The sequence below is a fragment of the Acidovorax sp. sic0104 genome (assembly GCF_019219095.1).
Classification (GTDB): Bacteria; Pseudomonadota; Gammaproteobacteria; order Burkholderiales; family Burkholderiaceae_C; genus Acidovorax.
In genome coordinates this window covers 115344-227421 of sequence record NZ_JAHUWH010000002.1, presented here as the reverse complement: position 1 = coordinate 227421, position 112078 = coordinate 115344, and the positions used below count along the sequence as shown (strand labels likewise).

Below are 112078 nucleotides of genomic sequence, written 5' to 3'. Positions count from 1 at the left end.
TGAGCGCAGTCTTGGATGCGCCGATGCGGCGGATGGCGGCGGACGTCATGAACACCGGCAGAACGGTCGAGAAGATGGCCATGCCCAGTGCGTGCAGATAGACCGGCGCGGGCTGCACCAGCGCGCCGGCAGGCTGCGACACGCAAAAATGCAGCAGCGTGGCGCCGGTGGACACCAGCATGGCCAGCGCGGTGAAGCGCGCCGCCCCCATGCGGCGGATGGCCGGCTCGCTGCCCGCCTGGTAGAACGCGTACGAGACGGCCGAGCCGAACACGAATCCGGCGCCGATCAGCACCGCATGCATGTCGCCCGCCACCTGCAGGTCGTGCGCGAAGGCCAGGCCGATGCCCGCGTAGGACAGCAGCAGCGCCCCCATCTCGCGCCGCGAGGCCTTGTGTCCCATGAACAGCACGCCGATCAGGATGGTGAGCGTGGGATAGGTGAACAGGATCAGCCGCTCCAGGCTGGCGGTGATGTACTGCAAACCGATGAAGTCCAGGATGCTCGCGCCGTAGTAGCCCAGCAGGCCCAGGGCAACAATGGCAAGCCAGTCGCGCCCGCCCAGTGGTGCCAGGTTACGGCTGGCGCGCCAGCCGACCCAGGCGAAGACGGGCACCGAGAACGCCATGCGCAGGCATAGCAGGGTGACGGAATCGACGGGCACCGCCTGCGGCACGGCGTAGGCCAGCTTGACGAAGATGGCCTTGAACGAAAAGCCCAGCGCCGCCAGGATGGCGAGGGCAAGACCAAGGCGTTCTGAGGACCAGTTTTTCCAGGGCATGGGGCAGAGCGCGTGGGGTGAGCAAAGCAGTCAGCGTGTGCGGAAAATCCGAACGCTGTGCAGGCGCCCCATGGGCGTGTGTTGAGGAGCTAGGTGCCATCGTGCCTCTTTGGAAGGTCGGGCACAATTGCTCATCCTGCAACCATGCGTTCGTATTCAACGAACGATAGGGGCCGCATTGAACTACGACCTTACCGACCTGCGTCTTTTTGTGGCCATGGCCGAGGAGCGCAACCTCACGCGGGGCGCTGCGCGTGCTTACCTTGCGCCGTCGTCGGCCAGCCACCGGCTGCGGCGGCTGGAGGAAGCGCTGAACACGTCCCTGTTCGAACGCCAGACCCGGGGCCTTGCGCTCACGCGGGCGGGCGAGGCCTTGCTGCGCAATGCACGCCAGGTGCTGGCCAGCATCGAGCAGATGCATGCCAACCTGTCGCCGTTCGCCACCGGCATCCGTGGCCATGTGAGCCTGTGGGCCAATACCCATGCCACGCACACCTTCCTGCCGGACGATCTGGCCGGTTTCCTCAAGCGGCACCCGCAGGTCAGCGTGACCCTGGAGGAGCGCACCAGCGCCGACATCGTCGTGGCGGTGGCCAATGGCGAGATCGAGCTGGGCGTGCTGGCCGACAGCGGCACGGGCGCAGACGTGGAACTGGCCCCTTACCGGCAGGACCGGCTGGTGCTCATTGTCCCGGCAGGCCACGCGCTGGCCGGGCGCACGAAGGTCGGCTTTGCCGAGGTGCTGGACCATGCGTTCGTGATGCTGCACGCGGGGTCGGCCATCCACACTTTCACGATGAACGCGGCCGCCGCGCTGGGCCGGCATCTGGACGTGCGCATCCAGGTGCGCAGTTTCGAGGCCGTGTGCCGCATGGTGGGTGCGGGCGTGGGCATCGGCCTGGTGCCGCGCGGCGCCGTACCGACGGCGGGGCTGAGCGAGCCGCCCGTCGTGGTCGAGATGGACGAGCCGTGGGCGCAGCGCGACCTGCAGATCTGCGTGCGCCGGGGAGCCGTGCTGTCGGGGTTCGCGCAGGCATTGGTGGACACCCTGCGCGCCGGGGCCCGCTGATGCAGCTCGGCGCAGGCGCTCAGCGCGTCGCGGCCGCACCGGCTGCGCCGACCGGCAGCTTGGCGATCACCTTGATCTCGAACTGGAAGCCGTAGAGCCAGGTCACGCCGATGCCCGTGAGCGTGGGGTGGGGCGCCTGGCCCCAGTACTCGCCCACCACCTCCCACGCAGCCTCGAAGTGGGCTTCAGGGTTCACCATGAAGACGGTCACGTCGATCACATCGTCGAACGTGCAACCTGCGGCCTGCAGGACCGCGCTGAGGTTGTCGAAGGCCAGGCGTACCTGGGCCTGAAGGTCGGGTTCGGGCGAGCCGTCGGGCCGGCTTCCGACCTGGCCGGACACGAACAGGAAGCCGTTGGACCGGATGGCGGGTGAGTAGCGGTTCTTCTCGTACAGCGCCTGGCGTCCGGGTGGAAAGACCACATCGCGCGGGGAGGTCGAAGGCATGGGCATGGTGTGTATTCCTTTCGGTGGGCATCTTGGCCGGCAGGCCGTGGGGGCCGTGTCGGCCCGGGGTGGTCGATGCGAGGAATTTATCGGCGGGCACGCCGGAGATAAACGGGCCCGTCTGTCCATCACTGTTTGTAAACTCCAAACAATCTTTGGCCATAAGGAGTACGGTGCCGATGGACCGGTTCGATGCAATGCAGGCGTTCGTGCGGGTGGTCGAGTCCGGTAGCTTCACCAGGGCGGCCGACACCCTGCATGTGAGCAAGACCACCGTCACGCAACTGGTGCAGCAGCTGGAGGCACGGCTGCGCGTGAAGCTGCTGCACCGCACCACCCGCCGGGTGCAGGTCACCGCCGACGGCGCCGCCTACTACGAGCGCGCAGTACGCCTGCTGGCCGACCTGGACGATGCAGAGACCAGCCTGTCCAGCGCATCGGCAGCTCCCCGGGGCCGGCTGCGCGTGGACGTCCCCAGCCCGCTGGCGCGCCTGATCCTGGTGCCTGCGCTGCCGGACTTCCATGCGCGCCATCCCGACATCCAGCTCGACATGGGCGTGAGCGACCGAATGGTCGACCTCATCGGCGACAACGTGGACTGCGTGCTACGTGGAGGGGAGATCAAGGACCAGTCCCTCATCGCGCGGCGTGTGGGCGACCTGCAACTGGGGGTGTACGCGGCACCGGGCTACCTGGAGGGGGCGGGCCTGCCCCCTCATCCCAAGGATCTGGAAGACTCGCACCACCGGGTCGTGGGCTTCCTGTGGTCCCGCTCGGGCAAGACTTTTCCGTATGCCATGCGGCGCGGCGAAGAGCACGTGCAAGTGCAAGGGCGGTATGTGCTGGCGGTGGACGACGGCAATGCCTATCTGGCGGCAGGGCTCGCGGGCATGGGAATCCTGTGGCTGCCGCACTACATGGCCTTGCCGCACCTGGGCAGCGGTGAACTGGTGCCCCTGTTCGAAGACTGGGAGCTGGACCCGATGCCGCTGTACGTGGCCTATCCGCCCAACCGCCATGTCAGCGCCAAGGCGCGGGCGTTCATCGACTGGGTGGCGGCGTTGATGGCCCGGCATGCCCCGCCAGGGCGCCCGGCGGTTGCCCTGGCCAGCGAATAGGGGCCGGGGCAGTCGTCAGGCTGGGGCCAAGGTCACCGGCGTTCCGGCAGCCTCCAGCGCCTCGCGCATCTGAGGGGGCGTGCCCGCAGGCACCATCAGCCCCGCCAGGGCCGTGAGCGGCGCCACGGTGAAGGCTGACGCAGCGCCCAGCTTGTCGGCGGATGCCAGCACCACCGTCTCGGCCGCTCGCTGGTGCAAGGCGCGCTTGACGGCCGCCTCCTCGAAATCGCCCGTGGTCAGGCCCGCCTGCGGGTGCACGCCGGTCACGCCCATCAGGTACAGATCGGCGCGCAACCGGGCAGCGGCCTCCACTACGGCGGCGCCGACGTTCACCATCGAGTGGCGAAACAGGCGGCCTCCGAGCACCAGCACCTCGACCTCGGCATGGCCGGCCAATGCGACGGCCACGGCCGGGCTGTGCGTGACCACGGTGGCGCGCAGGTGCAGCGGCAAGTGCTGCACGACCTGCAGCGACGTGGTGCCGCCGTCCAGGATCACCACCTGGCCGGGCTGCACCAGCGCCGCCCCTGCGCGGCCCAGTGCGCGCTTGTCCTCGGGGGCAAGGCGCTCGCGCACCTGCAGGCTGCCCACGGCGGCGGAAGCGGGCAGGGCGCCGCCGTGCACGCGTTGCAGCAGGCCCTCGGCCGCCAGTTCGCGCAGGTCTCGCCGCACCGTGTCCTCGGAGATGCCGAGTTCTTCGCTGAGGGCCTTGGCCACGATCTGGCCGGTCTGCCGCAGGCGTTCGAGGATGAGCTGTTTGCGTTGTGTGGTGAGCATCGTGTCAGGGCGCAGCGAAGGGCGGGTGCAGGCTTGCGTGAATTTGCATGTTTGTGCATGATATTGCACGAATTGAAGGATGCCAAGAATGAGCTTTTCCGCCGCCATACCCCAAGATCTTCCGCTGCTGGTGCTGATCGCCGGCCCCTATCTCTCCGGCACCGACGGCGATCCGGCCCGGATCGCTGCCAACCGCGCCCGCCTGGAAGCCGCCGCGTTGCCGATCTACGAGCGCGGCCACCTGCCGATGCTCGGCGAATGGCTGGCCCTGCCCATCATCCACGCGGCGGGCGGCCGGGAGCCGGGCGATGCGGTCTTCCACGCCTACCAGTACCCGGTGGCAGAGCGGCTGCTCGCGCGCTGCGACGCCGTGCTGCGCCTGCCCGGCGCGTCGCGCGGGGCCGACATGGATGTGGCACGGGCCCGTGCGCGCGGGCTGCCCGTGGTGCACGATGTGAGCGAACTGCCGCTGCGCCCGCAGGGTGCGCAGGAGGCCCGCCCGTGAGCCGCCCCGTGCCTGCGCCGGTGCCCGCCAGCACCGAGCATGTCCGGCTGCAGACGGTGGAGGTGCTGTCGGACCACTGGTATACCTTGCGCAAGGTCACGCTGGACCTGCGCCGGCGCGACGGCCAGTGGCAGCGCCAGATCCGCGAAGCCTACGACCGGGGCAACGGTGCGGCGCTGCTGCTGTTCGACCCAGAGCGGCGCACGGTGGTGCTCACACGCCAGTTTCGCCTGCCCGCGTTTCTCAATGGCAGCGCAGACGGCATGCTGATCGAAACCTGCGCCGGCCTGCTCGATGGCGACGACCCCGAAACCTGCATTCGCCGCGAAGCCGAGGAAGAGACAGGCTACCGCGTGCGCCAGCCCCGCAAGGTGTTTGAGGCCTACATGAGCCCCGGTTCGGTCACCGAGAAGTTGCACTTCTTCGTGGCCGAGTACCAGCCTCAGGACCGCATCCGGGAGGGAGGTGGGCTGGCCGACGAGGGCGAGGACATCGAGGTCACCGAGATGCCGCTGGCACAGGCGCTCGAAGGCATCCGCAACGGAACCATTCAGGATGGCAAGACAGTGATGCTGCTGCAGTACGTGGCCTTGATGCTGCACGGGGCTGCGGGCCCTGCGCTGCCGCCCGCCCTGGGATGATGTCGGTTTTCGATGCGGAATCAGAAACGGGACGAGAAATTCATCAATGCCAACGCCCGAGATTGAAATGACGATGCATGAAAGGTTCGTTGCTTTTTCAGCGGTGCCCAAAAATATGACCGAGATAATCTGAGATCATCTCTTTGAATGTTTCTTGTTGACAAATCAGGCGGGAATGAATTGCCGATTGATCTTATGCCGATTGGCTCTGTTGGCGATGTGCAGCACGTCGATCAATTCGGGGTTGATCTTTGTCGTCAATATATCGTGCCAGAAAATGCCTCCAATGCACGGAGATTCTTCAAGCTTGTGCCGCTTCACGAACGCTTCAGCGTCCTCGTGACTCGAATGCGCTGACAGGAAGCTTCTGGTGAGCATGCTGTGTGAGTCGCAGAATTCACTGACGATGTATCCAAAGGCCTGGCTGTCATCCAGACGAATATCTGTGATTTCAGAAATAATGAGATCTGCTTGCAAATCGGCGATCCGATAGCTTTGTTTGCTGTACGGGTCGCCTTGCTCCCAAAGTTCCATGACGGCTTTCCTTGCGGCCTGTGCTTTTTGAAAAGTGGCAAAGGCACCGATGAAAACATCGGCCGCGTCGTATGGTGAGAGTATTCTGGAAAGAATATATAGCATCTGCTGGGTGAAAAATATGGCGAGTGGAATTTGCTGGCATATTTAAGTGTGCCTTTGCCTCGCTCATGCAGCCTAATATTCCGGTTGTGGAAATGCAATCATGCAAGAGCATGATTGCATCTGGATATTCGGCCTGCTATAAAATCAATGAGTCGGCACAAAGAAGGTGTTGAAGAAGATGGAGATATCATTCTTTGAAATCAACCTCGTTGTGCCCGGTTGGCCAATGATTTTTATTCTTCTGTGCAGTAGTCATGACAGTTTTCTCGACCGGCATAACCATTCCAGCCCCGTGCGAAAAGGTTTGGGACATTCTTGTGGATGTCGAAAAATGGCCTCATTGGACAGAATCGATGAGCAGCGTGCGTCCTCTTGGCACAAGCCCGATGGGGGTGGGCGCCCGGTTTGAAGTGAAGCAGCCGAAGCTACCCGTGGCGAAGATGACGGTCGTCGATTGGCAACCCGGACACAGGTTCACCTGGCGCTCCGAAGGGCGCGCCGTGTGGGCCGTGGCGGACCACGTCCTCACGCCCGACGGGCGCGAATGCACATTGACGCTGAACCTGAGGTTTGCCGGGCCGCTTGCGCGGATTGCAGTTCTGTTCACAGACAAACTGGTGCGCCAATACCTGCAAATGGAGGCGCAAGGGCTGCAGGCCGAATGTGTGCGTCGGTCGGGGGCTGGAGCCCCACACGCATCCAGCGTGTGACCCAGCTGGTCTGGCGCGCAGCTTTTCTGGCTGATGGGCGCTGGACCGCCGACCGTTCCACGGCCGAGGCGTTGAATTCTTCCAGGCGGACTGGCCGGGCAGCGCCTCGTGCCCGGATCAGGTTGGGCATCGCTGCCGGCGCGAGCCCTTGCGGTGTCTGGGCAGCGCCCTTGCGCCTGCGTATCAGGCCTTCTTCTTGACCAGCCCGTAGATCACCAGCAGCACGATGGCGCCGACAACCGATGCGATCCAGCCTGCCGGCGCCCCGGGGGCATACCAGCCAAGCGCCACGCCCGCGTACCGCGCCAGGAACGACCCGGCGATGCCCAGCACCGTGGTCATGATCCAGCCCAGCTTGTCGTCGCCCGGCTTCACGGCGCGCGCGATCAGGCCGACGATGAAGCCGACGACGATGGTTCCGATGATGGAAAACATGAAAGTCCTTGTGAAGAGTTGAAGGCAGGGCAGGGCGCCCGGCAGCGACTGTACTGGCTATTTGTGGCGGGGTTTTTCCAGCGGCTCGCTCGCGGGCAAAGAGTGCGCCACCTCCCGGGCGATAATCCAGCATGCTATTGTTTCAGTAGCTGGCAGCGCATGCCCATCAGGCGGTAGCGGCTGTTTTCGTTCGTGTATTCACCTGTTTTCGCTCCCCAGTCCCTCATGCAAGCTCTTCTTGACGCCATCGCCTCCATGCACCTGCCCACCGAAGCGCGGCGCATCTTCCATGGGCGGGGCGGGCTGCATGCGGGGTGCGAGCAGTGGTCGCTCGATGTCTATCCCCCCGTATTCGTGCTGACGAGCTTCGCCCCGGCCACCGACGAAGACCTGGCTGCCGTCGGCGCCGCGCTGCAGGTGCGCTGGAGCCAGATCGCCCCGGCGGGCGAGCCGCTCAACTGGGTGTTCCAGCACCGGGGCGAGGCGTTGCGCGTCGAAGGCCGCAGCGAGACGCGCCTGATGGCCGGCGCTGTGCCGGAGCCGCACACCGTGACCGAGGCCGGCACGCGCTACCGCGTGCATGTGCTGCGCGGGCAGAACCACGGCCTGTTCCTCGACATGGCAGAGGGCCGCCGCTGGGTGCGCGACCACGCAGCCGCCCGCAGTGCCGATCGCTACGGCCTCAAGGTGCTGAACCTGTTTGCCTACACCTGCGCCTTTTCGGTGGTGGCGCTGCAGGCAGGTGCCCGGCAGGTCGTCAACGTGGACATGAGCCACGGCGCCATCGGCATCGGACAGCAGAACCATCAGCTCAACGGCACCACCACTGGCGCGGCGTTCTTGCCGCACGACATTTTCAGCAGCTGGGGCAAGATCACGCGCAGCGGGCCTTACGGCCTCGTCATCGTGGACCCGCCCAGCTACCAGAAGGGCAGCTTCGTGGCCACCAAGGACTACGCGCGGCTGATGCGGCGCCTGCCCGGCCTGCTGGCGCCGGGCGGCCACGCGCTGCTGTGCCTGAATGCGCCGGAGCTGGGCGCAGCCTTCCTGAAGGACCAGATGCGCGAACTGGCGCCCGGGCTGGCCTTCGTGGAGCGTGTGGCCAACCCGGCCGCGTTCGCCGACACGGATGCGGACCGGGCGCTCAAGGTGCTGGTGTACCGCGCGCCCGATCTGCCCGCCGAGGCTGCGCCGCCTACCGGGCCGTAAGCCGCGCCACGCACCTCCGGGCCAGGGGCGCTGCGACCAGCACGGCCGGAAACGCAAACAGCCATGCCGTGAGCCAGGCCCCGGCCCACAGGCCGGCAAAGCCCGCGCTCCACCCGCGCGCATGCAGCGTGGAGATGCCCGACACCAGCAGCGACATCAGGCCCGACAGGATCAAGCCGAACAGCAGCGGCGCAAACCGTTGCGGGATCATGCCGCGGCCTTGCACGCCGTCTCGCTGAACCGGGAGTGCGGCGCAAAGCCGTGCACCTTGCGCGCGAAGTTCTGCCCGAAAAGGTGGGCAGTCTTCACGTCCCCCGGCGCGAAAGCATCGGGCGCAGACGCATGCCCGGCCTGGGCCATCAGGCCCGACCAGGAGCCCAGACGGTTGGCCGCCTCGTCGTACGGCGTGCCACCATGCTGCTCGGGCAGGATGGGGTTGCCTACCCAGACCATGCCGTGCTGCATGGAGAACACGAACATCGACAGCAACGTGGACTGCTTGTCCCCCGCCGGCAGCGACGACACCGTGAAGCCCGCCGCCAGCCGGCCCCGCAGCTCCTGGCGCCGCCACAGGCCGCCGGTGGCGTCCATGAAGCTCTTGAACACACCAGACACTCCGCCCAGGTAGGTGGGAGAGCCCCACACCAGCCCGTCGAACCCGGTCAGCAGGCCGGGCTCGGGCGTCAGGCGGGCGGCTTCTATCAATTGCGCATGCGTGCCGTCCACGCTGTGCGCTCCGTGGGCCACCTGCTGGGCAATGTGCTCCGTGTGGCCATGGGCGCTGTGGAACACCACCGCGATTTTTCTGTTCGTCGTCATCATTTCTTGGATCTCCATTCATACAAAAGCAAGGTGTGTGCTGGTCGGCGGCATCGGGTCGATGCGGGCCGATGCATCAGCCGGGGAAGGCGCGGCTCCCGGCCCAGGCAGCCAGGTACAGGCCCGCGCCGAACACGGCGTGGTTGGCCACACTGCGCAGGCGGTTGCGCCACGGGGTGGCGGTGCGCGAGGCCGCCACGCCGCTGCCCATGGCGGGCTGCATCACCAACAGCGGCGCGGCCACGGTGGCGATGCCTGCTGCCAGCGCCGGCAGGACCGTGGGCTGGGCGGCCCAGTTGCGGCCGGTCACCAGTACCAGCAATGCGGCAAAGCACACGCCGGTGGCGTAGTGCATGAGCCAACCGAGCGCCCCTTCGCCGCGCACGGGGGCCGACTTCGCGATACCGTCGTGACACCACCGCCCACGCGCCATGTGCCCCACCCAGCGGCCGATCAGCGCCAGGGGCTGGGTAGTCACGCCCATGCGCCGCAGCGCGGCCAGCCACACATCCAGCACGGCGGTCGCGCCGATGCCTATCCACGCTACGCGCGCCAGTTCGCGGCTCCATTCAGTCCATTCGTTCATAGCTTCCTCATTTCCTTCAAAGTTGACTGAGCACCGGTGTCTGGGTACTGTACGAATTCAAGTCAACTTGAAGTCAAGGGGTTTTTTTGTGATGGACATCGCCGAAGTGGCCAGGCGCTCGGGCGTGGCGGCATCCACGCTGCGCTACTACGAAGAGAAGGGCTTGATCGCCTCCATCGGCCGGCACGGCCTGCGGCGGGTGTTCGATGCGCGGGTGCTCGACCAGCTGGCGCTGATCGCCCTGGGGCGGGTTGCGGGTTTCTCGCTCGACGAGATCGCCACCATGTTCGCGCCCGACGGCCGGCCCGACATCGACCGCCGCATGCTGGCCTCCAAGGCCGATCAGATCGACGAGATGGTGCGGCGCCTGCAGGCCATGAGCGACGGACTGCGGCATGCTGCCGTGTGCCCCGCGCCGAGCCACATGGAATGCCCGTCTTTCCGCAAGCTCATGCAGTCGGCCTCCGACGGCGACCTGGCGCCGCGCGAGATCATGCCCCGGCGGCGCGGGTGACTGCCGTCAGCCCGCCTGCAGTGCGCCGACGATGGCCTGCCACTCCTGCGCAGTGACGGGGGTGATGGACAGGCGGCTGCCCTTTTGCAACACGCGCATGTCGTGCAGATCGGCGTGTTCGCGCATTTCCGCCAGCGGCATCAGCCGGGTCTTTTGCGTGGCCTGCACGTCCAGCAGCAGCCAGCGCGGCTTGTCGGCGGGCGACTTGGGGTCGTGGTAGGGCGACGCGGGGTCGAACTGCGTGGGGTCGGGGCGGGTGCCCGAGGCCACGCGGGCCAGGCCGGCGATGCCGGGCTCGGGGCAGCTGGAGTGGTAGAACAGCACGCCGTCGCCCACCTGCATCTCGTCGCGCATGAAGTTGCGGGCCTGGTAGTTGCGCACGCCGGTCCAGGCCACGGTGGCGTGCGGCGCGGCCAGTGCATCGTCGATGGAGCATTCGTCGGGCTCGGACTTCATGAGCCAGTAATGCTGCGCGCGGGCGGATGGGGCGTTGGGCGTGGTCATGGCGCCATTCTGGCAAAGACACGAGGGCGGCATTGACCGGATGCCGCCATGGAGATTTAACCGACTGCCCTGCTATTCAAAAGATAGCGATCAGCGCTTTGCCCGTGGACGCTTCAAGCCTGCATCTTCACAAATGCGACACCGCAGGCGCCCGCATTGCATACCTGCAGGCCCGGACGCAGAATCGTGGCCGGACCGCGTTGCACGAGGCGCGAGCTCGGCGGGGCCCATCAGGGCGCTCGGCACATCACAACACATCACGACAATACGGAGGAGAGCGCCGGCACCAAGGCGCTGCCTGGGCGCCGCGGGACGCGCGGGGGGGCAGGGCACGGTGCGTCGGCGTCCAATCAGCATGGGTGAAAGTCGCATCCGCAAGAACTTGGGCCAGCCCAAGTCGCCGCGCAGCAAAGGCAGCAGCACGGGTGCCTACTGGCTGCTGGCGCTGTTCGCCACGCCGTTCGCAGCTTTCGGCGTGGGCATGCTGCTGCTCAGCGTCGTTCCTGCGGTGTATGACTGGGCCCGCATGCAGGCGTGGCAGCCGGTGCCCGCCGCTCTGGTGTCGGCATCGCTCGATCGCTCAAGCAGCCGCAAATCCAGCAGCTACGGCGTCACGGCACGCTACCGCTACGAAATGGCTGGCCAGACCTATGTGGGCGAGCGTGTGGCCGTGGGCTCTGGCATGGACAACATCGGCGATTTCCAGGAAGAGCTGGGGCGGCGCCTGGAAGCCGCCCAGCGCGATGGCCGCACCGTGACCGCCTGGGTGAACACGGCGAACCCGCAGGAGGCAGTGCTGGACCGCAGCCTGCGGCCCGGCCTGCTGATGTTCAAGATGCTGTTCGTCGTGGTCTTTGGCGGTGCCGGCCTGGGCATGCTGTACGCCGCCTGGCGCGGCCCCAGGAGCGAGCGCGAGGCCAGGACGCCGCAGGCATTGGCTCAGCCATGGACCGCCCGGCGCGAGTGGGCGGACAACAGCATCCGCTCCAACAAACGCTACGAGGTGTGGGTGGCGTGGGTGTTCGCAGTGGTGTGCAATGCCGTTGCCTGGCCCGTGCTCGCCACCCATGGGGTCAGGGCATTTTCCCGCCACGACTACGCGCTGCTGGCGTTGTTCGCAGCCATGGTGCTGGCAGGCCTGGGCGTGCTGGTGTGGGCGCTGCGGGCCACCCGCGATGTCTTGCGCTTTGGCGACGTGCGGCTGGTGATGGACCCGTTCCCGGGCGCCATCGGCGGACACGTGGGCGCCACGCTGGCGCTGCCGGTCGCCTACCAGCCCGGAATGCAGTTCGCCGTCACGCTCAGCTGCCTGCGCCACTACCAATCGCGCAGCGGAGGCAAGACCGAGTCGCGCGAGACAGTGGTGTGGCAGCAGCAAGGCATGGCCCAGGTGAATGCGCGCACCGTCGGCACCGGGCTGTCCTTTCGCTTCCACGTACCTTCGGGGCTGCCCGCCACCGAGGCGGCGGATACCGAATACCACACCTGGCGGGTGCTGGTCGAGTCGGGCGACCCCGCGCTGGCTTTCGAGCGCACGTTCGAGGTCCCGGTGTACGCCACGGGTGGCACATCGCAGTCGCTGGCGGAAGATGCCGCGCGCCACCCTGGGCTCGCCGGGATGCGCGACGCCGCGCTGCAGGCTGTAGGCCATCTGGAGCGCACGCCCGGTGGGGTGCGCCTGTACCAGCCCTACGGCAGGGCCTGGAAGCAGACCATTGTCTGGGTGCTGGTGGGCGGCGCATTCGTCGCTGTGGCCCGCCTTGTTGCGGGAGAGGCTCCTGCCTTCTTCGGATTGATCTTCGGCCTGGCCGGCGGCGCGATGCTGCTGGGCGGGTTCTACGCCGTGGCCAACAGCTTGACCGTGGAGCTGGATGATCGCGGCGTGCGGTCGGAGCGGCGCCTGCTGGGCCTGATGCTCATCCACCACCAGGCGCCTGCCAGCGATATCGCGCGGCTCCATGTGGCCGAGAGCTATTCCACGCAGACAGGGTCCCGGCACGAGACGTTCTACCGCATCGAAGTGGTGCTCAAGGGCGGCAAGAAGCTGACCGTGGCCGACAGCCTGCCCGGTCGTCCCGCGGCGGACCATATGCTGGCCCTGATCGCCCAGAAGACGGGCTACCGCAAGTAGCGCTTGCCGCGCGGCCTCTCACCCCGCCTTGCGGAAAGTCAGGTTGATGCGCCGCGCTCCCGTCGCCGCATGCTCCGCCTGGGCCAGTGGCAGCACGCCATGAAACCGCAGCCGCGCCGGGCCGCCCCACACCACCACGTCGCCATGCCACAGGCCCACGCGCCGGGCCTTGTCGGCGCGCTCGGCGCCGCCCCACAGGAAGACGGCCGGAATGCCGAGCGATACGGACACGATGGGGTGCGCGTAGTTGCCCTCGTCGCGGTCCTGGTGCAGCGACAGCTGCGTGCCGGGCTCGTAGCGGTTGACGAGGCACGCGTCCGGTGCAAAGCCCGGATAGCCGGCCGCCTCGGCCGCATCGCGGGCCAGCTGGCGAAACAGGGCGGGCATGGCCGGCCACCGCGCGCCCGTGTCTGGGTCCACCGGACCGTAGCGGTAGCCGCTGCGATCGCTGATCCAGCCCAGCGGCCCGCAGTTGGTCATGGCCACCGACATGCGCTTGCCGCCGGGCGTGACAAGGTGCCTGAAAGGAGCGGCAGCGGCCACCCCGCCGACCGCCGCGAGCAGCTCGGCCGCAAGGTCCGACGCAAAGCCGCGCAGCACCACGGCGCCAGGCTCGAGCCATTCAGGAGCCTGTGCTGCTGCAGGCAAGTCGTCGAACAGACCCAGCGTCATCTTGTGGAGTTTCCCACAGCGTCATCGATGCAAGGCCGTGGCAACTGGCGCGGCCAAGGCCAGTGCACCCGTGGAACTGGCTTTTCCAGGCCACCGGGTGCGTCCCCCTCCCGCGAAGCGAGAGAGCGGGAAGGCGCCGCAGGCGACTCAGGGGGAGAACGTCTACTCAGCATCATGAAAGATGATGCCCACCGTATGCCGCTGCCCCGATCGCACGCGGCTCACGCCGTGGCGCATGTGGACGCGGTACGTGCCGCGCGTGCCCTGCACCGGGCGGTGGTGCACTGCGAACGCCACGGCGTCGCCCCGGCGCAGGGGCACGACCTCGGCGCGCGACTGCATGCGCGGGCGCTGCTCGGTCAGCACGAATTCGCCACCCGTGAAGTCGCGGCCGGGCTCCGACAGCAGGATGGCCACCTGCAGCGGGAACACGTGCTCGCCGTACAGGTCCTGGTGCAGGCAGTTGTAGTCCCCCGGCGCGTACTGCAGCAGCAGCGGCGTGGGGCGCAACTGGCCCGCAGCATGGCAGCGCGCGATGAAGTCCGCGTGCTGCGCCGGAAAGCGCACGTCGATGCCCATGGCGGCGTTCCAGTGGTTGGCGATGGGCTGCAGCTCGGGGTACAGCGCGTCGCGCAGACCAGCCACCACATCCGGCAGCGGGTAGCTGAAGTACTGGTACTCGCCCAGGCCGAAGCCGTGGCGCTGCATCACCACGCGGCTGCGAAACAGCGGCGGGCCGGCCTGGCGGTACAGAGCAGCCAGTGCGGTGCATTCCGCGGCACTCAGCAGTTGGGGCAGCACCGCATGGCCCTGGGTGTGCAGGTCGTCGGCGGCCTGCGCCCAGTCGAGCGCGGCAACGCGGGCGTTGTAGAGGGCGGCGCTGGGGGTGGGCCAGGGGGCGGTGGCTGATGGCGTGGGTTGGGGCAGTGCGCTCATGCCGCTTTCTCCCGCGCCACGGGCTGGTGCACTGCGTTCGATTCGCGGGCCAGCAGCGCCCGCTTGCGCTCCACGCCCCAGCGGTAGCCCGACAGCGCGCCGTCGCTTCGCACCACGCGGTGGCAGGGTATGGCCACGGCCAGCGCATTGGCGCCGCAGGCCTGTGCCACGGCGCGCATGGCAGTGGGGGCGCCGATGCGCGCCGCGATCTCGGCATAGCTGGCGGTCTGCCCGGCAGGGATGGCGCGAAGCGCCTGCCACACGCGCTGCTGGAACGCGGTGCCCTGCACGTCCAGCGGCAGGTCCAGGCCCAGGCCGGGCGCTTCGACAAACGCGACGACGCGGGCCACGAGCGACTCGAACCCTGCATCGCCGCCCACGAGTTCTGCTTGCGCAAAGCGGTCCTGCAGGTCGCGCACCAGGGCATCGGGGTCGTCGCCCAGCAGGATGGCGCACAAACCCTGGCCGCTGTGCGCGATCAGGATCGCGCCCAGAGAGCATTGGGCCACCGCAAAACGGATCTGTTGGGCGGTGCCGCCAGCGCGGTAGCGCGAGGGCGTCATGCCCAGCACCTGGGTGGACCGCTCGTAGAACCGGCTGCTTGACTGGTAGCCCGCGCCGTAGATGGCGTCTGTGACCGAGTCGCCGGATTGCGTGAGCGCGCTGCGCACGCGCTGCTCGCGCTGCGCGGCGGCGTACGCCTTGGGCGTGAGGCCGGTGACCTGCTTGAAGATGCGGTGCAGGTGCGAGCCGCTCAGGCCCATGCGCGCTGCCAGCGCATCGAGCGTGACGGAGTCTTCGGCTTCCAGGATCCGGCAGGCCTGCGTGACCTGGGCCGCGTGGTGCGCTGTGGCCGAGGACTGCTGCGGCTTGCAGCGTTGGCAGGGGCGGAACCCTGCGGCTTCGGCCTGCGCGCAGCTGACGTGAAAGCGCACGTTCTCGGGGCGCGGCGTGCGCGCGGCGCAGCTGGGGCGGCAGTACACGCCGGTGGTCTGCACCGAGTACCAGAAGCTGCCGTCCGCCGCAGCACTGCGCGCCTGCACCGCCGCCCAGCGCGGGTCGGCCTGGGTGATGGCGGCTTGCTGCGCTGCCTGGGCGGCGCGGGAGACCGGGCGGGTGGGCATGGAAACGTTAGACGGTGAAGATGGTGAAAACAGCAAATGGGCGATGGCTTGCATGGTGGTGGCTCCCAAAAGAACCTGCCGTGGCAGGGCAGATGTCGTTGCGATGCCATCACTGTAGAAACGGCGCCTGCCGGGCGCACTCCGAAGCTTGCTTTTGAATTCTGCACGTTGGGCAAAGACAAGGGCGTAGCCCCTGTCAGCGCGTCAAACACTATTGTTTTGATAGCTGCCGGCAATTTTCCACCAAGCGATAGAGGGCATTTTTATTCATATTCTGGCGGCTGCAACGGCCGTGGCCGGCGTTTGCCCGTGCCGCCCCAGCGTTTCGCGTCCTCGCCCGGAATCGCCAGCGGGTTGTCCGCCGGTTCCGCCAGCGGCGCGAGCAGCGCCTTCAGGTCGGCCTCGCTGAACTTCACGGCGCCGGCCTCGTCGTGGCCCAGCACGCCGCTGGCCAGGGCGGCCTTGCGCGCCTGCAGCTCCAGCATGCGCTCCTCGATGCTGCCTTCGACCACCAGCTTGTAGACGAACACCGGCTGATCCTGACCGATGCGGTGCGCGCGCGCGGTGGCCTGCTCTTCCACGGCGGGGTTCCACCAGGGGTCGACGTGGATCACGGTGTCGGCGGCCGTGAGGTTCAGGCCCGTGCCCCCGGCCTTGAGGCTCACCAGCAGAATGGGCGCGCTGCTGGCGTCCTGGGCCTGAAAGCGTTGGACCACCGCGCCGCGCTGGCCTGGCGGCGTCTGGCCGGTGAGCGTGAGGTAGGGCAGGACCAGGGCATCCAGCCGCTCGGCGGCCAGGCCCAGCATTTCGGTGAACTGCGAGAACACCAGCACCCGGCGGCCTTCCTCGACCAGCGCGGGCAGCATGTCGGCCAGCAGGTCGAGTTTGGCGTGCCCGGTGCCGGGTGCATGTTTTGCCGCCGGGCCGCCCCAAGGCAAAACAGCGGCCCCCTCGGGGGGCAGCGACCCGCGCAGCGGCGGAGCGTGGGGGTCATGTCGTTTCGCCGCCGGGCCGCCCCAAGGCAAAACAGCGGCCCCCTCGGGGGGCAGCGACCCGCGAAGCGGTGGAGCGTGGGGGTCATGTTTGATGCCCTTGACCAGCCGGGGGTCGCAGCACACCTGGCGCAGCTTGAGCAGTGCGTCCAGGATGGTGACTTGCGCCCCCTCGAAGCTCTGGCGCTCCAGCGCGCGGCGCACCTGCTTGTCGGCCGCGGTGCGCACGGCTTCGTACAGCTCGCGCTGCTTGCCCTGCAGCTGCACGCGCTGGATGACCTCGGTGCGCGTTGGCAGCTCGGTGGCCACGTCCTGTTTGCGGCGGCGCAGGATGAAGGGGCGCACACGCTGCGCGAGCAACTGCGCGCGCAGGGTCTCGCCGTTCTCCTCGATGGGCTTGCGCCAGCGCGCGTTGAAGCTGCGCAGGTCCCCCAGGAAGCCGGGCATGAGGAAATCGAACTGCGCCCACAACTCGCCCAGGTGGTTCTCCAGCGGGGTGCCCGTCAGGCACAACAGGTGCGGCGCCGAGAGGCGGCGCAGGGCGCGGGCGCTGCGGCTGCCGGCGTTCTTCACCATCTGGGCCTCGTCCAGGATGAGCAGGTGAAAGGGCTCGGCGGCCAGGGCGTCCGCGTCGCGCCACAGCAGGGGGTAGGTGGTCAGCACCAGGTCGTGCCCGGCGATCTGCAGATAGCGCCCGCCCCGGTCGGGGCCGTGCAGGCAGAGCACCCGCAGGTCCGGCGCCATGCGCGCGGCCTCGGCCTGCCAGTTGAAGAGCAGCGAGGTCGGCACGACCACCAAGGCAGGGCGGGTGAGGCGGCCAGCTTCCTTCTCGAGCAGCACGTGGGCCAGTGCCTGCGCGGTCTTGCCCAGGCCCATGTCGTCGGCCAGGATGCCGCCCAGGCCCTGGGCGCGCAGGTATTGCAGCCAGGCCAGCCCTTCGAGCTGGTAGGGGCGCAGTTGCACCGCCAGGCCCTCGGGCGCCGCCACGGGCAGGGGTGCGCCGATGCGGCGCAGCCGGTGAGCGAGCTGGGCCAGGCCCGCGTCGCCCTGCAGTTGCCAGCCGTTGTCCCAGCCGCTCACGGCGCCGACGCGGTGCGCCTGCACCAGACCGGCACGCAGGGCCTCGATGCGGCGCGCTTCCCAGGCGCCCAGGTGCAGTGGATCGCCCTCCTTGCGCTGGTTGCGGGCAGGGTCGGTGAGCAGGTCCACCATCGCGCCCACGATGGCCTTCAGCGGCCCTGCAGGGGCGTCGATGCGCCGCCCGCCCGGCGCGCGCAGCGAGATGATGGCCAGGTCGTCGATGGCTGCCATCTGCCGCGCGTTGAGCCAGCGCACGTCGCGGCGCAACAGGTCGGCCAGCATGGGGGCCAGGTCCACGGTGACGCCGTCGATCTCGATCCCCAGGCTCAGCAGCCAGGCGCCTTCGCGTTCGGGCAGATGCAGCTTCTGCACCGGGCGCTGGCGCGCGCCCAGCGGGCCGTCGACTTCCTTGGCCAGCAGCTCGCCGGTGTCGGGGGCGATGACGAGTTTCCAGCGCTGCACGGGCACGCTTTCGTGTGCGAAGCCGGGGTGGACCACCACGCTCCAGCCCTCGGCGCGCAACTGCGGTATCTGGTCGGCCCAGAAGTCGCCGAACTGTGCTTCCTGCGCCAGCGTCCACACGGGGCCCAGGCTGCTGGCGGCGGCGCGGTGGCGCCACTGCAGCTTGCCCGCATCGACGGGGATCAGCCCCAGGTCCCACACGCGGTCCATGGCGTCGGCCTCGGCTGCCAGGTTGCGCTGCATGCGCAGCACGGGTCCGCCGGTGTCGAACAGCTCCTGCTCGGCGGCGGGGCGGGGCCCGAGCACCGACGTGGGCGCGCTGCCCTGCCAGTCGGCACCGCAATCCGTGCGGTAGGTCCAGTCGATCTGCGCCAGGGTCACGCTATCGCCGCGCGGGCCCAGCTTGCCCTGGGGCGCCATGCCCAGGAGGCCCTCGCCCCGGCCCAGCGTCATGAGGGTGATGCGGGGGCGGAAGTGGCCCGCCACCAGCCCGGGGGGCAGGGGGGCGCCGGGACGGGCAGGCTGGCCGGGAGAGGGACCGTTGGCGGACATAGGTCGCCGATTGTGCCGCTCGGCGGCGACGACTCCGGCCGTCAGGTGCTCCGTGGGTCGGGTGGTGCGGCTCTCGCTGCCGGCGGGCGCGGTCGGGTGGCCTGAAGGTTCATCGCCGCCGCGGCCAGCAAGATGGCAGCGGCGCCCAGCCACTGCGCCGGTTGCAGCCGGTGGCCGAACGCGGCGAAGTCCACGGCGATCGCCACCACCGGGTAGATGAACGACAGGGCGCCCTGCAGGAAGGTGGGCAGCTTCTGCACCGCGCCGTACAGCAGGATGTACATGACGCCGGTGTGGACCACTCCCAGGGTGATCAGGATCAGCCAGGTGGACGCGCCCTGTGGCGGCGTGCCCAGCTGGGCAAACGGTGCGAGCATCAGCACGCCCACGGCCACCTGCACCAGCGCGATCAGGTGCGGCGGCGTTCCCGTGAGGCGCTTGGCGATGACCGACGCCACAGCCCAGAAGAAGGCGGCGCCAAGTGCCATCGCAACGCCCAGCGCGTAGTGGCTGCCGGGAGCGCCGGCACCAGGCCTGGCCTGCACGATGAGCAGCATGCCCGCAAATGCCGTGGCCAGCCAGCCGAGCTTGGCCAGCGTGATGCGCTCGCCGAACAGCAGGGCGCCGAAGACGACCAGCATGAACGGCTGCGTGTTGTAGACCGCCGTGGCCACCGAGATGGAGGCGTGGGAGTAGGCGCCGAACAGCAGCAGCCAGTTGGTGACGATGGCCACGCCCCCCAGGCCCGCCCACAGTGCGGTGCGCCAGGTCAGTACGCCCCGCAGCAGCCCCATGGCCCAGCACACGAGGCCCAGGGTTACCGCCCCGAAAGCGCAGCGCCAGAAAACCACCTGCAGTGCAGGCAGGCCTGATTGCACGACGAACCAGCCAATCGTTCCCGAGATGGCCATCGCGGCGCCCATCTCCAAAGTGCCTTGTGTTTTCCTGTCCATATGCCGGTGCTCTGCCTTGTGTGTCGATGGCAGAACTATAGAAAACCCCAACCGCCAAGGGAATGCCGAACAATAGGCAATTTTTCGAATGATCCTGATAATCTGAGGCAATTATTTAAATTTGCATTCGTGCCATGGACGCCATTGACCAAGCCATCCTGACCCAGCTGCACCAGGACGCGCGCACTTCGCTCAAGGAGCTGGGCGAACGCGTGGGCCTGTCCTCCCCCAGCGTGTCCGAACGTCTGCGCCGGCTGGAGGAGCGTGGCGTGGTCCGCGCGTTCACGGTGGACATCGAGCCGCGCGCCCTGGGCTACCAACTGCAGGCCATCGTGCGCATCCGCCCGCTGCCGGGCCAACTGGCGGCGGTGGAGCAGCTCATCCGCGACACGCCCGAGTTCTGCGAATGCGACAAGGTGACGGGGGACGACTGCTTTGTGGCGCGTGTCCATGTGCGCACCATCGAGCAGCTCGATGGCGTGCTGGATCGCATCGCCGACAAGGCGCAGACCAGCACGGCCATCGTGAAGGCGCAGACCATCCGGCGCCGGCCGCCGCCGTGGATTCCGGGAATCTGAGGGGCGGGGTGCCAGGCCGTCAGACGCCCAGCACTCGCGCGAACAGCTCGTTGCGAAAGTGGATGCCCAGGCGGGCGAACGCGCGGTTGCGGTAGGTTTTGACCGTGGGCACGCCCAGGCCCAGGTCGCTGGCGATGCCCTCGTGTGTCATGCCCTGCAGCAGCCGGGCGCATACATCCAGTTCGCGGTCCGTCAGCTCGGCCTGCAGGCGCAGCAGGCGCATGCGCAGCACGGGCAGGCCGTCTGTCGCGAGGGGCAGCAGGGATGCCTCTGCGGGCAACGTTGCCGCTGCAGCGGCGGCGGGTGCGGGGGGAGTGCCTGCGGCTGCCTCTGTCCAGGCAGGCGCTGCGGGCAGGTGGGCGTGCGACAGGTCGATGTGCTTGCGCGTGAGTGCCAGCAGCACGGGTGCCACGGACTCGAAGGCGCCAATCTGCCGGTCGCTGAACGCGCGCTGGTGCAGGTGGCGGTAGAAGTTGACGGCGAACACCGAACCGTCGCTTTCATATTCCACCACCGACACGCGCTCGGCCACGCCATGGGCCTCATAGACGCGGGCGCGGTGCTCGCCCTGCACTTCGGACGCGGTGACATGGCACAGGCGGGTTTCGGGCTGGGCCACGGGCAACTCGTCGAAGGCGCGGCCCCAGGTGCGGTCGCTGCGGTAGGGCCCCGAGAGGTAGGCCCACCAGCAATCCTGCGTGGTGTCGGGCACGCCCCGGCTGGCCGACATGAACAGCGTGGGCTTGCAGCGCTGGCCCGTGCGGTACACCGACCACGACGCTGCGGGCAGCACCGGCTCCAGGTCTTGCAGCAGCCCGGGCGCGAAGTTATTGCCGCCCAGGCGGTGGACCATGCTGGCAAGCGTCTGGCTGGCGGGGCTGTGCAGCACCTGCCGCCCGGGTGGAGTCTGCAAGGAGGGGGGAAGCCACTGCCGCATGGAAGAAGGGTGGGGTATTGAGGTTTGCCGAAAAGGTGGAGTGTGCGCCGAAATTGCCCACGCAGCCGCAGGGTGGCAGTGGGGTAATCCCGTCATCCTCTGGGATGACAGGCCCTGGCGGCAACGGGATTTACGCTAGGTTCCATGTCTGACCTCACCCCCTTGCCCGAACCGCAATTCCGATTCTTTGCCGACCTGCGCGTGGAGGTCGGTATGCCACAGGAGGTGGGCCACACCGTGCACGGCCTGCGCCGGCTGATCCCCATCGTCGGTGGCACAGCTACCGGCGACGGCTGGAGCGCCCGGGTGCTGCCCGGTGGGGCGGACTTCCAGCTCATCGTCAACGACCGGCTGTCCGAGCTGGATGCACGCTACGTCCTCGAGACCGATGGTGGCGACCTCATCTATGTGCAGAACCGCGCCGTGCGCTCGGGGCCTGCCGAGCTCATCGCGCGCCTGGTGCGCGGCGAGCTGGTGGACCCCGCGCAGGTGTACTTCCGCTGCAGTCCGAGCTTCGAGACCGCGTCCACCGCGCTGTCGTGGATCACCGAGCGCATGTTCGTCGGCACCGGCGCGCGCTATCCCGACGCGGTGGCCATGCGTTTCTTCGAGCTGCGCTAGCAACCACCAGCCGGCTCCTTGCTCACCCCCCACTTGCCCGCCTCATTTTTTGAAACCGCCCACACACAAGAATCCCTGGAGACAACCATGACACACACTGCCCAGCCTCGCCGCACTCCCGCTACAACGCCCCGCCGCGCACTCGTCGCCGCCGCACTGCTGGCCGGGCTCATGCCCTGGGCCGGCGCACAGGCGCAGGGCGCGGCATACCCGAACAAGCCGGTGCGCATCATCGTGGGCTTTCCGGCGGGCACGGGGCCGGACATCGTGGCGCGCCTCTTGGCGCAGAAGCTGTCGGAAGGCTGGGGCAACCTGGGCGTTATCGTGGACAACAAGCCCGGCGCCGGCGGCCTGATCGCGGCCAGCGAGGCCGCACGCGCAGCGCCCGACGGCTACACGCTGATGCTGGGCGAGACCGGCCAGCTCAGCATCGCCCCCAGCAGCTACAACAAGCTGCCCTACGACCCGGCCAAGGACTTCACGGCCGTGAGCCAGGTGGTGACGTCCGACTTCGTACTGCTGGTCAATCCGCAGAAGGTGCCGGCGCGCAATGTGAAGGAATTCGTCGACTGGACCAAGCAGCAAAAGGGCCTGTTCCTGGCCACGTTCGGCGCGGGCACGCCGGGTCACTTCGGTGCCTACATGTTCGGCGATGCGGTCAAGCTCAAGCCCGAGCCGGTGCACTACAAGAACACGTCGGACGCGCTGGGTGGCCTGTTCAGCGGCGATGTGCAGGGTGTGTTCGCCAGCGTGGGCCTGGCCGCGCCGAACGTGAAGGCGGGCAAGCTCGCGGCTTTGGGTTCCACCGGAGCCACGCGCACCAACACCTTGCCCGACGTACCCACCATCAAGGAGCAAGGCTATGCCAACCTGGAGTTCTCCTCATGGTTCGGCATCGTCGCGCCCGCCAAGACGCCGCCCGACATCGTCGCCAAGCTCAGCGCCGACATCATCAAGGCCGTGCAGTCGCCCGAGGGCAAGGCCAAGATGGAAGAGGCGGGCTTTCGCGTCACGGGCACGAGCCAGCAGGAGTTCGCCCGCACCATCGCGGCCGACACCGTGACCTGGGGCAAGGCCGTGGCGGCCACAGGCTTCAAGGCGGACTGACCGCACGGCGTCCCAACTGATTTTCCTGCTTGCGCGCCCGCACGCCTTATTCCAGGCGGCGGGCCGGGCGCAGCCACGCCTGCCGCCGTGCGCTGCACAGCTCTTCCTCCAATGCCCGCCTGAATTTCAACCACAACACGAACGGAGACCCACCATGCCTTTCGCCCATGCCCTGCGGGCCCTGCAGCCCCACCCGTCCACTGCCGCCGGTCTGCGGCGCAAAGTCCTGCCGGCCGCATTGGCCATGCCTGTGCTCATGGCCGCGTGCGGCGGTGGCAATGGCGATGCTGCGGCCCAGCCGGTCACGCCCGCCGCGGCCTGCGCCGACCTGCCAGCCAAGGCGGGGCTGGCGGCCACGACGCTCACCACCAGCTACGTGGCGGCCGACACCAAACGCCCGGGCGGTGCCGCCAGCGGTGCATTCCTGCCCGGCCACTGCGTCGTCACGGGCGCCATCAACCCCCGCGTGGGCGTGGACGGCAAGAACTACGCCATCGGCTTCCAGCTGAGCCTGCCCGACAACTGGAACGGCCGCTTCCTGTTCATCGGCGGGGGCGGCAACGACGGGATCCTGCGCGACACCTCGCTCAGCTCCAGCATCTCGGTCGGCACGCCGTCGCCGCTGGGCCAGGGTTTTGCGGTGGTTTCCACGGACGCGGGGCACAGCGGAACATCGGCCAGTTTCGGGGCCGACCCGCAGGCGCGCATCGACCATGCCTACAACTCCTACGACAAGACGGCCGTGGCCGCCAAGTCGCTGATTGGAACGCGGTATGGCCGCAAGCCCGACCATTCGTACTTTTCGGGCTGCTCGGGCGGCGGGCGCCAGGGGATGATGTTCTCGCAGCGCTTCCCGGACTACTTCGACGCCATCACGGCGGGCGCGCCGGCCATGCGGGTCTCCAGTGGCGCCACCGTGGCCGCGATGTGGAACACCATCCAGTTCGACGCCATCGCCCCGCAGGACGCGTCGGGCAAGCGCATCCTGTCGCAGGCGTTCAGCAATGCCGACCTGAACCTCGTGGCCAACGCGGTCAAGGCATCGTGCGACGCGGCCGACGGCGTGGCCGACGGGCTGGTCAATAACGTGAAGGCCTGCCAGTTCGATCCGGCAGTGCTGCAGTGCAGCGGTGCCAAGGGGGCGGATTGCCTGAGCGGCGCGCAGGTGGGCGCGCTCAAGAGCGTGTTCAGCGGCCCGCGCAACTCTGCCGGCAAGGCGCTGTACGCCGGCCAGCCCTGGGACCCGGGCCTGGCCGCACCAGGCTGGCGCAGCTAGACGCTGGGCAGCTCGGCCACCGCCACGCCCGATGCGCGCTACATCACGCTGATGGTGGACGCGTTGGTGAACGAGTTCTTCACGCCGCCGGACCTGACTTTCAACCCGCTGACCTTCAATTTCGACACCGACCCGGCCCGCATGGAAGCGTATTCGGCCATCTACGACACCTACCGGGACGACAAGCTCGCCGCGTTCAAGCAGCGCGGCGGCAAGATGTTGTTCATCCACGGCATGTCCGACCCGATCTTTTCGGCCTTCGACACCCTGGACTACTACGAGCGCCTGGCCGCCAACAACGGCGGCATGGCGGCCACCCAGGGCTTTGCGCGCACCTTCCTCGTGCCGGGCATGAACCACTGCTCGGGGGGGCCGGCCACGGACAACTACGACTCGATCCAGGCCATGGTGGACTGGGTGGAGAAGGGCGTCGCCCCAGACACCATCGCCGCCAAGGCCCTGCCCACCAACGCCGACATGCCGGGCCGGACACGGCCGCTGTGCGCCTACCCGAAGTTCGCCAAGTACAAGGGCTCGGGCAGCGTGGAGGACGCCAGCAGCTTCGTCTGCGCGGCGGAGTAGGCCAGGTCCAGGCCAGCCTACTTGCGGTTTTTCGTGGCTGCGGGGGCGGGCAGCTGCAGCTGCGCCTCCTGCACCACCCGCACGCAGTCACGCAGGTGCTGCTCGCCCAGGTAGCGCAGCGTGGCGTACCCGATGGTGGCGGCCACGGCCTGTCCGGCCAGGGGCACGTACTTGGCGGCCTGCTTGGTGGTCAGGCGCACGCCCACGGTCTGGGTCGCCCTCAGCACCAGTTCACGCGTCACGAGCTTGCCGATCAGCACCGAGCCGACCAGGCTGACTGCCTTTTGCACCTGTTCGCGCTTGTGCGGGTCGAGCTGGTCTATCTGCTGCGCCGACAGGCCGAATTCGGCGTTGATCTGCGGCAGCAGGCGGGAGAGCAGGGCCGCGTCCACTGCCCAGTCAAGGCCTGGTATGGGCACGGCGCTGGCGGCGGCAGCCACGAGAGCTCGTTTGTGCAGCAGTTCACGGCTGCGCCGTACTGCAGCCTGCAGTGCCGGGTTGCCGGCGGCCATCTGGAGAGAAGTGGGCATGGTGAAGGCGAATCCTCTGTGGGAACTGTGGGTCAATGGCCGTGGACATGGGCAGCTTGCCGGAGGCAGGCAATTGTTCTCGCAGCCACGTTGTCCCCGAAAAGATGGGGCCTTTGGACAAGTGGTCGGGGGCCTGTCACCACGGCCTCGCTCTGACGAGGCCGAACAGCGCCAGCAGCGCCATGGCACCGATGATCGATGCGATCCAGCCCGCCGCTTCCCCTTGCTGGTACCAGCCGAGCGCCATTCCGACGTAGGTGGCCAGGAATGCGCCAGCAACACCCAGCAGCGCGGTCATGATCCATCCGAGATGGTCCTTGCCTGGCTTGAAGGCGCGCGCCAGCAGCCCCACCACCAAGCCCACCAACAGTGTTCCTATCAAGGCCATCGTGATCATTCCCTTTCTACATCGACTGGTTGTCGAAGAATGTAGGGATGGCATCAACGACCGGCTGTCGGACGACATGCACTGTGGGCGTCCCGCGAGGCTTGACCAGGATACGGTAGGAGGCCTGTCAGGGCCGGCCCAGCGCCCGTTCGTACAGGCAGTGGTGGAACCTGCGCGCCGGCAGGGGCAGGCCCGAGATCTCGTGCTCGCAATCGCTGCAGGCATATCGCCCGGCGGGCAGTGCGGCGTAGGCAGCCTCGGTGAGCAGAATTTCGCCCGGACCCGCGATGTCCTCGCCCAGCTTGCAGGCGCAGTTCATCTCCGGGCCGAAAAGATCTTCATGGGCGATCACGAGGGTGGGCCCGTAGCCGATTCCGCCACTGACGGCCAGCGCGCGCTCTGGCGGCAGGACGGCATTCATGGCCTCCAGCGCGCGCAGGGTGTCCAGTGCGGCCTCCAGTGCCTGCTCGGCACTCGAAAACACGGCGAACAGGTTGTCCGCCTCCTGCTTGATGACTTCACCCCCGTTTCCCTCGATGGCAGGGCGCGCCGCCTGCTCCATCTGATGGATCATCGCCAGGAAGTGGATGATTCCGTGCCTGGCCGTGATGCGCGAAAAGCCGCACATGTCCAGCACCAGGATGGCCACATCGCGCACGAACGCAGCCTCGATGGCCGCGTCCACCTCGCTCACGCCGTGCGGCAGCTGGTTGCGCTGCGAGAGCAAGCGGCGCAGGTAGGCCCTATCGTGCGGGGTGTCGTCGGCGGCGGACTGCGGCGTGGGAGCGTTGGAGAGCATGGCAGGCTTGTGGGCGGTGTCCGACATGGTAGCGCGGCAGGTACTGGCTGTGCACCTTTCGCGGGCTGCCTACATTGAGCTGTCGGTACCGCGAATCCGCGCAGCGATTCGCGGTTGCAAGCTCACAGATCAGGAAAGGATGACCATGGCAAGAATCTTCAAATCCCGCTCCTTCCCTCTGGTGTTCGTCGCAGTTTTGTCGCTGGGCGCGGCGCTGGCAACCCCCCGAACAGTGCTGGCACAAGTCGGCGACGAGTCCTCACTGGCCCGTGGCGCAGTGGCAGACGCCACGCCGCAGCAACGGTATCAGACGGCCATCCGCGAGGCGGGTGGAGGTCTGAAGGTCAGCCTGGAAGAATGCCGAAGCATGGGCGCGCCCGACCGCAGGAGTTGCGAGTCGCAGGCCCGTGCACGCTACCAGGCCGACATGACAAAGGCCAAGGCGATCCTGCGCGGAGACCCCTCGGCCGGGCCGGTGAACGTGGTGGGAGGGCCTATCCGCAGCACCGAAACGGTCTACGAAATCAAGCGGTAGGGTGGGAGAGGGCACGCCGCGATGCAATGCCGCAAGCGCTGGTGGAGCAGACGCTGCGCGTGCACCGTGCGGCGCCGTCGCTTACTTGGACGAGGCAGCGTCCTTGTCCGTTGCAACGCGGCGGGCGCCGTTGAAGCGCCGGGCCCAGTACGTCACGCCCATGTCCTCCACGCGCACTTCGCTGCCGCTGCGCGGAGAGTGGATGAACTTGTTGTCGCCGACGTAGATGCCCACGTGGCTGAAGTTGCGTCGCATGGTGTTGAAGAACACCAGGTCGCCGGGCTGCAGGTCTTTCTTGTCGATCACCTGGGTGGCGGCGGCTTGCTGGTCGGCGCGCCGTGGCAGCAGAAGGCCTACGGTCTGCTCGTACATGGCCCGCACGAAGCCGCTGCAGTCGAAACCGATTTCAGCGCTGTTGCCGCCACGCTTGTAGGGTACGCCCAGAAAACCCATCGCGTGAATGGCCAGGTTGGAGGCGTTGTCCGCAACGGTATGGGCTTTGTCGGCGACGCGATGGCTCACGTCTTCAAGCCGCGTCAGCAGGCCCTTGTCCGCAATCAAGCGGTCCATCTCGTCGGTGTTGGCCCCTTGGGGTGCCGCCTGGGCGGTGGTGGCGCAGGCCACGAGGAGGATGCAAAGCCATCTGGACATGGGGGCGAAGGGTAACACGTACGCTTACTTATAAGAAATAATCAACATCGCAAGCTGTTGATTTCGTTCATCTAAATCAAGCTCGGCCCTGTATATACGGGGTGGTGGCGTGCGCGCGGCAGTGTTCGTAGCGCGGGCAAGAGCTTGACTGCCGCAAAGGGGTATTTCTCGTCCCGGGCAGGTTGCAGATTCAAGGAGCGTTGTGTGAAGAGTGGCGACAAAACCAGGCCTGTATCGCGGGTCACGTTGACGGCACAAGCGTGTGCAGCTATTTCTTTGGTAGCAGGCGGGTGGAGCGCGGCCCTGGCGCAGTCCGCCGCCCCTGCGGTGGCGTTGACCCCGGTCGCGACCGGCCTGGCCAACCCGTGGGCGGTCGCGTTTTTGCCGGACGGGCAATTTCTGGTGACCGAGCGCCCGGGTCGCATGCGTGTCATCCAGGCGACAGGGCAGGTCGGCCCCGCGCTCGATGGGGTGCCGCAGGTGGCAGCCGGCGGGCAGGGCGGTTTGCTCGATGTGGTGACGGATGCGGACTTCGCCCGCAACCGGCGCATCTTCTTTTGCTTCTCCGAACCTGCGGCGGGTGGCGGCTCGGGCAACAGCACGGCGCTCGCACGCGCCACGCTGGCTGCGGACGCACGCAGCCTGCAGGACGTGAAGGTCATCTTCAGCCAACGCCCCAAGGTGGACAGCAGCCTGCATTTCGGCTGCCGGATCGTGCAGGCGCCGGACGGCAACCTGCTCCTGACCCTGGGCGAGCGGTTCCATCGCAAGGACGATGCGCAAAAGCTCGACAACCACCACGGCAAGATCGTGCGCATCACGCCCGACGGGGCCGTGCCTGCGGACAATCCATTTCGCCAGCGCCAGGGCGCCTTGCCCGAGATCTGGAGCTACGGCCACCGCAATCCCCAGGGTGCGACCCTGGCCCCGGACGGAACCTTGTGGATGCACGAGCACGGTCCGCAAGGCGGCGACGAGATCAACCTGCCGCAGCCGGGCCGCAACTATGGCTGGCCGGTGATCACCTATGGCGAGAACTACGGCGGCGGCAAACTGGGCGAAGGCACCGCCAAGGCCGGCATGGAACAGCCGCTGCACTACTGGGTGCCGTCGATCGCACCGTCGGGCATGGCGTTCCTGACAAGCACACGCTATGGGGATTCCTGGAAGGGCAGCCTTTTCGTGGGCTCGCTCAAGTTCGGCACGCTGCACCGGCTGGAGGTGGCGCAGGGCAAGGTGCAGCGCGAAGAAAAGCTGCTGCAGGGCAATGGCGAGCGCATCCGTGACGTGCGCCAGGGCCCGGACGGCCTCTTGTACCTGCTGACCGACAGCCCGAACGGTCGGCTGTTGCGACTGCAGCCTTCCTGAGCGCGCGGCCGGTCACGGAGCGGCCGGACGGGGAAGGGCTGCGACAATGCCCCCATTTCCAGAGAACACGCCAGCCCCCGAGGCGGCCTCCATCCATGCTGCTTGACGCCACAGAATCCCAACTCGTCCTGGTCGACTACCAGGAGCGCCTGATGCCCGCCATCTTCGAAGGCCCTGCCGTGCTGGCCAACGCCCGCCGGTTGGCGCAGGTCGCGGCAATGCTGGAGGTGCCCGTGTGGGGCACCGAGCAGAATCCTTCGCGTCTGGGCCCGAACGACGCTGCGCTGCGCGCTTTGTGCCAGAAAACCCTGGCCAAGATGCATTTCAGCGCCACCGAAGAAGGCCTGGGCGAATGGCTGCGACCACCCGCGCGCCCCCAGGGCGGCAATGCGCGCAGCCTGCCCAAACACCTGCAGAAGCCCGCCCAGCAGGCCCCCGAGCGCGGCACCGTCGTCATCGCCGGCTGCGAGGCCCATGTGTGCCTGCTGCAGACGGCGCTGCAGCTCATCGAGGATGAGTTCGACGTCTGGGTGGTGACCGACGCCTGCGGCTCGCGCACCGAGCGCAACCGCGACGCTGCCTTCGACCGCCTCGCCGGCGCGGGCGCCGAACTGGTCACCACCGAAATGGTGGCCTTCGAGTGGCTGGGCAGCTGTGAGCACCCGGCGTTCAAGGATGTGCTGGCGCTGATCAAGTAGCCGAACAGCCAGGACGCCACGAGGCCAGATGGCGGCATTCAAGTTGCAGCCCGGCCTCACCAGCTACCGCTTCTTGATATTTTTTTGCCGCTACCTCTTATGGGTACTGCGTCTATAGCTATTAAAACAATAGTGAATTGAAGCCTCTGGTGGCAACCCTGCCGCAGGGCTTGCCCTGAAGCCATGCGCGTGGCCGCACCTGCCGGCAGCCAGTGGAGGGGCGGGCGTTGTGGAAAAGGATTCGCCAGGTCAGGCGAGGTAGGGCCTGAGCAGCGTGACCGCCAGGCCGGTCAGTCCGCAGGCGGCCAGCAGCGGCAGCACGCCCCACTTCAAGCGGAACAGTGCCACGCCGGCCGCCACGGCGATAGCGGCGGAGACCGCATCGAATGGCCCGCTCAAGCCCTTGGGCCACAGCAGGTGGTAGGCAAAGAACAGCGCCAGGTTCAGGATCACGCCCACCACGGCGGCGGTGATGGCCGACAGCGGTGCGGTGAACCCGAGCTTGCCATGCGTGGCCTCCACAAGGGGGCCACCGGCCAGGATGAAAATGAACGAGGGCAGGAAGGTGACGAAGGTCACCACCACGGCGCCGGCTGCCGCGCCGGCGAACAGCGCGTCCGGTCCCCACACCTGCTGCAGCCAGGCGCCGACGAATCCCACGAACGCCACCACCATGATCAGCGGGCCGGGCGTGGTTTCACCCAGCGCCAGGCCGTCGATCATCTGCGGGCCGCTGAGCCACTGGTACTGCTCCACCGCGCCCTGGACCACGTAGGGCAGCACGGCGTAGGCACCGCCAAAGGTCAGCAGCGCGGCCTTGGTGAAGAACCAGGCCATCTGCGTGAGCGTGCCCTGCCAGCCCTGCGTGGCCACCAGCCCCGCCATGGCTCCCAGCCACAGCGCCAGCCCGGCCCCCAGCACCTTGGCCAGGTGGCTGCGAGAAAAGCGGGCGTGCCCGGGCGTGGGCGTGTCGTCGTCGATGAGTGCGGGGCCGTAGCCCTGGTGCGCGGTGGCATGCCCGCCGCCCAGCGCGAACACGGCAGGCCAGCGCCGTGCGCCAAAGTAGCCGATCAACCCTGCGGCCAGCACGATGGCGGGAAACGGCGCCTTGAACGCAAAGATGGCCACGAAGGAGGCTGCGGCGATCCCCCACATCCAGCCGTTCCTGAGCGCGCGCATGCCGATGCGGTGCGCAGCATGCAGCACCAGCGCCGTCACGGCGGGCTTGATCCCGTAGAAGATGCCCGCCACCACCGGCACGTCGCCAAAGCGCAGGTAGACCCACGACAGCGCAATGAGGATGAACAGCGAGGGCAGCACGAACAGGGCACCTGCTGCAATGCCGCCCCAGGTGCGGTGCAGCAGCCAGCCGATGTAGGTGGCCAACTGCTGGGCCTCGGGGCCGGGCAGCAGCATGCAGTAGTTGAGGGCGTGCAGGAAGCGCTTTTCGCTGATCCAGCGGCGGCGTTCCACCAGCTCGGCGTGCATGATCGCTATCTGCCCCGCAGGCCCGCCGAAGCTGATGAAACCGAGCTTGAGCCAGAACAGCAGGGCTTCGACAAATGACACGGGGGCAGGGGGAATCGGCGCCTTCATGGGCTCCGAGTTTGACAGCACGCGATGGCGCTTGAATACATATCGATATGCAATGCCCCGGGGTGCTGCGCCGGCGAGCGGGCGCTGCCGACAACGGATTGCACAGCAAGCGTCAGTTTGCCGCAAGCCCATCATGAATAATTATGAATTCAAAACCAGCCAGCCTGGTCCGGACCCAGAGATGCGAGGAGACACCCCATGAGCCGCTACGCCGACTTCTATCGCCAATCCATCGACCAGCGCGACGCCTTCTGGGCAGAACAATCCCGGCTGATCGACTGGCACACGCCGCCCCGGCAGGTGTGCGACTACAGCAACCCGCCGTTTGCCAACTGGTTCGTGGGCGGCACCACCAACCTGTGCCACAACGCGGTCGACCGCCACCTGGCGCAGCGGGCCACCCAGCCTGCGCTCGTGGCGATCTCCACCGAGACCGAGACAGAGCGCAGCTACACGTATGCCGAGCTGCACGCCGAGGTGCAGCGCATGGCGGCCGTGCTGCAGTCCCTGGGTGTGAAGAAGGGTGACCGCGTGCTCATCTACATGCCCATGATTGCCGAGGCAGCCTTCGCCATGCTGGCCTGCGTGCGCATCGGGGCGCTGCATTCGGTGGTGTTCGGCGGCTTTGCATCGGGCTCGCTGGCATCGCGCATCGAAGACGCCGGCCCGGTGGCCGTGATCAGTGCCGATGCCGGGTCGCGCGGTGGCAAGGTCGTGCCGTACAAGCCGCTGCTGGACGAGGCGATTGCGCTGTCCAGCCACAAGCCCGCCGCCGTGCTGATGGTCAACCGGGGCATGGCCCCCATGCACCTGCAGCCTGGCCGCGACCACGACTGGACAGCGCTGCGGGCGCAGCACCTGGACACCACCGTGCCCTGTGAATGGGTGGAAGCCACGCACCCGAGCTATACGCTCTATACCAGCGGAACCACGGGCAAGCCCAAGGGCGTGCAGCGCGATACCGGCGGGTACGCCGTGGCGCTGGCCGCGAGCATGAAGCACATCTTCGACGCCAAGGCCGGGGATGTGTACTTCGCCACCAGCGATATCGGCTGGGTGGTGGGGCACAGCTACATCATCTATGGCCCGCTGATCGCCGGCATGACGACCATCATGTACGAGGGCCTGCCCACGCGGCCCGACGCGGGCGTGTGGTGGAGCATCGTCGAGAAGTACCAGGTCACGCACATGTTCTCGGCCCCCACGGCGGTGCGGGTGCTCAAGAAGCAGGACCCGGCCTACCTCGCCAAATACAACGTGAAAAGCCTCAAGGCCCTGTGGCTCGCGGGCGAGCCGCTCGACGAACCCACTGCGCAATGGATCAGCAATGCCTTGCAGGTGCCCATCATCGACAACTACTGGCAAACCGAGACCGGCTGGCCCATTCTCACCCTCGCCAACGGTGTGGAGCCGCAGACCGCGCGCTTCGGTAGCCCCGGCAAGGCCATGTACGGCTACGGCGTGAAGCTTGTCGACGAGGCCACGGGCGAGGAACTGACGGCCCCCCACCAGAAGGGCGTGGTCGCCATCGAGGGCCCGCTGCCGCCCGGCTGCATGCAGACCGTGTGGCGCGACGATGCGCGTTTTGTCAACACGTATTGGAAAAGCATTCCCGGTCGGCTGATCTACAGCACCTTCGACTGGGGCATCCGCGATGCCGACGGCTACCACTTCATCCTGGGCCGCACGGACGACGTGATCAACGTCGCGGGCCATCGCCTGGGCACGCGGGAGATCGAGGAGAGCATTTCTGCCCACCCCAACATCGCCGAGGTGGCTGTGGTCGGCATCGCCGATGCGCTCAAGGGCCAGGTCGCAATTGCGTTCGCCGTGGCGCGGGATGCGTCGGGACTGGTGGACGATGCGTCTCGCTTGCGGCTGGAGGGTGAGGTGATGAAGCAGGTCGATGGCCAGCTGGGCGCGGTGGCGCGCCCGGCGCGGGTCTACTTTGTGACGGTGCTGCCCAAGACGCGCAGCGGCAAGCTGTTGCGCAGGGCGTTGCAGGCGGTGGCCGAGCGGCGGGATCCGGGGGATTTGACGACGATGGAGGATCCGGCGGCGCTGCAGCAGGTGAGGGAGCTGGTGGGGCGCTGAGGGTTGGCCGTTGTTTCGCTGGGCTTGCCTGCTTCTAGATTGTTGAAGGGCCGTAGCCGGGGTGCTTCACCCTGCATCACCCATCCGGGCCAAGCCTGTCGAAACCTGGGCTTGCCCGCCATCGGCCCGCGCTTGTTCGGCGCCATCCGTTCGGGTTGAGCTTGTCGAAACCGGGGCGCTGCTCGCGGGCTCGCTGATGGGGCAGCATGCTTGTGTTGAGTGCGGGAGCCGGGGTGCGCGCCCGGCGGCGCGGTAACTTTCTTTCGCGTCGCCGAAAGAAAGTCACCAAAGAAAGGGCGACCCCCAGTCTGCGACCCCTTCGCTGCGCTACGGGGCGACCTGCGTCGGGGCGGTTGCGGGGTGCGCCGCAGAACTCACTGCGCGCCGTTGGCGCTTCGTTCAAACAACTGCGGCGAGTCAGTGCACGAAGCATGCGCGCACTGGCGCGCATGCTCACCCCGTAACCGCCCCGCCGCAGGCGCTGCCAGCAGGGGGTGGACAGCCGAACAGCCGAACAGCCACACGGGCCATCGCGTTGCTCGGCCCCGCCCGCGCAGCGCGTGGCGCTTGCGCCCGCGAGATGGGGCCGAGCGCAGCAATGGCCCGTGTGGCTGTTTGGCCCCCATCCCTTCTGGATGCGCCTGGGGCGCGCAGGGGGCGGGGTGGGCGTGTGCCGAAGGACACACGCCTTCGTGCTCTGACTTGCCGCAGTTGTCTGAACGAAGCGCTGCAGGCGCGCAGTGAGTTCTGCGGCACACCCCGCGCCCGAGCACCCCGGGTTGCCCCGCAGCGCAGCGAAGGGGACGCAGACAGCAGGGTCGCCTTTTCTTTGGTGCCTTTCTTTTGGCGAAGCAAAAGAAAGACACTCGCCGCCGGGCGACTCCCGGCCTCCGCCCTTGAACCAGGCATGCTGCCCCTCAGCGAGCCCGCGAGCGCGCCCCGGTTTCGACAAGCTCAACCCGAACGGGCGGGGGTAAGGCGCCCCGGTTTCGACAAGCTCAACCCGAACGGGCGGGGGTAAGGCGCCCCGGTTTCGACAAGCTCAATCCGAACGGGCGGGGGGTAAGGCGCCCCGGTTTCGACAAGCTCAACCCGAACGGGCGGGGTGAGGCGCCCCGGTTTCGACAAGCTCAATCCGAACGGGCGGGGGTGAGGCGCCCCGGTTTCGACAAGCTCAACCCGAACGGGCGGGGGGGAGGCGCCCAGGTTTCGACAGGCTCAACCCGAACGGGTAGGGTGGGCGCCCCGGCTTCGTCGGGCTTGCCCTGGCGCTATGCTCACCCATCAAACCCTATACCCACACCGCCAAGGACCCCACCCATGCGCCCAGCCGTAGCCAACCTCGAAGCCTCCAAGATCCGCGAAGTCGCCAATGCCGGCATGGGGCGCGCCGACGTGCTGGCGTTCTGGTTCGGCGAGAGCGACGAAGTCACGCCCGAGCCCGTGCGCCAGGCCGCCATGGAATCCCTGCAGCGGGGCGAAACCTTCTACTCCCACAACCTGGGCCTGCCGGAGCTGCGCCAGGCTATCGCCACCTACGCCAGTGCACTGCACGGCCCCATCGGCGCGGACCGGATTGCGGTGACCTCGGGCGGCGTGAGCGCGCTGATGATCGCGATGCAGGCGCTGGTCGATGCGGGCGACGAGGTGGTGGCCGTGACGCCGGTCTGGCCCAACCTCACGGCCCAGCCCGCCGTGCTGGGTGCCCGGGTGCGCTGTGTGCCGCTGAAGGCCGAAGGCGGTGCCTGGACGCTGGACCTGCAGGCGCTGCTGGACGCTGTCACACCGGCCACGCGCCTTCTCATCGTGAACGCACCCAACAACCCCACCGGCTGGACGCTCACACGGCAGGAGCAGCAGGCCATCCTGGACCATTGCCGCCGCACCGGCACCTGGATCCTGGCGGATGAGGTGTACGAGCGCCTGTACTACGCGCCCACGCCAAGCGGCTGTGCGCCGAGCTTTCTGGACATCGCCGATGCGCAGGACCGCCTCATCGTGGTGCAGAGCTTCTCCAAAAGCTTTCTGATGACAGGCTGGCGCCTGGGCTGGCTGGTGTTGCCGCACGCGCTGGTGGATGCCGTGGGCAAGCTGATCGAGTTCAACACCTCGTGCTCAAGCGTGTTCACGCAGCGGGCAGGTCTGGCGGCGCTGGAGCACGCGGGCGAGATCACGCCGCCGCTGGTGGAGCACATGCGCCGCTGCCGCGACACGCTGCTGCCCCGGCTGGCCGCGCTGCCGCAGGTGGAGGTGGCCAGCCCGCTCGGCGGGATGTACGCGTTTTTCCGGTTGAACGGCTTCGATGATTCGCTCGACGTGGCGCAGCGGCTGGTGAGCGAGGCCGGGCTGGGCCTGGCGCCGGGCAACGCGTTCGCGCCCGAGGCGCAGGGCTGGCTGCGCTGGTGCTTTGCCTCCAAGGACCCGGCGCGGCTGGAGGCGGGCGTGCAGCGGCTGCAGGGCTGGCTGGCGACATCCGCGCGGAGTTGACGAGGGGCAGGGCAGGGCAGGACAGGGCGCAGCGAAAACTCGGCGCCGGGCTCTGTCCTGCGCAGACTGACACTTTTTATGACGCTCTGTTTTTGATAGCTGCTGTCGCTTTGCAGGAGCGCGCTAGCGGGTCTTTTTACCTGAATCCGCCGTGCGCGGGCCGCGTCCAGCCCGGTGGCGGCTGCCATTCCGATGCCCAACTGAGGAAGTCCCAGAGCGGCATGGGCCGTGCGATGCAGTAGCCCTGGGCCTGTGTGCAGCCCAACTGCAGCAGCATCTGCCCTTGCTCGACCGTCTCCACGCCTTCCGCGATCACCCGGTAGCCAAACGAGCGGGCCAGCCCGATCACGCCCTGCACGATGGCAAGGTCGCCTGGGTCGCCCATCATCCCGTGCACGAAGCTCTGGTCGATCTTGAGGGTGTCCATGGGCAAACGGCGCAGGTACGTGAGGGACGAGTAGCCGGTGCCGAAATCGTCCAGCGACACCGCCACCCCCAGCGCACGCACGGCAGTCAGCGTCTGCGCTACGGCGGCCAGGTCATACAGCGCGGCGCTTTCGGTGATCTCGATTTCCAGCAACTGGCCCGGCACGCCGGGGTGCCGCGCGAGGCATTCGGCCATCCAGTGCGCAAAGCGTGGGTGCTGCAGGTGCTGCGCCGCGATGTTCACGCTGATGGGCAGGCCTGGCGCGCTCTGGCGCGCCTGCATCTGCTCGAGCACGTCGAGCGCGGCCTCGACGACCCATTCGCCGAAGCTGATCTCCAGCTCGGTGCCCTCCAGCATCGGCAGGAACTCGCCGGGCGAGATGATGCCGCGCTGCGGGTGTTGCCAGCGGGTCAATGCCTCGGCGCCCACCACGGTGCCGGTCTTCATGTCCACTTTGGGCTGCAGGTACAGCGTGAACTGAGCGTCTGCCAGTGCGCCTTGGAGGTGCCGGCCCTGCTCGCGCAGCAGTTGCAGCGCGCGCTCCTGGGCGGCGTCGAACTGGTGGAAGCGGTTGCGCCCCGCCTGCTTGGCGGCGTACATGGCCTGGTCGGCATGCCTGAGCAGCGCGTCGGCATCCGCGTCGTCCTGCGGGAACACGGTGTAGCCGATGCTGGCGGTGACCACCACGCGTTCGGTGTCCAGGGTGTAGGGGGCCGAGATGCTCTCCATCACACGCTCGAGCATGCGCTCGCAGTGCTGCACGGACTCCAGCTGGGGCATCAGGATCACGAACTCGTCGCCCCCCAGCCGCGCCACCGTGTCGAGCGGCCGCAGGGCGCGGGTGAGACGTCCGGACACCACGACCAGCAGGCGGTCGCCGGCGCCGTGGCCCAGGCGGTCGTTCACGGGCTTGAACCCGTCCAGGTCCAGGTAGGCCACGCCCAGCTGGGTGCCGTCCTTGCGGGCCTGGCCCATGGAGTCCTGCAGCTTGCGGGCCAGCAGCACGCGGTTGGGCAGGCCAGTGAGCGCGTCGTACAGCGCCAGCCGCTGCAGCAGCACCTCCTGCTCCCGCTGGGGAGTCACATCGATCGCCACGCCCAGCATGCGCGCCGCGCGGCCGGCCGGGTCGAAGTCGACGATCTTGCCCAGATTGCGCACCCAGCGCACGGCATCGCCGGCCTGGTTCACGCGCCAGGTGGCGTCAAAAGGGGTTCCCGGGTGAGCGGTGTGGCGGGCAAGCTCGGCAGTGATGCGGTCTATGTCGTCGGGCGCGATGCCGCTGGTCCACTGGATGGCGGACGAAGTCGCGGGCAGGGGCGCCAGCGGCGGGAGTCCGCGCATGGCGCGCCAGCGGTTGTCGCCGCCCACGGTGCCGGCCTGCAGGTTCCAGTCCCACAGTCCCAGTGATGCGGCCGAAATGGTGAGCGAGAGAAGCTCCTCGCGCTCGCGCACCCGCTCCTCGCTCTTCTTGCGGTCCGTGATGTCGTGCACCGAGAACAGCCAGCAGGGCTCGCCGTCGAATTCCGTGGCACGCATGGACTGCAGCACCGTGCGGGGCGGGCCGCCCCGCACGTTCAGCGTGATCTCGTAGCCAGCCAACTGGCCCGTGCCGCCTTCGGCCTCCATGAGGCGGGTGCGGTCTTGCTGGGTGAAGATGCCCAGCTCGATGGCGGTCCGCCCGATGGCCTCTTCGCGCGGGATGCCCAGCATCTCCACCCACGCGGGGTTGATGTCCACGTAGCGCCCATCGCTGCGGTGCGACAGGCCCAGGGGGTAGGGCATGAGGTGGAAGATGCGCGAGAAGCGCTCCTCCGAGTGGCGCAGGCGCTGGTCAGCGCGCTTGGCTTCGTCGATGTCCTGCATGACGCCGCGCACGCGTGTGACGCGGCCGTTCTCCACCACGGGCTCGCCACGAGCGCGCACCCACACCTGGCGGCCGTCCGCGTGCAGCACCTCCATCTCCATGCTCCATTCGGTGCGCTCGCGGATGCTCTGCCGGATGCTCTCGCGCAGCGCGCCGCGGTAGGCGGGCGCCACCAGGCGGTCGATGTAGTCGTGCGGCATCGGCGCGCCGGCGGGCAGGCCGTGGATGTCGAAGCACACGTCCGACCAGTAGACCAGGCCCTTGCCGCGCTCGTCCTCCCAGGCGCCCAGGCGCGCCATACGCCCGGCCTGCTGCAGCAGGCTGTTCAATGCCCGAAGCTCGTCGCCGGTGCGCTGGGCCTCTGTCATGTCGTGGAAGATGAAGACGAAGCAGTTTTCACCATCCACTAGCACGGAGCGTGCCGACATGAGGCCCGGAATGCGTACTCCGCGCCCCTGGGCCACCAGGGGCAGTCGGTCCACCTGGCCGTCGCGCCGGAAGGCATCGATGAGCCGCGCGCGCTCCTGCGGCGAGGCCCAGATGTCGAGCTCGGTGGACGTGCGGCCGATGACCTCTTCGCGCGGGCGCCCCAGGATCTCGCAAAAGGCCGGGTTCACGTCGATGTAGCGCCCATCGGAGATGCGCGAGATGCCCGCCGGGTCGGGCAGCGTCTGGTAGAAGGTGGTGTATTTGGCCTCGGAGGAGCGCAGGGCGTCCTCGACCTCGCGGTGCGCCGTGATGTCCACATCCATGCCGATCAGGGCGATGGGACGGCCTGCGGCATCGCGCCGCGCCACGGTGCCGCGCGACATCAGCCAGCGCCAGCGGCCGGAGGTGTCCTGCACGCGGAATTGCGCCTCGTAGGTTTCGTCCAGCCCGTCCATCGCGCGGGCGAGGCGGGCGGCATTGCGCTCGGCATCCAGCGGATGGCGCTTTTCGTACCAGCGCTCCCACAGGCCGTCGGCGTCGGAGTCGTCACAGCTCAGGCCGAAGGCCTCATAGAACTTGCCATGGCAGCGAAACCGGCGCTCCAGCACGTCCCATTCCCACCGGCCGCCGCCCAGTGAGTCCATCGCCAGCTGCAACTGCTGCTCGCGCTGCATCAATGCCTGCTGGGTGCTGGTGCGGGCCAGTTCCGCGCGGGCCTTGCCGGCCAGCAAAAGCCGGCCCACGCCCAGCATCAGGAAGCCTGCGCCGTGATGCCAGGGAAGCGGGGTCGGCCACGGTCCGAAAGGGCTGGATGCCTGGTTGGCCAGCCACAGGCAGGCTGACGCCGTCAGCGGCAGCGTGATGGTCATGCCCGCCAGCGAAATCCAGGCAGCCCAGCGCAGCGGCAACCGCCGCGCGCCACGGCGCCAGGCCCAGGCCAGCAGCCAGGTGGCGCCCAGCACCATCACGGCGGGGGGCGTGGCTGCCGGCGCCATGAAGACCACCGCCAGCAGCGCAGCCAGGGCCGTGATGGCGGCAGGCAGTCCGCCAAAGTAAAGGCCCATGAAGGCCACCACGGTCGGGTAGGCGACCAGGCCCAGTTCTGGCGCATTCCAGTGGAGTGCGGTGTAGGAGGCCACCGAAACGGCACCGCCCGCCGCGCCCAGCAACCAGAGCGTGCGGCGCGATGGGCGCAAGGCTTCTTGCGGGGGCAACCACTCCAGCACCAGCAGGAGCGTCATCAGCACCGTCCCCGCCATCAGGGTGTTGTTACCCATGGCGGCTCATGTGGCAGAGCCAGCGCGGGCAGTCACGGCGCATGGGGACGCCGGACCACGCCCTGGGGAGGGGGCGGCCTGCATCGGCACCGTGTCCGGCATTGCAAGGAGCGGGGGTCGGATCGCAGCAGCCCGGAGGGAAAACCATTCCCCGAGTTTATGGCTGTTCCGGCACCCCACGCCCGGGGCGCAATGTCCTGATAAGCCCCGTTGACAGCAACGTGCCGCAGACAATCACGAGCGCGCAGCCCACCATCCACGGCGTGATGCGCTCACCCAGGAACACTGCGCCATACAGCACGGCGAAGACCGGCGCGATGAACGTCACGGCCAGCGCGCGGCTGGGCCCGGCGCTGGCGATCAGGCGAAAGTACAGGATGTAGGCGATGCCGGTGCACAGCACCGCCATGGCCACGACGGCGCCCCAGGCGCGCGCGCCCGGCATCTGTGCCGGCCACAGCCACAGCGTGGGCAGCGCCAGGCCCAGCGCCGCGCCCAGTTGGCTGCCGGTGGCCGTTGCCAGCGCAGGGATGCCAGTAAGGTGGCGCCGCGCGAAACTGGCCGACACCCCATAGAAGCACGACGCCAGCAGGCACGCGCCGATGGCCCACTCGGCGCTGTCGGTCTTGAAGCCCGTGCCCGCCGGTGCGCGCCAGGCGAGCAGCGCAACGCCCACGAAGCCCAGTGCCAGGCCTGCCCAGCGCAGCCGGTTGATGCGGTCGCCCAGCCACACCCAGGCGACCAGGGCGCCGAACAGCGGCACCGTGGCGTTCAGAATGGACGACAGTCCGGTGGCGATGTGCAGCACCGCCCACGAAAACAGGGCAAACGGGATCGCCGAGTTGATCACGCCCGCGAACATGATGGGCCGCCAGTGCTGGCGGAACGCGGGCCAGTGGCCCTGGCGCAGCATGATGGGCCACAGGAACAGCGTGGCCAGCGCCACGCGCAGCCCGGCGGTGGGCAGCGGGCCGAACTCCGAGGCCCCCAGCCGCATGAAGAGGAAGGATGACCCCCATAGTGCCGCCAGCAGAGTGAATTCGCCGATCCAGGCGGTGACGGGTTGGCTTCCCGGGCTGTTCATGCGTGCGCTTTCTTCTGAAGTGTGGAGGGGGCGGCAGGGAGCAGCAGGCGCTGCACCGGGTGCCCGGGCGCAACGTGGGCGTGCGCGGCCTGCCCTGGCACATTCTCCAGCACCAGCAGGGCGGTCTTGCGCTCCAGTCCGCCAGCGTAGCCGGTCAGGCTGCCGTCGGCCCCGAGCACGCGGTGGCAGGGCACCACCACACTCAGCGGGTTGCGCCCCACGGCGGCGCCCACGGCGCGCACGGCCAATGGCCGGCCCAGCTGCTGGCTCAGGCGCCCATAGCTCGTGGTGCCGCCCCGGCCGATGGCCAGCAGCGCGCGCCAGACCTCCTGCTGGAACCCGGTGCCGCCGGACAGGTCCAGCGGCAGGTCGAAGCCGTCACGCACTCCCTGCAGGTACTGCTGCAACTGGCCTGCAGCCTCCTGCAGCAAGGTGTGGCCCGCCGCCTCGGCCCAGGCGCGTTCGCCGTGCAGCCAGTGGGTGGGTTCGTGCCGCTGGCCTTCGAACCAGACGCCGCACAGCCCTTCGGGCGACGCCGCCAGGCGCACCGGCCCGAGGGCGGTGGTGGCGCGGGCCTGTACGGTGTGGGGGTGGTAGAACATGGGGAATTCCTGGATTTTTTTGATAAAGATTGGCAGTTGCGTCAAGCTGCATAACCGCGAGCAGCTATTGTTTTGGTAGCGATTCAGCCGTCCCGCTGGAATGCGGGGACGGCGCTGGAACGGTCGTTCCAGCTGCCCAGGCCCGCAATACCGCATAGCTGCGCCAGGGCCTCCATGCCTCGGAGGCCGCCGTGGCCGCGCGGGCGGGGTGTTTCTGGCCCTGCACGCCCAGCGCCTTGTGCAGCGCCACGTCGCCGGCCGGGAAGGCGTCGGGCCAGCGCAGCACGCGCATCGCGATGTACTGCGCCGTCCAGTCACCAATGCCGGGCAGCGCGCACAGCGCTGCCGTAGTGGCGGCCACGTCGGCACCCGCGTGCAGCGCCAGGCCGCCGCTGTCCACCGCCCGCGCCAGCGCCACGATGGCGGCCTGGCGCTGGCGCACGATGCCCATCTGGCCCAGTGTGTCGCCGTCGGCCGCGGCCAGCGTGGCGGCGGTCGGGAACAGGCGGTTCAGCTCGGGCCAGGGCGTGTCGATGGGCTCGCCCAGCCGCGCCACCAGCCGCTGGCCCAGCGTACGGGCCGCGGCCACGGTGATCTGCTGGCCCAGAACAGCGCGTACCGCCAGCTCGAACCCGTCGAAAGCGCCGGGCACGCGCAGCCCGTCGCCGTCCGGAAAGCAGGGGTGCAGCACCGCGTTGACGGCCGCCGGGTCGGCGTCCAGGTCCAACATGGCGCGCACGCGGCGAATGACGAGCGGCAGCACCGGGTACAGGCTGTCGCTGGTCTGCAGCAGCACTTGGTGGCGGGCCGTGTCAAAGCGCGCGCTGAACCAGCCCGTGGTCTCGCCCGGCAGGCCTGTGCAGGCGGACGGCAGGCGCACCGTGCGCCCCAGCGTGGCCTCTGCAGGCCGTACCCATTCGACACCGTGGAACTGCCGGCGCTCGAAGAACGCCAGCAGCGCTGCCACATCGAACGGTGGGCGCCACGCCAGGCGCAGCGTGCTGCCGTTGCTGTCCGCCTCCCCGGTGGCGGGCCTGGCGGGCGTGGCACCGCTGCGCCGCAGCTGGGTGGGGTTCAGGCCATAGTGCCCGGCGAACGCCGCATTGAAGCGGCGCACGCTCGCGAAGCCGCTGGCCAGCGCCACCTGGGTGACGGGCATGCGGGTGTCGGTGAGCAGCTGCTTGGCGGTCAGAAGGCGCCGGGTCTGTAGGTACTGCAGGGGCGAGACGCCCAGCGCCGCTTCGAAAATGCGTCGCAGGTGCCGGTCGCTCACGCCCAGCCGTTCGGCCAGGCGGGCCACGGTGGCGCCGGTCTCGGCAGCGCGCGAGGCCTGCGAGGCACCGGGGGAGGGCTGCGCCGGCCAGAGGTCGGGCGCATCCAGCAGGCGCACGGCCTGCTGCACCAGGATGCTGCTCGCGTCCTGCACCGACCACACCAGCGCCTGGGGTGCGAGCTCGGGACGGCAGCGCAGGCAGGGCCGAAAGCCCGCGCTCTCGGCCTGCGCGGCCAGCGCGAAGAACCGGCAGTTTTCGCGACGGGGCGTGCGCACCGCGCAGACGGGGCGGCAGTAAATGCCGGTGGACGTCACGCCGGTGAAGAAATGCCCGTCGAAACGGGCATCCCGCGCCACCACGGCCAGGTATCGGCCGTCATCCGCAGCAGGATCTGCGGTGGAGGAATGGGGCGTGGAAGTCGGCGAAATCATGGCCCGATCATAGGGAACCCGTGCCCGTGGACTGGCCGTTTTCGGACATATGCCTCGCGCCGCACGGGGTGCGGTATCGGGTGGCGTCAAATGTGCCGCCTACAATGCGGCGGACTTTTCCAATTCCTTCACACAAGGCCCCCGAACGTGCAACTTACGCCCGCCATTTTCAAAGCCTATGACATCCGCGGCATCGTGCCCTCCACCCTGAACGAAGCCGTGGCCCTCGGCCTGGGCCGGGCCTTTGGTACCGCCGCCCGCGCCGAAGGCCAGTCCACGGTGGCCGTGGGCCGTGACGGACGCCTGTCGGGCCCGGCGCTGTCGGCGGCGCTGATCCAGGGGCTGGTGGAGGCGGGCATCGAGGTGATCGACGTGGGCCTTGTCACGACGCCGATGCTGTATTTCGCAGCCAGCACGCTGTGCCAAAGCGGCATCCAGGTCACCGGCAGCCACAACCCCAAGGACTACAACGGCTTCAAGATGGTGCTCAATGGCCGCGCCATCTACGGCGACGAGATCCAGGGCCTGCGCCGCACCATGGAGCAGGAAAGCTGGCAACTGCAGGCCAGCGGCTCCGTACGGCATGTGGACGTGCTGCCGGCCTACACCGAGCGCATCGTGGGGGACATCCGGCTTGCCCGCCCGCTCAAGGTGGTGGTGGACTGCGGCAACGGCATTGCCGGCGCGTCGGCCCCCGGCATCTTCCGTGCGCTGGGCTGCGAGGTGACCGAGCTCTTCTCCGAGGTGGACGGCAACTTCCCCAACCACCACCCGGACCCGAGCAAACCCGAGAACCTGCGCGACCTGATCGAGGCGCTCAAGACCAGCGACGCGGAGCTGGGCCTCGCGTTCGACGGCGACGGCGACCGCCTGGGCATCGTGACCAAGGATGGCACCAACATCTTCCCCGACCGCCAGATGATGCTGTTCGCGCAAGACGTGCTCTCGCGTGTGCCCGGCGGCGAGATCATCTTCGACGTGAAGTGCACCCAGCGCCTGGCGCCGGCCATTGCCGCCGCAGGCGGCGTGCCCGTCATGTTCAAGACCGGCCACTCGCTCATCAAGGCGCGCATGAAGGAAACGAATTCGCCGCTCGGCGGCGAGATGAGCGGCCACATCTTCTTCAAGGAGCGCTGGTACGGCTTCGACGATGGCACCTATGCGGGCTGCCGCCTGCTGGAGATTTTGAGCCGGTCGCAAGACCCGAGCGCCGTGCTCAACGCACTGCCCACCAGCTTTTCCACGCCCGAGCTCAACGTGGCATGCGCCGAGGGCGAGCCGCACCGGCTGACGGCCGATCTGCAGGGCCTGGCGGCAGGCGCCTTCGCCGCGCCAGCGGCGGTGAGCACCATCGACGGCCTGCGCGTGGACTGGCCGGACGGCTTCGGCCTGATCCGCGCCAGCAACACCACGCCGGTGCTGGTGCTGCGCTTTGAAGGCCACACGCCCGAAGCGCTGGCGCGCATCGAGGCGGTCATGCTCGCGCTGCTGCACAAAGTCAAGCCCGACGCCCACGTGGGCGCGGCCAGCCATTGAACTGTCCCCTGACCCGAACCTTCACCGTAGATTGTTAGCGAGCTGCCTGCGTGACCTCACTGTTTTCGACCCCCTTGCGCATTGCCGCTGCACAGTCGCCGTCCGTCCCCGCAGACGTAGCGCGCAACGTGCAGACGCACCTGGCCTTCGTGCGGGTTGCGGCCAGCCGCGGGGTGCAGGTGCTGCTGTTTCCAGAGCTGTCGCTCACCGGCTATGAGCCGTCGGTGCTGGCCGCGAATGTGCTGCACGCCGGCCACGCGGCGCTGGCGCCGCTGCGCCAGGCAGCGCGCGACCACGGCATGGCGCTGGTGGTGGGCGGCCCCGCCGACCCGGTCGTCGAGGGTGAACTGCCGGCCATCGGCGCCTGGGTGCTGGGTGCGGACGGCACAGCGGCGCTGTACCGCAAGCGCCACCTGCATGCGAGCGAAGAAAGCTTTGCCAGCGCGGGCACCGACGACGCCCAGGTGCACCTTCTCGCGGGTGAGCCCATGGGCATGGCCGTCTGCGCAGACATCACCCATGCCGAGCACGCCAGCGCCGCCGTCAAGGCGGGCGCCACGCTGTACGCCGCTGGGGCGCTGATCAGCCACAAAGGCTATGGCCCCGAAACGGAGATTCTGCAAGGCTACGCGCGCGAGCACGGCATGGGCGTGCTGCTGGCCAACTACAGCGGACCCACTGGCGACTACGTCAGCGCGGGCGGCAGCGCCTTCTGGGAGCCCGGTGGCCGCTGCGTGGTGGCGGCCGATGGCGACGAGCCCTGCGTGGTCTGGGCCGCACGCGGCGACAGCGGCTGGGGCGGCGGCGTGTTGGCCGTAGACCCGCGCCTGGTCCCCGCATGAACCCGGTCCGTGCGCTCTATTCGTTCGTGACCTGGGGTGCGCAGCCCCTGCTGCGCCGCAAGCTGCGTCGACGTGCGCAGTCCGAGCCCGGCTACGGCCATGCGGTGAGTGAGCGTTTCGGCCGCTATCCAGCGCCCATCGACAGCCTGATGCCCCACAGCAGCTCCGACCCCCTGGGCCGGTTCGTGTGGATCCACGCCGTCTCGTTGGGCGAGACCCGCGCCGCCGCCATCTTGTTGGCGGCGCTGCGCGCACAACTGCCCGGCATGCGCCTGTTGCTCACCCACGGTACGGCCACCGGCCGCGCCGAAGGGGAGAAGCTGCTGCAGCCGGGCGACGTGCAGGTCTGGCAGCCCTGGGACACGCCGGGTGCTGTGGCGCGCTTTCTGCGCAAGTTCCGCCCCGCCATCGGGATCCTGATGGAGACCGAAGTCTGGCCCAACCTGGTGGCAGGTTGTCGCCGGCGCGGCATTCCACTGGTGCTGGCCAACGCGCGGCTCAATGCCAGGTCCCTGCGCAACGCGCAGCGCCTGGCGCCGCTCGCACGCCCCGCATTCGCCGGGCTGACCGCCGTGTGGGCCCAGACCGAAGCCGATGCCGACCGGTTGCGCGCCATCGGCGCGAAGGTGCGCGGCGTATTCGGCAACCTCAAGTTCGACGTGGTGCCCGATGCGGCCCAACTGGCCCAGGGCCGCGCCTGGCGTGACCACGCGGCGCGGCCGGTGGTCATGCTGGCCAGCAGCCGCGAGGGCGAGGAAGCCATGTGGCTGGAGAGCTTCTTGCAAAAAACCGCCGTGCCGCTTGCAGGTACGTCGCAGAGTGCTATGAAAAATGAAGCGCCTGCCACCCTGGCGATGGCCAGTGGCGTGCAGTGGCTCATCGTGCCGCGCCACCCTCAGCGCTTCGACGAAGTGCACCAGTTGCTCATTCGAGCGGGGTTGACGGTGTCGCGCCGCAGCGCCTGGGGGGCTGGGCCGGATGCAGCCGACGTGTGGCTGGGCGACTCGCTGGGGGAAATGGCCCTGTACTACGGCCTGGCCCATGTGGCGATGCTCGGCGGCAGCTTCGCTGCACTGGGCGGCCAGAACCTGATCGAAGCCGCCGCCTGCGGTTGCCCGGTGGTGCTCGGCCCGCACACCTTCAACTTCCTGGAGGCCGCAGAGCTGGCCTGTGCTGCGGGCGCGGCCCGGCGTGTTCCGGACATGGCCGCAGGCGTGGCCCAGGCCAACATCCTGGCGCTTGATCCGGCATTGCAGGCGTCGGCCAGCCAGCGCGCCAGCCGGTTTGCCAGTGAGCACCGTGGCGGGGCGTCGGCCACGGCACAGGCCGTGCTGGCCATCGTGCAGCCTGCCGGCGCAGGGGCCGGTTAAGTGGCTGCGTTCCGCGTCCCGTCTTGCGGCGGGGCGCCCAGGACTACCTGGCCAGCAGCGCGTTGATCGCCTCGACGTCCTGCTGTGTCAGCGTGCCGGCGGCCTGGCGCAGCTTGAGGGTGCCCAGCAGCACGTTGTAGCGGGCCTGGGCCAGGTCGCGCTTGGTCTGGAACAGCTGGCTTTGCGCGTTGAGCACGTCGATGTTGATGCGCACGCCTACCTGGTAGCCCAGCTTGTTGGCATCGAGCGCGCTCTGGCTGGAGGCTTCTGCGGCTTCCAGGGCCTGCACCTGGCCCTGGCCCGATTGCACACCGAAGAACGCTGCGCGCGTGGCCTGGGCCACGTTGCGGCGGGTGGTTTCGAGGTCGGCCACGGCTTTTTCTTCCAGCGCCAGGGTTTCGCGGATGCGGTTTTGCACCGAGAAGCCGGCGAACAGGGGCAGGTTGAAGGCCACGCCCACGCTGGCGCTGTTGGTGCGGCTGTTCACGCCCGGCGAGGTGACGGTGCCGTGCGGGTTGCGCGTGATGTTGTAGCCCGCCTGCAGGTCCACGGTGGGCAGGTGGCCCGTCTCGGCCTTCCTGGTTTCAAGCCGCGCGATGTCCAGGGCAATGGCGGCCTGGCGCACGCCGGGCTGCTGGTCGCGCGCGGTGTCCACCCAGGTGGCAACGTTGTCGGGTTGCACCGTGGGCAGCGGTACGGGCAGCGCCAGGGGCTTGGGCGTGGTGCCGGTGATGCCCACCAATTGGTCGAGTGCCAGGCGCTTGACGCGCAGGTCGTTCTCGGCGGCGATCTCCTGGGCGATCACGAGGTCGTAGCGCGCCTGGGCTTCGCGCGAATCGGTCACGGTGGTGGTGCCCACCTCGAAGTTGCGCTTGGCAGAAGCCAGTTGCTCGGACACGGCGGCCTTTTGCGCCTGCACGAAGGTCAGTGTGTCCTGCGCGGCCAGCACGTCGAAGTAGGCCTGGCTCACGCGCACCAGCAGGTCCTGCGTGGCGGCATCGAGCTGGGCCTGGGCCACATCGACGCCACGCTGGCCCTGCTCCAGCGTGATGCGGTTGGCGGGGCGGTACAGGGGCTGCGATGCCTGAACGCCCACGGTCTGTTGCGTGCCGGTGTTCTCCACCGGGGGACGGCTCAACTCCACATTGGCCCGCGACAGGCCGGCCGTCAGTCCGGCGCTGGGCAGCAGGCCGGCGCGCGCCTGATCGGCGCGGCGCGCTGCTGCATCGAGCTGGGCCCGGGCCGACTGCCAGGCCGTGTCGTAGGTGCGGGCCGATTCCACCACTTCCAGCAGGCTCTGGGCCTGCGCGGGCGTGCACAGCGCCGTGAGCAAGGTCCCCAGTGCCAGGGACAGGAGGGACAAAGGATGTGGCCGGAGCGGGGTCGTCATGAAAGTCCTTCGGAAAAGTCTGCGGATCGATCGGATGGAGACGGAAAAATCAGGAAACGTCGGGGCGGATGCCATAGCGCCGCAATGAAACGGACGCTCAGTACCGGGGAACGGACGGGTCGATCTCATGGGACCAGACCTCGATGCCGCCGGTGATGTTGGCCAGACGTTCGAAACCGTTGTGCTCCAGGAAGGCCGCTACGCGCAGGCTGCGGGCGCCGTGGTGGCACAGGCAGGCGATGGCGCGCGTGGGGTCGAGCTCGGACAGGCGAGACGGCAGCTCGCCCATGGGGATGGCGAGCAGCTCGAAGCCATCGGCGCGCACGCTGGCGGTTTGCAGCTCCCAGGGCTCGCGCACGTCCAGCACCAGGGGCCGGCCACCTTCAGGGGCAGAGGCGAACCAGGCAGACAGCTGGGCAGGGCGTACGTGATCGATCATGCAGGACTCCGAAGGACAGGTATCAACGAAACATCAGAACGTGAAGCCCGATGGCTCGGGGAAGCCGACCAGGCGCGGGGCGATGGTGTCCCAAGGCGATGTAGTCTCGAAGCGGTCGCCAGTGCGGCGCGTCAGGGTGAAGCGCATCACGGGCTCGCTGCCCACGATGGCGCCCAGCCGGCCGCCGTCGCGCAGTTGGGAGAGCAGGGCGGCGGGCACTTCGGCCACGGAGCCGCTGAGCACGATGACGTCGAAGGGGCCGTCGGGAATGGCATCGCGAGCGCCATCGGCCTGGCGCACGTCAGCGTTCTGGACGCCGGCGTCACGCAGGTTCTCGCGGGCCATGTCGGCCAGTTCGGCGTTGATCTCGAGCGACACCACGCGCTCGGCGCGGTGGGCCAGCAGGGCGGCCATGTAGCCCGAACCAGTGCCGATCTCCAGCACGCGGTCGGTGGGCTTGATCTGCAGATCCTGCAGGATCCGGGCTTCCACGCGGGGCTGCAGCATGCTGTGGCCCAGGCGCACGGCCTCTTCGGCGTCGTTGCCCAGCAGCGGCACCTCGATGTCCATGAATGCCATGCTGCTGTAGGCCGGCGGCACGAACTGTTCGCGGCGCACCACGGCCAGCAGCTCGAGCACGTCGAAGTCGAGCACGTTCCACGGACGGATCTGCTGCTCGATCATGTTGTAGCGGGCCTGGGCGACGGGGTCGCTGATGTTGGCGGAGGTGTTCAGGGGCATGTTCATGGGATTTCTCCGTGGGGCGAGTGCAGGGCCGATCGGGACGATCAGGACAAACCCTCGATTTTAGGGGGCGTTGCGCGCGCGCTGCCGAATTTGCGGCGTGCCCAGCCTGCCAGGTCGTCCATGTAGCAATAAACCACCGGCACCACCACCAGCGTGAGCAGCGATGAGGTGATGACGCCGCCGATCACCGCCTGACCCATGGGGGCGCGTTGCTCGGAGCCTTCGGACAGCGCAAACGCCAGTGGAACCATGCCGAAGATCATGGCCAGCGTGGTCATGAGGATGGGGCGCAGCCGCACGCGCGCGGCCAGCAGAAGCGCGTCCGCGCGGGGCAGGCCGGGCACGGTGCGGCCCTCGTCGTTCACGTGTTCCTCCCGGGCACGGATGGCAAAGTCCACCAGCAGGATGGCGTTCTTGGTCACCAGGCCCATCAGCATCACCACGCCGATGATGGAGAACATCGACAGCGTGGAGCGGAACATCAGGAGCGCCAGCACCACGCCGATCAGCGTGAGCGGCAGCGACGTCATGAGCGCCAGCGGCTGCAGAAAGCTCTTGAACTGGCTCGCCAGAATCATGTAGATGAAGATGATCGCCATGGCCAGGGCCGAGATGGCGTAGCCGAATGATTCGGCCATGTTCTTCGTGGAGCCGCCGAACTGGTAGCGGTATCCCGGCGGAAAGCTCACGCCCTCCAGCGCCTTCTTGATGTCATTCGACACCTCGCCGGCCGAGCGCTGCGACACGTTGGCGTTCACGGCCACCTCGCGGGTCAGGTCGCGCCGGTTGATCTGGTTGGCGCCGGTGGACTCGGTCACGCTGGCCACCTGGTTCAGGCGCACGATGCGCGTGGTGCCGTCGGCGTTCGACAGGGCGAACGGCAGGCGCTCCAGGTCCTGCGGGGCGGTGCGGGCCTCGGGGGCCAGGCGCACGTTCACGTCGTAGGTCTGGTCGTCCGGCGCGCGCCAGTTGCCCACGGTGGTGCCAGCCACCAGGGTGCGCAGCGAGGCCGCCATCTGTGCCACCGACAGGCCCAGGTCCGAGGCCGCGTCGCGCCGCACATCGAGCGCGATGACCGGCTTGTCGGGCTTGGCACTGGTGTCAAGGTCCACCAGGCCCGGGATGTCGCGGATCTTCTCGGTCACCACCTTGGTCAGGCGCTCCAGCTCCTTCAGGTCCGGGCCCTGCAGCGAGAACTCCACCTGCTTTTGGCCGCCCACCGCGTCCAGCAGGCCGACGTGGGTCACGGTGATGCCGGGCACGCTCTTGAGGCGCTCGCGCAGCACGTCGGACATCTGGTCCACGCTGCGGGTGCGGTCCTTGCGGTCCACCAGCCGCACGTAGATGTTGGCGTAGATCTTGCCCTGCGCGCTGCCGGTGTTGATGGTGGACAGCGTGTAGCGCACCTCGGGCATTTCGCGCAGGATGCCTTCCACTTGCCGTGCCTTGGCCTCGGTGGCTTCGAGCGATGAGCCGACCGGCGTGTAGAAGTTGAGCGAGGTTTCCGAGAAGTCGGCCTTGGGCACGAACTCGGTGCCCAAGAGCGGCACCATGAAGATGCTCAGCACGAAGATGGCCAGCGCGATGCCCATCGTGGCCAGCTTGTGCACCAGCGACCAGCGCAGGATGCGCTGGTAGCCCTCCGCCAGGGCGTCCGTGGCGCGGTCGAACCAGCCCGTGACGCGGCCGACGGTCTTGTCGTAGAAGGTGATGGGCACCGCCTTCTGGCCGTGGCTGTGGATGCTGGGGTCATGCCAGATGCTCGACAGCATCGGGTCGAGCGTGAAGCTCACGAACATCGAGATCATCACCGCCGCGACGATGGTGATGCCGAACTCGTGGAAGAACTTTCCGATGATGCCGCCCATGAAGCCGATGGGCATGAACACCGCCACGATGGACAGCGTGGTGGCCAGCACCGCCAGGCCGATCTCCTGCGTGCCGTCCATGGCGGCGGCATACGCACCCTTGCCCATCTGCACGTGGCGCACGATGTTCTCGCGCACCACGATGGCGTCGTCGATCAACAGGCCCACGCACAGGCTCAGAGCCATCAGCGTGATCATGTTGATGGTGAAGCCGAACATGTTCATGAACAGGAACGTGCCGATCAGAGCGATGGGCAAGGTGAGCCCGGTGATCACGGTGGAGCGCCAGGAGTTCAGGAACAGAAAGACGATCAGCACCGTGAGGATGGCGCCCTCGATCAGGGTCTGGCGCACGTTGTTCACCGCCACGCGGATGGGGCGGGCGCTGTCGCCGATGGTCTCCAGCCGCACGCCGGGGGGCAACTGGTTCTTCAGGTCGGCAACGGCAGCGTTCAGGCCGTCCACCACCTCGATCGTGTTCTCGCCTTGCGACTTCTGCACCGACAGCAGCAGCGTGCGGCGGCCGTTGTACAGGGCCAGGCTTTCTACTTCCTGGGCGCCATCGTTGACCCGGGCGACCTGGTCCAGCCGCACGGGGGCACCGTTCTTGCGGGCGACGATGATCTTGCCGAAGTCTTCGGGCCGCTGCATGCGGGCGTCGATCTGCACCACGCGGTCCTGCGCCAGCGAACGGATGGAGCCCACGGGCAGATCCTGGTTCTCGTTGCGCACGGCCTGGGCCACCTGGTCGGGCGTCACGCCGAAGGCTTCGAGCGCCTGCGGGTTCAGGTAGATGTTGATCTCGCGCTTGGTGGCGCCCACCAGGTTCACCGCGCCCACGCCGCGCACATTTTCCAGGCGCTTTTTCAGCACCTGCTCGGACCAGGTGGTCAGCTCCACGGCGCTGCGCTGCGTGCCGCCCGCCTTGTCATCCGGCAGCACGGCCAGCGACCACACGGCCCGGCTGGCCGGGTCAAAGCGCAGGACGCGTGGCTCCTTGACCTCGGTGCGCAACAGGGGGCGCACGGTGGCCACCTTCTCGCGCACATCCTCGGCGGCCTTGCGGCCGTCGATGTGCAGCTGGAACTCGATGATGACCACCGCGGTGCCTTCGTAGCTGCGCGAGGTCAGGGCGTTGATGCCGGCGATCGAGTTGACGCCTTCCTCGATCTTCTTGGTGACCTCGCTCTCCACGATCTCGGGCGATGCTCCGGGGTAGTCCACTGTGACCACAACCACCGGAAAGTCGATGTTGGGAAACTGGTCGACCTTCAGGCGCTGGTACGAGAACAAACCCAGCACCACGATGGCGAGCATCACCATGGTGGCGAACACAGGGTTCTTGAGGCTGACTTGGGTGAACCACATGGCAGTGCGGGCCGGTCAGGGGGCAGCGCGGGGCGCCGATGCGGACGCGCCCGCCGGGGCCGCTGCGGCAGTGGTCACCGCCGTGCCTTCACGCAGTTGCCCAATGCGCCCGTCGATCACCGGCGTGCCTTCTGCCACGCCCTGGACGGCGACCCAGGTCTGGCCGTTGACCACCGAGCGCGCGCCGGTCTTCACCTCTGCGTAGGCGATGCGGCCGTCCTTGACAGTCTGCAGGTAGGGCGCGGGCTTGTCGGTGCGCACGGCATCCAGCGGCACGGTCAGCACCTCGGCGCGGCCGGTGTCGAGGGTGCCCTGTACGAACAGGCCCTGGCGCAGCGGCGTGTCGCCCTCGGCCTGGTCCACCCGCAGGTAGACCGGCACGGTGCGGCTGCCGGCCTGCGCGCTGGGGTTGATGCGCGCCACGGTGGCGGGCACCGGGGTGGCCGTGCCGTCGACGGTCAGCAGCGCCTTCTGGCCCACGCGCACGGCCAGCGAATCGGCCGGGGTGAGCAGAGCTTCCAGCTCCAGGCGCGACAGGTCCACCACTTCGACGATGCGGGCGTCCACGGCCACGCGCTCGCCCGGCTGGGCCAGGCGCTGGGCCACCAGGCCGGTGATGGGACTCTTGAGCACGGTGTCGTCCAGCGACTTGCGCGCCACGTCGGCGGCCGATACGGCGGCCTGGTAGCTCGACTGCGCGGATTCGAGGCTGGCCTGCGACGTGACCAGCGCGGTGGGCGAGATGAAGCCCTGGTCCACCAGTGCGCGGTTATTGGTGTATTGGCGCTGGTTGATGTCCACTTGCGCCTTGGCCGCGTCGGCCTGCTGCTGCGCCTGTCGCAGGCGGGCCCGGGCCTCGGTGGGATCGATGCGGGCCACTTCCTGCCCGGCCTTGACGCTGTCGCCCTCGCGCAGGGTCAGGCCCTGAAGCTCGCCGCCCACGCGCGCCTTGACCATGGCCGATTCGACCGCGCGCAGCGAGCCGGACACCGGCACCCCGAGGGTCAGGTTCTGGCGCCGCACCTGGATGATCTCGTCGGCCGCCAGCTGCAGCGGTGCCTGCGCCTTCTGGGCCGATGCCTCGGCCAGCGCTTTTTGCTGGGCCTGGCGGGCCGCCATGGCGCGCCAGGCGCCCCCGCCGAGCAACACGACGACGACGGCTGCGGCCATCCAGGGAATCCAGCGTTTCATGGTCAGGTGCCGCGTGAGGAAGGGGAGGGGGCGGCAGGGGCCGGGCCATCAGCCCGCACCAGCAGCCCGTGGAGCACGTTGTCGATCTGCGCCTCGATGAATTTCTCGGGGTCCAGGTCCATGCCTTCGGGAATGCACACCGACACCGAGTGCTTCCACATCATGAGGAAGATCATCGGGGCCAGCACCACGTGCACGATGTAGTCCAGCGACACGGGGCGGAACTCGCCGCGCTCGATGCCACGCTCGATGATGCGGCGCACCAGCCCCTGACCGGGCAGGATTACCTCCTGCCGGTAGAACTGCATGATCTCCGGGAAGTTCTGCGCCTCGCTGAACATCAGCTTGGTGATGCCCGATGCCTTGGTGGAGCCGATGCGCTCCCACCACACCTGGTAGCAGTAGCGCAGCAGCTCGGTGGTGCTGCCCTCGAAGGTTTCGAGCTCCTGCGTCCACTCTTCGAAGCGGCCCGCGATGTTCTGGCGCACCACGGCCTTGAAGAGTTCTTCCTTGCTGGGGAAGTACAGAAACAGCGTGCCCTTGGACACCCCGGCCCGCGCGGCGACCTCGTCCACACGCGTGGCGGCAAAGCCTTTTTCGACAAAAAGGTCCAGCGCTGCCTCCAGCAATTCGCCGGGGCGGGCTTCCTTGCGGCGCGCGCGTTTGGTTCCGGCGGAAGGGGGTAGAGAGGCTGAGGTCAAAGGGGTTGTAGTTAATGACTGACTGGTTAGTAATGTAGCAAGGGTGTTTGCCGCAGTCAATTCGTTGGTGCCTGTCACGCCGTAAAACCGGCACGCAGGCGACACCTGCGGGTAAACCCCGAGCTTGCGGGTTTTGGGCCGCGAAGGCGCCCTGGCAGGGATGTTTGTCCAAGCCCCTTGGTGGTGCGTCGCACTTCCGAAGGCCCCGTGTTTGTGCAAAACCGTGCTCCAAAAAAGGGAGCGCATTGCGGGCTGTGGCTCTCTGGCGCAAATGTCCTTAAAACAGGACCAAAAGACCCCAAATGTCTTATTGACAGGACATTATCGATGCTTGACGATGAACCCCATGTCGCCCAAGCTGCCACTGCCCAAGTACCACCAGATCTACCTGGTGCTGCGCGAGCAATTGCAGGAGGGCCACTTCGCCGCGGGCCTGCCGGGCGAGCTGGCGCTGATGGCGCAGTTCTCCGTCGCTCGCGTCACCGTGCGCCGCGCGCTGGAGCTGCTGCAGGGCGAAGGCCTGATCTCGCGCCAGCCTGGGCGCGGCACCCGGCCCGTGCAACAACCCGACGCAGGGCAGGGCAGCGCGGACGGCTCCCCCCACAGCAACCGCGCGCAACTGACGGGCCTGCTCGAAAACCTGGTCAGCATGGGCCTGCGCACCTCGGTCAAGGTGCTCGATGTGGACACAGTGACGGCCTCTCGCGCCGTGGCCGGTGCGCTGCAGATCGCCGTGGGCGATTCGGTGCAGAAGGCGGTGCGGGTGCGCAGCACGCGCGAAGGCCCGCTGTCGCACATCACCACCTATGTGCCGGCCGACATCGCCCGCCAGTTCGGCCGGCGCGAGCTGGCCCGCAAGCCCATCCTGGTGCTGCTGGAGGAATCCGGCGTGAAGGTGGGCCGTGCCCACCAGACTATTTCCGCCAAGCTGGCCGATGCCGTCGTGGCCCGCCACCTGGATGTGGCCGTGGGCTCGGCCCTGCTGGCGGTGCGCCGCCTGATCCTGGACGACCAGGAGCGGCCCGTGCAATGGCTGCACGGCCTGTACCGGCCGGACCGCTACGAATACGAGATGCAGCTGTCGCGCGTCGGCAGCATCGACGCCAAGGTCTGGGTCAGCAAAGAGCTGTCCGCCCAGTTCCACTGATCACAACGACCGCCCCCCGACCCACCCCCCAAGGAGAAAGCCCATGAGTAACCGCCGCCATTTCCTATCCCAGTCGGCCGCCGCCGCATCGGCCCTGGCCTTCCCCCTGGTGGGCGGGGCGCAGGCCAAGGCCATCAAGGTGGGCGTGCTGCACCCGGTGACGGGCGCGCTGGCGTATTCGGGCCAGCAGTGCCGCGAGGGCGCGATGATGGCCATCGAGGACATCAACAAGGCCGGCGGCATCAAGTCCCTGGGCGGCGCCAAGCTCGAGGCCCTGCTGGGCGACGCGCAGTCGCAGCCCCAGGCCGGTGCGGCCGAGGTCGAGAAGATGAACGAGGCGGGCGTGTCCGCCGTGGTCGGCGCCTTCGCGTCGGCCATCTGCCTGGCCACCACGCAGGCCGCCGCCAAGTACAACCTGCCGCACATCGTGGACGTGGGCGTGGCCGACCAGATCGTGGAGCGGGGCCTCAAGAACACCTTCCGCTTCGGCCCCGGCTACAAGAAGTGCACCGAGACGGCCATGGCCAACCTGCACGTGCTCAACACCGCCGCCGGCAAGCCGGCCAAGACGGTGATGGTCATCCACGAGGAGTCGCTGTTCGGCTCCGGCACGGCGCAGCTGCTGTCGCGCGAGCTGCCTGGCTACGGCTACGAGGTCAAGGAAGTCGTCAAGCACGCCAACCCCACGCGCGACTTCAACAACATCGTGCTGCGCATGAAGGCGGTCAACCCCGATATCGTGATCCCCGCCAACTACTACAACGAGTACGCGCTGCTGGTGCGCACCATGCAGCAGCAAAAGGTCACGCCCAAGGCCATCTACTCGGTGCTGGGCGGCGCCGCGTCGAGCTACAAGTTCGTCAAGGAGTTTCCGGACGCGGCCAACGGCATCATCGACTGCAACCACTGGTTCAACCCCAAGGACAAGCGCGCGCAGGACCTCAAGAAACGCGTGGAGGCCAAGGGCCTGTTCTTCAGCTACGAGCTGTTCATGACCTACACGTCCATGTGGCTGCTGGCCGATGCCCTGGAGCGCGCCAAGTCCACGGACCGCGCCGCCCTCATTGACGCGCTGGAAAAGAGCACGTTTGCCGACCACATCATGCCGTACGGCCCCACCAAGTTCGTCGCCGGACAGAACCAGGGAGCCCAGCCACTCATGACCCAGGTGCTGAACAAGGACATCAAGGTCATCATCCCGCGCGACTACCGCGAAGCAGACCCGCTCTTCCCCTTGAAGGCCTGAGAAACCCACCTCCGGCCATGCCTGCAACGGCCAGCGCGGCGCCAGATCACCTGGCGCCAGGCCGCGCCTTTGCCTGAACAGCCGGACACACCACATCCATGTTCGATCTCAGCATCCTCTTCCCCTCGGTCCTGAACGGCCTGACGACCGGTGCGGTCTACGCACTGATCGCCCTGGGCCTGACCTTGATCTACGGCGTGCTGCACATCATCAACTTCGCGCACGGCGCGTCGCTGATGCTGGCGCTGTATGCCGTCTACCTGCTCAAGCAGCACTGGGGAATCGACCCCTACCTGGCGCTGCCCATCCTCGTGCCCGGCATGTTCGCCCTGGGCTACGTGCTGCAGCGCCTGGTCATCAACCGCGCCAGCCATGGCAAGGACGAGAACATCCTGCTCGTCACGCTGGGCATCTCCATCGTCATGGAGAACCTCGCGCTGCTGTTCTTCAAGTCCGACACGCGCACCATCGAGACCCCCTACACCCTCACCACCGTGGCCATCGGCCCGGCGATGATCGCGCTGCCCAAGCTCGTGTCGTTCGCGGGCGCCCTGGTCGTTTCGGGCCTGCTGCTGTGGATCGTGGGGCGCACCGACCTGGGCCGGGCCATCCGCGCGGTGGCGCGCGAGAAGCACGGCGCCAAGCTCATGGGCATCCATGTGGACCATGTCTACGCCATGAGCTTCGGCATCGGCCTGGCCTGCCTGGGCGCGGCCGCGTGCTTTCTGCTGCCGGCCTACTACGTCAACCCGCAGGTGGGCAGCGGCTTCGTGCTGGTGGCCTTCACCATCGTCGTGCTCGGCGGCATGGGCAGTTTTGCCGGCGCGCTGGTCGGCGGGCTGCTGATCGGCGTGGTGGAGTCGCTCGGCGGCCTGTACCTGGGCGAATCGCTGGGGCAGATCGGCATCTTCGCCATCTTTATCGCCGTGCTGCTGTTTCGCCCGCAGGGCCTGTTTGGAGCCCGTCAATGAAGCAGCTCGCATCCATCGCTCTCTTCGCGCTGGCCGTGTCGGCCATCACCTTCGCGTCCGACTCCGGCGTGTTGCTCAACTTCATCATGATGTCCCTGTACGCGGCGCTACTGGCCCAGGCCTGGAACATCCTGGGCGGCTTCGGCGGGCAGTTCTCGTTCGGCCATGCGCTGTTCTTCGGCACGGGCGCCTACATCCAGGCCATTGCGCAGATGCAGGGCGGCATCAACGCCTGGGTGGCGCTGCCCCTGGCCGTGGGCGGCAGCGCGCTGGTGGGGCTGTTCGTGGGCGGGCTGTCGTTCCGCTACGGGCTCAAGGGCTCGTACTTTGCGCTGGTCACCCTGGCGTTTGCCGAGGTGTTCCGCATCCTGGCGCTGTCGGTGCCCTTCACCGGCGCGGGCGTGGGCCTGATGCTGCCGCTCAAGGAATCGGTGGCCAACATGCAGTTCGGCTCGCGCAAGGGCTATGTCTTCCTGATCCTGGCGCTGGTCACGCTGGCGCTGCTGGCCAGCTGGTGGCTCAAGAACTCGCGCTTCGGCGCCTGGCTGCAGGCCGTGCGCGACAACGAGGACGCGGCCCGCGCCGTGGGCGTCAACCCCTTCGGCGTGAAGATGGGCGCCATTGCCCTGTCGGGTGGCTTCATGGGCGCGGCCGGGGCCTTCTATGTGCAGGTGTTCCAGTACATCGACCCCGCCATCGCCTACGGATCGCTCACATCGGTGGAGGCCCTGGTGGCGGCCATCGTGGGCGGCATCGGAACCATCTGGGGGCCTGTGCTGGGCGCCCTGGTGCTGCATGTGCTGGCCGACCTCACGCGCAACCTGTTCGGCCAGTTGCCCGGCATCAACATGGTGATCTACGGGGTGGTGCTGGTGGTCATCGTCATGTTCCTCCCGCGCGGCATCGCGGGTCTGGGGCAGTCGGTGGTGCATCTGTGGAAACGATCGGGAGGCCGCCATGGCCAATGACCTGCTGACTCTGACGGGGCTGGGCAAATCCTTCGGCGGCCTGAAGGCCGTGCAGAACGTGAGCCTCACGGTACCCGAAGGCTCGCTCACCGCGCTGATCGGACCCAATGGCGCCGGCAAGACCACGCTGTTCGCGCTGATGACCGGATTCGTAAAGCCCGATGCTGGCACGGTGCAGTTCGCGGGGCGCGACATCACAGGCCAGGCGCCGCACCTCAATGCCCGCCTGGGCATGGCGCGCACCTTCCAGATCGTGCAGCCCTTTGCCGCCCAGACAGTGCGCGAGAACATCGCCGTGGGCGCCCATCTGCACGAGCCGCGCCGCGCGGCAGCGCTGGCGCTGGCCACCGAGGTGGCGGCGCGCGTGGGTTTGTCGGCGCAGCTCGACAAACCCGCATCCGACCTGACCGTGGCAGGCCGCAAGCGGCTGGAGCTGGCGCGCGCGCTGGCCACCCGGCCGCGCCTCTTGCTGCTTGACGAGGTGCTGGCCGGCCTCAACCCCCAGGAGATTGCCGAGATGATTCCCGTGGTGCGCGGCATCGCCCAGGGCGGCGTGACGGTGCTGATGATCGAGCACGTGATGCAGGCCGTGATGAACCTCGCCGAGCACGTGTGGGTGCTGGCCCAAGGCCAGTTGATCGCCGAGGGCAACCCCGGCAAGGTCACGTCCGACGAGCGGGTGATCGAAGCCTACCTGGGCCACGGCACCGCAGCCCGCCTGCGCGCCGCCGCTGCCTCCTCCTCCTCCTCCTCGAAGGAGGCCGCATGAGCACGGGCCCACTGCTGGATATCGAGGGCCTGCGCGGCGGCTATGGCCGCGTGGAGGTGCTGCGCGGGGTGGACCTGCAGGTGAACCCTGGCGAAACCGTGGCCCTGCTGGGCAGCAACGGCGCGGGCAAGTCCACGCTCAACAACGTGGTCTGCGGCATCTACCCGGCCTGGGCCGGGCGCGTGGCGTTTGGCGGTGCCGACCTGAGCGGCGCGCACTACACCGAGGTCGTCAAGGCCGGGCTGATCCAGGTGCCCGAGGGGCGCAAGATCTTCCCGAACCTGAGCGTGCTGGAAAACCTGACGCTCGGCAGCTTCTCGCGCGCCCGGGAGCGCCGCGCCGAAAACATCGACAAGGTGTTCGCCACCTTCCCGCGGCTGAAGGAGCGCACCGCACAGCTGGCCGGCACCATGAGCGGCGGCGAGCAGCAGATGCTGGCCATCGGCCGCGGCCTCATGGCCGAGCCGCGCCTGTTGATCCTGGACGAGCCCTCGCTGGGCCTGTCGCCCCTGCTGGTCGAAGAAATGTTCGGCCTGATCCGCCAGTTGCGCGCCACGGGCCTGGCGGTGCTGCTGGTCGAGCAGAACGTGGGCCAGTCGCTGGAGATCGCCGACCGCGCCTACGTGATGGAGAACGGGAGCATCCGCTTTGCCGGCGCCCCCAACGAACTGCTGCGCAGCGACGAACTGCGCCGGGCCTACCTGGGCCTTTGAGAAGGAGACACACACATGACGATTCCACGCCGAAACCTGCTGCTGGCCTTGCCCGCAGTGCTTCCGCTTGGGCGGGCCCTGGCCCAGGGCAATGCCCCCATCCGCATCCTGGTGGGCGCGCCTGCCGGCGGCTCCACCGACACGCTGGCGCGCAATCTGGCCACCGAGATGGGCCGCCAGCTCGGCCGCACCGTGGTGGTGGAAAACCGCCCCGGCGCGGGTGGCAACATCGCGGCCGACGCGGTGGCCAAGGCCGCGCCGGACGGCAACACGCTGCTGATGAGCTTCACAAGCCACGCCATCAACGCCAGCCTCTACCCGTCGCTGCCGTTCGACCCCATCAAGGACTTCACCCCGCTGACCTGCGTGGCGACCTCGCCGTCCATCCTGGTGGCCAACCCCGCGGTGCAGGCCAAGGATGTGCGCGAGCTGATCGCGCTGGCCAAGGCCAGGCCGGGCCAGCTCAACTTCGCCATCGGCGCCGTGGGCTCATCGCTGCACCTGGCGGGCGACGCTTTCAAGATGCAGTCGGGCGCCTACATCGTCAACATCCCGTACCGCGGAACCGCGCCCGCGCTGCAGGACGTGCTGGCAGGACAGGTGGAGCTGATGTTCGCCGCCGTGGGCAATGCCCAGTCGCAGATCCGCGCGGGCAAACTCAAGGCGCTGGGCGTGACCAGCGCCAAGCGGCTGCCGGCCTTTCCGGACGTGCCGGCCATCGCCGAAGTGCTGCCGGGCTACGAGTCCAGCGCCTGGTTCGGCCTGTTCGGCCCTGGCAACATGAACCCCGAGCTCGCCAAGAAGTTGAGCGACGCCGCCCGCCAGGCCATTGCCACGCCCGAGGTCAAAAAGCGCCTGGAGACTGAAGGCGCCGTGCCCGTGGGCAACAGCCCTGAAGAATTCGCGCGCTTCGTGCAGGCCGAGATCCCGCGCTGGGCCAAGGTCGTGCGTTTTGCCGGAGCCAAGCCCGAATGACCACCGCCCCCAGTACCCTGGCGCAGAAGCTGGTGGCACGCGCCAGCGGCCGCAGCACTGTCACGCCCGGGGAGATCGTCAATTGCCAGGTCGACCTGGCCATGTTCCACGACTCGTCGGGTCCCCGGCGCCTCAAGCCCATGCTCGACGAGCTGGGCGCGAGCATCTGGGACAAGTCCCGCGTGGTGCTGGTCATGGACCACTACCTGCCCGAGCGCGATGACGAATCGCGCCGCATCGTGCGTATCGCCCGCGACTGGGCCAAGGAGCAGGCACTGCCCCATGTCTACGACGGCCAGGGCATCTGCCATGTGGTGGTGCCGCAGCACGGCCACATCCGCCCGGGCATGTTCTGCGTGGGGGGCGACTCGCACTCGCCCACCGGCGGGGCGTTTGGTGCCTACATGTTCGGCATCGGCAGCACCGAGATGCTGGGCGTGGTGGTCACCGGCGAGATCTGGCTGCGCGTGCCCCACACCCTGCAGATGCACTGGAGCGGGCGCCTGGCTGCCGGCGTGACCGCCAAGGACATGATGCTGCACATGATCGGCCGCTTCGGCATGAACGGCGGCCAGTACCAGGCTGTGGAGCTTGCCGGGCCTGCGGTACAGGCCCTGTCGATGCAGGAGCGCATGACCCTCTCCAACATGAGCGCCGAGTTGGGCGCGCAGGCCGGCCTGATCGCACCCGACGCGACCACGCACGACTGGCTGGCCGTCCACGGCGTGCCTGAGGCCGACCTGCAGGGGCTGGACGCCTGGGTGACCGACTCCGGCGCGCCGCTCACCCGCCACGACTTCGACGCCGACGCCCTGGCACCCCAGGTGGCCGCACCCCACAGCCCTGCCAATACCGGTGCCGTGGACCAGCATGCGGGCACACGCATCGACGTGGCCTACATCGGCGCCTGCACCGGCGCCAAGCTCGACGACCTGCGCGCCGCCGCCAGCGTGCTGCGCGGCCACCGCGTGGCCCGCGGCGTGCGCCTTATGGTGGCGCCCGCCAGTCAGCAGGACCAGGCTGCGGCCCGCGCCGAAGGGGTGCTGCAGGTGCTGGAGGACGCGGGGGCCGAGCTGTTCCCCACCACCTGCGGCGCCTGCGCCGGCTATGGCGATACGGTGGGCGACGGCACCACCGTCATCTCCAGCACGGCGCGCAACTTCAAGGGCCGCATGGGCTCGTCCACGGCGCAGGTGTACCTGGCCTCGCCCTACACCGTGGCCGCTTCGGCCCTGCAGGGGCACATTGCCGACCCGCGCGAGGTGCTGGCATGAGCAGCGCACCACACAGGGTCTGGAAGCTGGGCGCCGACATCGACACGGATGTGCTGGCCCCCGGCCACGCGATGAAGCACGGCATCGACGTGCTGGCCCGCCACTGCCTCGAATCGGTACGCCCGGACTTCGTGGGCGGCGTGCGCCAGGGCGATGTGATCGTGGCCGGCCCCAACTTCGGCATCGGTTCGTCGCGCGAGCAGGCCGCGGCCGTGCTGGTGCGGCTGGGTGTCGTGGCGGTCATCGCACCGTCGTTCAGCGGCCTGTACTTTCGCAATGCCTTCAACCTGGGTTTGCTGCTGTTGACATGCCCCAGGGCCGGCGAGGTGGCCGAGGGCGAGCAGGTCGCCCTGGACTGGCAGGCCCCGGCCTTGATCACTGCGGCTGGCGCGCCCCTGGCGTGCGAGCCGATTCCCCCATTTCTCATGGACATGGTGCGCGCTGGCGGATTGATGAACCAGCTGCGAACCCGTTTTGGCAAGGAGGCCATTCATGGCTGACAACAAGGTAGCAGCATCATCATCGATGGACCCGGTCACGCTGGCCGTGCTGCGTGGGCGGCTGGAGCAGGTGGCCGACGAAATGGATGCCACGCTGTACCGCAGCGCGTTCAACCCCATCATCGCCGAGGCGCACGATGCCTGCCACGGCCTGTACGACGCGGTCAGCGGCGACACCCTGGTGCAGGGCAAGTCGGGCCTGCCGGTGTTCGTGGGTGCCATGGCCTTTGCAGTGCGCGCGGCCATGCGCATCGCTGCCGAGCGTGGCGGCATGGTGCAGGGCGACACCTGGCTGTTCAACGACCCGTACGAGGGCGGCACGCACGCCAACGACTTCAAGCTGGTGCGACCGTTCTTTCGCGACGGCCGGCTGTACTGCTTTCTCGCGTCGGCCGCGCACTGGCACGACGTGGGTGGCAATGTGCCCGGCAACTACAACCCCGCCGCCACCGAGTGCTGGCAGGAGGCCGTGCAGATTCCACCCGTGCGCATCGTGCGCGGCGGTGCGCTGGACGAGGACGTGCTGGCCATCCTGAAAGCCAACACCCGCCTGCCCGACAGCCTGTGGGGCGACCTGAATGGACAGCTCTCCGCGCTGGACCTGGGCGAGCACCGCCTGAACGACCTGCTGGACCAGTATGGCGACGCCGTGGTGCTGCAGGCCATGGGCGAGCTGCGCATGCGCGCCGTCAAGCTCATGCGCTCGCACATCGCGGCGCTGCCCGATGGGCGCTACAGCTTCAGCGACATGCTGGACAACGACGGCGTGAAGGACGAGGCGCTGACCATCGCCCTGGACATGACGGTGGCAGGCGACCGCCTCACGCTCGACTTCTCGCGCACCTCGCCGCAGTGCGCGGGGCCGGTGAACATCTCGCGCGCCACGGCCATCGCGGCCTGCTACGTGGCGCTCAAGCACTTGTTTCCCGACGTGCCTGCCAATGCCGGCGTGCTCGACGCGGTGGACTTCGTGCTGCCGGACGGCCTGGTGATCAGCGCGGCGCGGCCGCGCCCGGTGGGTGGCTACACCGAGACCATCCTGCGCATGATCGACGTGATCTTCAGCGCCACGGCCCTGGCCGCGCCCGAGCGCGCCATGGCCCAGGCCTACGGCACCATCAATGCGCTGTCCATCGCCGGGCACCGCACCGACGCGGCGCGCAAGGGCCAGCGGTGGGTGATGTTCAGCTTCTTCGGCGGCGGCCACGGCGGGCATTCCGATGGCGACGGCATGAGCCACGGCAATGCGCCCATCTCCACGGCGACCATCCCGCCGCTCGAAATTCTGGAGGCTGCCTACCCCGTGCGCTTCACAGAGTGGGCGCTGCGCCCCGGCTCGGGCGGCGACGGCCAGCACCGCGGTGGCCTGGGCGCCATCTACGAGATCGAGCTGCTGGAGCAGGACGCCGAAGTCTTCATCTTCGGCGAGCGCGGCAAGGCCGCACCGCAGGGCATCGCCGGAGGCGGAGAGGCCGCGATGAACGTCTTCAGCTACGAGAACGCGGGCGAGTGGAAGACGCCGCCCATGCGCTCCAAGATGATCGGCATCCAGCTGAAAAAAGGCGAGCGTGTGCGGCTGGAAACACCCGGCGGCGGCGGCTACGGGTCCCCGTCGGCGCGGGCCGCAGCAGCGCGCCAGAGCGACGAGGCGATGGGTTATGTGGTGGCGGACAACAGCGCAGCAGCAGTGAAAGGCGCAGCAGCATGAGCGGCAAGGCTTCCTTTGTGGTGGGTGTGGATGTGGGTGGCACCTTCACCGATCTTTTTGTGCTCGACGAAGCGGACGGCAGCGCCCGCATCGTCAAGGTGCCCTCCACCCGGGGGGAAGAAGCGCGCGGCTTCATGAACGGCGTGGCGCGCGTGGCGGATTCGGCGGGCGCCATCGCCACCATCGTGCACGGCACCACGGTGGGCACCAATGCGCTGCTGGAGCGCAAGGTTGCGCGCACCGGCATCATCACCACGCGCGGTTTTCGCGATGTGCTGGAGATGCGCCGCCGCGACCGGCCCCAGACCTGGGGCCTGCGCGGCAGCTTCGAGCCCATCGTGCCGCGCGACCTGCGCCTGGAGGTGGACGAGCGTGTGCTCGCCGATGGATCGGTGCACACACCGGTCGATCTGGAGCAGGTGAAAGCCCAGGCCCAGGCCTTGCTGGACGCGGGCTGCGAGGCCGTGTGCGTTTTCTTCATCAACACCTACGCCAACCCTGCCAACGAGCAGGCGGCCGTGGCCGCCGTGCGCAGCCTGTGGCCCAACCCGCACGTGACCGCGGCCAGTGAGGTGCTGCCCGAGATCCGCGAGTTCGAACGCTGCTCCACCGCCACGCTCAATGCCGCCCTGCAACCCGTGGTGGGCAGCTACCTGGAGCGGCTGGAGGGCGACCTGCGCACCCAAGGCTTTGGCGGCGAGCTGCTCATCGTGCAGAGCAACGGCGGCGTGATGTCGCGCCAGACGGCTTGCGACGTGCCGGTGCGCACCGCGCTGTCGGGTCCGGCGGCGGGCGTGATTGCCTGCGCAGCGATTGCACGGGCGGCGGGTTTCCCCGACGTGATCACGGGCGACATGGGCGGCACCTCGTTCGACGTGTCGCTGGTGGCCAAGGGCGAAGCGGCGCTGGCTGCACAAACGGCCATTGAGTTCGGCATGGTGGTGCGTTCGCCCATGATCCAGATCGAGACCATCGGTGCGGGTGGCGGCTCCATCGCCTCGGTGGACGCCGGCGGCATGCTGCAGGTCGGCCCCGAGTCGGCGGGCAGCATTCCTGGCCCGGCCTGCTACGGACGGGGCAACACCCGCCCCACGGTGACGGATGCCAACGTATTGCTGGGTCGCATCGCCGCCGACCGCCCCCTGGGCGGTGGTCTGCTGGCCGCGATGGATGCGCAAAAGTCGCGCGACGCCATCGAGACCCATGTCGCCAAGCCCCTGAGCCTGGACGTGATGGCGGCGGCCGAAGCCATCCTCACGGTCGCCAACGCCAAGATGGCCGGCGCCGTGCGGGTGGTTTCCATCGAGCGCGGGCACGACCCGCGCCAGTTCGCGTACATGCCGTTCGGCGGTGGCGGCGCCCTGCACGTGTGCGCCATGATGCGCGAGGTGGGCGTGGGCACGGGCATCGTGCCGCGCTACCCCGGCGTCACCTCGGCCCTGGGCTGCGTGATGGCCGACATGCGCCATGACGCTGTGCAGACCCTGAACAAACCCCTGGCCGAGCTGGACGTGGCCGACCTGCACGAGCGCGTGCAGGCCTTGTCGGCTGCCTGCCAGCAGCGCCTGGACTCGGCGGGCGTGCAGTTCGTGCAGGTGCAGGAAATCATCGCGCTGGACATGCTCTACGCCGGGCAGACGCACACCGTGCAGGTGCCGCTGGCGGCGCAGGCACTGAGCCGCGAAGGCATCCAGGCCGCTTTCGAGGCCGCCTACCGCGCCGCCTTCGGCCGGGTGCTCGACGGCATTGCCGTGCGGGTGATGAACCTGCGCTACGCCCGCGTCGGCGTGCGCCCCAAATTCGACCTGACGGTGCTGGCACCGCAGTCGACCACGCTGAACCCCTCGCTGGGCGTGCAGCGCGTGTTCCATGCTGGCCAGTGGTGGGACGCGGCGCGCCATGCGCGGCTGGACCTGCCCGTGGGCACCCGCATCGACGGCCCCGCCATCCTGGAGCAGCCCGACACCACGGTGTGGCTGGAGCCGGGCTTTCACGCCACGGTGGACATGCTGGGCAACCTGATGGTGCGTGCAGCATGAGCCATAACGCCAACGCACCGTTGAACCTGCGCCGCACGGCCCTGGTCATCATCGACCTGCAGGACGACTTCCTCGCGCCCGAGGGCGCCTATGCCCGGGGCGGCGCGGTGAGCGCTGCAGCCCAGGCGCTGCCGCCGCGCGTGGCCGCCGTGGCCCGGGCGTTGAAGGCTGCGGGCGGCATGGTGGTGGGCAGCCAGTTCACCCTGTGGCCCGACGCGCAGGGCGAGCCCATGATCTCGCCGCACCTCAAGACCCTGCGCCCGTTCCTGCGGCGGGGCGACTTCGCGCCCGGCAGCGCAGGACAGGCGATGGTGTCCGACATTGCGCCGTGGGTGGATGTGGCGGTGTGCAAGGTGGCGTACTCGGCCTTCTTCAACACCCAGCTCGACTGGGTGCTGCGCCGCGCGGGCATCGACACCGTGGCCGTGTGCGGCATCGTCACGAACGGCGGCGTGGCCAGCACGGTGCGCGACGCCCACATGCGCGACTACCGCACCCTGGTGCTGTCCGACGGCTGCGCCGCCTTCCGCCAGGAAGTGCACGACACCGCGCTGGCGGACATGGCCACCGTGGCGCAGGTGCTCAGCTGTGCAGACTTCACGGCTGCGCTGGCCGGCGGTACGCCATGACGGGCACGCTGCCGACCATCCGCCACGCCGACAGCATGCCGGCGGCCGCGCGGGACAACCATGTGCCTGTGGCCATCGTGGGCGGTGGTGCCTGCGGCCTGACCGCTGCGCTGATGCTGCACGACCTGGGGGTGGACTGCGCCGTGCTGGAGCGCGACGCCACGCCCACGGGCTCGTCGGCACTGTCCTCGGGCTTCATCCCGGCGCCGGCCACGCGGGTCCAGAAGGAGTTGGGCATAGACGACAGCCCCGAGCGCTTTGCGGCCGACATCACCGCCAAGGCCAAGGGCAGGGCGGCGCCGCACCTGGTGCAGGCCTACGCCCGTGCCATCGGGCCAGCGCTGGATGCCCTGCAGGACCGCCACGGGCTGGAGTGGCAGGTGCTCGATGGATTCTTGTACCCCGGCCACAGCGTGCGCCGCATGCACGCGGTGCCAGAGAAGACCGGCACGGGCCTGATGGGCCGGCTGGCCAATGCGATGGCAGCGGCCGAGATTCCGCTGGTGGCCGATGCCACCGTGCGCGAGCTCTGGGCTGACGACACCGGCCTCGTGATCGGCGTGGGCTACGAGCGGCCGGACGGTACGCTGGAGCACCTGTCGTGCGATGCGGTCATCCTGGCCTGCAACGGCTTCGGCGGCAATGCCGCCATGGTGCGCGAACTGTTGCCCGAAATGCGCGACGCCCTGTTCGCCGGGCACACCGGCAACGATGGCAGCGCCATCGCCTGGGGCCGCGCACTGGGCGCGCGGCTGGCGGACCTGGGCGGCTACCAGGGCCACGGATCATGGGCCATACCGCAGGGCGCGCTGATCTCGTGGGCGCTCATGATGGAAGGCGGCATGCAGGTCAACGCGCAGGGCCGGCGCTTTCATGACGAGACGCAGGGCTACTCCGAGGCCTCGGTGCATGTGCTGGCCCAGCCGGGCGGCGTGGCGTGGAATGTGTTCGATGCGCCCCTCCTGGCGCTGGCGCGCGGTTTTCCGGACTTTGTGGATGCAGAAGCGGCGGGCGCCGTGAAGCATTGCGACAGCGTGCAGGCGCTGGCAACGTTGATCGGCTGCGACGACACCGCACTGGCGGCCACGCTGGCCGGGCAGGGGCCTTGTCCACGGCCTGGCACGCGTGCGCTGCAGGCGCCGTTTTGCGCGGTGAAGGTCACCGGCGCGCTGTTCCATACCCAGGGCGGACTCGACATCGATGCGCAGTGCCGCGTGCTGGACACCCAGGGCCGCGCGTTTCCCAACCTGCTGGCCGCGGGCGGCGCGGCGCGGGGTGTCTCGGGCGATGCCGTCTGGGGTTACCTCTCGGGCAACGGCCTGCTGAGCGCAGTGGCCGGCGGCTACCTGGCGGCCTGCACCGCCGCCCATCTGCTTCGTCCCCCAACGGGTTCCACTCCATGACCGCCATGACTGACATGACCCTGCACGAACGGCTGCAGCAGCCGAACATCCTTCTGGCCCCAGGCATCTACGACGCGCTGAGCGCCCTGGTGGCCGAGCAGGCCGGCTTCGAGGCGTTGTACCTCTCGGGCGCCTCCATCGCCTACACACGGCTGGGCCGCTCCGACGTGGGCCTGACCACCTACACCGAGGTGGAAGACACCCTGGCGCGCATCACCGAGCGGGTGCGCACGCCCGTCATCGTCGATGCAGACACCGGCTTTGGCAACGCGCTGAACGTGCAGCGCACGGTGCGCGGCTTCGAGCGGGCGGGCGCAGCCATGGTGCAGATCGAGGACCAGGGCTTTCCCAAACGCTGCGGCCACCTGGACGGCAAGACCGTGGTGCCCGCCGCCGAGATGTGCGGCAAGCTGCGCGCCGCGCTCGACGCCCGCCGTAACGCCAGCACCCTGATCCTGGCGCGCACGGACGCGCTGGCGGTCGAGGGCATCGAGGCCGCGTTCGACCGGGCCGAGCGCTACCTGGAATGCGGCGTGGATGCGCTGTTCATCGAAGCCCTGCGCACCCCCGAGCAGATGGACGCCGCCTGCCAGCGTTTCGCCCACCGCATCCCCTTGCTGGCCAACATGGTCGAGGGCGGCAAAACCCCTGTGCAGGGCGCGCAGGAGCTGGGCGAGCGCGGTTTCCGCATCGCCATCTTCCCCGGCGGCACGGCGCGGGCGGTGGCCCATACCCTGCGGGGCTACTACGCCAGTCTGCACACGCACCAGACCACGGCGCCGTTCAAGGAGCGCATGCTGGACTTCGACGGCCTCAACGCGCTGATCGGCACGCCCGAGCTGATGGAGCAGGGAAGGCAGTACGAATGACGACCAGCGGGGCGGCCCAATGCCCCCGCCCGCACTGCGTTACCGGGCGCCGCGTACCATGCCCCTGAAACCATTCATCGCATGGAGACCCACATGGCACAGAACCTTCAAACCATCACCCTGGGCGGCGGCTGCTTCTGGTGCACCGAGGCCGTGTTCGACCGCGTGCGCGGCATCACCGACGTGGAAAGCGGCTACACCAACGGCCACACGCTCAACCCTACCTACGAGCAGATCTGCCAGGGCGACACCGGCCACGCCGAGGTGGTGCGCCTGACCTACGATGCCGACGAGATCAGCCTGGAAGAAGTGCTGGAAATCTTCTTTTACACCCACGACCCGACCACCCTCAATCGCCAGGGCAACGACGTGGGCACGCAGTACCGCAGCGGCATCTACTTCGACAAGGCTGAAGATGGCGAGGCGGCCAACGCGATGATCCGCCAGATGTCGCAGGACAAGCTGTTCGGCGCGCCCATCACCACCGAGGTCAAGCCGCTGCAGAACTACAGCGCGGCCGAGGCTTACCACCAGGACTACTTCGCGAAGAACCCGAATGCGGGCTACTGCGCGTTTGTGGTGGGGCCGAAGGTGGAGAAGTTCAGGAAGACGTTTGCGCGGTATGTAAAGGGTTGAGCTGGGGCTGGGGGTCGTGCAATGCTGCGCTGACGTATGTATTGACAACTGATATACGTTGATATAGAGTTTGTGTATCCATTGCATATGCACAGGAGTTGCCATGCGCGACGCTGCCATCAATCTCAGGGCGCTGCCTGAGCAACGTGACTTGATCGACCATGCGGCCAGCCTGCTCGGCAAAAACCGTTCCGATTTCATGCTGGAAGCGGCTTGTGACCGAGCGCAGGCTGTGGTGCTCGATCAAGTGTTCTTCAGCCTGGATACAGACAAGTTCAAGCAGTTCACGGCCCTGCTGGACGCGCCCCGTACCTCCGACGCAGGTCTGGAGCGACTCATGGCCGTCAAGGCTCCCTGGACCGCGGGAGCAGCGTGAGCGGCATGGGTTTGCAGTGCAGTGCACCACAGCCTCTGGCCACCCACCATCAACTCGACGGTTTTGCATGCGGAGAGCCTACGCTCGATGATTGGCTCCAGCGCCGCGCTCTGGCCAATCAATTGAGCGGGGCGAGCCGCACGTTCGTGGTGGCAGGCGCTGACGGGCGTGTAGTGGGTTACTACGCCATGGCGGCTGGCGCTGTGTCGCACCAGATGGCGACCAGCGGCGTGCGCCGCAATATGCCGGACCCCATTCCTGTGATGGTGCTGGCGCGGCTTGCGGTCGCCCGGCAGGCCCAGGGTCTTCAGTTGGGGGGCGCACTGCTGCAGGATGCCGTGCACAGAGCCGTGGCGGTGTCGCAAAACGCCGGGGTTCGCGCCGTTCTCGTCCACGCTTTGCATGACAATGCCAAGCGGTTTTACGAGCACTACGGGTGCAGGGAATCTCCCCTGCATCCCATGACGCTGACGCTGCGCATCTAGCCACTCGCCCCGGGCGCCTGAAGCGCTTCAACCTGTGCGGCCCATGCGCATGTTGCAAAGTGCCCTTGCAGTTCCTGGGTACACCCAGGTCCAGCGACGAACACGGCAGGCATAATGCAACCCGATTGCGTTATCCACTCCGCTTGTCCATCGCTGTCCATGCCGGCCATATCCTCACGTCCATCCAGCGCGACTTGGTCGTTGCCTTCAGGGATGCGTGCGACCCGTGCCACACGCGCACTGGCGGCGCTGTACGCAGCCCGCCCAGACGCAGCCTTCTCCGAACCCGAAGTGGAGGCTGCCCTCGCCACTGCCGGTGCCCCGGTCAACAAGGTCACCGTCTACCGCATGCTCGACCGCTTCGCCGCGGCCGGGCTGCTGCACAAGCAGGTGGATGCCGCCCGCGTCACGCGGTATGCGCTCGCACCCCAAGGCGAGGAGGGCGCCGCACCGCGCTTTGAATGCGACGACTGCCACCGCCAGTTCCGCCTGTCGCAGGGCTCTGCCAAGGTGCAGACCGCGTTGAAGCAGGTGCTGCAGGCGCTGGCCACGGCGGGGCACGAGAGTCTTGCCGTGGACATCGCCGTGCGCGGCCGCTGTGCTGGCTGCGCGCACCCGGCCGAGAGCGCAGCCGCATGATCCGTACCCGAGGCCTTGCCTACACCTACCCCACGGGCGGTGCGCCGCTGCGCTTTCCGGACGTGGACCTGAACCAGGGCGGCACGCTGCTGCTGCGCGGCCGCTCGGGCACGGGCAAGTCCACCTGGCTGTCGCTCATTGCCGGCCTGCGCGGTGCGAGTGGTGGCGATCTCTTCGTGGCGGGCATCCAGCTGGGCACGCAGCGCGGGGCGGAGCTCGATGCCTGGCGCGCACGCTGCATCGGGTTCCTGCCGCAGAAGCTGCACCTGTCGGGCGCGCTCACGGTGGCCGAGAACCTGGGCCTGGTCTACTTTGCAGCCGGGTTGCCGCGCGACGACGAGCGGATAGCACTGGTGCTGGCGCAGCTGGGCGTGGCCGAGCTGGCGGCGCGCAAGTCGCACCAGATATCGGGCGGTCAGGCCCAGCGCGTAGCCCTGGCGCGGGCCGTGCTGCTGGCGCCCGAACTGTTGCTGGCCGACGAACCCACGGCCAGCCTGGACGATGATGCCGCGGCCGATGCGCTGTCCCTGCTGCAGCACGGCGCAGCCGCCTGCGGCGCCAGCCTGGTCATCGCCACGCACGATCAGCGCGTGGTGCAGGCGCTGGTTGGCGCGCAGCAGCTGGATCTGAATAAAAACGCAGTACAGCGCCCACTGGGTATGTGCAAGCAGCTATGAAAAGCATAGTGGAGCTCGCGCGTCTTTCGTGGCGCTACCTCTGGTCGCGCCCGCTGGCGGCCGTGCTGAACCTGCTGGTGCTGACCCTGGGTCTGGCCGCCATCACACTGGTGCTGCTGGTGGCCACCCAGCTCGACAAGGCCTTCGAGCGCGACCTCGATGGCATCGACCTGGTGGTGGGCGCCAAGGGCAGCCCGCTGCAACTGATCCTGGCGGGCGTGTTCCACATCGACGTACCCACGGGCAACATTCCGCTGCAAGAGGTGCAGGCCCTGCAGAAGAGCCCGCTGGTGGCGCAGGTCATCCCGCTGAGCCTGGGCGACAGCTACCAGGGCTACCGCATCGTGGGCACCACGCCCGGCTATGTGGCGCACTACAGCGCCACCCTGGCCGAAGGCGCCCTGTGGCAGCAGCCCATGGACGCCGTGCTGGGCGCCAGCGTGGCGCGCGGCATTGTCAAAGCCGACAACCGCGGCGCGCCGCTGGTGGGCGCCACCTTCATCGGTAGCCACGGCCTGGGTGGAGGAGGGCACGCCCACGGCGACCACCCCTACCGCGTGAGCGGCGTGCTGGCGCCTTGCGGCTGCGTGCTCGACCGCCTCATCCTGACCAGCACCGAGTCCGTCTGGATGGTGCACGAGACCGCCACGGCCACCGAGCCTGAGGACCTGGAGATCCTGAAGGAAGAGCGCGAAGTGACCGTGGCGCTGCTGCGCTACCGCACGCCGCTGGCCGCCGTCACGCTGCCGCGTCAGATCAATGCCGACACCGCGCTGCAGGCTGCCGCGCCGGCCATCGAGGTCACGCGCCTGCTGCGCCTGCTGGGTGTGGGGGCCGACGTGCTGCGCGCCTTTGGCGGCGTGCTCCTGGCCGTGGCCGCGCTCAGCGTGTTCATTGCGTTGTGGAACGCGGTGCGCGAGCGCCGGGCCGACTTGGCCATGCTGCGCATGCTGGGCGCGCCGCCCGGCCGCGTGGCCGGTCTGGTGCTGTGGGAGGCGCTGTGGCTGTCCGCCATGGCATCTGCCCTGGGCCTGCTGCTGGGCCACGCCCTGGCGCACACGCTGGGGTGGGTGCTGCAGGCCCAGGGTCTGCTGCCGGTCAGCGGCCTGGTGTGGCTGCCGGCCGAGGCGGGCGTGCCGCTGCTGGCCGGTGCCGTGGCGGCATTGGCGGCCTTGTTGCCAGCCATGCAGGCCTACCGCACCGAGGTGGCGGACCTGCTGGGCCAGCCCTGATGACCTTGTTTTTCGCTTCCTGCTTGTTTGTCCATCATTCGAAAGGTTCTCCATGAAAAAACTGTTCACCACCCTGGCCCTGGTGCCATTGCTGCTGATGGCCGGTGCTGTGGCCCATGCGCAGGGCGCGCATTCCGACAAGGAGACCAAGGCCGACATCGAGCGCCACCGCGCCATGGCCGCCGCGCACGAAGCTGCCGCCAAGTGCCTGGAATCCGGCAAGGGCCATGACGTCTGCCAGAAGGAACTCCAGACCGCGTGCAAGGGTCTGGGCATTGGCAAGTACTGCGGCATGCGCCACAGTCATTAACGCTCCCCCCTGAGGCGCTGCGCGCCTTCCCCCCTGAGGGGGGACGCCCCCGGTGGCCCGGCGGAGCCGGTTCCACGGGGGCGCTGGGATTGGGGCGCGCCGGTTTTGCAGGGCGCGGGCGCAACGGAGTTCAGGTGGAATCAGCACGTTTGTCGACGGCGCTGTCACACATATGGAATAGCTGGCCCTGTGCGCACGGGGCGTTTACGGAGGGGATTTTTATGCACCATCGTTGGTTGCCTCGGTTTGTGCCCGGGCGCTCTATCGCTCTGCCTTTGGCGCTGGCGTTGGGTGTCGGTGTTTCTGGTACCGCGCTGGCACAAGCCAAGCCTTCCGCAGCGCCTGTGCTCAGTTCACCGTTGCCAGCGGGTGCTGGTGGGGCGCCGGTGGCGGGTGTGCCATCGGGCTCGGGAGCGGGGTATCACAGCCCGAACAGTCCGATTGCGCCGCTGCCCCAGCGCACGGATGTGATCCCCTGGTCGGTGCTGACCGACCTGACCAAGAAGACCACTAAGGACGGCATCCTGCCCGTGTTCAACGACGCGCAAAAGGGCATGGACAAGACGACGCAGCGCATCCAGGGCTTCATGATGCCGCTGGACGCCAAGGCCACCCAGACGCATTTTTTGCTCACCTCGGTGCCGCTGACCTGCTCCTTCTGCCTGCCCGGCGGGCCCGAGAGCATGGTCGAGGTCAAGGCCAGGACACCCGTGCGCTATTCGCTGGAGCCCGTGGTGGTCGAGGGCAAGTTCACCGTGCTGCACAACGACCAGTACGGCCTGTACTACCGCGTGGTGGAGGCCGTGCCGGTGAAATAATCGCCGACGTCCCCGCATCTTTGCCCGCATCTTGCGGGCACCTTGTTTGTTGACGGTTTTCCTCTCGTGACTTTTCCATTGCGCCCTTTCCAAACCCAGCCAGCCCGGCGCAGGGCGGGGCAGGGCGCGCGCGTGCCGGCCGGGCGCAGTCTTCAAGCTCAGCAAGCGCTGCTGCAACTGGCCCTGGCCTGGCTGCTGGTGGCCCTCGTGGCCGTGCCCACGCTGGGGCGGCTGCACCAGGTAGCCCATGGCAGCACGTTGGACCGGGTGCATGCAGGGTTGTCCCTGGCATCCCAGGGTGCGCCAGGCGCGGCCCCCCGAAGCCACACCGCCGATGCGGCCGCACCGAAACCGGGCCACAGTCACGGGCTCCACGCACTGCTGCCGCTGCTGCTGGGCCAGCACGCCCCGGCAGACTGCGTTCTGCTGGACCAGTTGGCGTTGGGCGACAGCTTGCACAGCGCCGCGGTGGCGCCCCCCGAGCCGGCACCCGCGCACGCACCGCCAGCCCAACGTGCGGCGCGCGACGCCGCCTTGCATGTTGCGCTGTTCCAGGCGCGTGGCCCGCCCCGGGCCTGACAAGCGCATTTCACCTGCGCTCTCGTCGCAATTCACTCCTGATTTCATAGCTTTCGGCGCTTGACCATCAAGCGCTGGAGGCACTTTTTATTCATGGCTCCGCGCTCCATGGCGTGGAGCCGCGCGCCGCGCGCCTGGCTCTGCCATCGCGGTGCGCACACGCCCATTGGCGCAAGCACACACGCACACCATGACCCACACCATCCTCGCATCCCGTTCTGCAGCGCATCGCAGCCGCCCCGTCCTTCGTCCTGTGGCCCTTGCTGCCATGTTGGCGCTATCGGGCCATGGCATCGCACATGCGCAGGCAGCTCCGGCACCGGCTGTCGCCCCGTCGGCGGCCGAAGCCGCCCCCAGCCTGCCTGCCGTCACCGTGTCCGCCAGCGGCCTGCAGCTGGGCACCAGCGACATGACCACACCCGCCACCGTGCTCGAAGGCGACGATCTCGTGCGCCGCCGCGAGGCCACGCTGGGCGAGACGCTCAACAGCGAGCCCGGCATCACCAGCAGCCACTTCGGCGCGGGCGCCAGCCGGCCCATCATCCGGGGCATGGACGGCCCGCGCGTCAAGGTGCTGTCGGATGGCGCCGAGCTGCACGACGCCTCCACCATCAGCCCCGACCACGCCGTGGTGTCCGAGCCCTTGCTCGCCACGCAGATCGAAGTGCTGCGCGGCCCATCCGCCCTGGTCTACGGCAGCGGCGCCGTGGGCGGCGTGGTCAACGTGCTGGACGGCAAGATCCCCACCGCCGTGCCCGAAAAGGGCTATGAAGGCAGCGCCGAGCTGCGCGCCAACACGGGTGCGCGCGAAGGGGCAGGGGCCTTCTCGCTCACGGGCGGCACCGGCAACCTGGCGGTGCACGTGGAGGGCGTCTCGCGCGACGCCAGCGACTACCGCGTGGGCAAGGGCTGGGTGCCCAACGGCGAGCCCAGCCGCAAGGTGCTGGGCAGCTTCAACCGCACCGACACCGGCAGCGTGGGCCTGTCGTGGGTGGGCGACCGGGGCTACCTGGGCGCCGCCTACACCCGGCAGACCGCCAGGTACGGCCTGCCAGGGCACAACCACAGCTTCGAGGGGTGCCACACCCACGGCGACCACCTGCATTGCGGTGCCCATGCCGACGAAGGCGAGGACGGCCACGACCATGACCACGGCGCCGAAGCGGGCGATGTACCCGTGGTCGACCTGCGCAGCGAGCGCTTCGACATCCGCGGCGAGCTGCGCAATCCCTTCACCGGTTTCTCGGCCCTGCGCCTGCGGGCCGGGGTCACCGACTATGTGCACGACGAGGTCGAGGACGGCGCCATCAGCACCACCTTCAAGAACAAGGCCTACGACACCCGCATCGAGCTGCAGCACGAGCCCATCGCCGGCTTCAAGGGTGTGATCGGCCTGCAGACCTCGCAGCGGAAATTCAGCGCCGAAGGTGAAGAGGCTTATGTGGAGCCCACCATCACCCGCAAGCTGGGCGTCTTCGCGCTGGAGGAATACCGCCTGGGCGACTGGCGCTTCGAGGCCGCCCTGCGCCACGACCGCCAGACGGCCGAGGCACAGGCCAGCGGCATCGAGCGCAGCCACAACGGCACCTCGGCATCGCTGGGCGCGGTGTGGAGGTTCACGCCCGGCTACCAGGTCGGTACATCGTTCACCCGCGCCAGCCGCGCCCCGTCGGCCGAAGAGCTGTACGCCCAGGGCCTTCACATGGCCACCAGTACCTACGAACGCGGCAACCCCGACCTGCGCTCCGAGATCTCGCAGAACATCGACGTGAGCCTGAAGAAGACCAGCGGCGACACCACCTTCGGCGTGAGCGTGTTCCGCAACCGCATCAGCAACTACATCTACGGCCGCACGCTCGATGAAGTGGAAGGCCTGCAACTGCTGCAGTACAGCCAGGCCGACGCCACCTTCACCGGCATCGAAGGTCAGGTGCGCCAGCGCCTGAACCGCAACTTCGGCATCACGCTGTTCGGCGACACCGTGCGCGCCCGTCTGGCCGGCGGCGGCCTGCTGCCCCGCATCCCGGCCACCCGCGCCGGCCTGCGCCTGGATGGCAACTGGAACGCCTGGGATGGCCAGGTCGAATGGGTGCAGGTGGCCCGCCAGAACCGTGTGGCGGAGTTCGAAACCGCCACGCCCGGCTACGGCATGCTGAATGTGGGTCTGAGCTACAGCGGGCAGTTCAGCGGCGGCACGCCGTGGCAGGTGTATGTGAAGGCGAACAACCTGACCGACCGCCTGGCGTATGCGCATACCTCATTCATCAAGAATGCGGCACCGTTGATGGGGCGCAATGTGACAGTGGGAGTAAAGGTGGCGTTTTGAGGAAAGGCCCGCGCGCCGGGGCTGTCCCTCGCCGCGCGGGCCGGTAGCAGCATGGGTGAAGCCGCACGTTGATGTAACAAAATTCGACTTTTGCAATAAATAGATACAATTGGCGCGTGAGGGGTCAACCTGGGGCGTGCTTACGCGCTCGAAGGCTTCCGTGGGCTCCACGCGGTGCGCATTGCATGCTCTCAAAGAGCAGGCATTCGATAGGCAACACCTTCGGGCCATCCGGAGAGTGAACCGCATCTGTCGCGGCGCCTCTGCGCCAGTCCACCGAGTCCGCAGCTTCGTTGACGGACATTCCCCTTTCCACTTTGACGACCACCGGAACCCACTGTTGACAAACGTACCCCAAATCGCCGTTCTGGACCTGACTTCGCGCATCGGCGGCTATGCATTGGCCCAGCTTGGTGTGACCGGCACCACCGGGCACGGCGCCTGGGAGAAGATGCCGCTTGGCGGTGTACCGGGCGCGCCTGAGATCAGCTGGTTCCGGCCGGCTGCGGTGCAAGACCTGTCTGATCTGCCCCCTGCGCCCGATGCGGTCGCCGTGCTCGTGGGGCCCGGCAGCTTTGCCATGCTACCGCCCGTGCTGGCCCTGCAGGCGCTGGAGGCGGCGCGGGCTGTCTGGTTCCTGCTGTTGCCCAACGCGGTGATGGAAGACATGGAGATCGCCAAATTCCTGCGCACCCATCCGCGCGCAGGCGTGCACAAGTACCAGTTGCCCAACAGCGATCCGCAAACGCTCTGGTTCGTCCTGATGGAGCAGATCGGCAAGGTCAGGGCGGTCAACGAATACGTCAATGAAGAAAGAAAAGGCGCAGAAGAAGTTATGAGTTCGAATTTGAAGAGTTCCATGGACGCTGCCATGACCATCGACGGCGCGCTGGCAGTGGCGTTGGTGGATTACCGCAGCGGCATGTGCCTTGCCCAGGCCGGCAGCGGGATGAACCTGGACCTTGCCGCTGCAGGCAACACACAAGTTGTGCAGGCCAAGCTCAAGACCATGGAGTCCCTGGGCATTCGTCGAGGCATCGAGGACATCCTGATCACGCTGGCCGAGCAGTACCACCTGATCCGCCTGATCCCCAACAACGAAGGCCTTTTTCTGTACCTGGTGCTCGACCGCAACAAGGGCAACCTGGCCCTTGCACGCTACCGGCTGACGGACCTGGAGCGCTCGTTGAAGGTCTGAGGCCGTCAACAGGGCCTCAGAGGCCATTGCAGGGAACGAGCGGCTCAGAAGAGTCGCTGCTGCGAAGTCGTCAGGCTGCTGAAGCTCTCACCCAGCGGGTACAGGATCGAGTCTGCAATGGGCTGTAGCTGCTTGGCCAGGTAATGCTCATAGTCGATGGGTGAGCGCAGCGTCTCCAGGGGCTCTGGCCCCATTGTTGTCATCACGTACCGGATCCATCCTCCGTGCTGGTACTGCTGGGGCCGGTTCATCCGCGCGTTGTGTTCATCTGCCAATCTGGCGGCCCGGACCTGGGGCGGCACGTTGACCTGGTAGGCAGACAGGTGGTGGCGCAGGCGCTTGCGGTAGATGAGCAGGTCGTCCTTTTCGCCGGCGAGGGTGGCCCTGGCGTAGTCGGCAACAAAGTCTCCGTGCGGGGCGCCCTGGAAAATCCTGGACAGCAGCCCTTCCTGAAATTGCTGTGCCAGCGGCGTCCAGTCGCTGCGGGCCATCTCCAGGCCGCGAAAGACCATCTCTTCCTTGCCGGACGCATCCGCGCTCAAGCCTGCATAGCGTTTCTTGCTGCCCACATCCGAGCCACGGATGGTCGGCATGAAGAACTTCCTGAAATGGGTGTCGAACTCGATCTCGAGATAGCTCTCGAGCCTGTGCTCGTCGCGCAAGGTTCGTTTCCACCACGCGTTGATGTCATCCACCAGGTCCGCCGCGACCGCATGGGCTTCTTCGTTGGAATGGGTTCGCTTGAGCCAGATGAAGATGGAGTCGGTGTCGCCATAGATGACCTCGTAGCCCCGGTCCTCGACGAAGCGCCGTGTGAGCTTGACCATCTCGTGGCCGCGAAGCGTTATCGCGGACACGACTTCGGGGTTGAAGAATCGGCACTCGGACGCCCCGAGCACCCCGGCGAAAGAGTTCATCAACAGCTTGAGCGCCTGCGACAGCGGCTCGTTGCGCTCACGCTTGGCTTCGTCGCGGGCGTTCCAGAGCGTTGTGACGATCTCCGGCAGGCAGTGCCGATCGCGCGAGAATCTCGTTCCCAGCGGGCCCGCGACGCAGCTTGCAGGGTCGGTGGCCGCCTGGCCCTCCGCGTGGCCCACGGGGTCCACGAGGAAGGTGCGGATGATCGATGGGTACAGGCTTTTGTAGTCCAGGACCACCACGGAATCGTAGAAGCCCGGCCTGGAGTCGATCACGTACCCACCCGGGAACGCCCCTTGCTGGACATCTCCCACATTGGGCGCCACAAACCCCAGGCGGTGCATTCGCGGCAGGTAGTGGTGGCTGAACGCGGCAATTGAGCCGCCGAAATGGTCTGCCTGCAAGCCTGTGGTTTGCGCGCGTTCGACGACAAACTGCAGCAGCTTCGTTTTCTCGAATATGCGCAGCACCAGCTCGCAGTCCCGGATGTTGTAGACCGCCAATGCGGTACGGTCTTCACGGTAGCGGCGGTTGATCTCCGCCATCTTGTCGTAGTTGTCGCCGATGTCCTTGCCCTCGCCAAGCAGGCGCTGCGCAACCGTCTCCAGGCTGAACGAAGGAAAGCTCCATACCGCCGCCTTCAGGGCGTCAATGCCGTCGATGACGAGCCGTCCGGGCATGGGTGCAAAGAGATAGCCCTGCTTGCGAGGGTGCGTGCGCCAGGCGATGGGCGTGCGCCCCCTGCCTGGGAGCAGCGGTACGCCACCGTCGTCGGCGGTCTTCTGCAGAACGCGCAGGTCGAACTGGATCACGTTCCACCCCACGATGACGTCGGGATCGTTGCGCTCGATCCAGGCGTTCAAGCGCTCGATCATCTCTTGCCGGGTCGGGCAGTAGACGATGGAGAAGTCCAGCACCGGCCCGGGGGCCGACGGCGGCTCGCCCAGCATGAAGACCACACGCTCGGGCATGCCGTCGAGCGCGATGGAGTACAGCTCCTCGTACTCGCTGGTCTCGATGTCGACCGAGGCGACCGTGAGCGCGGGCCGGAAGCGGGCTGACGGGGCGAGCCTGCAATCGACGAGCGCCGAGCCTTCCTCGCGCCCTCCCTCCATGGAGACGCCTGCAAAGATGAACCTTTCCATCAGATGGCGATCGTGGGGGCGGACATCGGCCTCCAGAAGGGCAATTCCAAGGCGCTGGAGCGCTCTGGCGAGCCGGGTCAGGTGGCGATAGTGGCGGGCATAGATGCCCAGCACCGGCACATGCTGGAAGGTCTTGAGCTGCAGGTCGCGCAGTTCGATGCCGGGCATGGCGCGCGCGACGGCCTGCACGGTCGGCTTGTGGCGCACCTCCACGAACGCCACCGACTTCTGGTGGTGCAGCAACACCTTGCGCGGGCCGGCATCGGTGGCCATCCAGTATTCGATCTCCGTACCGGACGGGGTGTCCCGCCAATGGCGCGTGAGGATGAAGCCGTTGAGAGGGGTGGTTACCACGAAGACCTGGCTGGGGATGCAAATGGATGGGAGTGGCCCGCAGGGCCGACGGGGGATTTTCCCCGATCACGCGCCCCTGGCTGGATAAACAGGATCTCGTGGGGCGGTGGTGGATACCATTGGGAAACCGAGAGGCTCCGGCCTTTCTTGATTTATCGTCGCTATAGCCAACGCGCGCCTGATCCAACAGCATTCATGGCCTGCGCCCGTCCATTCAGTCATTCATGACCGCCTACACCTGCCACTGGATCGAAACCAGCCCCAGGCGCAAGAACAGCGCTCCCTTGCTCATCCAGCTCACACTCCATCCGCACGGGTACGACGGGCGGGCGTATTGGATGCGGCAGGAGGCGCGCACATCGGCCGAGCGTTTCAAGATGGTGGAAGACCTGGCATTTCCCGCCCAGGGGGGCCCGCAGGCAGTGCTGCAGCGCTTCATCGACGTGCGCCGCGCGCTGGCGGACAGCGGTTTTCAGGAGGTGGTGGCGCCCGACAGGGTGTACGCGCCTGGCAGCATCGCCGGCCACAGGCCCAAGACCCCCGACGAGTGCCGGATGGATCTCGCCGCGCTTCACGCCGAATGCGGTGACAACGACGCTGCACTGGCTCTGTTGCGGCAATCGCAGGACAGCGAAGGCGCGTGGTACTGGCACACTCTGGCGCGACGCGCGCACGCCAACCGTGCGCGTGCGAATCCGGGCCCTGGCGCGGAAGATGACTGGGCCGCAGCATTGAACCATTGCGTGGCCATCGTTGTCAGTGCGCAGGAGCAGCAGACCAGCCCTTTTCGCATGCACACCGGCAGCAGCAGCTACAGCTTCGGCGACAGTTACGCCGGGGCTCCTTCGCAGCTGGCGGCTGCGGCGCAGACAATGGCCGAGTACGCGCTGTGCGTTGCAAGCGACCCCGCCCAGGCGCTGCAAGCCATCGCCCTGGCTGACAGCACCAGCAGCGGCACCGCGCAGATGGAGCACTACCGCGTCACGGCGCTGTTGCAGCTGGGTCGTCACGCAGAGGCGCACGCGTGCCACCGCAAATGGAGCCTGCGCATGCCCGAGGTGCTCAATGATCCAGCCTATCAGGCCTGGGTGGCGCGCGAGGCTGCGCAGTCCGGCGCGGCCCAGCGCCAGCGCGTCGCCGCCTTGCGGTTCGAGTACGCGCCAGGCCACAGCGCGACGGCGGCCGAGCTTGCCCTGCTGCGAGAGCGCTTTCCTGCAGTCTTGCAGGACGCAGCCTGCGCGGCCTATGTGCATTGGATCAGTGCACCCGGGCAGTCGCACCGGCTCACGGTGGTGGATGGAGAGTACCGCCAGGCCTACCAGCTCTTCGGCATCGGGCAGGCGCTGGACAAGCACGCCGAAATGATGGACTGGATCGGCCTGCACGACGACAGCTCGCCGCAGCTGGCCGCCGAGATACGCCAGGCCATTGCCAAGGACGGCATCGACCCGCTGCGCATGCTGCCCATCGCGGGCGGCGACAATTCGCCCGACTGCTTTCTGTTGCGCACGGACGGCCCCGACCTGGGCGCCGTGTACTACTGGTCGCACGACGAATCCGCCGTGTTCAGCCCCCTGGTGGCCGATGCCGGGCAGCTTTTTCCGTGGCTTCGGGCCCAGGCCGAGGCGGGCTGCACATTCTCGGTATGACGGGACGCAGGGGCGCGAACGAACGCGGCCCGACGCACAATCAGGCCTGTTGCCGTCGATTCACCTCCCTGGCCTTGCGCCCATTCTCCCCATGCCCCACGCCTTCCTCTACCCGATGGTGATGCACGTCGCCCTCGCTGCCGTGATCTATGCCTTGCTCACTGCCGTGCGCGCCCCGACGGTCTGGGGCCTGGGCCGCAGCCCTGATGGCTCCAACCCCTGGGCAGCGCTGGAGCGGCGGGTGAGCGCGAATCTTTCCAACCAGTTCGAATGGCCGCTTTTCTTCTACGCGGCGTGCCTGCTGCTGTTGCAGCTGCAGGCGGTGGATGCGGTGCAGATCACGCTGGCGTGGTTGTTCATTGCAGGCCGGGTGGCGCACAGTCTGGTGCAGGTGCTGACGGCCAACGTGCAACTGCGCGGTATCGTCTTCACGGTCAACTTCCTGGCGGTGCTGGGCATGTGGGGTTGGCTCATCGCAGGGCAACTGGGCCTGGTGGGCCGGGCGGCATGACACCCATCAAGCTTCATGATCGGCTGTTGAACAGGCTCGCACCGGTGCCGGAGCCTGGGCACGACGGTGTGCCCCGCACCTGCTTCCTGCGTGACGCGCAGTGGCGTTCGCTGGGCAGCACGCGCGTGGCGCGGGTGCTCGCCGGCGTGGATGGCGACCACGCATTCCATCCGTGCCTGCACCAGCGACACCTCGTGCGCGAGCCGCCCACCCAGCCATTGCGCAGCCACCAGCACGGGCCGGTTGCAGTCGGAGGACGCATGCAGCTGGATGCCGGCGGCCTCCCTGCAGGGCCCAGGCTGAGAATCCCGCCGAAGCGGTCGTGACAAACGCCTTGTTGCGCGGACTCCGCAGGCCAGGATTGTGCTTTCGGTTTGCTGTCAATCATCCTTGGTACAAGCACAATGGCGCCCTTGCTGCGCAAGCGGCATGATCCCCCGCTTATGAAACTCCTCCTTGTCGAAGACGATTTTGATCTGGCCGGTGCGCTGAGCCGCACCCTGGCGGCGCGCGGCTTCGAAGTGCTGTGCTGTGCGGACGGCAAGGAGGCGCTGGCTGCGGCCCGACGCACCGTTTTCGATGTGATCACGCTCGACCTGTCGCTGCCCGGGCTGGACGGCCTGGAGATACTGCGGCGCCTGCGCGACGGTGGCAGTACGACGCCCGTGCTGGCGCTCACCGCCCGTGCGGCGGTGACGGACCGCATCGCCGGGCTGGAGGCGGGGGCGGACGACTACCTGGCCAAGCCGTTCGACCTGGACGAGCTGGTGGCGCGCCTTCGGGCGCTGACGCGGCGCGTGGGGCGCGACGGGCAGTTGCGCTGCGGCACGCTGTACCGCGAGCCAGGCAGCGGGGTGTTCTACAACGATGCACTTCCCCTGGAGCTGTCGCAGCGCGAGGCGGAGCTGCTGCGGCTGCTGATGTCCCGCGTGGACCGTGTGGTGAGCAAGGAAGAACTGCGCACGCAGGTGTTCGCCGATACCGGCGATCAGCAGGTGCAGGCCGATGCGGTGGAGGTGGTGGTGCACCGCTTGCGCAAGAAGCTTGTGGGCACGAATGCCGAGATCGTGACGCTGCGCGGAGTGGGTTATCTGCTGTGCGACGGCGACAGCATGGCCGCGCACAAAGGCGGGGCGCCCCGGTGACGCTGGGGCGTGCTCGGAGGGTGGGTCGGTGGCTCGGCTGGCAGCCGCGCGGCGGTTCGCTGCAGCGGCTGCTGGTGGTGTGGCCGCTGCTGGCCCTGTGGGCAATGGTGGCGCTGATCACTGCATTCCATGCCGTGCGCCAAATGCGTACCAACGCCGACTGGCAGGACAACACCTTGCGCGTGGCCCTTTTAGCCTGGCCAGTGGGGCAGGGCAGAGAGATTGGCACCGACGCCCCGTCTGGCGCGGTGTCACAGGCCGGGCCGCAGTGGCTGCGTGAGACCCGCCTGGGCGGCGAGCGCTTGGCGGGCAGTGCAGCGGTGCCGCCGCTGCTGTCGGTACAGCAACTTGGCGCGCCGGGCCAAGTGCATCTGTACCTGGCAGAGATAGATGGCCAACTCGCCCGCGTGGCCGCCACCCTGTATCAGCCCGCAACTGCTGCGGCAGCGGGGGAACCCGTCGTGCGGCAGGTGGCCCGTCGCTGGAACGAGCGCCTGCCCACGCTGCAGCAGATGCTGGACAACCCGGTATTGCGTACCGCCTACGGCTTGGCGCTGGCGATGAGCGCCGTGTTGGTGGCGCTCGCCCAGGTCGCGTCGGGCTGGCTGCGCCGTGCGAATGCGTCGCTGGTTCTGCCTTCGGGCGCTGCCGCAGCAGCGCCTGAAGGGCCGTCCGAGCTGGAGCCCGCAGTGGTGCACCTGCGCGCACTGCAGGCCGGACAAAGCCGCTGGATCGACGAGCAGCGGCGCTTTCTGGCAGATGCCACGCACCAGCTGCGCACGCCCATGGCGGTGCTGCGCACGCAACTGCAGTCGGCCATCCATGGCGACGTACTTCCGGCCGATGCCCTGCAGCAGATGCTGCACACGGTGGACAGGGCCTCGGGCCTGGCCAACCAGTTGCTCAGCCTGAGCAAGGTGGAGCAGCTCAAGCGCATGGGCGAGCTGCCCAGCGTGGATCTGACCGGCGTGGCACGCGGCGCGGTGATGGAGCTGGCGCCGCTGATCGCCGCCAAGCGCCTGGACTTTGCACTGGAAGGGCCGCAGCTGTCGGTGCCGGGGGATGCCGCCCTGCTGGGCGAGCTGATGCGCAACCTGCTGGCCAACGCCATCCACCACACGCCGGTACATGGGCGGCTGGGCGTGTTGGTGCGCAACAGCACCGGCTTGCGCGAACTGCTGGTGTGGGACGAAGGCCCCGGCATTGAGGACGGGGTGCGGCAGCGCCTGTTTCAACCGTTTTCCGCAGGCAAAGGCGGTGTGGGCCTGGGCCTGTCGATCTGCCGGCAGATCGCCGAGTCGATGGGCGCCGAGGTCACCCTGTTCAACCGGCAGGACCAGGGTCGCGTGGTGGGCGTGGACGCGCTCGTGACCTGGGGGCCAACGGGCACAGCGGGCGGCCTGCCCGCGGCGGCAGGCGCTGTGCCAACCTGAGGAGTCCTTTGCATGAACATGTCTGCGTACCGGCTACCGCCGTCGTCCTTGCCACCACCGCACGCCAGTCACGGTATCGAGTTTCAGGGCGTGTGCAAGCGTTTCGGCACGGCCGACAGCGACCCGCTGGTGGTGGACCACATCAGCTTTGCCGTGCCCCGGGGCACGCTCACCACCATCCTCGGGCCCTCGGGCTGCGGCAAGACCACCACGCTGCGCATGATCGCGGGGCTGGAGTCGCCCACGGCCGGGCGCATTTTCATCGATGGCCACGACGTGACCACGCTGGGGCCGGCCCAGCGCAATGTGAGCCTGGTGTTCCAGAGCTATGCGCTGTTTCCGCACATGAACGTGATCGACAATGTGTGCTACGGCCTGCGGATGTCGCACCTGGACAAGGCCCTGGTGCGCGACAAGGCGCGCGCCATGCTGGACACCGTGGGCCTGCATGGCCTGGACCAGCGCAGGCCGGCTGAACTGTCGGGCGGTCAGCAGCAGCGGGTGGCGCTGGCGCGGGCGCTGGCGCTGGAGCCGGCGGTGCTGCTGTTCGACGAACCCCTGTCCAACCTGGATGCGCGCTTGCGCCGCGCCATGCGCGAGGAGATTCGCACGCTGCAGCAGCGGCTGGGCCTCACGGTGGCCTACGTCACCCACGACCAGAGCGAGGCATTGGCGGTCAGCGACCAGATCATCGTGATGAACAAGGGCGCCATCGCCCAGCGCGGCGCGCCCAGTGAGCTGTACGAGCAGCCAGCGTCGGAGTTCGTGGCCGGCTTCATGGGCGAGGCGATGCTGTTCGAGGGCTTCAACAAGGCCGGCCCGTCCGCAGGCCAAGAGCCGGGCCATGCGGACCTGGGACCGCTGCGCGTGCCGTCGCCGCCCTCGCTGCCCTGCGGCCCAGTGAAGATCGCCGTGCGGCCCGAAGCCTGGATCATCGGCCCAGCCACTGCGCATGGGCTGGCCGCCCGGCTGACCAAGCGCACCTACCTGGGGAGCATCATGGAATACACATTTGCCAGCGCGCTGGGCGAGATCTTCGTGGTCTCGCCCCTGGTCAAGGCCCCACTGGATGTGGGCGCCCCAGTCAGCCTGACGCTGGCGGACCACGGCGTGTCCGTGGTAGCCATTTGAATACAACAACCCTCCGTAAAACCATGACCGAAACAACCCGCCGCCGTCCGACGCCGAACCTGCCGTACACCGCAGCCATCTTCGACCTGGACAATTGCCTCATGGACGCCCGTGCCATGGGTACTCTGTTCGAGACCGCCTTCGTGGCCATCCGCCAGGCCAACCAGGGCACTTTGTCGCCCGACGTGCTGGAGGACGCCATCGCCCAGTGCTGGTACACGGCCTTCGACCTGGTGGCAGAGCGCTACGGTTTCAGCGACGCCATGCGCGACGCGGGCTGGCAGGCGTTCATCAGCATGGAGATGCAGCCGCCGCTGTCGGGCTACGCCGACCTGGGGCTGTTGCCCGCCTTGCCCGTGCGCAGGTACCTCGTGACCAGCGGATTTCGCCGCCTGCAGCAGAGCAAGATCGACGTGCTGGGCATTGCGCCATGGTTCGAGCGTGTGGTGATCGATGCGATCGACGAACCCGGTCCGCACGGCAAGGCCAGGATCTTCTCCGAGATCCTGGCCCAGGAGCGATGCGAACCCGAGCAGGTGCTGGTCGTGGGCGACAACCCGTTGTCCGAGCTGGGAGCGGGCCGCGCGCTGGGCATGGTGACGGTTCAGACCGTCCGACCCGGGGTCAGCCCCTGGGACGAGGCAGATCACCACGTGCTGGGGCTGCAAGGAGTTGGGGAGCTGCTGGCGGGTGCGCAATTGCCGGCCTAGCCGCTGCCGACGGCGCAGCCCCTGGGCGGGGCGATCAACAGATCGCCGACAGCGAGTCCACGATGTGCTGCTGGCGCAAGGTCAACGCGGCATAGCCTTCAAGGATCAGGCGCTTGACCGCCAAATGGATCTCGAGTTCTGTGTACAGCATGGAGCCCTCCGGAAAATGCCTGCCTGCCCGTGGCGACGGCCCCACGCGTTGCGAGGGGTCGGCGAGCGCAGGGCAGGGCAGGTGGCTGAAGCATGGCAGCCTGCGCGCGTTTCAAATGCCGGATATGTGGCGGGAATGCTGGATATTTCTGCGCAAGCGCCTGCCTGGCAGGCCGCGCCGGGTGGCTCTCAGCCGTGCCGCTCGACCAGGCGGCACAGGGTTCCCCAGGTGCGCGTGGTGGCGGGCAGGCCGAAGAGCCTTTCGGCAAACACGTTCGGGCTGCCCATGGTCTTGCCATGTTCGTGGCTGACCGACAGGAACTCGTGCCCGGTGTAAAGCAGCACCTGCACATCGCCCCGGGCGTTGCTGTTCGGCGGGTCGGGCGGTACCTGGGCGTCGTCGTGCAGAAAGGTCACATAGAAGTCATACACGGGCGGCCCCTTGTCCCGGCCGGCGAACGGGTCGCGGGCCAGCAGTGAGCGAAGGCCGGGCATGCCTCGCAGAAACACCGGCTCGTCGAAACCGTGCTCCTGCAACAGCACGTTCTGCACGCCCCGCAGGATCTGGCGTGCGGACCGCGTGCCATTGGCCGTGAACGCCACCGTGCCGTTGGTCTGAAACGATGCCGCCTCTGCCGCACCTGCCCGGGCGAAGAAGCCCTCGAGCCCGCTGCGCGATGGGGCATTGCCGTGGCCAAGGTTCAGGTTGCGAAAGAAGGCTGCGAATTTCACGGCAAGGAGCGAAGGAGGCGGCTGTGTGGGATTGCCACTATAGGCGGCGGATCTGCGGGTGGTGCCACGGCCACCGTGGCTTGTTGCCGCATTTAAAGCAAAAACTGTGCATGGCGCTTGCTGCAATTGCGTGAGTAGCTATCAAATCAGTAGTAATGTCCTGTTGCGCGGCTGCGGTTGGGGCCACAATACGCGCCTTGGCCTTTTCGGCCCCGCCCGCTGTCCCTCGCCCTTTTTGCCGGCCGCCACTGCGCGCTGCGCCACCCACCGTGAATTCGCCCGTCGTCACCTCGCTGCTTCCCGTCATCCTGTTCATCGCCCTGGGCTTCTATGCGGGGCGGCGCGGCTGGATACGTGCCGAGGCGGTCAAGGACCTGGCCAATCTGGTCTTCATGGTGCTGACGCCGGCGCTGCTGTTTCGCACCATGAGTTCGGTGCACATCGAGGACCTGGACTTCGGCCCCATCGCTATCTACTTCGCGGCGGCGATGCTCGTCTTTGCCGCCACCATGGCCGTGCTGGGGTTCTCCAGCCTGGCGGCTGCTCGCGCGCTGGCCAACACCTTCAGCAACACCATCATGATCGGCGTGCCGCTAGTCTCCCTGGTATTTGGCGAGGCCGGTCTGGTGACGCTGTTCACCCTGATCTCGGTGCATGCGCTCATCCTGCTGACGGCCGCCACCGTGGTGTTCGAGCTGGCCTCGGCGCGCGAACACGCGGGCCGTGCCGGCGGCACGCAGCAGGCCATGTGGCGCACGGTGCTGCAAGCGGTGCGCAACGGCATCGTGCACCCGGTGCCGCTGCCCATCATCGCGGGCCTGCTGTTCGCCCAGACGGGCCTGGTCATCCCGGCCGTGGTGGACAAGCCCATGCTGCTGCTCGGCCAGGCGCTGGGACCCATCTCGCTGCTGCTGGTGGGCGTGACGCTGGCGTTCACCAAGGTGGGCCACCATTTCAAGGCGGCCCTGCGCATCGCGGTGGTCAAGTGCGTGGTGCACCCGCTGGTGCTGGTGGCTCTGGCCTGGGCGCTGGGCCTGTCGGGCATGCCGCTGGCCGTGATGATCGTGGCGGCCTCGCTGCCGGTGGGGGCCAACGTGTTCCTGTTCGCCCAGCGCTACCAGGTGGCCGAGGACGAGGTAACGGCCAGCGTGGCGGTGTCCACGGCGCTGGCCCTCATCACCATGCCGGCGGTGATCCTCGGGGTGACGAAGTTCTTCGCGGTGTAGGCCACGGGGCCGGCGCGATTCGCCTTGTGTCGAGCAGGGCCTGGCACCAGTTTTGGCCAGGCGGCGAGCACCTCGGCCTCGCTCATGGCGTGGGTGACGACGGACGGCTTGGCTTGGGCTTGCAAGGAGGAAGTGGCAACGTCGACGTCGACGTCGCCAGCGGCCCCTGCCAGGCGGTTGATCTTCATGGAAGTTCAATGGTTGTAGTTTGTGAACGCCGGCCGCGAAGTCAGCAGTTCCCATTGAACCGGGCAGGGGTGAATTCAGCGTGATGCGCGCATGAACCGCTGCGAAGCGGGACATGAACGGAAGATGAACACGGGCCCGGTACCCCTGTGCGCGCCGGGGCAGGGTTGTGCAGGCCCGAGCTCAGGGAGCGAGCCGCTCCTTGATCCATTCGCCCTGGTCCAGCCGGTAGCGCAGGCGGTCGTGCAGGCGGCTCTTGCGGCCTTGCCAGAACTCCCACTGATCGGGCTTGAGCCGAAAGCCGCCCCAGTGCGGCGGGCGCGGCGGCATGAGCAGGAACTGCGCGCCGTACTTGGCCGCGTTGGCCACCAGCAGGCTTCGGCCCGGGATGACCTGACTTTGCGGACTGGCCCAGGCACCGATGCGTGAGTCGAGCGGGCGGCTGTGAAAGTACGCGTCGCTTTCCTCGTCGCTCACCTTCTCCACCGAGCCCTCGATGCGCACCACGCGCTCGAGTTCTACCCAGTGGAACTGCAGCGCGGCAAACGGGTTGCCCGCGATCTGGCGACCCTTGCGGCTGTCGTAGTTGGTGAACCAGACGATGCCGCGCTCGTCGTAGCCCTTGATCAGCACGATCCGCGTGCTGGGGCGCAGGTCGCCTCCCACGGTGGCCAGCGTCATGGCGTTGGGCTCGGGGATCTCGGCCTTGATGGCCTCTTGCAGCCACTGATCGAACTGCTGCAGCGGCGCGGCATGCGACGCGTCTTCGTTGAGTTCTGCGCGCTCGTAGCTCTTGCGCAGGTCGGCGATGGAGTGCGTGGTCATGGCGCCGATTGTGCATCGGTACACGATGAGCATTCTTGCGCGAGCGCAGCGGCCCGGGCATCCCGACAGGCCTTCCGGTTGTTGTCGAATTGCTATTCGCTTATATTGTCGCGACCATGAAACCCAAGGACGACGAAAAGCAGCGTGCCATTGCGCAGGCCACCTTCGACCTGGTGGCCCGCACGGGCCTGAGCGGGTTGACCCTGGCCGAGATCGCGCGGGCAGCGGGCGTTGCCACCAGCACGCTCTACGTGTACTACCCCTCCAAGGACGAGCTGATCAGCCAGCTCTACCAGGATGCCAAGACCGAGACGGCCGCGCGCCTCATGGATGGCGTGCTGCCCGACATGCCTTACCGCGCGCGGGTGCGCCGCAGTTGGTGCAACCTGCTGCGCCACCGGCTGGATCAGTATGCAGAGGTGGTGTTCCAGGAACAGTACTACAACTCGCAGTGGTTCACCGACGGCAACCGCGAGTTCTCCACGCGGCTGATGGCCGGCTTCTTTGCGCTGATGGCCGAGGGGCAGCGCCAGGAAATCCTGAAGGACGTGCCCGTGCCGCTGCTCACGGCCAGCTTTGTCGGCTCGGTGCGCGAGACCGCCAGCCTGATCCGCTCGGCGACCTTGCCCGATGAAGACGCCGTGCACCAGATGGCTTTCGGCCTGTGCTGGGACGCGATCAAGGCGTGAACCCGCCGAGCGCTCCCGTCCGCTGAAGCCACACCCGCCAGCAGACATTGGATTTTTCGGTTTTAATCGAATAATTATTCTCTTAAAAAAGAAAAGAGCGGCCAGCCGAGCCGCAGACAGCCCCTGATGGCGCCGCCTTTTTTTGCCGGCGCCGACCTTCAACTCCAGGAGTTCCCACGATGCCCAACCTGAACATCAATGGCAAAGACACGGCCGTAGACGCCGACGAATCCACGCCCATCCTCTGGGCCCTGCGCGACACGCTGGGCATGACCGGCACCAAGTTTGGCTGCGGCCAGGCCTTGTGCGGGGCCTGCACCGTGCATCTGAACGGCGCGCCCATCCGCTCCTGCATCACCCCGATCTCGGCGGCGGCCGGCCAGAAGATCACCACCATCGAGTCCGTCACCGCCAGCGACAAGGTGGGCAAGGCTGTGCACGCGGCCTGGGTCAAGCACGACGTGGCGCAGTGCGGCTACTGCCAGAGCGGTCAGATCATGAGCGCCACGGCGCTGCTCAAGGGCAAGAAGAAGCCCAGCGATGCCGATATCGACGCCGCCATGGCGGGCAATGTCTGCCGCTGCGGCACCTATGTGCGCATCCGCGCCGCCATCCACGACGCCGCCAAGTCGCTGGCCTGATCGACCCACGTAAGGAGAACACCATGCATTTCGACCCCCAAGTGGTGGCGGCCGCCCGCAGCGGCATGCCAAAAGGCCTTCTCGCCCTTATGGATCAAGCGTCAGGCGCTATGGATTCAGAAGCAAACGATGGCGCAGGAGGCTTGGCGCGCCGCACCTTCCTCAAGGTCACGGCAGCTTCGGGCTTCGCGCTGGGCGCGTTCCCGCTGGCGGCGACGGCGCAGGGCGCCGGTGGCGCCGCCGCACCGGCCGGCGGCCTCAAGCCGTTCGAGCAACCATCCGCGTTCGTGCGCATCGACGCCGATGGCACGGTCACCGTCACCATCAACCGTCTGGACTTTGGCCAGGGCGTGCAGACCGGCCTGCCCATGATCCTGGCCGAGGAACTTGACGCCGACTGGACCAAGGTGCGCAGCGTGCACGGCGACGCCAACCCGGCCTATGTGGACCCTGCCTTCGGAATGCACATCACCGGCGGCTCAGGCTCCATCAAGAACTCGTACACCCAGTACCGTGAACTGGGCGCGCGCACCCGGGCCATGCTGGTCGGTGCCGCCGCCGTGCAGTGGGGCGTGGACGCATCGACGCTGCGCACCAGCAACGGCTTTGTGGTCGGCCCCGGCGGCAAGAAGCTGGGCTATGGCGAACTGGCCGATGCGGCAATGAAGCAGCCCGTGCCCGAGAAGGTGGTGCTCAAGGACGCGAAGCAGTTCCGCATCATCGGCAAGCCCACGGGCCGCCTGGACGCCAAGGCCAAGGCCAGCGGCCAGCAGAACTACGGCATCGACGTGCGCCTGCCCGGCATGCTCACGGCCGTGGTGGCGCGTCCGCCCGTGTTCGGCGCCAAGCTCAAGTCGCTGGACGACTCTGCCGCCAAGGCCGTGAAGGGCGTGAAGGCCGTGTTGCGCGTGCCCACCGACCGGGGCGGCGAAGGCGTGGCCGTGGTGGCCGACGGCTACTGGGCCGCCAAGCAAGGCCGCGATGCGCTCAAGGCCGAGTGGGACAACAGTGGCTTGCAGCCCACCGATTCGGCCCGGCAACTGGCGCAGTACCGGGAGCTGGCCGCAAAGCCCGGTCTGGTGGCGATGCAGGCCGACACGGCGCAGCTGGCCGGCGCACCGCACAAGATCAGCGCGGAGTTCGTGTTTCCGTACCTCGCGCATGCGCCCATGGAGCCGTTGAACTGCACCGTGAAACTCGACGGCGACAAGGCCGAGCTCTGGATGGGCACGCAAATGCCGGGCCTGGACGCGATGGCTGCTGCCAAGACACTGGGCCTGCAGCCGCAGAACGTGAAGGTGCACACCCAGATGGCCGGTGGCGGCTTTGGCCGCCGCGCCATCCCCACCAGCGACTACGTGGTGGAGGCCTGCGGCGTGGCCAGGGCAGCGCGCACGGCGGGCATCACCGCCCCGGTGCGCACGCTCTGGAGCCGCGAGGATGACATCAAGGGCGGCTACTACCGGCCGCTGCACGTGCACCGCGCCGAGATCGGCTTCGACGCGCAGGGCAAGATCCTGGCGTGGGACCACACCATCGTTGGCCAGTCCATCACCAAGGGGTCGCCGTTCGAGGCCTTCATGATCAAGAACGGTATCGACGCCACCGCCGTCGAAGGCATGAAGGAGCCTTACGACGTGCCCATGAAGCTGTCGGTGCACCATCCGGACGTCAATGTGCCCGTGCTGTGGTGGCGCAGCGTGGGATCCACCCATACGGCCTACGCCATGGAAACGCTGATCGACGAGGTGGCCCGCACCACGAAGCAGGACCCGGTGGCCTACCGCCTTGCGCTCATGGGCGACAAGCACCCGCGCCACAAGGCGGCGCTTCAGCTGGCGGTAGCGCAGTCGGGCTACGGCAAGAAGAAGCTCGCCCCCGGCCTTGCCTGGGGCGTGGCAGTGCACGAGTCCTTCCAGTCGGTGGTGGCCTATGTGGTGGAGGCGTCGGTCAAGGACGGCACGCCCAAGCTGCACAGAGTGACGGCGGGCGTGCACTGCAACCTGGTGGTCAACCCCAGGAGCGTGGAAGCGCAGGTGCAGGGCGGGGCGTTGATGGGCCTGTCGATGTGCCTGCCGGGCGCCGCCATCACCCTCAAGGATGGCGTGGTGGAGCAGAGCAATTTCGGCGACTTCGCGGTGCCCCGCATCACTGACATGCCCCAGGTGGCCGTGCACATCGTGCCCAGCGCAGAGCCGCCCACGGGCATGGGCGAGCCGGGGTTGCCGCCGCTGGCGCCCGCGTTTGCGAATGCGATCGCGCAAATCACGGGGAAGACTCCGCGCGAGCTGCCGTTCAAGTTGGCTTGATGGACCAAGCGCCGGGCAGGAACAGTCCGGCGCTGATTCTTCATCCATTCCGTCGCGACAGATGGCGCCCAGCGGACTGCCGCTGTGGCCCTGGATGTCTCAAGGTGCGGTGGGCAGCCCACATCACACGTTGCGCGCTTGAAGAAGGTACGAGTGAATCATCGCCACGAGTTCCCGCTTCAACGCCGGCGATTTCAATGCGCCCCTGCGGGCCGCGCTGTGGATCACACCTTCGACGGCGGCCGAAAGCACCTGCACCATCACCGCGGCGGCGGCCTCATCAGCCGGGCCCCATGCTGCCACTATCGCGCGATAGCGCTCCAGGTACTCGGACTCGAACGCACGATGGGCTGACCTTGCACCAGTGTCGCCCGGGACCTCGTCAAGCAGCACCCTGTGAAGCGCGGGGTGAATGCTGTGCGCCGCGATCATGCCGTGAACGAGGTCATCGAGCACGTCCTTCAGCGGCTGTCCGCCTTGTCCAAGCTTACGCATCACGGCAAGCACTTCATCGAGGTGCCGGTTCCGGATGGCGTCGGTCAACGCCAGCTTGTCGGGGAAGTACTGGTAAAGGGAGCCGATGCTGACGCCAGCGACCTGGGCGACCTCGTTGGTCGTGAAGCCCGCCCAGCCCCGGTCGCCCAGAACGCGAGCCCCGGCGCGGACGATGACCTCCACTGTGGCGCGCGAACGCGCCTGACGCGGCTCTTTGCGCATCGATGGCCGTGCAGCTGGAATGCGAGTAGACACACTCACCCGTTCTTGTGAATATATGTACATGCTACTCACATTTCTCGAACGGGAAAGGACACTCAGAGCATGAGCACCCTGTCTTTGCTGCGCACCCTCTTCAGCTACCGTGCCTGGGCCAACGCGGAGTTTCTGGAAAAGATGGAAGGCTTCGACCCCGAGCTGCACGCCCAGGATCGGCGAGACGCCTTGCGATTGATCAACCACAACCTTGTTGTCGATCGGATATTCGCTGCGCATCTGGTTGGCGTCGCGCATGAATTTGTGGAAGACAACCTGGCGGACGTACCCTCGCTCGAGGATTTGCGCGCGGCGGTGGCGGCGTCTGACGAGTGGTACCTGAACTACCTGGACACTGCGACGCCTGAGCAGTTGTCCGAGTCGGTGCCCTTTGTATTCACGGATGGAGACACAGGGTGCATGTCGCGCGAGGAAATTTTGACTCACCTTGTCATCCACAGCGGCTACCACCGCGGTGAAGTCGGGCGCATCATGTCGCGGCTTTCCATCAGCATGCCGTGGGATACCTTCGCCGTGTACCTGCACCAGGCAGAACCGTCGCGTCGGGGCAGGCCGTAGCCGCCGTTGCCGTAGCATCGGGCGATATGCCTGCCGAGCCCTCCAGCACCCATTCCTTTGCCCCCGCCCAGCCGGGCCTGCCCGTGGTGCTGGTCCTGGCCTCCGGTCGGGGAGCGCGGTTTGCGGCCTCGGGGGGGCAGGTGCACAAGCTGCGCGCTCTACTGGCCGGCGTGCCGGTGTTGGAGCACACGCTGGCCGCCGTGCGCGCCAGCGGGCTGCCCTGCCATGTGGAGGATGCCGGCCACCCGGGCATGGGGGATTCGATTGCGGCCGCCGTGCGAGCCACTGCCGGCGCGGCCGGCTGGCTCGTGCTGCCTGGCGATCTGCCGCTGGTCCGCCCGGACACGTTGCGAACCATGGCACTGGCCGCCCGGCACAGCGCGGTGGCCATTCCATGGTTTCAGGGAGAGCGTGGGCACCCCGTGGGGTTCGGCGCGCAGTGCCTGCAGGATCTGCTGAGCCTGTCGGGCGAACAGGGCGCGGCCAGCGTGGTGCGCAAGTTCGCGCAGCAAGGCGGGGTGCAGGACTTGCAGGTTCAGGACGAAGGCACGGTGACGGACATCGACACGGTGCAGGACCTGGCGCGTGCCGAGCGCATCCTGGCCGAGCGAAAAGGCCCCTGACTCCCCAAAAGACAAACCCGCCGGCCAGGTCTGGTGGGCGGGTTGCTGCGGGCCCTGGATCGGGGCCAAGGCTCGAGGGGGCAGTTGCGGGCTTACCTGGCCGCGATCACGGCGCAGGCCAGGCGCGGGCCGGCGTTGCCCGTGGGCTGGGTTTTGTAGTCGTCGGGGTCGCGGTGCACGATCAGGCCCTTGCCCACGATGTCGTTGGCCGTGCTGCCCACGCGGATGGTGCGCGACTCGAAGCTGAAGGTGGCCACGCCGTTGGCGTCCGCCTTGAGGCTGGGCAGGTCGCCCGTGTGGTGCTCGCCCGCGCCGTGGTGGCCGTGCGACTTGCCGCCGGGGTTGAAGTGGCCGCCGGTGCTCATGCCGTCGCCGCTGGAGCAGTCGCCCTTTTCATGGATGTGGAAACCATGCTCTGCACCGGCCTTGAGGCCTCGCACCTCGCCCGACACCTTCACCACGTCGCCCGCCTGGACGAACTTCACCGTGCCTGCCGCCGTGTTGCCACGGGTGGGCTCCAGCGTCGCGGTGGCGCCGGGGCCGGTGGATGGCGAGGCGCAACCCACCAGAGCGGCAACCGCCGCGGCAGACAAAACGCTGGCAAGACGAACATTCTTCATAAGTCAGACTCCTGTGCACGTTGAAAGACAGCGGGATTGTGCAGGCCGGTACGTCCGCCCCGCCGCACGGTCCACGCCTCGGTGTTACAGAGTGTGCGCTATGTCTCTTTTTGGGCCAAAGCGATCAGCTTGGCCAGGGCGCGGTCATGGATACCATGCCTGCGCAACTCGTCATAGGTGGCCTGGGCGTAGTCGCGCGTGGTGCCGAAGCGTCCGCAGGCCTGCTGGAAGATGCGGCAGTACTCGTCGTCAGCCAGCTCGCCGGTGTGGTTTGGACTCTTGCGGGACAGGGTGAAGGCCAGCGCCTTCACCGTGCCCTGGGGCGTGCGGCAGGGCAGCCAGCGTGGGTCGTACACGGCGGTGACCATCTCGCGCTGCCACAGGTTGATGAGCACCTGCCGCGCATGTGCCTGGTCCACCCGGAACACCATGCCCCGGCAACTCCCACCGGACAGCATGCCGAACACCAGTCCCGGGCACTCGGGCGTGCCCCGGTTGATGCGGCTCCACATCTTGAGCGCGCGATGCCATCCGTGCACCGTGGCGGGGCGGCGCTCGGTGTATTCGAAGTCGGGCCGCCAGATCAAGGAGCCATAGCCGAACACCCACAGGTCGTCGTGGCCACCCCATTCGTCCAGCGCGCGCTCCAGCATGGGGGCCGGGTCACGAAGGGGCGCGGGAAGATTCGTCATGGGAGCACTCTACAATTGAAGGCTTTGTTGCTGCCCGCCTAGGGCTTGCGCTGCAGGGCGCACGGTGGACAGCGTGCACAGGTCTGACCATTTTTCAACACAACGACTGCGGGAGTTCTCATGTCCAGTTCCGACGACGATAGCCAACAACGTTTTGCCTTGGGTTTCCTGTTTGCGCTGATCGCGCTGGTCATCTCTGCCGTGGTCGGCACCGTGGTGGTCAAGCGCGTGGGCGCTTCGGGCGCCGCCAAGCCCGTCGCTGTGGCAGCGACGTCCGCCCCAGCCGCTGTTGCAAGCAACGCGCCAGCGGCCCCGGCCGCTGACGACGCCGCGAGCGTACGGGTCGACAACGGCGTGGTGAAGTTCTACTTTGCCACCGCCAAGGCCGACCTGGCCGCCGGCGCCAACGAGGCGCTGGCCGACGTGGTCAAGGGCGTGGCCGAAGGCAAGAAAGCCGTCGTGTCGGGCTTCCACGACGCCACGGGCGACGCAGCGCAGAACGCAGAGCTGGCCAAGCAGCGCGCCTTTGCCGTGCGCGATGCCCTCAAGGGCCTGGGTGTGCCCGAAGACAAGATCGAGCTCAAGAAGCCCGAAGAAACGACGGCCAGTGGCAGCAACGCCGAAGCCCGCCGCGTGGAAGTGGCGCTGGGCGCGCAGTAAGCTGCCCCGGCGTATCGGCCACCCAGCAAAAAGCCCGGCATTGCCGGGCTTTTTTGTGGGTGCGTCACGGGCAATCAGTGTGAGAACCAATTTGGCCGTACCGCATGACTGACAAGCGCTGATAGCTATTAAATCAGTAGCAAAACGCCAGAGTGAGGATACTTTGAGACTACCGCAGTCCGCCGCCGGCGGAGCCTTCGGCCCGCTGGATGAGTTCAATCTTGTACCCGTCCGGATCCGTCACAAAGGCAATGACGGTGGTCCCGCCCTTGACTGGCCCGGCCTCGCGCGTCACGTTGCCGCCGGCCGCCTTGATCTTCTCGCAAGCGGCATACGCGTCGGGCACGCCCAGGGCAATGTGGCCGTAGGCCGTTCCCAGGTCGTAGCTTTCGGTGCCCCAGTTGTAGGTCAGCTCGATCTCGGCCTGGCCGGGGTTGCCCCCGTCGAAGCCCAGGAAGGCGAGCGAGTACTTGTACTCGGGGTTCTCGGACTGGCGTAGCAGTTGCATGCCGAGCACCTGGGTGTAGAAGTCAATCGAGCGTTGAAGGTTGCCAACGCGCAGCATCGTGTGGAGGAATCTCATGCCTTCGATTGTGCAGGCAGATCGAAGACCAGGCAGGTGGTGGTGGCGTGGGCGTACAGGGTGCCGTCCGGGCCGACCAGGCGCGCCTCGGCCGTGGCCAGTTGCCGGCCACAGTGGATCACGCGGCCTTCGGCCCGCACGCGCTGCACCTTGGGCGTGAGGGCCTTGACCAGGTTCACGCCGAGCTCAGCGGTGGTGTAGCCCCGGCCGGGCTGCATGCGGGTGTGAACGGCACAACCCAGAGCCGAGTCCAGCAGTGTGGCAAACCAGCCGCCGTGCACGGTGCCCATGGGGTTCAGGTGCGCAGGGCCGGGCGTGCCCTGGAAGATGGCCAGGCCTTCGCCGACCTCCACCAGCTGGAAGTCCAGCGTGCGGGCGATGGGCGGGTAGGGCAGCTCTCCACGCAGCATGGCCTGCATCATCTGCAAACCGTTCAAGCCCGCGACCTGGTCGGGTCGCGAGACACCGGGGCCCACGCCGGCCTCAAGCCGGGCGGCGATCTCGCGCTCTTGAGCGAGCCATTGTTCAAGCTGGTTGTTGTGCGTCATGCGATACCTTGGAAGGGAGTGGGGGTGTAGTCCGGAGGAATAACTTGCATATGCAATTATTGCAGATACAATTTATAGCATGCTAGCTGAAATCACTTCACCCACCGCTGTCGCCACAGTGCAGCCCCAGGGTTGCACCAACTTCAAGTTGCGCCAGTTGATGCGGCGCGTGGCGCAGCACTACGACACGGAGATGGCCCGGTGTGGCCTGAAGACCACGCAGTACTCGCTGCTGTCGCACGTGCTCAAACTGGGACCCATCCGCCCGGGCGACCTGGCGGCGGAGATGAAGATGGACGCCTCCACACTCACACGCAACCTGCGCCCGCTGGTCGATGCCGGCTGGGTCACGCTGGAGGCCGGTGCCGATGCGCGCAGCCGCCTGGTGCACATCACCGATGCAGGGCGCGACAAGCGGGCCGAGGCCCAGCGCCACTGGAAGGCCGCGCAACTGGCGCTCAACGAGACGCTGGGGGTAGGGCGCGTGAACGCGCTGCACGCCCTGGTCGACGATTCATTGGCCCTGCTGGCCACAACGCAGGGGGCCGGCGATGACGAATGAAACACGCCTCCCCAAACCCGCTGACGCCGCACGGCCCCGGACGTCTGCAGTGCCGTTGTCCCTGTGGCTGGTGCTGCTGGCCGCGGCGGGCGCCTTCGCGCTGACCATGGGCACGCGCCAGACCATGGGCCTGTTTCTGTCGGCGCTCAACACTTCCACCGCCTTGGGCATCGGCAGCATCAGCCTGGCGTTCGCCTTCGGCCAGCTCTGGTGGGGCCTGACCCAGCCTTTCGCCGGCGCGGTGGCCGACCGCATCGGCACCGGCCGCGTGATCCTGCTGGGCGTGGTGCTGGTGGCAGTGGGCACGTTCATCACGCCGTACATGACCACGACCGCAGGCCTCATCTTCGCCATCGGGGTGCTGGCGGCGGGCGGGGCCGGGATGGCAGGTCCTTCGGTGCTGATGGCGGCCACTGCGCGTCTGGTGCCGGCGCACAAGCGCGGGCTGGCCAGCGGCATCGTCAACGCGGGTGGCTCGTTCGGCCAGTTCATCATGGCACCCATCGCCATCAGCCTGACCGCCGCGCTGGGCTGGGCCAGCGCCATGCAGTGGCTGGGCGTGTTGGTGCTGCTGGCGTTGCCGGCGGTGTGGGTGCTCAAGGGCAATTCGAAGGCGCTCGCGGCGCAGGCCGCTGCCGCATCGGGCCAGAAGGCGCTGACCGCCCGCGAGGCCGTGGCCCAGGCGCTGGCCACGCCCAGCTACCGCTACCTGGCGCTCGGGTTCCTGGTGTGCGGCTTCCATGTGGCCTTTCTGGCCACGCACCTGCCCGGCGTGATCGCCGCCTGCGGGCTGCCCCCCGAAGTGGGCGGCTGGGCGCTGGCCGTGATCGGGCTGTTCAACATCGTCGGAAGCCTGGCCATGGGCTGGGCCGTGGGGCGCTGGCGCATGAAGTCGCTGCTGGCCCTGCTGTATGCCACGCGCGGCATCGCGGTGCTGGTCTTCCTGTTTGCGCCCAAGACCCCGGCCGTGGTCATGGTGTTCGCGGCGGTGATGGGCGTGACTTTTCTCTCCACCGTGCCGCCCACGGCAGGCCTGGTGGCCAAGATGTTCGGCACGGCCAACATGGCGATGCTCTTTGGCGTGGTGATGCTGTCGCACCAGATCGGCGGCTTTCTGGGCGCATACCTGGGCGGCAGCGTGTTCCAGGCCACGGGCAGCTATGACTGGGTCTGGTACATCGACATCGCGCTGGCGGCCGGCGCCGCGCTGGTGAACCTGCCGATCCGCGAGGCGCCGCTGGTGCGCAATACCGCCCCTGCGGCGGCTTGAACCGACAACTTTTCTCCCCCCAACGAAAGCAATCTGCCATGACTTCCCCCCTGGCGGCAGCCGCCGCATTGCTGGCACAGCGAGGCCCCCTGTACCTGGACGATATCGCCGTGGGCGACCGCTATGCCAGCGGCGAACATGCGATGGACGAAGCCCAGATCAAGGACTTCGCCGCGCAGTTCGACCCGCAGCCCTTTCACCTGGACGACGCGGCAGGCCGTTCCACGCTGTTTGGCGGCTTGGCCGCGAGTGGCTGGCACACGGCGGCCATCACCATGCGCCTGCAGGTGACGACGGGCCTGCCCATCGCCGGCGGCATCATCGGCGCGGGGGCCGAGATCAGCTGGCCCCGGCCCACCCGCGCGAGCGACGTGCTGCATGTGGTGAGCGAGGTCCTGGACATTCAGCCTTCCAAATCCAAACCCGACCGGGGCATGGTCACGGTGCGCAGCGAGACGCGCAACCAGCATGGCGAGGTACTGCAGCTGTCGACCGTGCGCATCGTCGTGCCGCGCCGCCCTGGCGCGACGGCTGAAGCGTCAAACGCGGGGGCCGCTTCATGAGCGCCGCACCGGCCGCGCCCGCCACGGCGGCGCTGGATCCGCGCACCCGGTTGCTGCTGGAAGCACCTATCGCCCCCACCTTGCTGCGCCTGGCCATGCCCAACGTGCTGGTCATGCTGGCGCAGGCGGGCGTGGGTTTGATAGAGACCTACTTCGTGGGAAAGCTGGGCACCGACGCGCTGGCGGGAATGGCGCTGGTGTTTCCGGTGGTCATGCTGATGCAGATGACGTCGGCGGGCGCGATGGGCGGTGGCATCGCTTCGGCGATCGCACGTGCGCTGGGAGCGCGCCGGCGCCAGGATGCCGATGCGCTGGTCTTGCACGCGCTGGCCATCGCGGCGGTGTTTGCGCTGGTCTTCACCGTGGGCGTGGTGGGAGGAGGGCGCTGGCTCTACACCCGCATGGGCGGCTCGGGCGGGGCGCTGGAGGCCGCGCTGGTGTACTCCAACTGGGTGTTCGCGGGCGCCGTGCTGGTCTGGCTGTTCAACACGCTCTCGGCCGTGATACGCGGCACGGGCAACATGGCGGTGCCGGCGTATGTGACGGTGCTGGGCGCGGTCGTGCTGGTGCCGCTGTCGCCGTTGCTCATCTTCGGCTGGGGGCCGCTGCAGGGCCTGGGCATCGCGGGCGGGGCGCTGGCGCTGATGGCGTATTACGCGGTGGGCAGCGCGGTGCTCGCGGCCTACCTGTGGTCGCCACGCAGCCTGCTGCGCCCATCGCTGGCCCATATCCGCTTTCGCTGGGTCTTGTTCAAGGACATCCTGCGCGTGGGTCTGGTGGGCACGGTCTCCACGGTGGCGACCAACCTGGCGATCGGTGTGACGACGGCGCTGGTGGGCGGCTTTGGCACGGCAGCCATCGCAGGCTATGGCACGGCTTCGCGGCTGGAATACCTGCTGGTGCCGCTGGTGTTCGGCCTGGGCGCGCCCCTGGTGGCCATGGTGGGCACCTGCATCGGCGCCGGCCAGCGCGAACGTGCCCTGCGTGCCACCTGGATAGGCGCGGCCATGGCTTTTGCCATGGCCGAGGCCATCGGCTTGTGGGCGGCCGCGTACCCCAGCGCCTGGCTGCGCCTGTTCAACAGCGACCCGGCGATGCTGGAAGCCGGTGCGCTGTATCTGCGCACGGTCGGCCCGGTGTACGGCTTCTTCGGTCTGGGGCTGGTGCTGTACTTTGCATCCCAGGGGGCCGGGCGCCTGTTGTGGCCCGTGATCGGCAACATCGCGCGCTTGCTGGTCGCCGTGACCGGCGGTTGGCTGGCGCTGCGCTGGGGCGGCGGCTTGACCGCCGTCTTTGCGGCGCAGGGCGCGGCGCTGGTGCTGTACGGACTGATCAACGCCTGGGCGATCGCGGGCGGTGCCTGGTTCGGCCGTGTGGGCTGGCCGCGCAGCATGTCCGGGCTGCTGCGGCGCGTCGCACAGGCGTGATTCTTGAATGAAAATGACTGCTGGTGCTTGATAGACAGGCGCCGGCAGCTATCAAAACAATAGTGCGTCTTGCCTGCGGGACCTGCCGGGCTACACCGGCACGGTGTAGTTCAGCGTCATGCGTCCGCCGTCCACCGTGACGATTTCTCCGGTGACATAGCTGGCCGCGTCGCTGGCCAGCCAGGCCACCACATCGGCGATCTCGGACGGCTTGCCCAGGCGTTTCATGGGTGTGCGGCTCATGATCCTGCTCTTGGCCTCGTCGCTCGTGAGCACGGCCTTGGCGGCCAGTTCGGTCGCGATGGTGCCGGGCGCCACGGCATTCACGCGGATATTCCTGTCGGCCAGCGCGAGGGCCATGACGCGGGTGAGCTGGTTCACGCCGCCCTTGCTCACGTTGTAGCTCGATATGCTGGGAATGGCCAGGACGCCGTTGACCGAGCTCATGTTGACGATGGCGCCGCCGCCGGATGCCACCATGGCGCGCGCCACGGCCTGGCCCACAAGGAACGAACCCTTGAGGTTGACCCGCAGCACGGCATCGAAGTCCGCCTCCGTCACGTCCAGGAAGTCTGCGGCCCTGAAAATGCCGGCATTGTTGACCAGCACATCGACACGTCCGTAGGCGGCCAGGGTCTGCGCCACCAGCGCGTCCACCTGGGCCTTGTCGCCCACATCGCAACGCACATACAGCGCGCCGAGCTCCTGCGCCAGCGCCTGGCCACGGGCGTCGTCGACATCCACGATCACCGGCTTGGCGCCCTCTGCGGCGAAGCGGCGCACGCAGGCTTCGCCGATGCCTTGCGCGCCGCCGGTGACGATGCAGACACGGCCCTGGTGGCCGAAGTGGACGGGGGACGGGGTGGCGGGGGAAACGGGTAGTGGGGTTGTCATGGGGGGGATGGTAGCCGCACGTCGTGGGGGGCCGGGCCTGGACGATGCGTGCACCAGGTTGGCAAAGACGGCCAGTAAAACCGAATAACATGAGACCACCAACTCCCAACGTGCCTTGCCTGTGAACATCCATCAAGCTGACATACAACTGGCGGCAGCCAAGCACCTGCGATGGATGCCGGGCAGCATCGTCATCACGGGCAACGAGATCATGGTGGAGGGGTGGGCGCTGTCCGTCTGGGATGCGCAGGACCAGATGCGTTTCTTGATCAATGGGTCAGACTTCGCCCATGTCGAATGGCCACTTGAATCGCACGATCTCCTGGTTCCGTTCGGCGACATTCCAGGCGCTGCCGCATCCCGCTTTCGTTGCAGGCACACGGGACAAGCGCAGCGGGACCTTTTTGTGGATGGCTTTGCACGCCTGAGCATCACCGGGAGGTTTGGCGAACACCGCTTGTCCTACCGCACTGCCTGGTACGTTGCCGATCCTGCCCGGGAGTTGCCGGCTCCGTCGCCCGCCCAGATCCAGCGTGTCATTGGGACCCCCGACCTTCAGTCCTTCCTGTTTGGCGGCGCGACCATCGTCAAGCGTTTCGAACAACTGCTGCTCGACAGGTTTGACCGTACGCTGGCCAGCTTCCAGTCCATCCTGGACTGGGGTTGCGGCGCCGGGCGTTTGACCCGCTACCTCACGCAGCTGTCTCCCAAGGTGACGGGCATCGACATCGACGCGGACAATATCGCCAGTTGTGCACGCACTCTGCCCGGCGCGCGCTTCCTGCGGGTGGATCTGATGCCCCCGACGGAACTGCCGGCGGGGTCGTTCGACCTCGTGGTCGGACTGTCGGTGCTCACGCACCTGGATGAGCAGGTCCAGGATGCATGGCTGGCGGAACTCCAGCGCCTGACCTGTCCACAAGCCATTCTCCTGCTGTCCGTGCAGGGCCTGGCGCAGATGTCGCTGTACCGCGCGCCGCCCGAGCTGCACTTGCAGGCCCATCGCGAGGGCATCCTCGACGTCGGGTCCAACAGCCAGCTGGAGGAGGTCATCGAGGACCGTTCGTACTACCGCAACGTGATGCACTCGCACGACTACATCCTGACCCGGTGGGCCCGGTGGTTCGATGTGCTGGACATCATCGAGGGCACGGCCGGCAACCAGGACGTGGTGGTGCTTCGGCGGCGTGCCGATTGAGGGAGGCAAGGCCCATGCATCCCAGCGCGATACGCAACGGACAGCTTTTTTTTGATACTTACCTGCAGCCCGGCGCACAGGTGCTGGTGGTGGATATCGGCGCCCAGGACATCAACGGCTCGCTGCGGCAGTTCGCACCCCCAGGGGCGCGTTATCTGGGGCTGGACTTCCAAGCGGGCCAGGGCGTGGACCAGGTGCTGGACGATCCCTACGTGCTGCCCCTTGAGGAAGGCTCGGTCGACGTGGTGGTGAGCAGTTCCTGCTTCGAGCACGTCGAAATGTTCTGGCTGATGTTCAATGAGGTGCTGCGCGTTCTCAAGCCCCATGGACTGTTCTACCTGAACGTCCCGTCCAATGGCGACTACCACCGTTTTCCGGTGGACTGCTGGCGGTTCTATCCCGATGCGGGAGAGGCCCTGGCGCACTGGTCGCACCGCTCGGGCCACAGGGCTGTGCTGCTGGAGTCGTTCACCACCTACCAGCACCTGGATATCTGGAACGACTTCGTGGCCGTGTTCGTCAAGGACGAGGCCTGCGTCGCAAGGCATTCAGCCCGCATGCAGGATCGTCTCGAACACTGCATGAATGCGCGGCGATACGGCGTGCCCGGCCTGCGGAACCCCCAGGCTGCGCCGGAAGATGGCGCCCTGCTGCGAGCCCTCACGGGCCGACCTGCCGCGGCGTTGTGCCAGATGGCCGCGCCTGCAGTCCCTTTGGGCGAACCGACACAGCACCCGCCCGAGGGGGAGCCGTGCAGCGCATGGGCCCGGCCCGCAGCGCCCCGCAACATCACAGGCCCCGAGTCCTGCCACTTCTACCACACGGTGGACCTGCCTGGCTTCGGCCTGCAGCGCGGCGACTGGGACTTCCGCGAGACTGCCTGGCAGTACCTGGGCCATGTGGATGTGGCTGGCAAACAGGTGCTGGAGGTAGGGCCGGCCAACGGCTTCTTCACCCAGACCCTGGAAGCGGCCGGCGCGCGGGTGATCGCCTACGACCTCTCCCCATCAGACCCATGGGATGCCGTGCCCTATGGCGGGGTGTTGGACGATCCCCGCATAGCGGTCCAGCAGCAGCACCTGGACCGGCTCTGCAACGGCTGGTGGCTGGCGCACCGGCTGCATGGCAGCCGGGCGCAGCTCTGCCATGGCTCCGTCTATGACCTGCCGGGAGCGCTTGCGCCGGTCGATGTCGCGATCGTGGGCGCGGTGCTCCTGCATCTGCGGGATCCGTTCCTGGCACTGCAGCGCATTTGCGCGATGGCGCGCGAGACGGTCGTGGTCACCGAGCTGATGCCCTTCGCTGCGCGACCGCCGGACTGGACGGGCCATGAAACCGAAGTTCCAGCCAGCATCCTGGCAGACCGCGACCCTCCATCCATGATCTTCCAGCCCACGGGCTCCGGTGCCGACGCGTTTGGCACCTGGTGGCACATTTCGCCCGCCTGCCTGCGGCAGATGCTGGACGTGCTGGGCTTCGCGCCGGTGAACACCAGCTTTCACATCCAGCGACACATGGGCTGGTACGGCCACGTCCTGTACACCGTGGTGGCCCGGCGCAAGGGCCCGCCCTTTGCCGCCGATTGATTCAGCCTGGCGCCTCTTTCCGCCGCAGATAGCCCCTGGGGTTCCAGGTGACGAGGAAGTGCTCGCGGCTTCGGTCACTCTCGAACCACGGGTTCTCCTGCAGGAAGGCCTCGATGGCCTCGTAGGGGCCTGGTTGGGGGCCCACGTCGAGTCCGTGGTGGCAGACGCTGTCTTCCACGATGAAGTAGCCGCCGGGCTTGACGAGCAGCGCGTACTGGCGAAGGACCTGCAGCGTGTGCTCGAAGGTGTGCGCGCTGTCCTCGATCAGCAGGACCTGTTCATCGGCCGCGATCACCGCCTCCACCCGTTCGTAGCTGGCGCATGCATCGCCTTGCACGAGCGTCACCCGGGGGTGTTCGCGCACCACCGGGGGCACCCATTGGTGCGACAGGTCCACGCCGATGACCCGTCCATGGCCCATGGCGTCGCACAGGTGGGCCAGCGCCAGCAGATGGCCGCCGTGGAAGTTGCCGATCTCCACGATCACGTCGGGCCGGGACGCGAAGATGATCTCCTGGTAAACCCAGGCATCCAGCGGATTCTTCAGGGTCCGGATGCCGAAGTAGGTCGTGTGGTCCATGATGCCCTGCTGAAGAGCGGGCAGCACCTTGCCGAGCGGGGAGTCCAGGCATTCCTCCATGGGCAGGGAGTTCAGCATGGGCCGGCCTCACGGCAGGCATGGCTCAGAGGAGCAGGCATGAGGGGCATGGGAAATTCGCTTTCAGCTTTGAAGGGCGGCTCGTGGGTGTGTCGGCAGCCGAAATGCGCGAGCTTATCCTCGCAGCCAGCGCACGTTCTTGCGGGACAATGCGGGCCATGAAGAATCGCAGCGGATGGACGGCGCCGCCGCAGGGGAGCGGCGGCCGGCACAGTATCGGGGAGGCTCGGTGAACCGTACCCAGGTTCCGCTGGTCGTCGACCTGGACGGCACGCTGATCAAGACCGATTTGCTGGCCGAAACGGCCAACAGCTTCATCCTTGCGCAGCCATGGCGTGTCTTTCAGCTACTGGCATGGCTGGCTGCAGGCAGGGCCACACTGAAGTCGCGCCTGGCCCAGGCCAGCGCCGTCGATCCCTCCACGCTGCCTTTCAACGAGGACCTGCTGGCCTGGCTGCGGGAGGAAAAGCGCCAGGGCCGCTGCGTGGTGCTCGCGACAGCGAGCCATCAGTTGCTGGCCGACAAGGTGGCCGCGCACCTGGGCCTGTTCGACGAGGTGCTCGCCACACGGGGCACCACCAACCTCAAGGCGCATGCCAAGCGGGATGCACTCGTGGCCCGTTTTGGCGAAGGCGGATTTGACTATGTGGGCAACGACCGGGCAGACCTGCCGGTGTGGGCATCTGCAGCCCAGTCCCATGTGGTGTGCGGCCTGCGAGGACTCTTGCAAGAGGTGCGGCGCCTGGGCCGGCACGGGCGCGAAATCGCGGGTGGCAGGCCTCCCGCCGGGGCGATGCTGCTGCGGGCCATGCGCCCCCACCAGTGGGTCAAGAACCTTTTGGTCCTGGTGCCGTTGATGACCGCACACCGCTACGGCGATGCCACCAGCCTTGTGAATGCCGGGTGGGCGTTCGTGGTTTTCTGCCTCACGGCGTCCAGCGTCTATCTGCTCAATGATCTGGCCGACCTGGACGACGACCGCCAGCATGGCGGCAAGCGGAAGCGCCCGTTGGCTTCCGGCAACCTGGGCCTGGCGCAGGGCTGGGCGGCCTGGCCCGCGCTGCTGGTGGTGGCGCTCGCGCTGGCGGGGCCTTTGCTGCCCTGGCCCTTCACTGCCACGCTGGCGGCGTATTTCGTGTCCACGGCAGCGTATTCGTGGTGGCTTAAACAGATACCGGTCATCGATGTATTGGCGCTGGCGGGTCTCTACACGCTGCGCATCGTGGCCGGAGCGGCTGCCATCGGTGTGCCCCTGTCGTTCTGGCTGCTGGCGTTCTCCATGTTCCTCTTCTTCAGCCTGGCCTTGCTCAAGCGCTACGGCGAACTGCGTGCGGTCCCGCCCACCGGCAGCGTGGTCTGGCTTCGGGGCAGGGGTTACGACACCCAGGACCTGGGCCTCATCGCCAGCCTGGGAGGAGCTGCGGGCTACATCGCGGTGCTGGTGCTGGCGCTTTACATACAGGACGAGCACACGGCCCGCCTCTACACCACGCCCGCCTTCATCTGGCTGGCCTGTCCCTTGCTGCTGTACTGGGTCTCTCGCGCCTGGCTCATTGCCCACCGCGGCCACATGCATGAGGATCCTGTTGTCTTTGCGCTCAGGGATCGTGCGAGCTGGGCCGTGGCCGGGCTGTTGGCGCTGGCATTCGTGCTGGCCAGGGTGGTGGCTTGAGGCGGGTGTCGTCCTGGGGGCGCCTGTGCGCAGACCCGCACCACACCATGGGCCTGCACGATGCGGCGCAGGTGGCCAAGCTTGTCTCCAGCGGCCGTCTTCCCGGCCTGGCCCATGGCATGGGCCGCAGCTATGGCGACGCCTGCCTCAATCCGGGCGGGCAGCTCTGGCTCACGGCAGGCCTTGACCGGTTCATTGCCTTCGATGAGGCCACGGGCCGCCTGACCTGCGAGGCAGGGGTCCTGCTGCGCGACATCCAGCAGCTGGCCATGCCCAGAGGCTGGGCGCTGCCGGTCATGCCCGGCACGCAGCAGGTCACGGTGGGAGGCGCCATTGCCAACGATGTGCATGGAAAGAACCACCACCACAGCGGCTGCTTCGGCGACCATGTGCTGCGCATCCGGCTTGTGCGCACGGATGGCAGCACGCTGGAGTGCGGCCCGGGCCTGCAACCTGGCTGGTGGGCTGCCACGGTGGGCGGCCTGGGCCTCACAGGGGTGATCGTCGAAGCCGAGATCCAACTGCGCCGGGCGGCCTCAGCGTGGCTGGACACGGAGACCGTGCCGTTTTCGGGCATGCAGGAATTTCTCCAGCTTTCCGATGGGTCCGAAACTGCCTGGGAGCACGCCGTGGCATGGATAGATTGCCTCTCGGGCCCTCTGGTGCGGGGCCTTTTCATGCGTGCCAACACAGCGGGCCCGCAGGCGCGGCGCGAACCCGCGCCCCGCGCGCTGACCGTACCCTTCGTGCCGCCGGTGCCGCTGGCCAACCGCTTGTCGCTGCGCCCCTTCAATGCGCTGTACTTCCACCGAGGGCGCATGAAGGCCGGCCGCACGGTGATACACGGCGCGGCGTTCCACCATCCGCTGGATGCACTGCACGGCTGGAACCGTCTGTACGGGCCGACGGGGTTCTTCCAGTACCAGAGCGTTGTGCCGCGCGATGCTGGGCGGGCCGCTACCGAAGCCATGCTGGCCGAGATTGCACGCGCGGGTGAGGGGTCCTGCCTCGCGGTGCTCAAGACCTTTGGCGCGCGCGCGCCCTGCGGCATGCTGAGTTTCGTGCGGCCGGGTGTGACGCTGGCGCTGGATTTTCCGAACCGGGGCGCACGCACGCTGGCCCTGTTCGAGCGGCTCGATGCCATCGTGGCGGATGCCGGTGGCCGGCTCTACGCGGCCAAGGACGCGCGAATGCCCAGGGCGCTGTTCGAGGCGGGGTATCCGAGGCTGGATGAATTTGTGGCATTCCGGGACCCTGGGATCAGTTCGGGGCTGTCGCGGCGGCTGCTGGGGAGTTGATGCCGTGAGCAACGCCACAAGAAGAATCGTCATCGTGGGTGCCACCTCCGCCATGGCCGAACACTGCGCGCGGTTGTGGGTGCAGGCTGCGCCCGTGGACTTGACGCTGGTGGGCCGCGACCACGGCCGCATGGAGCGTGTGGCTGCGGACCTGCGGGTGCGCAGCCCGCGGTCGCGCATCGGCAAGGTCTGCGCGGACTTTCTGAACCCGTTGGCCATCCGCGCCACGGTGGACGGCATTGCGCGGCAAGGAGCGGTCGATATCGTGCTGATCGCCCACGGCAGCCTTCCCGAGCAGCCTGCATGCCAGGAGGACCTGTCGGCATGCAGCGAGGCGCTGCGGGTCAACGGCGTCTCGCCCGTACTGTTTGCCGAGGCCTTCGCGGAGCACATGGCCCGGCAGGGGCGGGGCACGCTGGCACTGATCGGCTCGGTCGCCGGTGACCGGGGGCGCCGCACCAACTATGTGTATGGCGCCGCCAAGGGGCTGCTGGCGCGGTACGCCGAGGGGTTGCAGCACCGCTTTGCCGGTACGGCCGTGCGGGTCGTTCTGGTCAAGCCCGGCCCGACCGACACGCCCATGACCGCCCACCTCAAGGCGCAGGGAGTCAGGCTTGCCGGGGTAGAGCAGGTTGCCCGTCAGGTGGTCGCTGCCATCGAGGCGGGCAAGCCGCTGGCCTATGTGCCCGGCCGGTGGCGCTGGATCATGGTGGTCATCCGCCATCTGCCGCGGGCCGTCTTCCACCGAATGAAAATCTGAGCATGGACATCCACCGCATTTCCACCGCTGCCGTACCGCAGGAGCATCCCACGCCCTTGCCCGTTCAACTGGGACTGCTGCTGGCCGTTCTGTTCACCGGTGCGTTCTACCTTTCCTATGCACAGAGCGCCTGGTTCTTCCAGGACGACT

At 67.8% G+C, this 112078-nt stretch carries 107 protein-coding genes and 1 pseudogene (2 of these 108 only partly in view); 68 read left to right on the top strand and 40 right to left on the bottom strand.

Features of this window, described 5'->3' with window-relative positions; translation table 11 throughout:
* Positions 1-781, bottom strand: the 5' portion of a protein-coding gene (locus KW835_RS05220; protein ID WP_218381239.1) for a DMT family transporter. The gene continues 185 nt to the left of window position 1, outside the view; only the first 781 of its 966 coding nucleotides appear in the window; the start codon lies at positions 779-781; its stop codon lies off the left edge, out of view.
* 178 nt (positions 782-959) lie between these two features.
* Here KW835_RS05220 and KW835_RS05215 point away from each other — a divergent pair, with 178 nt between their 5' ends.
* Positions 960-1850, top strand: a complete 891-nt coding sequence (locus KW835_RS05215) for a LysR family transcriptional regulator (RefSeq protein ID WP_218381238.1) — start codon at positions 960-962, stop codon at positions 1848-1850.
* Between the two features lie 19 nt (positions 1851-1869).
* On the opposite strand, the gene KW835_RS05210 is transcribed toward KW835_RS05215, so the two are convergent.
* Positions 1870-2304 carry a RidA family protein gene (locus KW835_RS05210; RefSeq protein WP_370633582.1) on the bottom strand — a complete coding sequence of 145 codons (435 nt, stop codon included), beginning with the start codon at positions 2302-2304 and terminating at the stop codon, positions 1870-1872.
* A gap of 173 nt (positions 2305-2477) precedes the next feature.
* Between KW835_RS05210 and KW835_RS05205 the strand changes: the two genes are divergently transcribed.
* Positions 2478-3416, top strand: coding sequence for a LysR family transcriptional regulator (locus tag KW835_RS05205; RefSeq protein WP_218381237.1), 939 nt, complete (start codon positions 2478-2480; stop codon positions 3414-3416).
* Between the two features lie 15 nt (positions 3417-3431).
* Here the strand turns inward: KW835_RS05205 and KW835_RS05200 are convergent, their stop codons facing one another.
* Positions 3432-4193 (bottom strand): DeoR/GlpR family DNA-binding transcription regulator, encoded by a 762-nt coding sequence (locus KW835_RS05200; RefSeq protein ID WP_218381236.1) that lies wholly within the window; start codon positions 4191-4193, stop codon positions 3432-3434.
* A gap of 88 nt (positions 4194-4281) precedes the next feature.
* On the opposite strand from KW835_RS05200, the gene KW835_RS05195 reads away from it, so the two are divergent.
* Positions 4282-4698, top strand: coding sequence for a DUF4406 domain-containing protein (locus tag KW835_RS05195; protein WP_218381235.1), 417 nt, complete (start codon positions 4282-4284; stop codon positions 4696-4698).
* A complete protein-coding gene (gene nudK, locus KW835_RS05190) occupies positions 4695-5339 on the top strand; it encodes a GDP-mannose pyrophosphatase NudK (RefSeq protein ID WP_370633581.1) in 645 nt (214 codons plus the stop codon). The genes KW835_RS05195 and nudK overlap by 4 nt, the downstream gene beginning before the upstream one ends.
* Before the next feature lie 165 nt (positions 5340-5504).
* Here the strand turns inward: nudK and KW835_RS05185 are convergent, their stop codons facing one another.
* Positions 5505-5978, bottom strand: coding sequence for a hypothetical protein (locus KW835_RS05185; protein WP_218381234.1), 474 nt, complete (start codon positions 5976-5978; stop codon positions 5505-5507).
* A gap of 254 nt (positions 5979-6232) precedes the next feature.
* On the opposite strand from KW835_RS05185, the gene KW835_RS05180 reads away from it, so the two are divergent.
* Entirely contained in the window at positions 6233-6688 is a 456-nt protein-coding gene (locus tag KW835_RS05180; protein WP_218381233.1) for an SRPBCC family protein, read from the top strand.
* Positions 6689-6871: 183 nt separating this feature from the next.
* Here KW835_RS05180 and KW835_RS05175 read toward each other — a convergent pair whose 3' ends face one another.
* A complete protein-coding gene (locus KW835_RS05175) occupies positions 6872-7123 on the bottom strand; it encodes a GlsB/YeaQ/YmgE family stress response membrane protein (protein ID WP_218381232.1) in 252 nt (83 codons plus the stop codon).
* A gap of 225 nt (positions 7124-7348) precedes the next feature.
* On the opposite strand from KW835_RS05175, the gene KW835_RS05170 reads away from it, so the two are divergent.
* Positions 7349-8332 (top strand): class I SAM-dependent methyltransferase, encoded by a 984-nt coding sequence (locus KW835_RS05170; protein WP_218381231.1) that lies wholly within the window; start codon positions 7349-7351, stop codon positions 8330-8332.
* On the opposite strand, the gene KW835_RS05165 is transcribed toward KW835_RS05170, so the two are convergent.
* The 3 genes from KW835_RS05165 to KW835_RS05155 all read right to left on the bottom strand — a co-directional run bounded on the left by KW835_RS05165 (position 8319) and on the right by KW835_RS05155 (position 9737).
* Positions 8319-8543: a DUF2798 domain-containing protein gene (locus KW835_RS05165; protein WP_218381230.1), complete on the bottom strand. Its 225-nt coding sequence runs from the start codon at positions 8541-8543 to the stop codon at positions 8319-8321. The two genes, KW835_RS05170 and KW835_RS05165, sit on opposite strands and share 14 nt — an antisense overlap.
* On the bottom strand, positions 8540-9154 hold the full coding sequence (locus KW835_RS05160) for a flavodoxin family protein (protein WP_255593296.1): 615 nt from the start codon (positions 9152-9154) through the stop codon (positions 8540-8542). Before KW835_RS05160 ends, KW835_RS05165 begins: the two co-directional genes overlap by 4 nt.
* A gap of 73 nt (positions 9155-9227) precedes the next feature.
* Positions 9228-9737: a DUF2938 domain-containing protein gene (locus KW835_RS05155; protein ID WP_218381229.1), complete on the bottom strand. Its 510-nt coding sequence runs from the start codon at positions 9735-9737 to the stop codon at positions 9228-9230.
* A gap of 91 nt (positions 9738-9828) precedes the next feature.
* On the opposite strand from KW835_RS05155, the gene KW835_RS05150 reads away from it, so the two are divergent.
* Positions 9829-10251, top strand: coding sequence for a helix-turn-helix domain-containing protein (locus tag KW835_RS05150; RefSeq protein WP_218381228.1), 423 nt, complete (start codon positions 9829-9831; stop codon positions 10249-10251).
* A gap of 6 nt (positions 10252-10257) precedes the next feature.
* Here the strand turns inward: KW835_RS05150 and KW835_RS05145 are convergent, their stop codons facing one another.
* Entirely contained in the window at positions 10258-10755 is a 498-nt protein-coding gene (locus KW835_RS05145; RefSeq protein WP_218381227.1) for an EVE domain-containing protein, read from the bottom strand.
* A gap of 355 nt (positions 10756-11110) precedes the next feature.
* On the opposite strand from KW835_RS05145, the gene KW835_RS05140 reads away from it, so the two are divergent.
* A complete protein-coding gene (locus KW835_RS05140; RefSeq protein WP_218381226.1) occupies positions 11111-12886 on the top strand; it encodes a DUF3592 domain-containing protein in 1776 nt (591 codons plus the stop codon).
* 18 nt (positions 12887-12904) lie between these two features.
* Here the strand turns inward: KW835_RS05140 and alkB are convergent, their stop codons facing one another.
* The 5 genes from alkB to KW835_RS05110 all read right to left on the bottom strand — a co-directional run bounded on the left by alkB (position 12905) and on the right by KW835_RS05110 (position 19657).
* Positions 12905-13558 (bottom strand): DNA oxidative demethylase AlkB, encoded by a 654-nt coding sequence (gene alkB, locus KW835_RS05135; protein ID WP_218381225.1) that lies wholly within the window; start codon positions 13556-13558, stop codon positions 12905-12907.
* A 162-nt stretch (positions 13559-13720) separates the two neighbouring features.
* On the bottom strand, positions 13721-14494 hold the full coding sequence (locus KW835_RS05130) for a 2OG-Fe(II) oxygenase (RefSeq protein ID WP_218381224.1): 774 nt from the start codon (positions 14492-14494) through the stop codon (positions 13721-13723).
* Positions 14491-15618, bottom strand: a complete 1128-nt coding sequence (gene ada / locus KW835_RS05125; RefSeq protein WP_218381223.1) for a bifunctional DNA-binding transcriptional regulator/O6-methylguanine-DNA methyltransferase Ada — start codon at positions 15616-15618, stop codon at positions 14491-14493. Before ada ends, KW835_RS05130 begins: the two co-directional genes overlap by 4 nt.
* Positions 15619-15881: 263 nt before the next feature.
* Complete coding sequence (locus KW835_RS05115; RefSeq protein WP_255593295.1) at positions 15882-18704, bottom strand: DEAD/DEAH box helicase; 2823 nt, start codon at positions 18702-18704, stop codon at positions 15882-15884.
* A 41-nt stretch (positions 18705-18745) separates the two neighbouring features.
* Positions 18746-19657 (bottom strand): DMT family transporter, encoded by a 912-nt coding sequence (locus KW835_RS05110; protein ID WP_218381222.1) that lies wholly within the window; start codon positions 19655-19657, stop codon positions 18746-18748.
* Positions 19658-19791: 134 nt separating this feature from the next.
* Between KW835_RS05110 and KW835_RS05105 the strand changes: the two genes are divergently transcribed.
* Positions 19792-20235: an Lrp/AsnC family transcriptional regulator gene (locus tag KW835_RS05105; protein WP_218381221.1), complete on the top strand. Its 444-nt coding sequence runs from the start codon at positions 19792-19794 to the stop codon at positions 20233-20235.
* Between the two features lie 19 nt (positions 20236-20254).
* Here KW835_RS05105 and KW835_RS05100 read toward each other — a convergent pair whose 3' ends face one another.
* Positions 20255-21172, bottom strand: a complete 918-nt coding sequence (locus KW835_RS05100) for a helix-turn-helix transcriptional regulator (protein ID WP_218381220.1) — start codon at positions 21170-21172, stop codon at positions 20255-20257.
* A 144-nt stretch (positions 21173-21316) separates the two neighbouring features.
* Here KW835_RS05100 and KW835_RS05095 point away from each other — a divergent pair, with 144 nt between their 5' ends.
* The 3 genes and pseudogenes from KW835_RS05095 (at position 21317) to KW835_RS05085 (ending at position 24758) form a co-directional block, all read left to right on the top strand.
* A complete protein-coding gene (locus KW835_RS05095) occupies positions 21317-21793 on the top strand; it encodes a DUF3237 domain-containing protein (RefSeq protein ID WP_218381219.1) in 477 nt (158 codons plus the stop codon).
* A gap of 87 nt (positions 21794-21880) precedes the next feature.
* Positions 21881-22900 (top strand): tripartite tricarboxylate transporter substrate binding protein, encoded by a 1020-nt coding sequence (locus KW835_RS05090; protein ID WP_218381218.1) that lies wholly within the window; start codon positions 21881-21883, stop codon positions 22898-22900.
* Positions 22901-23054: 154 nt separating this feature from the next.
* Positions 23055-24758 (top strand): annotated as a pseudogene (locus KW835_RS05085) (tannase/feruloyl esterase family alpha/beta hydrolase).
* Between the two features lie 17 nt (positions 24759-24775).
* On the opposite strand, the gene KW835_RS05080 reads toward KW835_RS05085, so the two are convergent.
* The 3 genes from KW835_RS05080 to KW835_RS05070 all read right to left on the bottom strand — a co-directional run bounded on the left by KW835_RS05080 (position 24776) and on the right by KW835_RS05070 (position 26502).
* Entirely contained in the window at positions 24776-25288 is a 513-nt protein-coding gene (locus KW835_RS05080; protein WP_218381217.1) for a hypothetical protein, read from the bottom strand.
* A 136-nt stretch (positions 25289-25424) separates the two neighbouring features.
* A complete protein-coding gene (locus KW835_RS05075) occupies positions 25425-25676 on the bottom strand; it encodes a GlsB/YeaQ/YmgE family stress response membrane protein (protein ID WP_218381534.1) in 252 nt (83 codons plus the stop codon).
* Positions 25677-25803: 127 nt separating this feature from the next.
* Positions 25804-26502 carry an adenylate/guanylate cyclase domain-containing protein gene (locus KW835_RS05070; protein ID WP_255593293.1) on the bottom strand — a complete coding sequence of 233 codons (699 nt, stop codon included), beginning with the start codon at positions 26500-26502 and terminating at the stop codon, positions 25804-25806.
* A 118-nt stretch (positions 26503-26620) separates the two neighbouring features.
* On the opposite strand from KW835_RS05070, the gene KW835_RS05065 reads away from it, so the two are divergent.
* The gene (locus KW835_RS05065) at positions 26621-27010 is read left to right on the top strand and encodes a hypothetical protein (protein WP_218381216.1); all 390 of its coding nucleotides are present in this window, start codon (positions 26621-26623) and stop codon (positions 27008-27010) included.
* 81 nt (positions 27011-27091) lie between these two features.
* On the opposite strand, the gene KW835_RS05060 is transcribed toward KW835_RS05065, so the two are convergent.
* Positions 27092-27661: a C40 family peptidase gene (locus KW835_RS05060; RefSeq protein WP_218381215.1), complete on the bottom strand. Its 570-nt coding sequence runs from the start codon at positions 27659-27661 to the stop codon at positions 27092-27094.
* 246 nt (positions 27662-27907) lie between these two features.
* On the opposite strand from KW835_RS05060, the gene KW835_RS05055 reads away from it, so the two are divergent.
* The gene (locus KW835_RS05055) at positions 27908-29029 is read left to right on the top strand and encodes a PQQ-dependent sugar dehydrogenase (RefSeq protein ID WP_370633592.1); all 1122 of its coding nucleotides are present in this window, start codon (positions 27908-27910) and stop codon (positions 29027-29029) included.
* 95 nt (positions 29030-29124) lie between these two features.
* Positions 29125-29727 (top strand): isochorismatase family protein, encoded by a 603-nt coding sequence (locus KW835_RS05050; RefSeq protein WP_218381214.1) that lies wholly within the window; start codon positions 29125-29127, stop codon positions 29725-29727.
* A gap of 249 nt (positions 29728-29976) precedes the next feature.
* Here KW835_RS05050 and chrA read toward each other — a convergent pair whose 3' ends face one another.
* Positions 29977-31323 (bottom strand): chromate efflux transporter, encoded by a 1347-nt coding sequence (chrA, locus tag KW835_RS05045; protein ID WP_218381213.1) that lies wholly within the window; start codon positions 31321-31323, stop codon positions 29977-29979.
* A gap of 198 nt (positions 31324-31521) precedes the next feature.
* Between chrA and KW835_RS05040 the strand changes: the two genes are divergently transcribed.
* Both KW835_RS05040 and KW835_RS05035 read left to right on the top strand, forming a co-directional pair.
* The gene (locus KW835_RS05040) at positions 31522-33417 is read left to right on the top strand and encodes a propionate--CoA ligase (RefSeq protein ID WP_218381212.1); all 1896 of its coding nucleotides are present in this window, start codon (positions 31522-31524) and stop codon (positions 33415-33417) included.
* Between the two features lie 1293 nt (positions 33418-34710).
* Positions 34711-35904: a pyridoxal phosphate-dependent aminotransferase gene (locus KW835_RS05035; RefSeq protein ID WP_370633591.1), complete on the top strand. Its 1194-nt coding sequence runs from the start codon at positions 34711-34713 to the stop codon at positions 35902-35904.
* A 136-nt stretch (positions 35905-36040) separates the two neighbouring features.
* Here KW835_RS05035 and KW835_RS05030 read toward each other — a convergent pair whose 3' ends face one another.
* The 4 genes from KW835_RS05030 to KW835_RS05015 form a co-directional block, all read right to left on the bottom strand.
* Complete coding sequence (locus tag KW835_RS05030; RefSeq protein WP_218381210.1) at positions 36041-39901, bottom strand: EAL domain-containing protein; 3861 nt, start codon at positions 39899-39901, stop codon at positions 36041-36043.
* A gap of 157 nt (positions 39902-40058) precedes the next feature.
* Complete coding sequence (locus tag KW835_RS05025; RefSeq protein WP_218381209.1) at positions 40059-40985, bottom strand: DMT family transporter; 927 nt, start codon at positions 40983-40985, stop codon at positions 40059-40061.
* The gene (locus tag KW835_RS05020) at positions 40982-41587 is read right to left on the bottom strand and encodes a methylated-DNA--[protein]-cysteine S-methyltransferase (RefSeq protein WP_218381208.1); all 606 of its coding nucleotides are present in this window, start codon (positions 41585-41587) and stop codon (positions 40982-40984) included. Before KW835_RS05020 ends, KW835_RS05025 begins: the two co-directional genes overlap by 4 nt.
* 64 nt (positions 41588-41651) lie before the next feature.
* Positions 41652-43292 carry a DNA-3-methyladenine glycosylase 2 family protein gene (locus KW835_RS05015; RefSeq protein ID WP_218381207.1) on the bottom strand — a complete coding sequence of 547 codons (1641 nt, stop codon included), beginning with the start codon at positions 43290-43292 and terminating at the stop codon, positions 41652-41654.
* Positions 43293-43439: 147 nt separating this feature from the next.
* On the opposite strand from KW835_RS05015, the gene KW835_RS05010 reads away from it, so the two are divergent.
* From KW835_RS05010 to KW835_RS05000, 3 genes are read left to right on the top strand one after another with little or no spacing between them, the layout of a single operon-like run.
* Positions 43440-44828 carry a phosphomannomutase/phosphoglucomutase gene (locus tag KW835_RS05010; protein WP_218381206.1) on the top strand — a complete coding sequence of 463 codons (1389 nt, stop codon included), beginning with the start codon at positions 43440-43442 and terminating at the stop codon, positions 44826-44828.
* Positions 44829-44878: 50 nt separating this feature from the next.
* Positions 44879-45670: a carbon-nitrogen hydrolase family protein gene (locus KW835_RS05005; protein WP_218381205.1), complete on the top strand. Its 792-nt coding sequence runs from the start codon at positions 44879-44881 to the stop codon at positions 45668-45670.
* Entirely contained in the window at positions 45667-47040 is a 1374-nt protein-coding gene (locus KW835_RS05000; RefSeq protein ID WP_218381204.1) for a 3-deoxy-D-manno-octulosonic acid transferase, read from the top strand. Before KW835_RS05005 ends, KW835_RS05000 begins: the two co-directional genes overlap by 4 nt.
* A 43-nt stretch (positions 47041-47083) precedes the next feature.
* Here KW835_RS05000 and KW835_RS04995 read toward each other — a convergent pair whose 3' ends face one another.
* From KW835_RS04995 to KW835_RS04970, 6 genes are all read right to left on the bottom strand, one after another.
* A complete protein-coding gene (locus tag KW835_RS04995; protein ID WP_218381203.1) occupies positions 47084-48430 on the bottom strand; it encodes a TolC family outer membrane protein in 1347 nt (448 codons plus the stop codon).
* 97 nt (positions 48431-48527) lie between these two features.
* Positions 48528-48869, bottom strand: coding sequence for a rhodanese-like domain-containing protein (locus KW835_RS04990; protein ID WP_218381202.1), 342 nt, complete (start codon positions 48867-48869; stop codon positions 48528-48530).
* Positions 48870-48902: 33 nt separating this feature from the next.
* Positions 48903-49616, bottom strand: a complete 714-nt coding sequence (locus KW835_RS04985; protein ID WP_218381201.1) for a protein-L-isoaspartate O-methyltransferase — start codon at positions 49614-49616, stop codon at positions 48903-48905.
* A 41-nt stretch (positions 49617-49657) separates the two neighbouring features.
* Positions 49658-52852: an efflux RND transporter permease subunit gene (locus KW835_RS04980; RefSeq protein WP_218381200.1), complete on the bottom strand. Its 3195-nt coding sequence runs from the start codon at positions 52850-52852 to the stop codon at positions 49658-49660.
* A 15-nt stretch (positions 52853-52867) separates the two neighbouring features.
* Complete coding sequence (locus tag KW835_RS04975; protein WP_218381199.1) at positions 52868-54043, bottom strand: efflux RND transporter periplasmic adaptor subunit; 1176 nt, start codon at positions 54041-54043, stop codon at positions 52868-52870.
* 2 nt (positions 54044-54045) lie between these two features.
* Complete coding sequence (locus KW835_RS04970) at positions 54046-54744, bottom strand: TetR/AcrR family transcriptional regulator (protein ID WP_218381198.1); 699 nt, start codon at positions 54742-54744, stop codon at positions 54046-54048.
* Between the two features lie 346 nt (positions 54745-55090).
* On the opposite strand from KW835_RS04970, the gene KW835_RS04965 reads away from it, so the two are divergent.
* The 25 genes from KW835_RS04965 to KW835_RS04845 all read left to right on the top strand — a co-directional run bounded on the left by KW835_RS04965 (position 55091) and on the right by KW835_RS04845 (position 79231).
* Positions 55091-55891, top strand: coding sequence for a GntR family transcriptional regulator (locus tag KW835_RS04965; RefSeq protein ID WP_218381531.1), 801 nt, complete (start codon positions 55091-55093; stop codon positions 55889-55891).
* A 43-nt stretch (positions 55892-55934) separates the two neighbouring features.
* Positions 55935-57137 (top strand): ABC transporter substrate-binding protein, encoded by a 1203-nt coding sequence (locus KW835_RS04960; protein ID WP_218381197.1) that lies wholly within the window; start codon positions 55935-55937, stop codon positions 57135-57137.
* A gap of 98 nt (positions 57138-57235) precedes the next feature.
* Positions 57236-58108, top strand: a complete 873-nt coding sequence (locus KW835_RS04955; RefSeq protein ID WP_218381196.1) for a branched-chain amino acid ABC transporter permease — start codon at positions 57236-57238, stop codon at positions 58106-58108.
* Positions 58105-59076, top strand: coding sequence for a branched-chain amino acid ABC transporter permease (locus KW835_RS04950; RefSeq protein ID WP_218381195.1), 972 nt, complete (start codon positions 58105-58107; stop codon positions 59074-59076). Before KW835_RS04955 ends, KW835_RS04950 begins: the two co-directional genes overlap by 4 nt.
* A complete protein-coding gene (locus tag KW835_RS04945) occupies positions 59066-59845 on the top strand; it encodes an ABC transporter ATP-binding protein (RefSeq protein WP_218381194.1) in 780 nt (259 codons plus the stop codon). Before KW835_RS04950 ends, KW835_RS04945 begins: the two co-directional genes overlap by 11 nt.
* Positions 59842-60558 (top strand): ABC transporter ATP-binding protein, encoded by a 717-nt coding sequence (locus KW835_RS04940; protein WP_218381193.1) that lies wholly within the window; start codon positions 59842-59844, stop codon positions 60556-60558. The genes KW835_RS04945 and KW835_RS04940 overlap by 4 nt, the downstream gene beginning before the upstream one ends.
* 15 nt (positions 60559-60573) lie before the next feature.
* Positions 60574-61533, top strand: coding sequence for a tripartite tricarboxylate transporter substrate binding protein (locus KW835_RS04935; protein ID WP_218381192.1), 960 nt, complete (start codon positions 60574-60576; stop codon positions 61531-61533).
* Entirely contained in the window at positions 61530-62807 is a 1278-nt protein-coding gene (locus KW835_RS04930) for a 3-isopropylmalate dehydratase large subunit (protein WP_218381191.1), read from the top strand. Before KW835_RS04935 ends, KW835_RS04930 begins: the two co-directional genes overlap by 4 nt.
* Positions 62804-63307 carry a 3-isopropylmalate dehydratase gene (locus tag KW835_RS04925; protein ID WP_218381190.1) on the top strand — a complete coding sequence of 168 codons (504 nt, stop codon included), beginning with the start codon at positions 62804-62806 and terminating at the stop codon, positions 63305-63307. Before KW835_RS04930 ends, KW835_RS04925 begins: the two co-directional genes overlap by 4 nt.
* Positions 63300-65015, top strand: coding sequence for a hydantoinase B/oxoprolinase family protein (locus tag KW835_RS04920; RefSeq protein ID WP_218381189.1), 1716 nt, complete (start codon positions 63300-63302; stop codon positions 65013-65015). The genes KW835_RS04925 and KW835_RS04920 overlap by 8 nt, the downstream gene beginning before the upstream one ends.
* A complete protein-coding gene (locus KW835_RS04915; protein ID WP_218381188.1) occupies positions 65012-67054 on the top strand; it encodes a hydantoinase/oxoprolinase family protein in 2043 nt (680 codons plus the stop codon). Before KW835_RS04920 ends, KW835_RS04915 begins: the two co-directional genes overlap by 4 nt.
* Complete coding sequence (locus tag KW835_RS04910) at positions 67051-67683, top strand: cysteine hydrolase family protein (protein ID WP_218381187.1); 633 nt, start codon at positions 67051-67053, stop codon at positions 67681-67683. Before KW835_RS04915 ends, KW835_RS04910 begins: the two co-directional genes overlap by 4 nt.
* Positions 67680-69086: an FAD-dependent oxidoreductase gene (locus tag KW835_RS04905; RefSeq protein ID WP_218381186.1), complete on the top strand. Its 1407-nt coding sequence runs from the start codon at positions 67680-67682 to the stop codon at positions 69084-69086. The genes KW835_RS04910 and KW835_RS04905 overlap by 4 nt, the downstream gene beginning before the upstream one ends.
* Positions 69087-69091: 5 nt before the next feature.
* On the top strand, positions 69092-69955 hold the full coding sequence (locus KW835_RS04900) for an oxaloacetate decarboxylase (RefSeq protein ID WP_218381185.1): 864 nt from the start codon (positions 69092-69094) through the stop codon (positions 69953-69955).
* Positions 69956-70048: 93 nt separating this feature from the next.
* Positions 70049-70591 carry a peptide-methionine (S)-S-oxide reductase MsrA gene (gene msrA, locus KW835_RS04895; protein WP_218381184.1) on the top strand — a complete coding sequence of 181 codons (543 nt, stop codon included), beginning with the start codon at positions 70049-70051 and terminating at the stop codon, positions 70589-70591.
* Between the two features lie 103 nt (positions 70592-70694).
* Complete coding sequence (locus KW835_RS04890; protein ID WP_218381183.1) at positions 70695-70967, top strand: DUF1778 domain-containing protein; 273 nt, start codon at positions 70695-70697, stop codon at positions 70965-70967.
* 5 nt (positions 70968-70972) lie between these two features.
* The gene (locus tag KW835_RS04885; protein ID WP_218381182.1) at positions 70973-71452 is read left to right on the top strand and encodes a GNAT family N-acetyltransferase; all 480 of its coding nucleotides are present in this window, start codon (positions 70973-70975) and stop codon (positions 71450-71452) included.
* 213 nt (positions 71453-71665) lie between these two features.
* Complete coding sequence (locus tag KW835_RS04880; RefSeq protein ID WP_218381181.1) at positions 71666-72091, top strand: Fur family transcriptional regulator; 426 nt, start codon at positions 71666-71668, stop codon at positions 72089-72091.
* The gene (locus KW835_RS04875; protein WP_218381180.1) at positions 72088-72768 is read left to right on the top strand and encodes an ATP-binding cassette domain-containing protein; all 681 of its coding nucleotides are present in this window, start codon (positions 72088-72090) and stop codon (positions 72766-72768) included. The genes KW835_RS04880 and KW835_RS04875 overlap by 4 nt, the downstream gene beginning before the upstream one ends.
* Positions 72765-74000, top strand: coding sequence for an FtsX-like permease family protein (locus tag KW835_RS04870; protein WP_218381179.1), 1236 nt, complete (start codon positions 72765-72767; stop codon positions 73998-74000). The genes KW835_RS04875 and KW835_RS04870 overlap by 4 nt, the downstream gene beginning before the upstream one ends.
* Before the next feature lie 52 nt (positions 74001-74052).
* Positions 74053-74310 carry a hypothetical protein gene (locus KW835_RS04865; protein ID WP_218381178.1) on the top strand — a complete coding sequence of 86 codons (258 nt, stop codon included), beginning with the start codon at positions 74053-74055 and terminating at the stop codon, positions 74308-74310.
* Positions 74311-74531: 221 nt separating this feature from the next.
* A complete protein-coding gene (locus KW835_RS04860; RefSeq protein ID WP_218381177.1) occupies positions 74532-75128 on the top strand; it encodes a DUF3299 domain-containing protein in 597 nt (198 codons plus the stop codon).
* Positions 75129-75206: 78 nt separating this feature from the next.
* Positions 75207-75707, top strand: a complete 501-nt coding sequence (locus KW835_RS04855; RefSeq protein WP_255593288.1) for a hypothetical protein — start codon at positions 75207-75209, stop codon at positions 75705-75707.
* Between the two features lie 190 nt (positions 75708-75897).
* Positions 75898-78033, top strand: coding sequence for a TonB-dependent receptor domain-containing protein (locus KW835_RS04850; protein ID WP_218381176.1), 2136 nt, complete (start codon positions 75898-75900; stop codon positions 78031-78033).
* An 835-nt stretch (positions 78034-78868) separates the two neighbouring features.
* Entirely contained in the window at positions 78869-79231 is a 363-nt protein-coding gene (locus KW835_RS04845) for a hypothetical protein (protein WP_370633590.1), read from the top strand.
* 44 nt (positions 79232-79275) lie between these two features.
* Here the strand turns inward: KW835_RS04845 and KW835_RS04840 are convergent, their stop codons facing one another.
* A complete protein-coding gene (locus KW835_RS04840) occupies positions 79276-81648 on the bottom strand; it encodes a DNA polymerase II (protein ID WP_218381175.1) in 2373 nt (790 codons plus the stop codon).
* A 224-nt stretch (positions 81649-81872) separates the two neighbouring features.
* On the opposite strand from KW835_RS04840, the gene KW835_RS04835 reads away from it, so the two are divergent.
* From KW835_RS04835 to KW835_RS04810, 6 genes are all read left to right on the top strand, one after another.
* Positions 81873-83297 carry an SMI1/KNR4 family protein gene (locus KW835_RS04835; protein ID WP_218381174.1) on the top strand — a complete coding sequence of 475 codons (1425 nt, stop codon included), beginning with the start codon at positions 81873-81875 and terminating at the stop codon, positions 83295-83297.
* A 91-nt stretch (positions 83298-83388) separates the two neighbouring features.
* A complete protein-coding gene (locus tag KW835_RS04830; RefSeq protein ID WP_218381173.1) occupies positions 83389-83808 on the top strand; it encodes an MAPEG family protein in 420 nt (139 codons plus the stop codon).
* A 443-nt stretch (positions 83809-84251) separates the two neighbouring features.
* Complete coding sequence (locus tag KW835_RS04825) at positions 84252-84953, top strand: response regulator transcription factor (RefSeq protein ID WP_218381172.1); 702 nt, start codon at positions 84252-84254, stop codon at positions 84951-84953.
* Between the two features lie 20 nt (positions 84954-84973).
* On the top strand, positions 84974-86386 hold the full coding sequence (locus tag KW835_RS04820; RefSeq protein WP_339385502.1) for a HAMP domain-containing sensor histidine kinase: 1413 nt from the start codon (positions 84974-84976) through the stop codon (positions 86384-86386).
* A gap of 12 nt (positions 86387-86398) precedes the next feature.
* Positions 86399-87517, top strand: a complete 1119-nt coding sequence (locus KW835_RS04815) for an ABC transporter ATP-binding protein (protein WP_255593287.1) — start codon at positions 86399-86401, stop codon at positions 87515-87517.
* A gap of 23 nt (positions 87518-87540) precedes the next feature.
* Positions 87541-88227 carry an HAD family hydrolase gene (locus KW835_RS04810; RefSeq protein WP_218381171.1) on the top strand — a complete coding sequence of 229 codons (687 nt, stop codon included), beginning with the start codon at positions 87541-87543 and terminating at the stop codon, positions 88225-88227.
* 339 nt (positions 88228-88566) lie between these two features.
* On the opposite strand, the gene KW835_RS04805 is transcribed toward KW835_RS04810, so the two are convergent.
* The gene (locus KW835_RS04805) at positions 88567-89109 is read right to left on the bottom strand and encodes a DUF1697 domain-containing protein (protein ID WP_218381170.1); all 543 of its coding nucleotides are present in this window, start codon (positions 89107-89109) and stop codon (positions 88567-88569) included.
* A 269-nt stretch (positions 89110-89378) separates the two neighbouring features.
* Between KW835_RS04805 and KW835_RS04800 the strand changes: the two genes are divergently transcribed.
* Entirely contained in the window at positions 89379-90335 is a 957-nt protein-coding gene (locus KW835_RS04800; protein ID WP_218381169.1) for an AEC family transporter, read from the top strand.
* A 369-nt stretch (positions 90336-90704) separates the two neighbouring features.
* On the opposite strand, the gene pdxH is transcribed toward KW835_RS04800, so the two are convergent.
* Positions 90705-91346 carry a pyridoxamine 5'-phosphate oxidase gene (gene pdxH / locus KW835_RS04795; RefSeq protein ID WP_218381168.1) on the bottom strand — a complete coding sequence of 214 codons (642 nt, stop codon included), beginning with the start codon at positions 91344-91346 and terminating at the stop codon, positions 90705-90707.
* Between the two features lie 116 nt (positions 91347-91462).
* Between pdxH and KW835_RS04790 the strand changes: the two genes are divergently transcribed.
* From KW835_RS04790 to KW835_RS04780, 3 genes are all read left to right on the top strand, one after another.
* Positions 91463-92035: a TetR/AcrR family transcriptional regulator gene (locus KW835_RS04790; protein WP_218381167.1), complete on the top strand. Its 573-nt coding sequence runs from the start codon at positions 91463-91465 to the stop codon at positions 92033-92035.
* 179 nt (positions 92036-92214) lie between these two features.
* A complete protein-coding gene (locus KW835_RS04785; protein ID WP_218381166.1) occupies positions 92215-92676 on the top strand; it encodes a (2Fe-2S)-binding protein in 462 nt (153 codons plus the stop codon).
* Between the two features lie 110 nt (positions 92677-92786).
* The gene (locus KW835_RS04780) at positions 92787-94985 is read left to right on the top strand and encodes a xanthine dehydrogenase family protein molybdopterin-binding subunit (protein ID WP_255593285.1); all 2199 of its coding nucleotides are present in this window, start codon (positions 92787-92789) and stop codon (positions 94983-94985) included.
* Positions 94986-95108: 123 nt separating this feature from the next.
* On the opposite strand, the gene KW835_RS04775 is transcribed toward KW835_RS04780, so the two are convergent.
* Complete coding sequence (locus KW835_RS04775; protein ID WP_218381165.1) at positions 95109-95702, bottom strand: TetR/AcrR family transcriptional regulator; 594 nt, start codon at positions 95700-95702, stop codon at positions 95109-95111.
* 102 nt (positions 95703-95804) lie between these two features.
* On the opposite strand from KW835_RS04775, the gene KW835_RS04770 reads away from it, so the two are divergent.
* Positions 95805-96314: a DinB family protein gene (locus KW835_RS04770; RefSeq protein ID WP_218381164.1), complete on the top strand. Its 510-nt coding sequence runs from the start codon at positions 95805-95807 to the stop codon at positions 96312-96314.
* Positions 96315-96340: 26 nt separating this feature from the next.
* Entirely contained in the window at positions 96341-96937 is a 597-nt protein-coding gene (locus KW835_RS04765; RefSeq protein ID WP_218381163.1) for an NTP transferase domain-containing protein, read from the top strand.
* A gap of 92 nt (positions 96938-97029) precedes the next feature.
* On the opposite strand, the gene KW835_RS04760 is transcribed toward KW835_RS04765, so the two are convergent.
* On the bottom strand, positions 97030-97557 hold the full coding sequence (locus tag KW835_RS04760) for a superoxide dismutase family protein (RefSeq protein WP_218381162.1): 528 nt from the start codon (positions 97555-97557) through the stop codon (positions 97030-97032).
* 98 nt (positions 97558-97655) lie between these two features.
* Entirely contained in the window at positions 97656-98249 is a 594-nt protein-coding gene (locus tag KW835_RS04755; RefSeq protein ID WP_218381161.1) for a gamma-glutamylcyclotransferase, read from the bottom strand.
* Between the two features lie 120 nt (positions 98250-98369).
* Here KW835_RS04755 and KW835_RS04750 point away from each other — a divergent pair, with 120 nt between their 5' ends.
* Positions 98370-98909, top strand: coding sequence for an OmpA family protein (locus KW835_RS04750; RefSeq protein WP_218381160.1), 540 nt, complete (start codon positions 98370-98372; stop codon positions 98907-98909).
* 169 nt (positions 98910-99078) lie between these two features.
* On the opposite strand, the gene gloA is transcribed toward KW835_RS04750, so the two are convergent.
* Together gloA and KW835_RS04740 are read right to left on the bottom strand one after the other, a co-directional pair.
* Positions 99079-99492, bottom strand: a complete 414-nt coding sequence (gene gloA, locus KW835_RS04745; RefSeq protein WP_218381159.1) for a lactoylglutathione lyase — start codon at positions 99490-99492, stop codon at positions 99079-99081.
* Positions 99489-100040: a PaaI family thioesterase gene (locus KW835_RS04740; protein ID WP_218381158.1), complete on the bottom strand. Its 552-nt coding sequence runs from the start codon at positions 100038-100040 to the stop codon at positions 99489-99491. Before KW835_RS04740 ends, gloA begins: the two co-directional genes overlap by 4 nt.
* 79 nt (positions 100041-100119) lie before the next feature.
* On the opposite strand from KW835_RS04740, the gene KW835_RS04735 reads away from it, so the two are divergent.
* The 4 genes from KW835_RS04735 to KW835_RS04720 are packed head-to-tail and all read left to right on the top strand — an operon-like array spanning position 100120 to position 103862.
* Entirely contained in the window at positions 100120-100602 is a 483-nt protein-coding gene (locus KW835_RS04735; RefSeq protein ID WP_218381157.1) for a MarR family winged helix-turn-helix transcriptional regulator, read from the top strand.
* Complete coding sequence (locus KW835_RS04730; protein WP_255593284.1) at positions 100592-101872, top strand: MFS transporter; 1281 nt, start codon at positions 100592-100594, stop codon at positions 101870-101872. The genes KW835_RS04735 and KW835_RS04730 overlap by 11 nt, the downstream gene beginning before the upstream one ends.
* A gap of 38 nt (positions 101873-101910) precedes the next feature.
* Complete coding sequence (locus tag KW835_RS04725) at positions 101911-102435, top strand: MaoC family dehydratase (protein ID WP_218381155.1); 525 nt, start codon at positions 101911-101913, stop codon at positions 102433-102435.
* Positions 102432-103862: an MATE family efflux transporter gene (locus KW835_RS04720; protein WP_218381154.1), complete on the top strand. Its 1431-nt coding sequence runs from the start codon at positions 102432-102434 to the stop codon at positions 103860-103862. The genes KW835_RS04725 and KW835_RS04720 overlap by 4 nt, the downstream gene beginning before the upstream one ends.
* A 90-nt stretch (positions 103863-103952) precedes the next feature.
* Here the strand turns inward: KW835_RS04720 and KW835_RS04715 are convergent, their stop codons facing one another.
* Positions 103953-104756 (bottom strand): SDR family NAD(P)-dependent oxidoreductase, encoded by an 804-nt coding sequence (locus tag KW835_RS04715; RefSeq protein ID WP_218381153.1) that lies wholly within the window; start codon positions 104754-104756, stop codon positions 103953-103955.
* Between the two features lie 121 nt (positions 104757-104877).
* Between KW835_RS04715 and KW835_RS04710 the strand changes: the two genes are divergently transcribed.
* Together KW835_RS04710 and KW835_RS04705 are read left to right on the top strand one after the other, a co-directional pair.
* A complete protein-coding gene (locus tag KW835_RS04710; protein ID WP_218381152.1) occupies positions 104878-105954 on the top strand; it encodes a class I SAM-dependent methyltransferase in 1077 nt (358 codons plus the stop codon).
* Positions 105955-105968: 14 nt separating this feature from the next.
* Entirely contained in the window at positions 105969-107540 is a 1572-nt protein-coding gene (locus KW835_RS04705) for a methyltransferase domain-containing protein (protein WP_218381151.1), read from the top strand.
* Between the two features lies 1 nt (position 107541).
* On the opposite strand, the gene KW835_RS04700 is transcribed toward KW835_RS04705, so the two are convergent.
* Complete coding sequence (locus KW835_RS04700) at positions 107542-108198, bottom strand: CmcI family methyltransferase (protein WP_218381150.1); 657 nt, start codon at positions 108196-108198, stop codon at positions 107542-107544.
* A 229-nt stretch (positions 108199-108427) separates the two neighbouring features.
* Between KW835_RS04700 and KW835_RS04695 the strand changes: the two genes are divergently transcribed.
* The 4 genes in view from KW835_RS04695 to KW835_RS04680 are tightly spaced (at most 47 nt apart) and all read left to right on the top strand, a layout consistent with a single transcriptional unit that may run on beyond the window.
* A complete protein-coding gene (locus KW835_RS04695; RefSeq protein WP_339385501.1) occupies positions 108428-109870 on the top strand; it encodes a UbiA family prenyltransferase in 1443 nt (480 codons plus the stop codon).
* A gap of 47 nt (positions 109871-109917) precedes the next feature.
* Positions 109918-111168 (top strand): FAD-binding oxidoreductase, encoded by a 1251-nt coding sequence (locus tag KW835_RS04690; protein ID WP_218381148.1) that lies wholly within the window; start codon positions 109918-109920, stop codon positions 111166-111168.
* Positions 111169-111202: 34 nt separating this feature from the next.
* The gene (locus tag KW835_RS04685; protein WP_370633580.1) at positions 111203-111928 is read left to right on the top strand and encodes an SDR family NAD(P)-dependent oxidoreductase; all 726 of its coding nucleotides are present in this window, start codon (positions 111203-111205) and stop codon (positions 111926-111928) included.
* Positions 111929-111930: 2 nt separating this feature from the next.
* Positions 111931-112078, top strand: partial view of a hypothetical protein gene (locus KW835_RS04680; RefSeq protein WP_218381146.1) — the 5' portion only. The gene runs 1244 nt beyond the window's last position; 148 of the gene's 1392 nt are visible here — the first part of the coding sequence; it begins with the start codon at positions 111931-111933; its stop codon lies beyond the right edge, outside the window.

What these genes read in the sequence shown, in the direction of transcription:
- KW835_RS05210 (WP_370633582.1), bottom strand. Translation starts at nt 2,304, where the DNA reads ATGCCCATGCCTTCGACCTCCCCGCGCGATGTGGTCTTTCCACCCGGA.
- KW835_RS05205 (WP_218381237.1), top strand. Translation starts at nt 2,478, where the DNA reads ATGGACCGGTTCGATGCAATGCAGGCGTTCGTGCGGGTGGTCGAGTCC.
- KW835_RS05200 (WP_218381236.1), bottom strand. Translation starts at nt 4,193, where the DNA reads ATGCTCACCACACAACGCAAACAGCTCATCCTCGAACGCCTGCGGCAG.
- KW835_RS05195 (WP_218381235.1), top strand. Translation starts at nt 4,282, where the DNA reads ATGAGCTTTTCCGCCGCCATACCCCAAGATCTTCCGCTGCTGGTGCTG.
- KW835_RS05185 (WP_218381234.1), bottom strand. Translation starts at nt 5,978, where the DNA reads ATGCTATATATTCTTTCCAGAATACTCTCACCATACGACGCGGCCGAT.
- KW835_RS05180 (WP_218381233.1), top strand. Translation starts at nt 6,233, where the DNA reads ATGACAGTTTTCTCGACCGGCATAACCATTCCAGCCCCGTGCGAAAAG.
- KW835_RS05175 (WP_218381232.1), bottom strand. Translation starts at nt 7,123, where the DNA reads ATGTTTTCCATCATCGGAACCATCGTCGTCGGCTTCATCGTCGGCCTG.
- KW835_RS05170 (WP_218381231.1), top strand. Translation starts at nt 7,349, where the DNA reads ATGCAAGCTCTTCTTGACGCCATCGCCTCCATGCACCTGCCCACCGAA.
- KW835_RS05165 (WP_218381230.1), bottom strand. Translation starts at nt 8,543, where the DNA reads ATGATCCCGCAACGGTTTGCGCCGCTGCTGTTCGGCTTGATCCTGTCG.
- KW835_RS05160 (WP_255593296.1), bottom strand. Translation starts at nt 9,154, where the DNA reads ATGATGACGACGAACAGAAAAATCGCGGTGGTGTTCCACAGCGCCCAT.
- KW835_RS05155 (WP_218381229.1), bottom strand. Translation starts at nt 9,737, where the DNA reads ATGAACGAATGGACTGAATGGAGCCGCGAACTGGCGCGCGTAGCGTGG.
- KW835_RS05150 (WP_218381228.1), top strand. Translation starts at nt 9,829, where the DNA reads ATGGACATCGCCGAAGTGGCCAGGCGCTCGGGCGTGGCGGCATCCACG.
- KW835_RS05145 (WP_218381227.1), bottom strand. Translation starts at nt 10,755, where the DNA reads ATGACCACGCCCAACGCCCCATCCGCCCGCGCGCAGCATTACTGGCTC.
- KW835_RS05140 (WP_218381226.1), top strand. Translation starts at nt 11,111, where the DNA reads ATGGGTGAAAGTCGCATCCGCAAGAACTTGGGCCAGCCCAAGTCGCCG.
- alkB (WP_218381225.1), bottom strand. Translation starts at nt 13,558, where the DNA reads ATGACGCTGGGTCTGTTCGACGACTTGCCTGCAGCAGCACAGGCTCCT.
- KW835_RS05130 (WP_218381224.1), bottom strand. Translation starts at nt 14,494, where the DNA reads ATGAGCGCACTGCCCCAACCCACGCCATCAGCCACCGCCCCCTGGCCC.
- ada (WP_218381223.1), bottom strand. Translation starts at nt 15,618, where the DNA reads ATGCCCACCCGCCCGGTCTCCCGCGCCGCCCAGGCAGCGCAGCAAGCC.
- KW835_RS05115 (WP_255593295.1), bottom strand. Translation starts at nt 18,704, where the DNA reads ATGTCCGCCAACGGTCCCTCTCCCGGCCAGCCTGCCCGTCCCGGCGCC.
- KW835_RS05110 (WP_218381222.1), bottom strand. Translation starts at nt 19,657, where the DNA reads ATGGACAGGAAAACACAAGGCACTTTGGAGATGGGCGCCGCGATGGCC.
- KW835_RS05105 (WP_218381221.1), top strand. Translation starts at nt 19,792, where the DNA reads ATGGACGCCATTGACCAAGCCATCCTGACCCAGCTGCACCAGGACGCG.
- KW835_RS05100 (WP_218381220.1), bottom strand. Translation starts at nt 21,172, where the DNA reads ATGCGGCAGTGGCTTCCCCCCTCCTTGCAGACTCCACCCGGGCGGCAG.
- KW835_RS05095 (WP_218381219.1), top strand. Translation starts at nt 21,317, where the DNA reads ATGTCTGACCTCACCCCCTTGCCCGAACCGCAATTCCGATTCTTTGCC.
- KW835_RS05090 (WP_218381218.1), top strand. Translation starts at nt 21,881, where the DNA reads ATGACACACACTGCCCAGCCTCGCCGCACTCCCGCTACAACGCCCCGC.
- KW835_RS05080 (WP_218381217.1), bottom strand. Translation starts at nt 25,288, where the DNA reads ATGCCCACTTCTCTCCAGATGGCCGCCGGCAACCCGGCACTGCAGGCT.
- KW835_RS05075 (WP_218381534.1), bottom strand. Translation starts at nt 25,676, where the DNA reads ATGGCCTTGATAGGAACACTGTTGGTGGGCTTGGTGGTGGGGCTGCTG.
- KW835_RS05070 (WP_255593293.1), bottom strand. Translation starts at nt 26,502, where the DNA reads ATGTCGGACACCGCCCACAAGCCTGCCATGCTCTCCAACGCTCCCACG.
- KW835_RS05065 (WP_218381216.1), top strand. Translation starts at nt 26,621, where the DNA reads ATGGCAAGAATCTTCAAATCCCGCTCCTTCCCTCTGGTGTTCGTCGCA.
- KW835_RS05060 (WP_218381215.1), bottom strand. Translation starts at nt 27,661, where the DNA reads ATGTCCAGATGGCTTTGCATCCTCCTCGTGGCCTGCGCCACCACCGCC.
- KW835_RS05050 (WP_218381214.1), top strand. Translation starts at nt 29,125, where the DNA reads ATGCTGCTTGACGCCACAGAATCCCAACTCGTCCTGGTCGACTACCAG.
- chrA (WP_218381213.1), bottom strand. Translation starts at nt 31,323, where the DNA reads ATGAAGGCGCCGATTCCCCCTGCCCCCGTGTCATTTGTCGAAGCCCTG.
- KW835_RS05040 (WP_218381212.1), top strand. Translation starts at nt 31,522, where the DNA reads ATGAGCCGCTACGCCGACTTCTATCGCCAATCCATCGACCAGCGCGAC.
- KW835_RS05030 (WP_218381210.1), bottom strand. Translation starts at nt 39,901, where the DNA reads ATGGGTAACAACACCCTGATGGCGGGGACGGTGCTGATGACGCTCCTG.
- KW835_RS05025 (WP_218381209.1), bottom strand. Translation starts at nt 40,985, where the DNA reads ATGAACAGCCCGGGAAGCCAACCCGTCACCGCCTGGATCGGCGAATTC.
- KW835_RS05020 (WP_218381208.1), bottom strand. Translation starts at nt 41,587, where the DNA reads ATGTTCTACCACCCCCACACCGTACAGGCCCGCGCCACCACCGCCCTC.
- KW835_RS05015 (WP_218381207.1), bottom strand. Translation starts at nt 43,292, where the DNA reads ATGATTTCGCCGACTTCCACGCCCCATTCCTCCACCGCAGATCCTGCT.
- KW835_RS05000 (WP_218381204.1), top strand. Translation starts at nt 45,667, where the DNA reads ATGAACCCGGTCCGTGCGCTCTATTCGTTCGTGACCTGGGGTGCGCAG.
- KW835_RS04995 (WP_218381203.1), bottom strand. Translation starts at nt 48,430, where the DNA reads ATGACGACCCCGCTCCGGCCACATCCTTTGTCCCTCCTGTCCCTGGCA.
- KW835_RS04990 (WP_218381202.1), bottom strand. Translation starts at nt 48,869, where the DNA reads ATGATCGATCACGTACGCCCTGCCCAGCTGTCTGCCTGGTTCGCCTCT.
- KW835_RS04985 (WP_218381201.1), bottom strand. Translation starts at nt 49,616, where the DNA reads ATGAACATGCCCCTGAACACCTCCGCCAACATCAGCGACCCCGTCGCC.
- KW835_RS04980 (WP_218381200.1), bottom strand. Translation starts at nt 52,852, where the DNA reads ATGTGGTTCACCCAAGTCAGCCTCAAGAACCCTGTGTTCGCCACCATG.
- KW835_RS04975 (WP_218381199.1), bottom strand. Translation starts at nt 54,043, where the DNA reads ATGAAACGCTGGATTCCCTGGATGGCCGCAGCCGTCGTCGTCGTGTTG.
- KW835_RS04965 (WP_218381531.1), top strand. Translation starts at nt 55,091, where the DNA reads ATGTCGCCCAAGCTGCCACTGCCCAAGTACCACCAGATCTACCTGGTG.
- KW835_RS04960 (WP_218381197.1), top strand. Translation starts at nt 55,935, where the DNA reads ATGAGTAACCGCCGCCATTTCCTATCCCAGTCGGCCGCCGCCGCATCG.
- KW835_RS04955 (WP_218381196.1), top strand. Translation starts at nt 57,236, where the DNA reads ATGTTCGATCTCAGCATCCTCTTCCCCTCGGTCCTGAACGGCCTGACG.
- KW835_RS04950 (WP_218381195.1), top strand. Translation starts at nt 58,105, where the DNA reads ATGAAGCAGCTCGCATCCATCGCTCTCTTCGCGCTGGCCGTGTCGGCC.
- KW835_RS04945 (WP_218381194.1), top strand. Translation starts at nt 59,066, where the DNA reads ATGGCCAATGACCTGCTGACTCTGACGGGGCTGGGCAAATCCTTCGGC.
- KW835_RS04940 (WP_218381193.1), top strand. Translation starts at nt 59,842, where the DNA reads ATGAGCACGGGCCCACTGCTGGATATCGAGGGCCTGCGCGGCGGCTAT.
- KW835_RS04935 (WP_218381192.1), top strand. Translation starts at nt 60,574, where the DNA reads ATGACGATTCCACGCCGAAACCTGCTGCTGGCCTTGCCCGCAGTGCTT.
- KW835_RS04930 (WP_218381191.1), top strand. Translation starts at nt 61,530, where the DNA reads ATGACCACCGCCCCCAGTACCCTGGCGCAGAAGCTGGTGGCACGCGCC.
- KW835_RS04925 (WP_218381190.1), top strand. Translation starts at nt 62,804, where the DNA reads ATGAGCAGCGCACCACACAGGGTCTGGAAGCTGGGCGCCGACATCGAC.
- KW835_RS04920 (WP_218381189.1), top strand. Translation starts at nt 63,300, where the DNA reads ATGGCTGACAACAAGGTAGCAGCATCATCATCGATGGACCCGGTCACG.
- KW835_RS04915 (WP_218381188.1), top strand. Translation starts at nt 65,012, where the DNA reads ATGAGCGGCAAGGCTTCCTTTGTGGTGGGTGTGGATGTGGGTGGCACC.
- KW835_RS04910 (WP_218381187.1), top strand. Translation starts at nt 67,051, where the DNA reads ATGAGCCATAACGCCAACGCACCGTTGAACCTGCGCCGCACGGCCCTG.
- KW835_RS04905 (WP_218381186.1), top strand. Translation starts at nt 67,680, where the DNA reads ATGACGGGCACGCTGCCGACCATCCGCCACGCCGACAGCATGCCGGCG.
- KW835_RS04900 (WP_218381185.1), top strand. Translation starts at nt 69,092, where the DNA reads ATGACTGACATGACCCTGCACGAACGGCTGCAGCAGCCGAACATCCTT.
- msrA (WP_218381184.1), top strand. Translation starts at nt 70,049, where the DNA reads ATGGCACAGAACCTTCAAACCATCACCCTGGGCGGCGGCTGCTTCTGG.
- KW835_RS04890 (WP_218381183.1), top strand. Translation starts at nt 70,695, where the DNA reads ATGCGCGACGCTGCCATCAATCTCAGGGCGCTGCCTGAGCAACGTGAC.
- KW835_RS04885 (WP_218381182.1), top strand. Translation starts at nt 70,973, where the DNA reads ATGGGTTTGCAGTGCAGTGCACCACAGCCTCTGGCCACCCACCATCAA.
- KW835_RS04880 (WP_218381181.1), top strand. Translation starts at nt 71,666, where the DNA reads ATGCGTGCGACCCGTGCCACACGCGCACTGGCGGCGCTGTACGCAGCC.
- KW835_RS04875 (WP_218381180.1), top strand. Translation starts at nt 72,088, where the DNA reads ATGATCCGTACCCGAGGCCTTGCCTACACCTACCCCACGGGCGGTGCG.
- KW835_RS04870 (WP_218381179.1), top strand. Translation starts at nt 72,765, where the DNA reads ATGAAAAGCATAGTGGAGCTCGCGCGTCTTTCGTGGCGCTACCTCTGG.
- KW835_RS04865 (WP_218381178.1), top strand. Translation starts at nt 74,053, where the DNA reads ATGAAAAAACTGTTCACCACCCTGGCCCTGGTGCCATTGCTGCTGATG.
- KW835_RS04860 (WP_218381177.1), top strand. Translation starts at nt 74,532, where the DNA reads ATGCACCATCGTTGGTTGCCTCGGTTTGTGCCCGGGCGCTCTATCGCT.
- KW835_RS04850 (WP_218381176.1), top strand. Translation starts at nt 75,898, where the DNA reads ATGACCCACACCATCCTCGCATCCCGTTCTGCAGCGCATCGCAGCCGC.
- KW835_RS04845 (WP_370633590.1), top strand. Translation starts at nt 78,869, where the DNA reads ATGAGTTCGAATTTGAAGAGTTCCATGGACGCTGCCATGACCATCGAC.
- KW835_RS04835 (WP_218381174.1), top strand. Translation starts at nt 81,873, where the DNA reads ATGACCGCCTACACCTGCCACTGGATCGAAACCAGCCCCAGGCGCAAG.
- KW835_RS04830 (WP_218381173.1), top strand. Translation starts at nt 83,389, where the DNA reads ATGCCCCACGCCTTCCTCTACCCGATGGTGATGCACGTCGCCCTCGCT.
- KW835_RS04825 (WP_218381172.1), top strand. Translation starts at nt 84,252, where the DNA reads ATGAAACTCCTCCTTGTCGAAGACGATTTTGATCTGGCCGGTGCGCTG.
- KW835_RS04815 (WP_255593287.1), top strand. Translation starts at nt 86,399, where the DNA reads ATGAACATGTCTGCGTACCGGCTACCGCCGTCGTCCTTGCCACCACCG.
- KW835_RS04810 (WP_218381171.1), top strand. Translation starts at nt 87,541, where the DNA reads ATGACCGAAACAACCCGCCGCCGTCCGACGCCGAACCTGCCGTACACC.
- pdxH (WP_218381168.1), bottom strand. Translation starts at nt 91,346, where the DNA reads ATGACCACGCACTCCATCGCCGACCTGCGCAAGAGCTACGAGCGCGCA.
- KW835_RS04790 (WP_218381167.1), top strand. Translation starts at nt 91,463, where the DNA reads ATGAAACCCAAGGACGACGAAAAGCAGCGTGCCATTGCGCAGGCCACC.
- KW835_RS04785 (WP_218381166.1), top strand. Translation starts at nt 92,215, where the DNA reads ATGCCCAACCTGAACATCAATGGCAAAGACACGGCCGTAGACGCCGAC.
- KW835_RS04780 (WP_255593285.1), top strand. Translation starts at nt 92,787, where the DNA reads ATGGATTCAGAAGCAAACGATGGCGCAGGAGGCTTGGCGCGCCGCACC.
- KW835_RS04775 (WP_218381165.1), bottom strand. Translation starts at nt 95,702, where the DNA reads ATGCGCAAAGAGCCGCGTCAGGCGCGTTCGCGCGCCACAGTGGAGGTC.
- KW835_RS04770 (WP_218381164.1), top strand. Translation starts at nt 95,805, where the DNA reads ATGAGCACCCTGTCTTTGCTGCGCACCCTCTTCAGCTACCGTGCCTGG.
- KW835_RS04765 (WP_218381163.1), top strand. Translation starts at nt 96,341, where the DNA reads ATGCCTGCCGAGCCCTCCAGCACCCATTCCTTTGCCCCCGCCCAGCCG.
- KW835_RS04760 (WP_218381162.1), bottom strand. Translation starts at nt 97,557, where the DNA reads ATGAAGAATGTTCGTCTTGCCAGCGTTTTGTCTGCCGCGGCGGTTGCC.
- KW835_RS04755 (WP_218381161.1), bottom strand. Translation starts at nt 98,249, where the DNA reads ATGACGAATCTTCCCGCGCCCCTTCGTGACCCGGCCCCCATGCTGGAG.
- KW835_RS04750 (WP_218381160.1), top strand. Translation starts at nt 98,370, where the DNA reads ATGTCCAGTTCCGACGACGATAGCCAACAACGTTTTGCCTTGGGTTTC.
- gloA (WP_218381159.1), bottom strand. Translation starts at nt 99,492, where the DNA reads ATGAGATTCCTCCACACGATGCTGCGCGTTGGCAACCTTCAACGCTCG.
- KW835_RS04740 (WP_218381158.1), bottom strand. Translation starts at nt 100,040, where the DNA reads ATGACGCACAACAACCAGCTTGAACAATGGCTCGCTCAAGAGCGCGAG.
- KW835_RS04735 (WP_218381157.1), top strand. Translation starts at nt 100,120, where the DNA reads ATGCTAGCTGAAATCACTTCACCCACCGCTGTCGCCACAGTGCAGCCC.
- KW835_RS04730 (WP_255593284.1), top strand. Translation starts at nt 100,592, where the DNA reads ATGACGAATGAAACACGCCTCCCCAAACCCGCTGACGCCGCACGGCCC.
- KW835_RS04725 (WP_218381155.1), top strand. Translation starts at nt 101,911, where the DNA reads ATGACTTCCCCCCTGGCGGCAGCCGCCGCATTGCTGGCACAGCGAGGC.
- KW835_RS04720 (WP_218381154.1), top strand. Translation starts at nt 102,432, where the DNA reads ATGAGCGCCGCACCGGCCGCGCCCGCCACGGCGGCGCTGGATCCGCGC.
- KW835_RS04715 (WP_218381153.1), bottom strand. Translation starts at nt 104,756, where the DNA reads ATGACAACCCCACTACCCGTTTCCCCCGCCACCCCGTCCCCCGTCCAC.
- KW835_RS04705 (WP_218381151.1), top strand. Translation starts at nt 105,969, where the DNA reads ATGCATCCCAGCGCGATACGCAACGGACAGCTTTTTTTTGATACTTAC.
- KW835_RS04700 (WP_218381150.1), bottom strand. Translation starts at nt 108,198, where the DNA reads ATGCTGAACTCCCTGCCCATGGAGGAATGCCTGGACTCCCCGCTCGGC.
- KW835_RS04690 (WP_218381148.1), top strand. Translation starts at nt 109,918, where the DNA reads ATGGGCCTGCACGATGCGGCGCAGGTGGCCAAGCTTGTCTCCAGCGGC.